93 protein-coding genes and 5 pseudogenes (1 of these 98 only partly in view) are annotated in these 99,079 nt (G+C 60.0%); 40 read left to right on the plus strand and 58 right to left on the minus strand.

All coding sequences use genetic code 11. The features are described from left to right. From PQR54_RS08365 to PQR54_RS08375, 3 genes are all read left to right on the plus strand, one after another. Window positions 1-865, plus strand: partial view of an ABC transporter substrate-binding protein gene (locus PQR54_RS08365; protein ID WP_408244902.1) — the 3' portion only. Its footprint begins 77 nt before the window's first position; the window shows 865 of its 942 coding nt (coding positions 78-942); the start codon falls outside the window, past its left edge; it ends in the stop codon at window positions 863-865. Window positions 866-960: 95 nt separating this feature from the next. Next, window positions 961-2,001, plus strand: coding sequence for an LLM class flavin-dependent oxidoreductase (locus PQR54_RS08370; protein WP_408244903.1), 1,041 nt, complete (start codon window positions 961-963; stop codon window positions 1,999-2,001). A 79-nt stretch (window positions 2,002-2,080) separates the two neighbouring features. After that, window positions 2,081-2,575, plus strand: coding sequence for a GNAT family N-acetyltransferase (locus tag PQR54_RS08375; protein WP_408244904.1), 495 nt, complete (start codon window positions 2,081-2,083; stop codon window positions 2,573-2,575). A gap of 32 nt (window positions 2,576-2,607) precedes the next feature. Here the strand turns inward: PQR54_RS08375 and PQR54_RS08380 are convergent, their stop codons facing one another. Both PQR54_RS08380 and PQR54_RS08385 read right to left on the minus strand, forming a co-directional pair. Next, window positions 2,608-3,939: a type II toxin-antitoxin system HipA family toxin gene (locus PQR54_RS08380; protein ID WP_408244905.1), complete on the minus strand. Its 1,332-nt coding sequence runs from the start codon at window positions 3,937-3,939 to the stop codon at window positions 2,608-2,610. Window positions 3,940-3,941: 2 nt separating this feature from the next. Further along, window positions 3,942-4,394: a helix-turn-helix transcriptional regulator gene (locus tag PQR54_RS08385; RefSeq protein ID WP_408244906.1), complete on the minus strand. Its 453-nt coding sequence runs from the start codon at window positions 4,392-4,394 to the stop codon at window positions 3,942-3,944. A gap of 323 nt (window positions 4,395-4,717) precedes the next feature. Here PQR54_RS08385 and PQR54_RS08390 point away from each other — a divergent pair, with 323 nt between their 5' ends. Next, entirely contained in the window at window positions 4,718-5,779 is a 1,062-nt protein-coding gene (locus PQR54_RS08390; RefSeq protein ID WP_408244907.1) for an LLM class flavin-dependent oxidoreductase, read from the plus strand. 67 nt (window positions 5,780-5,846) lie between these two features. Here the strand turns inward: PQR54_RS08390 and PQR54_RS08395 are convergent, their stop codons facing one another. The 7 genes and pseudogenes from PQR54_RS08395 to PQR54_RS08425 all read right to left on the minus strand — a co-directional run bounded on the left by PQR54_RS08395 (window position 5,847) and on the right by PQR54_RS08425 (window position 13,300). Beyond that, window positions 5,847-7,088 carry an acyl-CoA dehydrogenase family protein gene (locus tag PQR54_RS08395; RefSeq protein ID WP_408245017.1) on the minus strand — a complete coding sequence of 414 codons (1,242 nt, stop codon included), beginning with the start codon at window positions 7,086-7,088 and terminating at the stop codon, window positions 5,847-5,849. A gap of 92 nt (window positions 7,089-7,180) precedes the next feature. Further along, a complete protein-coding gene (locus PQR54_RS08400) occupies window positions 7,181-8,185 on the minus strand; it encodes an NrtA/SsuA/CpmA family ABC transporter substrate-binding protein (RefSeq protein ID WP_408244908.1) in 1,005 nt (334 codons plus the stop codon). A gap of 36 nt (window positions 8,186-8,221) precedes the next feature. Next, window positions 8,222-8,968 (minus strand): ABC transporter ATP-binding protein, encoded by a 747-nt coding sequence (locus PQR54_RS08405; protein ID WP_408244909.1) that lies wholly within the window; start codon window positions 8,966-8,968, stop codon window positions 8,222-8,224. After that, window positions 8,965-9,804 carry an ABC transporter permease subunit gene (locus PQR54_RS08410; protein ID WP_408244910.1) on the minus strand — a complete coding sequence of 280 codons (840 nt, stop codon included), beginning with the start codon at window positions 9,802-9,804 and terminating at the stop codon, window positions 8,965-8,967. Before PQR54_RS08410 ends, PQR54_RS08405 begins: the two co-directional genes overlap by 4 nt. Before the next feature lie 136 nt (window positions 9,805-9,940). Continuing rightward, on the minus strand, window positions 9,941-10,807 hold the full coding sequence (locus tag PQR54_RS08415) for a class II glutamine amidotransferase (protein ID WP_408244911.1): 867 nt from the start codon (window positions 10,805-10,807) through the stop codon (window positions 9,941-9,943). Between the two features lie 193 nt (window positions 10,808-11,000). Continuing rightward, window positions 11,001-12,014, minus strand: a complete 1,014-nt coding sequence (locus tag PQR54_RS08420) for an aliphatic sulfonate ABC transporter substrate-binding protein (protein ID WP_408244912.1) — start codon at window positions 12,012-12,014, stop codon at window positions 11,001-11,003. A gap of 45 nt (window positions 12,015-12,059) precedes the next feature. Beyond that, a pseudogene (locus PQR54_RS08425) lies at window positions 12,060-13,300 on the minus strand (SfnB family sulfur acquisition oxidoreductase). 349 nt (window positions 13,301-13,649) lie between these two features. Here PQR54_RS08425 and PQR54_RS08430 point away from each other — a divergent pair. Next, window positions 13,650-15,239: an ABC transporter substrate-binding protein gene (locus PQR54_RS08430; protein ID WP_408244913.1), complete on the plus strand. Its 1,590-nt coding sequence runs from the start codon at window positions 13,650-13,652 to the stop codon at window positions 15,237-15,239. 425 nt (window positions 15,240-15,664) lie between these two features. Here the strand turns inward: PQR54_RS08430 and PQR54_RS08435 are convergent, their stop codons facing one another. Further along, window positions 15,665-15,955, minus strand: coding sequence for a hypothetical protein (locus PQR54_RS08435; protein ID WP_408244914.1), 291 nt, complete (start codon window positions 15,953-15,955; stop codon window positions 15,665-15,667). 393 nt (window positions 15,956-16,348) lie between these two features. On the opposite strand from PQR54_RS08435, the gene PQR54_RS08440 reads away from it, so the two are divergent. The 4 genes and pseudogenes from PQR54_RS08440 to PQR54_RS08455 all read left to right on the plus strand — a co-directional run bounded on the left by PQR54_RS08440 (window position 16,349) and on the right by PQR54_RS08455 (window position 18,188). After that, window positions 16,349-16,564, plus strand: coding sequence for a hypothetical protein (locus PQR54_RS08440; RefSeq protein WP_408244915.1), 216 nt, complete (start codon window positions 16,349-16,351; stop codon window positions 16,562-16,564). Window positions 16,565-16,581: 17 nt separating this feature from the next. Then, on the plus strand, window positions 16,582-17,547 hold the full coding sequence (tauD, locus tag PQR54_RS08445) for a taurine dioxygenase (RefSeq protein ID WP_408244916.1): 966 nt from the start codon (window positions 16,582-16,584) through the stop codon (window positions 17,545-17,547). A gap of 31 nt (window positions 17,548-17,578) precedes the next feature. Beyond that, window positions 17,579-17,677: pseudogene (tauB, locus tag PQR54_RS08450) on the plus strand (taurine ABC transporter ATP-binding subunit); the annotation flags it as partial. A gap of 208 nt (window positions 17,678-17,885) precedes the next feature. Then, entirely contained in the window at window positions 17,886-18,188 is a 303-nt protein-coding gene (locus tag PQR54_RS08455; protein WP_408244917.1) for a hypothetical protein, read from the plus strand. Between the two features lie 73 nt (window positions 18,189-18,261). Here PQR54_RS08455 and PQR54_RS08460 read toward each other — a convergent pair whose 3' ends face one another. The 3 genes from PQR54_RS08460 to PQR54_RS08470 all read right to left on the minus strand — a co-directional run bounded on the left by PQR54_RS08460 (window position 18,262) and on the right by PQR54_RS08470 (window position 21,921). Next, window positions 18,262-19,089, minus strand: coding sequence for a MetQ/NlpA family lipoprotein (locus PQR54_RS08460; RefSeq protein WP_408244918.1), 828 nt, complete (start codon window positions 19,087-19,089; stop codon window positions 18,262-18,264). A gap of 318 nt (window positions 19,090-19,407) precedes the next feature. Continuing rightward, window positions 19,408-20,583 carry a porin gene (locus PQR54_RS08465; RefSeq protein WP_408244919.1) on the minus strand — a complete coding sequence of 392 codons (1,176 nt, stop codon included), beginning with the start codon at window positions 20,581-20,583 and terminating at the stop codon, window positions 19,408-19,410. A gap of 702 nt (window positions 20,584-21,285) precedes the next feature. Next, a complete protein-coding gene (locus tag PQR54_RS08470; RefSeq protein ID WP_408244920.1) occupies window positions 21,286-21,921 on the minus strand; it encodes an SDR family oxidoreductase in 636 nt (211 codons plus the stop codon). A gap of 172 nt (window positions 21,922-22,093) precedes the next feature. On the opposite strand from PQR54_RS08470, the pseudogene PQR54_RS08475 reads away from it, so the two are divergent. Next, window positions 22,094-22,210 (plus strand): annotated as a pseudogene (locus PQR54_RS08475) (IS6 family transposase); the annotation flags it as partial. 673 nt (window positions 22,211-22,883) lie between these two features. Continuing rightward, window positions 22,884-23,654 carry a DUF72 domain-containing protein gene (locus PQR54_RS08480; protein ID WP_408244921.1) on the plus strand — a complete coding sequence of 257 codons (771 nt, stop codon included), beginning with the start codon at window positions 22,884-22,886 and terminating at the stop codon, window positions 23,652-23,654. Between the two features lie 100 nt (window positions 23,655-23,754). Here PQR54_RS08480 and PQR54_RS08485 read toward each other — a convergent pair whose 3' ends face one another. Together PQR54_RS08485 and PQR54_RS08490 are read right to left on the minus strand one after the other, a co-directional pair. Next, the gene (locus PQR54_RS08485; RefSeq protein ID WP_408244922.1) at window positions 23,755-24,255 is read right to left on the minus strand and encodes a hypothetical protein; all 501 of its coding nucleotides are present in this window, start codon (window positions 24,253-24,255) and stop codon (window positions 23,755-23,757) included. 534 nt (window positions 24,256-24,789) lie between these two features. Next, window positions 24,790-24,966 carry a hypothetical protein gene (locus PQR54_RS08490; RefSeq protein ID WP_408244923.1) on the minus strand — a complete coding sequence of 59 codons (177 nt, stop codon included), beginning with the start codon at window positions 24,964-24,966 and terminating at the stop codon, window positions 24,790-24,792. A 73-nt stretch (window positions 24,967-25,039) separates the two neighbouring features. Between PQR54_RS08490 and PQR54_RS08495 the strand changes: the two genes are divergently transcribed. After that, the gene (locus PQR54_RS08495; protein WP_408244924.1) at window positions 25,040-25,294 is read left to right on the plus strand and encodes an alpha/beta hydrolase; all 255 of its coding nucleotides are present in this window, start codon (window positions 25,040-25,042) and stop codon (window positions 25,292-25,294) included. A 297-nt stretch (window positions 25,295-25,591) separates the two neighbouring features. Here the strand turns inward: PQR54_RS08495 and PQR54_RS08500 are convergent, their stop codons facing one another. Then, entirely contained in the window at window positions 25,592-26,926 is a 1,335-nt protein-coding gene (locus tag PQR54_RS08500) for an MFS transporter (protein WP_408244925.1), read from the minus strand. A gap of 118 nt (window positions 26,927-27,044) precedes the next feature. Next, a complete protein-coding gene (locus PQR54_RS08505) occupies window positions 27,045-27,665 on the minus strand; it encodes an isochorismatase family protein (protein ID WP_408244926.1) in 621 nt (206 codons plus the stop codon). A 126-nt stretch (window positions 27,666-27,791) separates the two neighbouring features. Here PQR54_RS08505 and PQR54_RS08510 point away from each other — a divergent pair, with 126 nt between their 5' ends. Continuing rightward, complete coding sequence (locus PQR54_RS08510; protein WP_408245018.1) at window positions 27,792-28,397, plus strand: LuxR C-terminal-related transcriptional regulator; 606 nt, start codon at window positions 27,792-27,794, stop codon at window positions 28,395-28,397. Window positions 28,398-28,861: 464 nt separating this feature from the next. On the opposite strand, the gene PQR54_RS08515 is transcribed toward PQR54_RS08510, so the two are convergent. Next, window positions 28,862-29,533, minus strand: a complete 672-nt coding sequence (locus PQR54_RS08515) for a TetR/AcrR family transcriptional regulator (protein WP_408244927.1) — start codon at window positions 29,531-29,533, stop codon at window positions 28,862-28,864. 138 nt (window positions 29,534-29,671) lie between these two features. On the opposite strand from PQR54_RS08515, the gene PQR54_RS08520 reads away from it, so the two are divergent. From PQR54_RS08520 to PQR54_RS08540, 5 genes are all read left to right on the plus strand, one after another. After that, window positions 29,672-30,964: an NAD(P)/FAD-dependent oxidoreductase gene (locus PQR54_RS08520; RefSeq protein ID WP_408244928.1), complete on the plus strand. Its 1,293-nt coding sequence runs from the start codon at window positions 29,672-29,674 to the stop codon at window positions 30,962-30,964. Window positions 30,965-31,417: 453 nt separating this feature from the next. After that, window positions 31,418-31,789, plus strand: a complete 372-nt coding sequence (locus PQR54_RS08525) for a YciI family protein (RefSeq protein ID WP_408244929.1) — start codon at window positions 31,418-31,420, stop codon at window positions 31,787-31,789. 180 nt (window positions 31,790-31,969) lie between these two features. Then, on the plus strand, window positions 31,970-33,010 hold the full coding sequence (locus tag PQR54_RS08530) for a MurR/RpiR family transcriptional regulator (RefSeq protein WP_408244930.1): 1,041 nt from the start codon (window positions 31,970-31,972) through the stop codon (window positions 33,008-33,010). A 354-nt stretch (window positions 33,011-33,364) separates the two neighbouring features. Beyond that, window positions 33,365-34,792 (plus strand): MFS transporter, encoded by a 1,428-nt coding sequence (locus tag PQR54_RS08535; RefSeq protein WP_408244931.1) that lies wholly within the window; start codon window positions 33,365-33,367, stop codon window positions 34,790-34,792. 28 nt (window positions 34,793-34,820) lie between these two features. Further along, entirely contained in the window at window positions 34,821-35,471 is a 651-nt protein-coding gene (locus PQR54_RS08540) for an aspartate/glutamate racemase family protein (protein WP_408244932.1), read from the plus strand. Between the two features lie 432 nt (window positions 35,472-35,903). Here the strand turns inward: PQR54_RS08540 and PQR54_RS08545 are convergent, their stop codons facing one another. From PQR54_RS08545 to PQR54_RS08590, 10 genes are all read right to left on the minus strand, one after another. Next, a complete protein-coding gene (locus PQR54_RS08545; RefSeq protein ID WP_408244933.1) occupies window positions 35,904-36,854 on the minus strand; it encodes an NAD-dependent epimerase/dehydratase family protein in 951 nt (316 codons plus the stop codon). Further along, a complete protein-coding gene (locus tag PQR54_RS08550) occupies window positions 36,851-37,855 on the minus strand; it encodes a fumarylacetoacetate hydrolase family protein (RefSeq protein ID WP_408244934.1) in 1,005 nt (334 codons plus the stop codon). Before PQR54_RS08550 ends, PQR54_RS08545 begins: the two co-directional genes overlap by 4 nt. Then, window positions 37,852-38,448 carry a cupin domain-containing protein gene (locus PQR54_RS08555; RefSeq protein ID WP_408244935.1) on the minus strand — a complete coding sequence of 199 codons (597 nt, stop codon included), beginning with the start codon at window positions 38,446-38,448 and terminating at the stop codon, window positions 37,852-37,854. The genes PQR54_RS08550 and PQR54_RS08555 overlap by 4 nt, the downstream gene beginning before the upstream one ends. Further along, window positions 38,445-39,248, minus strand: coding sequence for a cyclase family protein (locus PQR54_RS08560; RefSeq protein WP_408244936.1), 804 nt, complete (start codon window positions 39,246-39,248; stop codon window positions 38,445-38,447). The genes PQR54_RS08555 and PQR54_RS08560 overlap by 4 nt, the downstream gene beginning before the upstream one ends. After that, entirely contained in the window at window positions 39,245-40,450 is a 1,206-nt protein-coding gene (locus PQR54_RS08565; RefSeq protein WP_408244937.1) for an MFS transporter, read from the minus strand. The genes PQR54_RS08560 and PQR54_RS08565 overlap by 4 nt, the downstream gene beginning before the upstream one ends. Window positions 40,451-40,480: 30 nt before the next feature. After that, a complete protein-coding gene (locus PQR54_RS08570; protein WP_408244938.1) occupies window positions 40,481-41,608 on the minus strand; it encodes an FAD-dependent oxidoreductase in 1,128 nt (375 codons plus the stop codon). A 129-nt stretch (window positions 41,609-41,737) separates the two neighbouring features. Further along, complete coding sequence (locus PQR54_RS08575; protein ID WP_408244939.1) at window positions 41,738-42,139, minus strand: Rieske (2Fe-2S) protein; 402 nt, start codon at window positions 42,137-42,139, stop codon at window positions 41,738-41,740. Between the two features lie 14 nt (window positions 42,140-42,153). Continuing rightward, the gene (locus PQR54_RS08580) at window positions 42,154-43,098 is read right to left on the minus strand and encodes a VOC family protein (protein ID WP_408244940.1); all 945 of its coding nucleotides are present in this window, start codon (window positions 43,096-43,098) and stop codon (window positions 42,154-42,156) included. Between the two features lie 28 nt (window positions 43,099-43,126). Next, entirely contained in the window at window positions 43,127-44,287 is a 1,161-nt protein-coding gene (locus PQR54_RS08585) for an alpha/beta hydrolase family protein (protein ID WP_408244941.1), read from the minus strand. Between the two features lie 20 nt (window positions 44,288-44,307). Continuing rightward, window positions 44,308-45,198 carry a SphA family protein gene (locus PQR54_RS08590; RefSeq protein ID WP_408244942.1) on the minus strand — a complete coding sequence of 297 codons (891 nt, stop codon included), beginning with the start codon at window positions 45,196-45,198 and terminating at the stop codon, window positions 44,308-44,310. Between the two features lie 348 nt (window positions 45,199-45,546). Here PQR54_RS08590 and PQR54_RS08595 point away from each other — a divergent pair, with 348 nt between their 5' ends. Beyond that, window positions 45,547-46,470 (plus strand): LysR family transcriptional regulator, encoded by a 924-nt coding sequence (locus PQR54_RS08595; RefSeq protein WP_408244943.1) that lies wholly within the window; start codon window positions 45,547-45,549, stop codon window positions 46,468-46,470. A 295-nt stretch (window positions 46,471-46,765) separates the two neighbouring features. Here the strand turns inward: PQR54_RS08595 and PQR54_RS08600 are convergent, their stop codons facing one another. Beyond that, window positions 46,766-47,257 carry an Lrp/AsnC family transcriptional regulator gene (locus PQR54_RS08600; protein ID WP_408244944.1) on the minus strand — a complete coding sequence of 164 codons (492 nt, stop codon included), beginning with the start codon at window positions 47,255-47,257 and terminating at the stop codon, window positions 46,766-46,768. Between the two features lie 335 nt (window positions 47,258-47,592). Between PQR54_RS08600 and PQR54_RS08605 the strand changes: the two genes are divergently transcribed. Further along, complete coding sequence (locus PQR54_RS08605; RefSeq protein ID WP_408244945.1) at window positions 47,593-48,261, plus strand: haloacid dehalogenase type II; 669 nt, start codon at window positions 47,593-47,595, stop codon at window positions 48,259-48,261. Between the two features lie 107 nt (window positions 48,262-48,368). On the opposite strand, the gene PQR54_RS08610 is transcribed toward PQR54_RS08605, so the two are convergent. Then, on the minus strand, window positions 48,369-49,694 hold the full coding sequence (locus tag PQR54_RS08610) for an NAD(P)/FAD-dependent oxidoreductase (RefSeq protein WP_408244946.1): 1,326 nt from the start codon (window positions 49,692-49,694) through the stop codon (window positions 48,369-48,371). A gap of 128 nt (window positions 49,695-49,822) precedes the next feature. Here PQR54_RS08610 and PQR54_RS08615 point away from each other — a divergent pair. The 3 genes and pseudogenes from PQR54_RS08615 to PQR54_RS08625 all read left to right on the plus strand — a co-directional run. Continuing rightward, window positions 49,823-50,641, plus strand: a pseudogene (locus PQR54_RS08615) (phosphotransferase); the annotation flags it as partial. A 402-nt stretch (window positions 50,642-51,043) separates the two neighbouring features. Then, complete coding sequence (locus PQR54_RS08620) at window positions 51,044-52,360, plus strand: aspartate aminotransferase family protein (RefSeq protein ID WP_459251829.1); 1,317 nt, start codon at window positions 51,044-51,046, stop codon at window positions 52,358-52,360. Between the two features lie 97 nt (window positions 52,361-52,457). Next, window positions 52,458-53,150: a GntR family transcriptional regulator gene (locus PQR54_RS08625; protein WP_408244947.1), complete on the plus strand. Its 693-nt coding sequence runs from the start codon at window positions 52,458-52,460 to the stop codon at window positions 53,148-53,150. A gap of 323 nt (window positions 53,151-53,473) precedes the next feature. Here PQR54_RS08625 and PQR54_RS08630 read toward each other — a convergent pair whose 3' ends face one another. From PQR54_RS08630 to PQR54_RS08640, 3 genes are all read right to left on the minus strand, one after another. After that, window positions 53,474-54,997 carry a diguanylate cyclase gene (locus PQR54_RS08630; protein WP_408244948.1) on the minus strand — a complete coding sequence of 508 codons (1,524 nt, stop codon included), beginning with the start codon at window positions 54,995-54,997 and terminating at the stop codon, window positions 53,474-53,476. Between the two features lie 387 nt (window positions 54,998-55,384). Beyond that, window positions 55,385-57,352, minus strand: coding sequence for a phosphatase PAP2 family protein (locus tag PQR54_RS08635; protein WP_408244949.1), 1,968 nt, complete (start codon window positions 57,350-57,352; stop codon window positions 55,385-55,387). Window positions 57,353-57,627: 275 nt separating this feature from the next. After that, window positions 57,628-58,551 carry an AraC family transcriptional regulator gene (locus PQR54_RS08640; protein WP_408244950.1) on the minus strand — a complete coding sequence of 308 codons (924 nt, stop codon included), beginning with the start codon at window positions 58,549-58,551 and terminating at the stop codon, window positions 57,628-57,630. Window positions 58,552-58,795: 244 nt separating this feature from the next. On the opposite strand from PQR54_RS08640, the gene PQR54_RS08645 reads away from it, so the two are divergent. Next, window positions 58,796-59,347: a 4-hydroxylaminobenzoate lyase gene (locus PQR54_RS08645; protein WP_408245020.1), complete on the plus strand. Its 552-nt coding sequence runs from the start codon at window positions 58,796-58,798 to the stop codon at window positions 59,345-59,347. A 214-nt stretch (window positions 59,348-59,561) separates the two neighbouring features. Here PQR54_RS08645 and PQR54_RS08650 read toward each other — a convergent pair whose 3' ends face one another. Next, on the minus strand, window positions 59,562-60,455 hold the full coding sequence (locus tag PQR54_RS08650) for a LysR family transcriptional regulator (RefSeq protein WP_408244951.1): 894 nt from the start codon (window positions 60,453-60,455) through the stop codon (window positions 59,562-59,564). A 257-nt stretch (window positions 60,456-60,712) separates the two neighbouring features. Here PQR54_RS08650 and PQR54_RS08655 point away from each other — a divergent pair, with 257 nt between their 5' ends. Both PQR54_RS08655 and PQR54_RS08660 read left to right on the plus strand, forming a co-directional pair. Next, entirely contained in the window at window positions 60,713-61,423 is a 711-nt protein-coding gene (locus tag PQR54_RS08655) for an SDR family NAD(P)-dependent oxidoreductase (protein WP_408244952.1), read from the plus strand. A 185-nt stretch (window positions 61,424-61,608) separates the two neighbouring features. Continuing rightward, entirely contained in the window at window positions 61,609-62,016 is a 408-nt protein-coding gene (locus PQR54_RS08660) for a nuclear transport factor 2 family protein (protein ID WP_408244953.1), read from the plus strand. Window positions 62,017-62,313: 297 nt separating this feature from the next. Here the strand turns inward: PQR54_RS08660 and PQR54_RS08665 are convergent, their stop codons facing one another. Further along, a complete protein-coding gene (locus PQR54_RS08665; RefSeq protein WP_408244954.1) occupies window positions 62,314-63,069 on the minus strand; it encodes an SDR family NAD(P)-dependent oxidoreductase in 756 nt (251 codons plus the stop codon). A gap of 161 nt (window positions 63,070-63,230) precedes the next feature. Here PQR54_RS08665 and PQR54_RS08670 point away from each other — a divergent pair, with 161 nt between their 5' ends. Further along, window positions 63,231-63,407 (plus strand): hypothetical protein, encoded by a 177-nt coding sequence (locus PQR54_RS08670; RefSeq protein WP_408244955.1) that lies wholly within the window; start codon window positions 63,231-63,233, stop codon window positions 63,405-63,407. A 70-nt stretch (window positions 63,408-63,477) separates the two neighbouring features. Here PQR54_RS08670 and PQR54_RS08675 read toward each other — a convergent pair whose 3' ends face one another. Continuing rightward, a complete protein-coding gene (locus PQR54_RS08675) occupies window positions 63,478-64,860 on the minus strand; it encodes an FAD-dependent oxidoreductase (RefSeq protein WP_408244956.1) in 1,383 nt (460 codons plus the stop codon). A 119-nt stretch (window positions 64,861-64,979) separates the two neighbouring features. On the opposite strand from PQR54_RS08675, the gene PQR54_RS08680 reads away from it, so the two are divergent. The 9 genes from PQR54_RS08680 to PQR54_RS08720 all read left to right on the plus strand — a co-directional run bounded on the left by PQR54_RS08680 (window position 64,980) and on the right by PQR54_RS08720 (window position 72,510). Further along, window positions 64,980-66,530, plus strand: coding sequence for a bifunctional AfsR/SARP family transcriptional regulator/alpha/beta hydrolase (locus PQR54_RS08680; protein WP_408244957.1), 1,551 nt, complete (start codon window positions 64,980-64,982; stop codon window positions 66,528-66,530). Window positions 66,531-66,954: 424 nt separating this feature from the next. Beyond that, a complete protein-coding gene (locus tag PQR54_RS08685) occupies window positions 66,955-67,938 on the plus strand; it encodes a CobW family GTP-binding protein (RefSeq protein WP_408244958.1) in 984 nt (327 codons plus the stop codon). A 67-nt stretch (window positions 67,939-68,005) separates the two neighbouring features. Next, complete coding sequence (locus tag PQR54_RS08690) at window positions 68,006-68,509, plus strand: DUF1097 domain-containing protein (RefSeq protein ID WP_408244959.1); 504 nt, start codon at window positions 68,006-68,008, stop codon at window positions 68,507-68,509. A gap of 30 nt (window positions 68,510-68,539) precedes the next feature. After that, window positions 68,540-69,283, plus strand: coding sequence for a nitrile hydratase subunit beta (gene nthB, locus PQR54_RS08695; protein WP_408244960.1), 744 nt, complete (start codon window positions 68,540-68,542; stop codon window positions 69,281-69,283). A 43-nt stretch (window positions 69,284-69,326) separates the two neighbouring features. Next, a complete protein-coding gene (nthA, locus tag PQR54_RS08700) occupies window positions 69,327-69,950 on the plus strand; it encodes a nitrile hydratase subunit alpha (RefSeq protein ID WP_408244961.1) in 624 nt (207 codons plus the stop codon). Between the two features lie 12 nt (window positions 69,951-69,962). Then, window positions 69,963-70,343 carry a nitrile hydratase accessory protein gene (locus PQR54_RS08705; RefSeq protein ID WP_408244962.1) on the plus strand — a complete coding sequence of 127 codons (381 nt, stop codon included), beginning with the start codon at window positions 69,963-69,965 and terminating at the stop codon, window positions 70,341-70,343. A gap of 58 nt (window positions 70,344-70,401) precedes the next feature. Beyond that, window positions 70,402-70,611: a CbtB domain-containing protein gene (locus tag PQR54_RS08710; RefSeq protein ID WP_408244963.1), complete on the plus strand. Its 210-nt coding sequence runs from the start codon at window positions 70,402-70,404 to the stop codon at window positions 70,609-70,611. A 14-nt stretch (window positions 70,612-70,625) separates the two neighbouring features. Further along, window positions 70,626-71,393: a CbtA family protein gene (locus PQR54_RS08715; RefSeq protein WP_408244964.1), complete on the plus strand. Its 768-nt coding sequence runs from the start codon at window positions 70,626-70,628 to the stop codon at window positions 71,391-71,393. A 40-nt stretch (window positions 71,394-71,433) separates the two neighbouring features. Next, window positions 71,434-72,510 carry a GlxA family transcriptional regulator gene (locus PQR54_RS08720; RefSeq protein WP_408244965.1) on the plus strand — a complete coding sequence of 359 codons (1,077 nt, stop codon included), beginning with the start codon at window positions 71,434-71,436 and terminating at the stop codon, window positions 72,508-72,510. A 46-nt stretch (window positions 72,511-72,556) separates the two neighbouring features. Here PQR54_RS08720 and PQR54_RS08725 read toward each other — a convergent pair whose 3' ends face one another. From PQR54_RS08725 to PQR54_RS08760, 8 genes and pseudogenes are all read right to left on the minus strand, one after another. Beyond that, the gene (locus PQR54_RS08725; protein ID WP_408244966.1) at window positions 72,557-73,294 is read right to left on the minus strand and encodes a BON domain-containing protein; all 738 of its coding nucleotides are present in this window, start codon (window positions 73,292-73,294) and stop codon (window positions 72,557-72,559) included. Window positions 73,295-73,360: 66 nt separating this feature from the next. Beyond that, complete coding sequence (locus PQR54_RS08730) at window positions 73,361-73,846, minus strand: aminoacyl-tRNA deacylase (RefSeq protein ID WP_408244967.1); 486 nt, start codon at window positions 73,844-73,846, stop codon at window positions 73,361-73,363. A 203-nt stretch (window positions 73,847-74,049) separates the two neighbouring features. Continuing rightward, window positions 74,050-75,561 (minus strand): sensor domain-containing diguanylate cyclase, encoded by a 1,512-nt coding sequence (locus PQR54_RS08735; RefSeq protein WP_408244968.1) that lies wholly within the window; start codon window positions 75,559-75,561, stop codon window positions 74,050-74,052. 429 nt (window positions 75,562-75,990) lie between these two features. Continuing rightward, window positions 75,991-76,875, minus strand: a complete 885-nt coding sequence (locus tag PQR54_RS08740; RefSeq protein ID WP_408244969.1) for a bifunctional helix-turn-helix transcriptional regulator/GNAT family N-acetyltransferase — start codon at window positions 76,873-76,875, stop codon at window positions 75,991-75,993. Window positions 76,876-76,952: 77 nt separating this feature from the next. Then, window positions 76,953-77,063: pseudogene (locus PQR54_RS08745) on the minus strand (histone deacetylase family protein); the annotation flags it as partial. Between the two features lie 41 nt (window positions 77,064-77,104). Further along, window positions 77,105-77,467 carry a response regulator gene (locus tag PQR54_RS08750; protein WP_408244970.1) on the minus strand — a complete coding sequence of 121 codons (363 nt, stop codon included), beginning with the start codon at window positions 77,465-77,467 and terminating at the stop codon, window positions 77,105-77,107. 42 nt (window positions 77,468-77,509) lie between these two features. Continuing rightward, window positions 77,510-78,151 carry a response regulator transcription factor gene (locus tag PQR54_RS08755; RefSeq protein WP_408244971.1) on the minus strand — a complete coding sequence of 214 codons (642 nt, stop codon included), beginning with the start codon at window positions 78,149-78,151 and terminating at the stop codon, window positions 77,510-77,512. Window positions 78,152-78,326: 175 nt separating this feature from the next. After that, window positions 78,327-79,139 (minus strand): sensor histidine kinase, encoded by an 813-nt coding sequence (locus PQR54_RS08760; RefSeq protein ID WP_408244972.1) that lies wholly within the window; start codon window positions 79,137-79,139, stop codon window positions 78,327-78,329. 470 nt (window positions 79,140-79,609) lie between these two features. On the opposite strand from PQR54_RS08760, the gene PQR54_RS08765 reads away from it, so the two are divergent. Continuing rightward, window positions 79,610-80,965, plus strand: a complete 1,356-nt coding sequence (locus tag PQR54_RS08765; RefSeq protein WP_408244973.1) for an epoxide hydrolase family protein — start codon at window positions 79,610-79,612, stop codon at window positions 80,963-80,965. A gap of 88 nt (window positions 80,966-81,053) precedes the next feature. Here PQR54_RS08765 and PQR54_RS08770 read toward each other — a convergent pair whose 3' ends face one another. After that, complete coding sequence (locus PQR54_RS08770; protein ID WP_408244974.1) at window positions 81,054-83,102, minus strand: pyridoxamine 5'-phosphate oxidase family protein; 2,049 nt, start codon at window positions 83,100-83,102, stop codon at window positions 81,054-81,056. Between the two features lie 33 nt (window positions 83,103-83,135). Next, entirely contained in the window at window positions 83,136-83,777 is a 642-nt protein-coding gene (locus PQR54_RS08775; protein ID WP_408244975.1) for a glutathione S-transferase family protein, read from the minus strand. Window positions 83,778-83,887: 110 nt separating this feature from the next. On the opposite strand from PQR54_RS08775, the gene PQR54_RS08780 reads away from it, so the two are divergent. Continuing rightward, the gene (locus PQR54_RS08780) at window positions 83,888-84,808 is read left to right on the plus strand and encodes a LysR family transcriptional regulator (RefSeq protein ID WP_408244976.1); all 921 of its coding nucleotides are present in this window, start codon (window positions 83,888-83,890) and stop codon (window positions 84,806-84,808) included. A gap of 64 nt (window positions 84,809-84,872) precedes the next feature. On the opposite strand, the gene PQR54_RS08785 is transcribed toward PQR54_RS08780, so the two are convergent. From PQR54_RS08785 to betC, 3 genes are all read right to left on the minus strand, one after another. Then, on the minus strand, window positions 84,873-86,021 hold the full coding sequence (locus PQR54_RS08785) for a porin (RefSeq protein WP_408244977.1): 1,149 nt from the start codon (window positions 86,019-86,021) through the stop codon (window positions 84,873-84,875). A 270-nt stretch (window positions 86,022-86,291) separates the two neighbouring features. After that, a complete protein-coding gene (locus PQR54_RS08790) occupies window positions 86,292-87,245 on the minus strand; it encodes a choline ABC transporter substrate-binding protein (RefSeq protein WP_408244978.1) in 954 nt (317 codons plus the stop codon). A 48-nt stretch (window positions 87,246-87,293) separates the two neighbouring features. Further along, window positions 87,294-88,832, minus strand: coding sequence for a choline-sulfatase (betC, locus tag PQR54_RS08795; RefSeq protein ID WP_408244979.1), 1,539 nt, complete (start codon window positions 88,830-88,832; stop codon window positions 87,294-87,296). A 229-nt stretch (window positions 88,833-89,061) separates the two neighbouring features. On the opposite strand from betC, the gene PQR54_RS08800 reads away from it, so the two are divergent. After that, window positions 89,062-90,441 carry a DUF6538 domain-containing protein gene (locus PQR54_RS08800; RefSeq protein WP_408244980.1) on the plus strand — a complete coding sequence of 460 codons (1,380 nt, stop codon included), beginning with the start codon at window positions 89,062-89,064 and terminating at the stop codon, window positions 90,439-90,441. Window positions 90,442-90,449: 8 nt separating this feature from the next. Here PQR54_RS08800 and PQR54_RS08805 read toward each other — a convergent pair whose 3' ends face one another. Both PQR54_RS08805 and PQR54_RS08810 read right to left on the minus strand, forming a co-directional pair. Beyond that, window positions 90,450-90,917, minus strand: coding sequence for a hypothetical protein (locus tag PQR54_RS08805; protein ID WP_408244981.1), 468 nt, complete (start codon window positions 90,915-90,917; stop codon window positions 90,450-90,452). 1,072 nt (window positions 90,918-91,989) lie between these two features. Then, the gene (locus tag PQR54_RS08810; RefSeq protein ID WP_408244982.1) at window positions 91,990-92,310 is read right to left on the minus strand and encodes an HNH endonuclease; all 321 of its coding nucleotides are present in this window, start codon (window positions 92,308-92,310) and stop codon (window positions 91,990-91,992) included. A gap of 238 nt (window positions 92,311-92,548) precedes the next feature. Here PQR54_RS08810 and PQR54_RS08815 point away from each other — a divergent pair, with 238 nt between their 5' ends. Next, entirely contained in the window at window positions 92,549-93,091 is a 543-nt protein-coding gene (locus PQR54_RS08815) for a hypothetical protein (RefSeq protein ID WP_408244983.1), read from the plus strand. 315 nt (window positions 93,092-93,406) lie between these two features. Here the strand turns inward: PQR54_RS08815 and PQR54_RS08820 are convergent, their stop codons facing one another. From PQR54_RS08820 to PQR54_RS08850, 7 genes are all read right to left on the minus strand, one after another. Beyond that, window positions 93,407-93,616: a hypothetical protein gene (locus PQR54_RS08820; protein ID WP_408244984.1), complete on the minus strand. Its 210-nt coding sequence runs from the start codon at window positions 93,614-93,616 to the stop codon at window positions 93,407-93,409. A gap of 11 nt (window positions 93,617-93,627) precedes the next feature. Next, on the minus strand, window positions 93,628-96,381 hold the full coding sequence (locus PQR54_RS08825) for a phage tail tape measure C-terminal domain-containing protein (RefSeq protein ID WP_408244985.1): 2,754 nt from the start codon (window positions 96,379-96,381) through the stop codon (window positions 93,628-93,630). A gap of 417 nt (window positions 96,382-96,798) precedes the next feature. Next, window positions 96,799-97,092, minus strand: a complete 294-nt coding sequence (locus PQR54_RS08830; RefSeq protein WP_408244986.1) for a hypothetical protein — start codon at window positions 97,090-97,092, stop codon at window positions 96,799-96,801. Then, window positions 97,089-97,262, minus strand: coding sequence for a hypothetical protein (locus PQR54_RS08835; RefSeq protein WP_408244987.1), 174 nt, complete (start codon window positions 97,260-97,262; stop codon window positions 97,089-97,091). The genes PQR54_RS08830 and PQR54_RS08835 overlap by 4 nt, the downstream gene beginning before the upstream one ends. 79 nt (window positions 97,263-97,341) lie before the next feature. Further along, on the minus strand, window positions 97,342-97,545 hold the full coding sequence (locus tag PQR54_RS08840) for a hypothetical protein (RefSeq protein WP_408244988.1): 204 nt from the start codon (window positions 97,543-97,545) through the stop codon (window positions 97,342-97,344). A 73-nt stretch (window positions 97,546-97,618) separates the two neighbouring features. Continuing rightward, window positions 97,619-97,819, minus strand: coding sequence for a hypothetical protein (locus tag PQR54_RS08845; RefSeq protein WP_408244989.1), 201 nt, complete (start codon window positions 97,817-97,819; stop codon window positions 97,619-97,621). 11 nt (window positions 97,820-97,830) lie between these two features. Next, complete coding sequence (locus PQR54_RS08850) at window positions 97,831-98,904, minus strand: phage major capsid protein (protein WP_408244990.1); 1,074 nt, start codon at window positions 98,902-98,904, stop codon at window positions 97,831-97,833. Window positions 98,905-99,079: the final 175 nt, after the last annotated feature.

Consider the following 99,079-nt stretch of genomic DNA (forward strand, 5'->3'; position numbering starts at 1 on the left):
ACGGGCCGCCACGCAGTCTTACGATTTCAGCCCGCAGCAGCAAGGCCGCGTGCATGCATCGAAAGATCCCGACGCGCTGCGCCAGCTGACGGACTATCGCTTCGTCACGCCAGGTGTGTTGACGGTCGCGGTCGCGCCATTTGCGGCGCCGATCGCCACGTACGCGACCGACGCCCGCAGCATCGTCGGCTCCGATCCCGATTACGCGCAGCTAATCGCCGACGCACTCGGCCTGCGGCTGCAAATCGTGCCCGTCGCCTGGCCGGACTGGCCGCTTGGTCTTGCCTCGGGCCGCTACGACGCGGTGATTTCGAACGTCGGCGTAACGGAGAAGCGCAAACAGAAATTCGATTTCACGACGTACAGGCTGGGCCTGCATGGCTTCTATGTGCGCGATGACAGCCCCATCAAGTCGATCAGCGAACCGAAGGACATCGCGGGGCTGCGCGTTATCACGGGCTCGGGGGCGATTCAGGAGCGCATTCTGCTCGAGTGGAACCGGCGCAACGCGGCGCAAGGGTTGAAGGAAGCTACGTTGCAGTACTACGACGACGGCGCTTCGGAGCGCCTTGCGCTGCTGTCGGGGCGCGCGGATGCGATCTTCAATCCGCACGCGCCGCTCGCCTATGAGGCCGCGACGCAGGGGCAGATCCGTCAGGTGGGCACGGTCAACGCCGGCTGGCCGTTCAAGGCCGATGTCGCGATCGCGACGCGCAAGGGCAGCGGACTCGCGCAGGCGCTGACCACGGCGACGAACGGCTTGATCCGTGGCGGGCAATATCGCACGGCGCTCGCACGCTGGGGTCTGCAAACGGAAGCAGTGGCTCACTCGGAAACGAATCCGCCCGGCTTTCCGGATGCCTGAACAAACCACGGTTCCTGCTGCAAACGCCGACCTCGGTTGGCGGCGCGGTCAGTCGGGTGCCATCGAAATCGCCAGAAACAACCATCAGGTCCGGTATGTGTGCCGTCCACATCGATCATCTTGCTTTCCTGACGCCGGGCAATTACCCGGACGACGCTCCGCTCGCGGGCTTCGAGCGGACCCTCGAACTCTTTCGCGTCGGCGAGGCGCTTGGTTATGACAGCGCTTGGGTGCGTCAACGGCACCTCGAGCGGGCGGTATCGTCCGCTGCGACCTTTCTCGCGGCCGCGAGCCAGCGCACGACGCGCATCGGACTCGGCGCGGCCGTGATCCAGATGGGTTACGAGAACCCGTTCCGTCTTGCCGAGGATCTTGCCACCGTCGACGTGCTGTCGCGCGGCCGCCTGAACATCGGCCTGAGCGCGGGCGCGCCCGCGCACGGCATTCTGCTCGGCGAGCGGCTCTTCGATGCCAATCCTGAACTGATTGATTTCTCGCATGCGCGCCTGGAGCGTCTGCGCCGCAATCTCGCGGAAGAATGGCTGGGCGACGAGGATACGTTCGTCGAATCGGCAGCGGGTCGTGTGCGCCCCCGTGTGACGCCGTATGCGCCGGGTCTGACCGAGCGGCTCTGGTACGGCGGCGGTTCGCGCCGTTCGATCGAATGGGCCGGCCGCAACGGTTTCAATCTGCTGATCGGCAATATCACGACGGGCGAGGGCACCGACGACTATCGCGAGGCGCAGTTACGCCAGCTCGATCTGTACCGGTCTCATTGGAGCGAAGCGCGGCCGCCGCGTGTTGCGCTAGGCCGCGTGATCGTGCCGACCGACGGCGCCGATGCCCAAACGCGGCAGCGCTACCGCGAGTTCGCCGAAGGGCGCCACGCGCGCACGCTGACGCCGCATGGCGAGCGGCGCACGCTGTTCGTACCCGATCTGGTCGGTACGGCTGACGAGATCGTCAGCCGCTTGCTGGCGGATCCGGTCGTCGGGCAGGTTCGTGAACTGCGCCTCGAATTGCCGTACGACCTGCCGTTCGAAAACTATCAGCAGATTCTCGAAGATGTCGTCACGCGCGTCGCGCCCGAACTGGGCTGGCGGCCCGAAGCCGCGCGCGAGGCCGTGGCCGCCTAGCAGCGGCGCACGGTCATTTTTCAGTCACTTTTTTATCAACAGGCAGAGGTAAGGCATGGTAGCTGTGTTCTCATCAGTCGTGCCGCAGGACCGTTTCGCTTACGTCTCGGTTCACGACCCGCTGGCCCGTCCTTTGTTCGATGAATTAGCCTACGAGTACGGCAGCCGCTACGCCGGGCTCATCAGTGCCGAGGAGATTTCATACGAACTGCGGCGCTATCCGGACGAGGCTTTCGCTGCGCCGCACGGCGCGTTCGTGCTGCTGCTGCGTGACGGGCAGGCGATAGCGGGTGGCGCGTTCATGCGCCATGAGGATGTCGGCACCGCCGAGTTCAAGCGCATATGGGTCAGTCGCAGCCGTCGTCGTCAGGGGCTTTCACGTCTCGTGCTGGCCGAGCTCGAGGCGCAGGCTGTTCGTCAGCGCTATACGCGCGTGTTTTTGAGCACCGGTCCCCGTCAGCCCGAAGCCATCGCGCTTTATCAGACGAGTGGCTATACGCTGTTGTCGGCCCATGATTTCGGTGAAGAGGAGCCGCCTGGCTATCTGTTCGAGAAGAATTTGCCGACGTTGTAGTCGGGCGCCGGCACGCGCCGCCTTCAACTGGTTTACTGGGCAGCAAGTTTCGAGCTTTGTTGTCGCAAGCCCTCAAAGATCCTGTCCGACACATCGTTGGGAAAAGCGGCCGGCAACAGCGCGTCAACCCTCGCGACGACGGCCTCCGTCATGTCCGTTAGCGTGGTGATCATCTCCTCGACATCAGCCGGGGCTAGCGTGACTCGTTGCCCTTGCGCAATCCCGTGGCGTCGCCGGATCTCATTGATAAGATAGTGAGCGTTGTTGCCCCGTACCGCCATTGCCAGTTTCACCCGGCGTGCGGAAAGCAGGTTCGGTCCGTTTCCAATGATCGGGTGCGCGGAGATAACGTCATAGATCGGCGTGGCCTCATAGCGGTTGGACTTCAGGTGGGCGATGCTGAAATTTTTCGCGTGCCCGTCGGTGGCTGCGAGCATCCAGAAGACGATCTGCGTCATGAAGAAATGGCGCTGATCGATCACGGAGCGCTCCGAACCAGCCAGAACTTCCATGACCTTCTGGATGCCGGGGCCGCCATCCGACTCATATTTGTCCGCTGCGGATGTTCCGGTCGCCTGGCACATGTCCTCCTGGGGAAGCCGTAGGATCCATGAGCCGTCGCTCGCATACCTGCGATCGAATCGTTCGACGACGAGTACTTTCTGGTCCTCGAAGCTTGCGATGTCGCAATTGGCGATGGGCAAACCATACGCGGCGACGATTTTCGAGCACAGCCACTCGTTTTCCACCGACGTGCGCATGTCGGCGCGCATGTTGCCGACGAGCCCAAGAGGGAGCTTCAGGATATGCGTGGTCGGGGTACTGCCTTCCGGAATGGCCCACTGGTCGTCGTGCCACAGAAGCGCGGTCTTTTCCTGCGCGCCGGCAATCGACAGGCGCAGGTCGTCGATGGGCTCATGCTGGCCCAAGACCGGCGGGGCCGTTGTCTCCCGCAATAGCCGCGCGATTTCCGCCTCGTTGAGGGGGCGCCCGCTGATCTGCTCGAGATCCACCGGCGTTTCATCCGGAGGCAGCATCTGGATAGCACCTACGCAGTCCCGTCCAAGCTTGGCCAGCAACTCGAAAGGGGATGTGCCGCCAGTTTTGTAGCGCCCTGCGATGCGCTCGCGGATAGCCCTGCTATCGGGCAGCAGGTTGTCAAAATAGTCCGAGACCACCTTGCCGCGATAGGGCTGATTGCCGGGCGTAAACGGCAGCGAGAGCGACAGGGGACGTCCTTGTTCGTCTGCGATCCAGTCTTCGAAGTAAGTGAGTTTTTCCCCGTCGCGGGTCGTCTCCCATGTGCCGACGGGCAACCCGTTCATCCAGAGGCTCAGGCTTTTGGCGTGTGCGCGGCGGCCCATTGTTACCAGTCCTCCCGCTTCCTGGGGGTCGCAGCCGTGGACGCCGCCCGCTTCCGTGCGAGCGGCTTGGGTGTGCGTTGCGTGCTAGCGCGCGCCGGTGTGGCGGCGGCTTTCCGGGTACCGGGCGTCTTCGCGGCCGAAGGAGTCGCGCGCTTTTTTGTCACGCTCTGCTTCGCCGCGGCTGGCGCCTTCGCTGTCCGCAGACGCGCGGATGGGCGGTCTTCGAGATCTGCCGGGGTCAACAACTGGGTCAGAACGATATCGACCTTGAGCACCTTCAAAACCTGGAATAGGCGGTCCATGCTCGCGGATTCGGGCTTTGCCTCGAGCTGGGCGTAGGTCTGCTGGGTGATCCCCAAGCGGCTCGCCACCTGAGCCTGCGTGAGTCCGGCGGCCTTGCGGAAGCCTATAAGAATGGGCCGCAACTGGTGAGGGGTTTTAACGGGGTAGCCCACGGTCGACCTCGGATAGTCGGGAAAAACAGTAATGAGCCTGTAAATGGCGAATACAGTATATATCCTGTATTCGACAAATATAAAGAATAGCCTGTAAATGGAAAATACAGGAAATAGCCTGTTAAACCGCCTCATCGGCTGCGCGCGGGTTGAGTCAGGTTCGTCGTTGACGATAGGCGGTGCGCGTGCCATCTTCGACACGCCGATCCGAGGGCCTTAATGCCATTCCGGCAATTGCATATCGATAGAAATTGGAAGGCGAGGCACACGGGTGGCGGTAGCATGGGCGTCCCTTCATGTGTCTCTTCCCGCGTATCAAATCGATGGCAACCAAATCTCCACGCTTCGGTATCTGGGCGCTCGTGCATGGCAGCCGCGCGGCGCTGCAGGATCCCGCGGAACCTTACGACGCCTCATGGGCGCGCAACAAGGCGCTCGTGCTCGAGGCCGAGCGCCTCGGCTACGACTCGGTGCTCGTCGCCCAACATACGGTCAATCCGCATGACGCCTCGCTCGACCAGCTCGAGGCATGGACGGCATCGGCTGCGTTGGCGGCGCTCACGTCGCGCATCGAGATCATCGCGGCCATCAAGCCCTATCTCTATCACCCGGTCGTACTCGCCAAGATGGCCCAGCAGATCGAGCACATTAGCGGCGGGCGCTTTGCGATCAACCTGGTGAACGCGTGGAATCGTCCGGAGCTGGAGCGCGCCGGCATCGGTTTTCCGGAACACGATGAACGCTACGTGTACGGCCGCGAATGGATCACGGTCGTCGATGCGCTATTGCGCGGCGAAGTGGTGAATCATCACGGCGACAACTTCCGCATCGACGAATATCAGTTGCGTCCCGCCGATCCGTTTCGCGCGCGTCCGCGCATCTATGTGGGCGGTGAGTCGGAGCCGGCGCGCGCGCTGGTAGCGGCGCATGGCGACGTGTGGTTCATCAACGGTCAACCGCACGACGACGTCGCGCGTCTGATCGCCGACGTCTCCGCTCGCGCTCGCCCCGCCGGGCAGAATGCTTTGCGTTTCGGTCTGTCGGCTTTCGTGATCGCACGCGAAACCCAGGCGCAGGCTGAGGCTCACCTTGAGCATCTGTTCGCGCTGGCCGAGCTGGACAAGCCGCTGCGCGAGCGGCAGAAAGCCAATATCGATCCGAACGTCGTGATGATCCAGACGTTTGCGCAGTCGCCTCGTGTCGGTTCGAACGGGGGCACGGCCGCAAACCTCGTCGGCGATTACGATACGGTCGCGCGGCGTATTGCCGGGTTTCACCGGGCGGGAATCGAACTCTTCATGCTGCAGTTCCAGCCGTTCGAGGCCGATATGCAGCGCTTTGCAGAAGAGGTCGCGCCGCGCGTTCGCCGTCTGCTTTCCAACTGAGCGCGAGAGTATCTCGCTGGTGGCTATCAAGTCTCGTCCCTGGCAGCAGGGACGACGGCCTTCGCGCTCAGAAGAACGCGCCTGTAGGCGGAAGACGCCCAGTGAGCAGGTTCTGGCCGAGCAGGCGCTCCTTGTAAAGTCGCGGATTATGCGACGCAATCACCTTGATGTTGCGCCAGTGCCGGTCCAGTGCGCCTACACGCGAGACGACCGAGCCGGACCCAAGGTCGATCAGCCAACTGGCGATCTGCGGAGCGAGATCGTCGATCACCACTTTGGCTTCTGCCGCCGAAAGCGTAGCGGCCAGTGTGGTCTCATATTCGTCGCTGGTGCCATAACTGTCCCACGCTCGTTGCAGCGCGCCGACAGCGCGGTCCACAGTCGCCTCGACGCTGGCCGCATACGCGCGGATACGACCGAGCAAGGTCTGTAGAACAGGTTCGTCGGCAGGATGCGCGGCTTCGCCATGATAGAAGTTGCGCCCCCTTGAGCGCAGCACCTCTATGGCGTCCAGAACGATCCGCCGCACGATGCCGGCGATGCAGTTGCTCAGATAGACCTGATGAAACGTGTATCCCCACGGCGCGGCTTCTTCAGCCTTCGGCGGATCCGGCGGATAAACATGGTCGGCAGGCACGATCACGGCGCGAAAGGTCGCCGTGCCTGAGCCTGTCAGGCGCTGGCCGAAGCCCTGCCAGTCGTCGTGGTCGCTGACCCCTTTGCCACGGTCGAGCACGTATTGCACTGTCCGGCCCGCACGGCTTTCCACAGCGAGGCCGATGAACGCGTCGTTGTAGAGGTTGCCCGTGGCATAGACTTTATCGCCGGAGCCGACGTAGGCATGCCGTGTCTCGTCCCATTCGAGCTTGCTCAACACACGGCTCGGACGGGCGCCGGCCGCCACCACGTCGGTCTCGGTAAAGCTGAGACCGACTGTCTTGTTCTGTCCGGTCAGGTCGAGAACATGCGCATGGAAAGGATGGCCTCGCTGTCTGAGCGACGCTTCGACTTGCCACAGATGGTTGCGAAAAGCATGCGCGATATTGGAATCGGCCGCTGCAACATCGCGGGCTACGACGAAGAGATCGGTCAGCGACACACCTCGTCCTCGCGACTCGGCGGGCAGGCGCAGCGCACCGAAGCCCAGCGCCTTGAGCCTCGCGATCTCATCGTACGGCAGACGATGCGTCACTTCCCGCTCGGCGGCGCTCGACGCGATATCGGCGAGCGCCTCCGAGAAGCCCAGAGTAGCGGACAGTGGCGAGACGAGCTTGGGCCTGCCGCTATCGACGATCGTTGCGTCAGACATGCTTATACCGATTGCAGATAGCTTCGTTGCGGCCACGGGCCTTCACATCGAAGCCCGGATGATTGTGTCGTGCGATCATCAAATGTGCCCCATCAAACCTTGATGCTGTAATCCGCGACCTTGATTCGCGAACGGATGATCTTGCGTTCCGCGAGCCAGTCGGCTGCCCGTTGAAGTTGCGCGATGAAAGCGGCGTCGTCGGGTTCATGGAATTGATTCACACGTTTCAGGCTGGCCAGATAGTCGCGCACCTGGTTCGGGTACCTGGCTTCGCCCTGTGCGAGTTGCTCCGCTTCGGCGGAATGCGTCGACTGCCAGGCGCCTTCCACGTAGTACGCGTCGATCACCGCGCGAATCAGCTCGGAGTTCTCTTCGGTGAATTTTCGGCGCGTCACCAGCGAGCTGTAATCGATCAGGAAATCGAGGTCGCGTCCCTCGTTGAAGATGTCCTTGGCGTCGTTCGAATTACGCGCGATGTCCACCGCCGGCGACCACATCGACCAGGCGTCGACTTTGCCCTGAGCAAACGCCGGTGCGGCATCGGGCGGATTCAGATAGACGAACTCCACCTTGTCGCGGTCCACATGATTCTTTTCCAGCGCTGCGATCAGCAGGAATTCGCCGAGCCCCGAGCGATTGATGGCGACCTTGCGGCCCGCCAGATCGGCGACCGAATTAATGCCGCTCGATTTCTTCACGATGATGGCAGTCGAGCGCGGCGAGTAGACGTCGAATGCATTGAAGACGATGGGTGAGCCGGCCAGCATGGCGGCCAATGCAGGCGTAGTCGATCCCCAGAAGCCGAAGTCCGCGCTGCCGCCGACCACGGCCTGAATCGATGGCGCATGGTTCGGGAACGGGCCGATCCATTCGACCTTGATGCCTTTTGCAGCGAGCGTCTTTTCGAACACGCCGCGTTGTTTGGCGATGTCCGGCAGGCTGCCGTAACCCCAGCCGATGCGCACCGTATCGGTGTTGCGTGTCAGCTTGCGCGGCTCGGCTGCGCGAGCCGGGAACAGGCTGCCGGCGGCGGCGCCGGCCAGCAGGCCACCAGCGGCGCGCAACAGCCGGCGGCGACTCAGCGAAGAATCATTCATTCTTTTTCAGGTCCTTGGAGTAATACAGGAAATCGATCAGTGAGACAGAACGCCCAGTTCTTCGAGCAGCGTGGATCGCAGTTCTTGTGGCGTGCCATTTTTTGGCCGGAAGGACGCCGCGATGCGCCCGGAGCGCATGACGAGAATCCTGTCGGCGAGCGTGAGCGCTTCGTCGACGTCATGCGTCACGAGCAGCACGCCCGGGTGATGTCTGGCGACGAGCTCCTTGACGAGTCCGTGCATCTTGATTCGCGTGAGCGCATCGAGCGCGGCAAACGGTTCGTCCAGCAGCAGAAGAGCGGGATCGCGAACGAGAGCTCGCGCCAACGCGACGCGTTGCGCCTGACCGCCCGACAGATTGCGCGGCCAGTCGCTCTCGCGGCCGGCAAGGCCGACTTCGGCCAGGGCGCGCGCCGCGCCGGCCCGGCCGACCGTTGTTTCATGACCGAGCGCGACGTTTTCCCACAGCGTTGCCCAAGGCAGCAGACGAGGCTCCTGGAACACGACAGAAGGGCGTTCGGGCGCACGGATCTGCCCGGCGTCAGGCAGATCGAGCCCAGCCAGCGCGCGCAGCAGAGTGGTCTTCCCGCAGCCGCTTTCACCTAGCAGGGCGACGAATTCGCCCTTATGTATATCGAGATCCAGCGCGTCGATGACAACACGCGTGCCGTAGCAGCGCCGCAAGCCGCGTATGGATACGCCGAGCGGGGATTGACTGGCTCGACCCTCGATGACGAGTGCCGAAACTTCAGGATCACGGGGCAGTGCGATGCTTCCGCTCACTTTTGCGCTCCTTTGGCGTAATTCGCGTGCCACGCGAGGAAACGTGTTTCAAGCAACCGCACCAGCGCGTCGGCCACGACGCCGATGATCGCGTAGATGATCATGGTCAGCAGAATGACATTGGTTTGCAGGAATTCGCGGGCATCCATGGCGAGGAAGCCGATGCCCTTTGTCGTCGCGAGCGTTTCGGCGATCACGAGCGCGAGCCAGGCGTGAGCGAGCGCATAACGTACGCCCGTGAGGATCGACGGCATTGCTCCCGGCAGAATGATTCGCCGCACGATCGCGGTCCAATCGAGCCCGATGACTTTGGCGAGTTCCATCAGCTTCGGATCGATCTGACGGATGCCCAACATGGTGTTGATATAGATGGGGAACAACACCGCGAGCGCGACCAGAAAAATTTTCGCCACCTCGCCCACGCCGAACCAGACGATGACGAGCGGCAGCATCGCGAGGAAAGGGATGGCGCGCACCATCTGGATCGAACGGTCGAAAAGCGCCTGCGCCAGCGGCGAGAAGCCGACCGTGACACCAAGCACGAGGCCGATCGCTCCGCCGACTATGAAGCCCGCCACGGCACGCAGCAGCGAAACGCCGAGGTGAACGAACAGATCGCCATTTCTGGCCAGATCCAGCGCGGTTTCGGCGACACTGCTCGGTGCCGGGAGGACCTGAGGCGCAATCAATCCAAGACGCGCCGCAGTCTCCCAAAGCACCAGAACCACAACGGGAACGAGCCACGAAAGCCAACTGTGGAGCGCGCCTTTCGAAACACCCGAACGCAGCCATTTCGAAGAGACACAGCTGTTGCGAGAAGAAGTTACGTCAGCCATGTCGGTTCCATATCAGCCATGAGAAAAAATGCTCGAGGTCGGCGCATCGCGAAGGCGAGCCTTCTATTAGAGGCCGGTTGACATGGCGATGACAAACAGTTTTTTATGCTTAGCTTTTCAGTTTCAGCGCGTTGATTCAGGGCAGCGCCGCCAGAGCGCAATCGGTCGTTGGGCGTGACGCCTCGTGCGCCGTCTCTGACACTGATGCGCTTATAAGTTCTGGAACCGGAATAAAGGCTTGTCGCTGCAATGCACCGCGCGAGAACATCAGGAGGTCGCCCGGGCGGCAGATGATCCACTCTTCGTCCGTCAACGGCGTAGTCGCGATCACCGTTGTGCGATCTTCCGGCTTGCCTCGCTCGGCAAAATCGATGGACAGATCCGCATCGACGAGTCGTGCGCTGGTGAACGGCCACGTTCGCGTCACATACGCGAGTCGCGTCGAGCAGTAGGCGAATTGCACTTCGCCGTTGGACAGCAGGAAATTGAAAGTCCCTCTCGGATTGAGGCCTTCCACGATCGCGATAAGCGCGTCGAACACGGCGTCGAACTGGATTGCAGCGCCATGAAAGCGTGCCGCCAATGTATTCATCATGCTGCAGAAAACGGCTTCGCTATCCGTGGTTCCCACGGGCGAAAACGGTCCCGAATTTAACGGCTCAAACGCATTGAGGTCGCCGTTGTGCGCAAAGACCCATTGCGAGCCCGATAATTCACGCATGAATGGATGGCAGTTCTCCACGCTCGGACGGCCCTGCGTTGCCTTGCGAATATGAGCGACCACATTGCGCGACTTCACCGGGTGCGCCTTGACGAATGCGGCGATCGGAGAAGTGTACGCCGGACGGTCATCGGCAAACAGACGGCATCCTTTTCCCTCATAAAACGCGATGCCCCGACCGTCCACGTGGTCGTCCGTCAAACCGCCGCGCGCCGCGAAGCCCGTGAAGGAAAAGGTGATGTCGGTAGGCTCGGCCGCATTAAGCGCAAAGAGTTGACACATGGACTACACGGGATTAATTGACAATCGGCGTCTGGAAATGGAATTTTAAATTTGCAGTACTGCGTTCGGATTGTATCTCCGCGTGATTGCGGTACAACGCGGATGTTCATCCTTGTTTAATCTTCGTCGCCCCATATGCTTAGATGTTTTTCTCCTAAGCCGGCGTCACATATCCTTCCCAGTTTTAAGCCTGTCACGATTGAGCCTTCCAGACGATGTCACGCACATTGACCTTCCTGGGAATGAGGCCTAGAGCGAATAGCCGGTCAGCAGTGTTCTGTTGCGCGTCCAGTAGCGATGCGTTCAGCACTGTGACGTCGAAACTGGCATTCCTGTTTACCGCCGCCATGATGTCGGGCGAGATGCCGGTGGCGACTGAAAGCGTGGAAGTGACTTCAGCGGGATGGGACTTCGCCCATTCGGCCGCCTCTTTCGAGCCGTCGATGTATTCGCGCACAAGGTCCGGATGCGCTGCGGCAAACGCGCTGTTCGCCAGCAGGAACCCCGAACTCGGTTTCACGTCGCCGGTATATGCCAGAACGCGCGAAGGCGTATGTCGTTGCGCGATCGTAAAGTAGGGATCCCAGATGACCCACGCGTCGATATTGCCGCCTTCATAGGCGAACGCGGCGTCCGCGGCGCCAAGGGAAATGCTATTGATCTCCGACAGTTTCACACCGGACTGCTCCAGCGCCGCCGCGATCAGATCATGTGAGCTCGAACCTTTTGCGTAGCCCACTTTCCTGCCGCGTAAATCAGCACGACTGTGTATGCCGGAATCCGCTCTGACGAGAATGCCTTCGCTTTTCGGCCCGGAGGGTTGAGCCGCTATGTAGTCGATATGGCCGCCTCCCGCTTGCAGAAAAATGCAGCCCACATTGCCGGAGTTGCCGAAGGAAATCGCCCCCATGTCGAGCGCCTGCAACAACGTGAGACCCGATGGAAACTCGATCCATTTGACGCGCAAGCCGCGCGGCTCGAAGCGTTTCTCGAACACTCCGAGCTGCTTGGCGACGAGCGGAATACCGGTCTTCTGGAAGCCCAGCGTGATCGTGTCGCGCTCTGTCGCAAGCGCGTTTGTCATTGGGGCGATGAGAGTCGAACCGGCAAGCGCGGCGACTCCCGCGGCAAGAAATCGACGACGTCCGGGCATGCGGATATCTCCTGAGCAAAAACAACTCTGGCAGCGATTGGCGACCGGTGCCATCTGACGGAATAGCGGCGTGCGGCGCGCGAGCGGTTGCGCGTGGGCTTACGTCTGCCCGGAGGTCGGCGGCCGCACGCCGTTAAGATAGAAGTTGCCGACTGCCGCGTATTTCCAGCGAACGGGATCGTGCAGCGTGTGAACGCGTGCGTTGCGCCAATGCCGGTCGAGATTGAATGACGGATGCGTCGAACGGGTGCCGGCTAATTCGAATAGCTTGTTGCTGGCGTCCATGGCAATTTCCGTCGTCAACGCCTTGGCTTCCGCCACGGCGATCGACGCCTCGGCAATCCTCTCGAGCCCAGGATCGGCGAGGCAACGATCGATCTCGCGGCCGGCGCGATCCATCATTGCTTCGGCCGCGTGCAGTCTCGTTTTCAATTCGCCAAGCTGGAAGATCACATACGGGTCTGCGCCGATTGGCGGTATGCCGCTCGACTGCGAAGCTGCATCGCGATCGCGAATGAATGAGATCGTCGCGTCGACGGCCGCACGCGCGATGCCAGCATCGATGCCCACGTGGCTTATCTGCGTGACCGCGTTTTGTGGCCATTCCGCGTAGCTTCGGTAAATCGGCAGTACGTTGAGTGCCGGCACCCAGACGTCGTCGAAAATGACGGTTCCGCTTGCGGTCGTTTTCTGGCCGAAACTCTGCCAGTCGTCGAGAATTCGCATTCCCGGATGGCCTGCCGGGACGATTGCGACGATTCGGCGACCCTGTTCGTCCTGGCCGATCGTCGACACATAGTCGGCAAAGAGCGCGCCGGTCGAATAGAGTTTGGTGCCGGACAAGCGGAAGCCGTCGCCGTCCGGCGCGATGGTCATTGTCGAGCCCGTTGGCCGTCGCCCGCCGACATCGACGTTGGCGTTGCCAAAGCGCGCGCCGCGCAGAATTTCACCGAGAAAGAACGCGCGCTGCTCATCGGTGCCGGTTTTGATAGCCAGAAAACCGCACTGTTGTGGTTCTGCTGAATCTGCGCGATAGACGGGTCGGCTGTTGCGAGAGTGGCGAATACGCGGCCAACCGTTGCGTAGGAAACCTGCGCGCCGCCGTAAGCAGCGGGTACGGTCATCGCCCACAGGCCAGCATCCGAACAGGCGTTAATCTCTTCATACGGCAAGATGCGTTCGCTATCGCGCCGCGCGGCGTCGATTGCGAAGCGTGCGGCCAACTCCTGCGCTACGCGAATCGCCTCGTCGTCCGAGCGGATGATATGTGCCGCGGAATACTTGCGCGGTGTAATTGGGGCGTTTCCGGCAAACGCAATGTCTGAAGCGTGGGCGCTCATTAATGGCTCAAGGGCGATCTATTCAGGACCAGGATTGGATGAGGGGTGTCTGTCGATCTTCGCAGACATGTCCGATGCTTCGACATGCAAAGCCTTTGCCGGCGCAGCGCAGGGTATCCGCTTAGGTAGGCAGCAGAAGTTAGCAGATATCGAACATCGTGGACAACCAACGAATGTAGCTATTCTTATCTGATCCGCTGGAAGAGGAGGACACTGAAAGAGCGGGGAAGTCAGCGAGATTCAGACGGTAAATGAAGCATCCGCCTATGCAAAGCTAATCACTTTTGCTTGTTTTTCGTTCCTTTCGGCGAGCTTTACTATCCGCTATTCAATAATAAAGAGGATAAGTATGAGCACGCAAAACGGACTGCGCGGAACCCTGTTTGCCGCGTTGATCGCTTTCACTCTGACCGGCGCCGGCCCTTCGCCCGCGCTGGCAGCGCCGAACCATGGCGGAACCCTGACATGGCTCGTCACGCCGGAACCGGCGTCGATCATTCCGTTGACCACCACCGCCGGGGGCAACGCGGAGATCGGCCCGAAAGTGGTGGAGGGCTTGCTGACTTACGACAAGGATCTCAATCCTCAACCTTTGCTGGCTAGCGCATGGTCGGTCAGCAAGGACGGGCTTCAATACCGTTTCACGTTGCGGCGCGGCGTGAAGTGGCACGACGGCAAACCGTTCACTTCCGCTGACGTTGCCTTTTCGATTCTGACGCTCAAGCAGGTTCATCCGCGTGGCCGAAGCACGTTCGCGAACGTGACCGACGTCAAGACACCCGATCCCTACACCGCGATCATCGAGTTGTCGAAGCCGGCGCCGTTTCTGATTACCGCGCTGTCGGGTTCCGAGTCGCCGATCATCCCCAAGCATCTGTACGAGGGAACGGACATCGTGTCCAACCCGTACAACAGCGCGCCGATCGGCACGGGTCCCTTCGTTTATAAGTCGTTCGTGCACGGCAGCTATATTCTTCTGGAGCGCAATCCGGACTACTGGGACAAACCCAAGCCATACGTCGACAAGATCATCGTGCGCTTCCTTCCTGACGGTGCGGCTCGGGCCGCCGCGCTCGAATCGGGCGCAGCCAATCTTGGCGACCAGGCCATTCCGTTGTCGGACGTCAAGCGGTTTGCAGCGTTGCCCAACTTCAATGTGGATACGACCAACTGGCCGTACGTGAGCAATCATCAACAGCTGATCTTCAATCTGGACACGCCCGTTCTCAAAGACAAGGCCGTGCGTAAGGCGATATCGCAGGCGATCGACGTCAACGCATTGAACCGTGTCGTTTGGTATAACTACGGTCAGGTTTCCGCCGCAGCCATCGGCGTGGCAAACACGAAGTATCACGACGCCGATATCCATTACTTTCCGTACGACATCGCTCAGGCCAACGCCGAGCTGGATGCAGCGGGCTTGAAACGTGGCGCGGACGGCAAGCGGTTCAAGCTGCGGTTGCTCTTCAATCCGTTCCAGGATCCAAGGGCCGCTGACTTCGTCCGGCAGTCCCTGGCGCGCATCGGAATAGACGGCGAGATCGAGAGCTATGATTTCGCAACTTACGTGAAGAAGGCATACACGGATCGCGCTTTCGACATTACGCTCGAAGCACTCGCAAACGTGTTCGATCCGACCGTGGGCGTGCAGCGCGTGTTCTGGTCGAAGAACTTCAAGATCGGATTGCCGTTTTCCAATGCGGCACACTATTCGAATCCTGAAGTGGACCGGCTGCTTGAAGCCGCCTCGGTGGAAACCGATGAGGTGAAGCGACGTCAGCTATTCATTCAGTTCCAGCAGATCGTGCATGACGACGTCCCGTCGATCGAGTTTGGCGCGAATCCGAATATCACGATCGTTTCGAAGAAGGTCAAGGACTATGCGCCGACTGGGGAGGGATTGAGGGGGAATTTTGCTGACCTCTATATTCAGCAATGAATTGAGGTTGGTTTGTTGACTGCGCCGCTTAGGGTGGATGATCGGCGCGAACGCGCCGACGAATGCTTGCGATGTACTCACGGCGGCATGATGACCTACGGCGAAGCCGTCAGTCTCGAGCTCGATATAAGCAACCTGAGTCAGGCGCGCATCGTGATAGGAGGCACGATCGACGGTTTTGTGAAAGTGGGTAATCCGCTGTCAGATCGCGTGAAAAGAATAGTCGCCCATCCCGCCGACGCTCGCGTAATTCCTGCAAGCGGGCAACAGGATCGCCCTTCCAGCCGAAGCAGTCCGAGATGGCGCGGTCGAGCGCAACGACGGATTCGTCCGACGCTGTCACCTGCAGGCCTTGGGCATCGCAGGCCATTATCGTGCTCCCGGGTGGTGATCGCGCCGTTGCTCACATCCTTCGACCGATTGGGTCATGGGCCGCGGCTGAACAGGATCGACATGAGATGGTGCAGGGTGTCGCTAGCATAGGCGGTCAGCGCGGAAAAGAGCGAGCCATCGCTCGCACCCGAAATTTCCCTGTGAATGCACGCCAGGATCGCGCCGACTAGCAACACCGTGCCTACCCGCTTAACGGACGCGCGCGGGAAATCAGCTGGCGCTGACGCGTTTTCTGTAGCGTCGTCGAGCGTTCGACGAGAAAGATATCCGAATCCCTTCATGATGGTCGGCGGATCGATTGAGAACATATCGAGTGTCTGCAATCACGCGACTGCATCGAACCAATTTTTTTGCATATAGATATGCAGAACAGCGGCTTGGCGTCGTAGCGCGTATTGATCTGCTGATTCGGTCCTGGTACAGGATACTGCCGGGATGAAATCGCACTTATGTTCTTTTTCTCTCTCATCAACGGACATATGTTTTCCTGGGCAATGTAGGTCAAGCAGCGTATTTCGGTCGATGCGCGTCACACGTTCGCATGGCCCTCTTGACGGGAAGCCCGCCGGTACCCGATCGAAACTCTCCCTTTCCATCTATGCAACGACGAATGAATACGGGTTTGCATTTGCCAAATGCTTATTTCTCCCGCCTCGAGAAGCCGGTTAACCTCGACTCATTGCTTTTAGTGGTCACGTATCGGAGGTCAATCGGGCATGCATTACAAAGGTTATGAAGTGGCGCCCGCGGCGCAAGCTCTACCCGGTGGACTGTTCGCGGCCAATCTCGTCATTCAGGACGAGGTGTCGCTGTTGAAGCCCGCTTTCGTGTTCGACGAGCTCGACTACTTCTTCGAGTCGGATCTTGCCTTGGCCTATGCGGCTCGCTGGGCACGCCTTTGGATCGATGAACAGCCGTCGCGCTGTTCATGAACGCGTAGGAATGCATCATGGCGACAGGTTTCAGGTCGCTGCAGGAGAATCAGAAGGTGAGTTTCGAGGTCAAGACTCACTATCCGGCACAACAGCGCGAGTGTGCGCGCGTGCGTTACCGGCAGAATCAAGCTTTCAAGGAGTGTGGAGTGAGTTTGAATTTCACCTGTCTTACGCCGGCGCTCGGTGCGTTGGTGGAGGGCATCGATCTGGCCCAGCCTATCGATAAGGACGTGCGGGACCAGATCCGCGAGGCGTTGACGCGCCATCAGGTATTGTTCTTTCGCAACCAGACTATCAGTCCGCTGCAACAGCGCGATTTCGCTGCGCAGTTCGGCGATCTGCACACTCATCCCATCTATCCGCAGCATCCCGAGGCGCGCGAGATCATGGTACTGGATACCGATACTCTCGACCTCAAAGACAACGCCATCTGGCACACCGACGTCACGTTCACCGCGACCCCACCGCTTGGCGCCGTACTCGTCGCGCGACTGTTGCCGGAAACCGGTGGCGACACACTGTGGGCGAGCAGCTTTGCCGCGTATGACGTGCTATCCGACAGGCTGAAGATCTTGCTGGAAGGACTGACGGCAACGCACGATTTCACTAAGAGCTTTCCGCTCAAGCGTTTTGGCCTGACCGAAGCGGACCGGCAGCGCTGGAATGAGACACGACTCAAGAACCCGCCGTTGAGTCATCCAGTTGTTCGCACTCATCCGGAGAGCGGCCGCAAGGGCCTCTTTGTCAACGAAGGCTTTACCACCGAGATCGATAACTTGCCCGAGGAAGAAGGCAAGGCGTTACTCAACTTCCTGTTCGCACACCAGTCGCGCCCGGAATTCAGCGTGCGCTGGCGGTGGGCGTTGGGTGACGTGGCCTTCTGGGACAATCGCTCGACCAGCCATTACGCGGTGGACGACTACCACCCAGCGCGGCGCGTCATGCACCGCGCCACCATTCTCGGCGACAAGCCATATTGAGCGACGTAATGCGGCATGCGCCATGTGCGCAGGACTCGCACAGTCACTCGATGCGGATCCGTCACTCCTGCTGATGGATGAGCCGCCTCGCGCATTCGATGCACTCACGCGAGAGCATGCGAGCCGACTGACACGCACGTAGCGACGTGTCGCGTTTCATAACCCGTTTCATATCCCGTTTCATAACCATATCGGAACTCGGTCTTTCCAAATTTTTGCGAAGCCTGCCATGCTTCCATTCAGGCCGCGCGCAGGTTCAGCGCGCGGCGTTCATTTCAAATCTGTAGTGGCCGACCTTGATGAGCATGAATCCGTTAATCGATAGTTTGATGCTGAAAATGCGACACAACCGTGTCTACACGACCGTGACTTTCGCCCGCCTGTTCGGCGTGTCGGAAAAGGCCGTCGAAGCCGCGCTCGCCACGCTGATCGACGCCGGTAAGGTACGAACCTGCATCAACGCCCGGCGCGACGTTGGCTACTGTCTGGCCGGCGCTACACCGGTGTCCGGTTCGACGGCGCTGTCCGATGCAACTACCATTGCCACGCCGCCTTTGCTACGCCGCGTCGATGGTGCGCTTGCCGGCTACGACCGGCAGCTCGACGCGCATCGCTCGCTTGCCATGCTGCTGCGCCGCTGAGGTTGTCGCGGCGCTATGTTGAAGCGCGCCGCGAGCTGTTCAGCCTGCGGCGCGCATCGATAGCGGGTGCGCCTCAATGTTGCGGCGCGCCTTCCCATGCCGGCAGCGTCGCACCGTGATAGACGGTCAGAATCGCCGTCGCGACGTTGGTCTGCTGATAGCTGTCCACGAGTGCCTTCACCCAAGGCGCCTTCGCATCTTTCGCGTTGACCGCGATGAAGTTGCGATACGGATTGCCCGGTACTTTCTCCTGCGCGATGCGCTCCTGCGGAATCTTGATACCGGCCTTGATCGCCCAGTCGGTATTGACCACGGCTGCATCCAGATCGCCGATCGCGCGGCCGACGATGCCCGCGTCGAGCTCCTTGATCTGCACGTGCTTAGGATTCTCCGCGATGTCGCGAGCGGTCGGCAGCAGGCCAACGTCAGGACGCAGCTTGAAGAGCCCATTCGCTTGCAGAAGCAGCAGCGCGCGGCCTTCGTTGCTCGGATCGTTCGGTACGCCGATCGTGGCATTCTGCGGGAGCGCGGCGACCGATTTCACCTTGCGCGAGTAAAGGCCGATCGGTTGCACATAGGTATAGCCGACCGGCACGATCTCATAGTGGCGCGCGGCAATCTGCGCGTCGAGGTAAGGTTTGTGCTGGAACGAATTGGCGTCGAGGTCGTGTTGCGCCAGTGCTTCGTTCGGCTGCGTGTAGTCGGAGAACGTCGTGACCTTGATGGTGAGGCCATGTTTGGCCGCGTTGAGCGCGACTGCGCGCCATACGTCCTCGTCTTCACCGGACATGATGCCGACACGCACCGTTTGATCGGCTGCCAGCGCCGACTGTGCGCTCATGATGCCGCAAGTCAGAAGAACGGATAGCAATGCACCTTTGAGCGTCGTGGTTGTTTTCATGTATTTCGAAGTGGTCAAGATGAAGAACAAGAGATGCTAGAGAGTGTGTCGTCATGACACAAACAATATCGAGCGCTATCGTTATATGCAGACGAGAGGAACGCCACCCGCCAGGTGCAGACAGACGCAGTGGTCAAACCTTTAGCGTACCCGGCTGTTTCGCCGATGGCCTACGTCGGGTAGCGGGTTCGCAAGAGATACCGCTGAAAGCATCGGGCGGGAAACTCGCCTCATCGAGAGAAGGGCGCACGAGCTGACGCTGTTGCGCTGGCCCGTACCCTCCGGCGCGGGTCCGCGTCGGAGGATACGAACGCGTCCTTAAAAAATCGTGCGAAGTCCGATTGCCACGCCCACCTGATTGGTGCGGCCAACAGTGTTAGTCGGAACGCCCTCGCCGTTGACCCCGCCGGGGTAGTCGGCGGAGAAGGCACCTGTGCCGCGCGCGAAGTCCGTGATCCCGTAGACTTCTGTGCGCCTCGTGAAGGAGTATTCGGCGAGAACGGTGGCCGATTGGTTCACCCCCTTGCCGAGCGTGCCGTCGAGCAGTTCAGCATTGCGCGTCTGCCCGTAGTAGTAGGCGAACGTAAACAGCAGCGCAGGCATGGCGTGCCAGTTCGCACCGACGTAATAGGTGTCGTCGATACGATTCGGGCTTCCACCCTTCAGCGTCGGCGCGCCGGATTGCTGCATGTAGCTGTCAGTCAAACCAGTGTGATCCTGCCCCCGCAGCCAGCCGGCCAGGAGGCGGATATCGTGGGTGACCTGAAACGCGCCGCTGATATGCAGGAAGTTGGTCTTGGCGCCGTTGACCAAGCTGCCGACACTCGTGCCGACCGAAGAACCAGGCGCAGATGTCGGAACGGAGACCTGCTGGAAGCCTGCGTTGAGCATGGCGGGGCCGTACGTGTATGTCAGTTCCACGGCATAGGTGGCGCCTAGACCGACCGTGCCCGGCTGGTTGCCAAAGCCGTAAAGGGCATCGACATCCAGGCCACGGAAGCTGCCCTTGTACTTAACCGAGTTGTTGACTTCGAGGTAAGGGCCGATGCCGTTATACATCCAGCTGTTTTGCCAATAGTTGCCAACGGTCAGCGGGTCGAAGATATCGCCCAAGGTGTCGTAGGCCGGCGCATATTGCCTGCCAAAGGTGAGCGAGCCCCACGTTTTGTTCGACAGGCCCACGAAAGCTTGCCGACTGAACAGTGTGCCAGGGACGTGTAGTTCCCCGTTAAAGGCTTCGAAGCCGTTTTCAAGGCGGAAGACTGCGGACCAGCCGTCGCCCAGATCCTCACTGCCTCTCAGGCCCCAGCGGCTGTGGGTTTCCGGGCCGGACGTCATGGCGACCTGGTCGTTGCCGCCCGGGCCCGCATTCGTCTGATACCGGATGGCTTCATCGACGATGCCGTACAGCGTGACCGAGCTCTGTGCGAATGCCGACGACGCCCCGGCAGCGAAAAGCACGCCAGCGGCACTGGAAATAAGCATTTTTTTCATTGGCAATCCACAGTAATTAGTAAGCTGACTGGGAAAGTTTTTTAACGCTCGAACCATAAGACCGTGAAGGGAGCGTAGCCTGTCATTTTATGGCGGCACAGAGATTAGTTACGGAGTGTTGTTCATTTTGCCGTGTTGGCCAGGTATGCGGAAATCGTCTGATGATTTTACGTGCAGGTTAACGACTTATCCGGCGGTAGTGTCTTGCGCAGCGTTTTGCCCGGTATGGCCGTCGTGGTCATGTCAATTTCGGTCGCCGAATCTTTATACGTTGGCCTTCGCCCGATAGAACTTTCAGGGAATGTAACGTTGCTCCCTGAGTTCGGTCAGCATCTCGATGTACATTTCCTCTGAATCGGCCAGGTTGTTGCTAATAGGGAATGGAATTCGGAGTAGACATGCTATGGCCTACATATTTCGAAATATAGATTTCTGAGGGGCCGAAAAGCGCCTGCGAGCAGGTATCTAATCAGCGCTTTCAAGGCCACCTGGAACGCCGCGATTTTCTGCTCATGGCGTATGCAATAGGTCCAACGGTCGATGCGTTGTGAGTGCGGTGCTGGCCAGAGAAATGGGGATGCTGAACAGACGTTGTGCACGTGGCGCCGACAGGCTAAAGGACAAGGACTGGCCGTGCAGGGCGAGGGGAAAATCCCGGCTTTGTCGAGAAGGCGGATTTGATGTCGTGATCAGCTCGCAGGGCTACACGCGGGCTAGCGCATCTCCAATAGGCACGTCTCCTCCTGCAAAACCAATTACCTTGTTCACCAGTCGCGCCTTGAGCGCATCGAGAACGACCTCGGCCACATCTTCACGCGCCACCGGGTCGCGCGGAGAATCGGCATCCGACACGATCTGGATGGTTCCAGTTCCCGGCTCCATTGTCAGCGTGCCGGGGCGCAGCACAAGGTAATCGAGCCCGCTGGCAATCACGTAGTCGTCCGATTCGCGTTTCATTCGCGCGTAGTGTTGCAGCGCTTGCTGCGAGCGTTCCGGCGCGTACGCAAGCAATGCACTGATGACGACAAAAAGACCCACGCTGCTTTGCTTTGCGTAATCGACCGACTTGATGATCGAGTCGCGGTCGATCAGGCGTTCCTGCTCCGCGCCCTCGGTTTCTGCCGAGCCGGCGGCATAAATAACAGTATGTATGCCGCTGAATACATGCGCGAAATCGCCAGACAGGTCGGCGATGAGCGGTCGGACGCCGAACCGTTCGAAAGCATCGCTTTTTGCCGCGTTGCGTATCAACGGGCGGAACGGGATGGCGGAGGCATGCAATTTTTCGGCGATCAGACGACCCGTTCGCCCGCTCGCGCCAATTAACAGAATGCTCATGGCTTTTCTCCTGGAACGATGTGGTGCGCCGTAGCGTGTTTTCACAGTCTAGTATCAGAACGCGAAAGTTCCTGCATCTATCAGGGTGGGGCAGGTTGCAACGGCGTGCCTAATCGATTGTCGCAATAAGGCGGCTATGCTGCAGTCGACAAAACGAACGGCGCGATCGATGATGTTGGCCATGAATGCGGCTGTGGCGCGCGTGCTCAAATGCCTGCATTACCCGCTTGATGTGATCCTGATGTGTATGCGCTGGTATGTGGCCTGTCCGTCGAGCCTGCGTCACCTGGGGCAATGATGGCTCTCACTGCGCTTGCCGCCTGGAGACGGACTCGAAGTTGCGCACGCCGAGGGGACCTTCGACACGGACTCAAGCTCGCTGCCGCACGTGACCGGGAAGTGCTCGAGGGATCGACGCTCGGACGTGCGGGGACAAACGGCAATCTAGAGGGCAACGCGCAGTTCGCGCATCGGATACGAACGCAAGCGCGTGCGACTGCGCGCATTCCGATCGCTTGTTACGCGAATATGACAAGCGAGCCGGTGCCACGGCGCATGTAATCCCGTGATAAGACCTGCGTCGCACTAGCGCGCCTCGAAAGGTGTTATTTGCTTCGCCGCGATCGACACGCCGGCGAACGTCACTCATTTTTTCGCGCTCGCGCGTCTGATCGCCGCGTGCTCCGGCAGTCTGCGATGAGGGCCTCGGACTGGGAATGCGAGTTGCGTAGTCAGATTCGGCAGCAGCGCTCCCGTGCCTCAGCCGTCTTGGCTTCTTCATCACCGGAGAATTGATATGTCTTACTCGTTACGCAGGATGCGAGCGGTGCGCAACGCGTTGCACCGGGCACTCGTGCCTTGTGCTGAGTACGCGATTGCGAAAGCGGTCAGCACATAAATCCGTCCATGCCTTTGCAGCATCGGGCATCCTGCCTCACTCCTTACCTTGTCCCACCAACGCCATGCCACATGCTAGTCACAGCCGGAACCTTCCCACTACACCGCCGGTGCGAATCGGATGCGCTGGATGGGGGCTGCCGACCAAAATAGCGTCGCAATTCCCTGCGCCGGGTAGCCATCTTGAGCGGTATGCGCAGATCTTCTCTTCGGTTGAAATCAACTCGTCGTTCTATCGTCCAGACCTCCCGAAAACCTATGCCAGGTGGGCAGCGAGCGTGCCGGATGCATTCCGGTTTTCTGTCAAGATTCCGCGGACGATTTCGCACGAGCTCAGGTTGAAGGACGCAGACGCCGCCGTCAGAAAATTCATGCTCGAGATCACGTCGCTGGGTGAAAAATTGGGGTGCCTGCTGCTGCAATTGCCACCCAGCTTTGCGCTGGATGTAACCATGGCACAAGATTTCTTTTCGCTGCTACGTGACTTCACGTCCGCGCATATCATCTGCGAACCGCGGCATGTCAGCTGGTTTAGCGAGGAGGGTGCAAAGGCGATGCAAGATGCCGGAGTTGCTTGTGTGCGCGCGCATCCAGCACCGGTCCCCGGCGTCGAACCGGCGGGTGACGCAGATACGCTTTATATTCGATTGCACGGTTCCCCGAAAATCTACTATTCGGCATACGACGAACCTTTCATCGAGGCAGTCGCAGGGCGGATCGTTGAAGCTCGGAGCTCAAACGTTGAGGTCTGGTGTATTTTCGACAATACCGCGCTTGGCGAAGCGGTGGCCAACGCCATGTCGCTGATGGATGAATTAAAGAAAATGGATAACTGAGCTGACTCGTTCATTGAGGACAGGGGGGCTTTTCTTGAAGCAGCTATCCGTGGCGAGGCGGGACGCCCCGCACTCGGCTAGCACATCCGGCACTGGACTATTACACGTTCTTGTCTTCGCGTTTCACTTCCTCCATCGCCTCGGGCTCTAATTCTTCCGCGGACCGATTCAGGTGGACGAACAGTCCCCAGGCGGCGAGAAGCAACGCTGTAGAAGCAATCAGCAACGCCGCATATCGAAGCTGCGATGAATCTTGGTGAAGCGCTTTGAACGTTGCCACGAGTCCTTCAATGGCAAGCGCGACGACGACAACCACCAGGAATCGCGACATGAAACGCCGCACCCGTGTCGGCGCGCTCACGTCGGCCTCACGTATGACTTCTTCCTCTACGACGGTCTCAGCGATCTGCAAGGCGACAACGGCCCCAGCCAGCACCCCCAGAGCTTCAATGACGGATAGTGCGCTTGCCGAGTCCCATGGACTCGCAAATGCAATCGATCCAATTCGAGCAGCAATCGCGATCAACATCAACGCCGCGCAGGTGAAAAGAATAGCCATCAGCCCATGGACGATCGTAAAGAAGCGCATAACAAACTTCAATTTGAGTTCCTCTCAGTGACAAGTGAGTGATCCATACCGTGTTCCATCAACTCCGAAAGCGCTGACGTAGCCCGCAATGTCTGTTGCCGCCCGGATCACTTTAAGGGCGCCACGCAGGAATCGCTGAACGCTCGCTGAACCAGGCTGCCGGCTGAGCGTGTTGCGATGGGCCTGCTGGGCAAGAGTTGGCAGGTGAATATGTGCACGCGGGATCATCTCGGGAAACAGTCGACGACTCTCTGCGGAAACCTGTAACTTGACATAATATAAATTATCAACATTTGAACATGACGGGGACAGCGTTAAAGGTGAACAATTAATTATGTCAAAGTAAACGACTCTCCGGCCTTAGCCCGCAACGCGGGACCCGACGGGACGGCAGGAGCCGCAGTCCAAGTTACTCTTGCGCGGTCGCACCTCAAATGTGCGCGCTAACTGGTGCGCCCCTGCCGGCGGAAACCTAAATTTGCTTCAACAGGACCGAACGGTCGTCGCTTTTGGCAGACAGCCTCAGCATCCTGATACGTGGGATTCCTAGATCTTCACGGTAAACGTTAAGCCGAACACACGCGGATCACCATACAGCACCGGGTAAGCACCGTACGACGGAATCAACTCCAGTTTCTTGTAGGCCTTGTTGGTCAGATTCGTCACGTACCCCGTCAGAATGTATTTCTGATTCGACGACGTATAAGCCACATGCGCGTTCATTACCGTATAGTCCGCCTGCCAAAATTGCGGCACGGCCTGACGTGTCGCGCTAAAGTACTCCCTGCTGCGATAGTTGATATTGAAGCTGAAGGCGCCGCTGTTCATCGGCATCGGCGCGAACGACGGGCTCGCGCCGCTAGAACTGTCACTGGCGAAAGATGCGTGCGCGGCAGGCACCACGGTCGAGGCGCATCTCTACGCAGACCGTGAGCACAATGGCACGGTGAATTCATCGCTGGAAGACTCGATTCCGTTCGTGAAGAAGGTGCTGGCAGGAAAGACGATCGCGTCTGTGTGTTCGCCGGTTGAGCAACCGCCCCGGCTCTGATTGGGAGACGCTGCCCGCGCATCGGAAGACTTCCTTTAACGGAGCGCGGGCGATTCGCTCCGATGCGGTACGGTCGTCCGCCCGTCCTCACCATTCAACCAGGCATAGAAGGTAGCTCCATCGGCATCCCGCTCGCTTCGAATCAGTGGAGATGTGAACTGACAGATCTCTAAATCTGTGAAGGTCCGTTGGATCGCTGCCACTACCCAGTGGGACCGTATGGATACGGCTCGCGCATGCCCCCTTTTAAACCGGATACAGTCCATCCACGGCTGCAGCCAAGCAAAATACATGAGGTCAAAAACTGGGTGGAATCGCCGCACCCCGGCCCCTTCGGAGCGTTTGCGCAAGCAGCAACAGCGCAGCAGCCGAAATAGCCGCGGACCCCACCATAAACCACGCAACCGACGCCCCCTTCCCGGTAGCCGACAATAGAGCCGTCGTGACGATCGGCGTCGCCGCGCTGCCCAACAGTCCGGACAGCATGTAGCTCACCGACAGGCCGGAGTACCGGACCTGAGCGTCGAACAGTTCCGCGAGAAAGGTGGCGATCGGCCCGTAATTGGCGGCGAATGCCGTCATCATCAGCAGGTACCCTAAAAGTGCGAAGGCATACTCGCGGGTGTCCAGTAGCCAGAAGAGCGGGAAAGCGAGCAAGGCTTCGCCGATGATGCCGCCGACAATCACAGGCTTGCGGCCGACCCGATCGGATAGCCGCCCGAAGACTGGGAGCATCACGATGCAAAGTGCGCAGGCCATCAGCGCGATAGACAGCATCGCGTTGCGCGAAAAGCCCAGCGTTTGCGTGCCGTAGGTCAGTCCAAACGCAACGATCAGGTTGAACGACGTACCGGTCGACATCGTCGCGATGCCTCCAAGCACCACCTGTTTCCAGCGCTTGCCCAGCAACTCGGCCAACGGCACCTTGACCTGGGCGCGCGCGCTCCTGATCTTGCGGAACGACGGTGTTTCCGACGTGTTCAGTCGAACGTACAGACCGACGCCGACCAGCATCACACTGACGAGGAACGGGATGCGCCAGCCCCACGCAAGCAGCGCACCATCGGGTAGCACCGCATTGCTCAGCAGAAAAACCAGGTTGGCGATCAACGTGCCCGCCGGCACGCCAATTTGCACCCAGGAACCGTAAAGACCACGCTTGTTCGCGGGTGCGTGTTCGACAGCCATCAATACCGCCCCGCCCCATTCCCCGCCCAGCGCGAGACCTTGCACGATGCGTAGCGTGAGCAGCAGCAGCGGCGCCCAGATTCCGATCGACGCATAGTCCGGCAAGAGTCCAATGCAAAACGTGGCGACTCCCATAATCAACAGTGACACCAGCAACATCGACTTGCGCCCCAACCGGTCGCCGAAATGACCGAACAGCGCTGCGCCGACGATACGTGCCAGATACGCCGACGCAAACGTGCCGAACGCGAGCAAAGTGCCGATCAATGGCACAAAGCCGGGAAAGAACACCTTATTGAACACGAGCGCCGAGGCGGTCGCGAAAACGAACAGGTCGTACCATTCGACCGTCGTGCCAATGACGCTAGCAACGGCGATCCTTTTCATGCTGTGCTCGATCTCATCCGGTTCGAGAGTACCGTCAACGGTGGGGGCCTGATTCATGGAATTCTCCACGGGAAATTGAGCGCGCAAGGGCTATCCAATCGCAGCCAACTGCGCTGGACGCTGTTCTGGACGGGGCGGTTTTATGGGCCGATACGGCCCATCGTTTTGCCGGGCGTTATTTCGTCGACTGCTTGATATAGGCAATCACTTCGTCTGCGCTCGACACGTCGGCGTAGCGTCGGCCGACATCGCGCAGGTTGTCGCGATGCGGGCCCTCCTCGATGTCGCCGACACAGTCTTCGGGAACGATCGTGCGGAAGCCCCACTGGAAACTGTCAATGGTCGATGCCCGAATACATCCGCTCGTATTGCAGCCCGTGATGATGACCGTCTCAACGCCCTCTCTGATGAAATACGGAACGACCGGCGTCTGGAAGAATATCGACGGACCGAACTTGCACACCACTACGTCGTATTCTTTATCGTATATGCGGGGGTCCAGTTCGGAGCTGGGATGATCAAGTCTGAATTGATCCCGAACCGCGGAAATTTTCCAGTGCGGCATGTCACGCTCGGTTTTGTAAGCGGTGAAACATGTCGCGATGGGTACGTTGTGCGCGCGAGCGACCCTTAAAAGACGGGCCGTGTTTTCCAGTCCACGCATCACCAACGGCGCGCCACCGAGCGGGTATTTCGACTCGGTGAAGGCGAGCTGATAGTCCACCACGACGATCCCCACCTTACCCTTCATGCCAATCTCGACGGCGCCATACGAGCGATTCTTGTAGTCGTCCATTTCCTTCTCCAAATCAACGGGTTAAATGTCATTGCACGTAGGAGTCTAGGAGTGCAAGATACGTATAACAATACGTATCAGTTACGTACGGAATCACCCTGACTTCGAGGAGGTTGTATGAAAGGAATGCCCGCGAGCGCACCCGGGTCCGAGCCGATCGATTACGAGCAGGTGTTCGCGCACGCGCCGGTTGCGCTGATGGTCACCCGTCAGCGGGTGATCTCCGCGTGCAACCGGCAATTCCTGGACATGTTTCGCGCCACGAGCGACGCATTGATCGGCCAGACGGTCCGAATCCTGTATCCGAATGACGTGGCATTCGAACGGTTCGGTGCGCGCGTGATTCCAGCGCTGAAGAAGTTCGGGCGAATCACCGAGCCGCGCGCCATGCAACGGACCGATGGCGAATTATTCTGGGTGAACGTGACGGGTGTGAGCGAACATCGGGACGATCCATATCGCGAGGCACTGTGGTTCTTCTCGGAGATGGATGTCACGGCGAGCCTGTCGGGCGGTGCAAGCTCCGCCAATAAATTGATCGCTGAAGCCAAGAATTCCATGACCAAGCGCGAGCGCGACGTGGCGGCCTTACTCATTCAGAAGCAGACCGCCAAGGAAATCGGCATAGCGTTGGGTATCAGTCCGCGTACTGTCGAGGTCTTTCGGGGAAAGCTGTTGAAGAAGTTCGACGCACCATCGACAAACGCGCTGGTTAAAACACTCCTTGCCTAGCGTCTCTCAGTGGGAAGGACAGTCTCAACTATATAGCCGGTGCCCATGCGAGACGCCCTATCGCTGTCCAGTTAGCACGCGAGAGCGACACTGAAAACGACGTCAGGTTGATCGCCGGTTTATCTATTACGCCGCAAGATGAGATGTGCTGGACCGAGATACCCGGTGACCCATCTAGCAAGAAGGCGGACGGTAGTTTCTACGGCCAATCAGACTTCCAGATCCACGCGTTAGTGCTCAGTCAGACCAGGTTCCGAAGTTGGCTCGAAATGCTTGGTCTATCCCTGCCCGGCTAGCCAGGGAGGCAGCAATTGCCTACGACTTGACGTCAACTTCGATGGCCCAACTCAAGCCCGAAGCGGACACGTCGTCAGGCTTCACCGACCCGGTTCGGTCGCTCACCGACAATATCTGACGGGCCGCTTACGGCATATTTGCGAGAGCCGAGTCGAGGTCGCAGCGGTTCAGCCGAGCATGGCTAACGCAGTCGTCAGAACGGCACGTTTGAATTCCTTCGGGCGCCGCGGCAAGGAAGAGAACGGACTCAGCACATGGCTATAGGCGACGGTTTTGCTGATGCCGTTGGCGAGCATCGTGAACATGATGTCGGGATCCTGCTGCGAAATCTCACCTGCGTCGATCGCATCGACGAGCAACGGCACGAACGCGTCATGAAACGGCCGCACCACCCGCTCGATCAGCAGGTTAAGGCGTTCGCCGGTTTCGGTTGCGGCGGTCGAAAAAAACATGCCAACGTCTGGCGTGAGAAACACCTGGTCGATCAGGATCGACACGGCGCTCTCGACGCGCGCTCGCGGTCCTAGACCTGGCGTCTCCCGCAAGGCTACGGTCTTCGCGATCATGGGAGCCGCTTCATTCGCGATCTGGTCCACGACGGCGATCCACAATGCCTCCTTCGAGCCGTAATGATGCGCGACCAGCGCGGGGTCGACACCCGACGCCCTGGCGATTTCGCGCACGCTCGTCGCCTCATAGCCGCTCCTCGCGAATGCCCCGCGGGCGCTGCGAAGCAATGCATCGGCACCGCCCGCGTCGCTGCACGCTGGACGGCCGCGCGACCGACGCGGCGTGGGAGTCGTCGTGGCGTACTTGGCCTGGTCGTTAGGGGGTTTCATCGGCGACGGTAGATGGTGTTCAAGGAGAACCAGAGATTTTAACGGGTGCCGCACCGCGAATGGCCGTGGCATCGGTTTGACATGAATCCGTCGGAACCGTAGCATTGCAATAATTCATCACTCGTAGAATATTTGACAATGCGCCAGACCACCCGGATCGTCATCGTCGGCGGCGGCATCGCTGGACTTCTGCTCGCAACCAGGCTGGGCAACACGCTTGGCCGCAGCGGCCGCGCTCAGGTCACGCTGATCGACAAAACTGCAACCCATATCTGGAAGCCCATGCTGCACACCATCGCGGCGGGCACTCGCGAGGTCCAGCAACAGCAGGTCATCTATCTCGCCCACGCCCGCGACCACGGCTTCAACTATCAGCCAGGCGAAATGGAGGGCCTGGACCGCGATACGCGCATCGTGAAGCTGGCTGCGCTGCGTTCGCCGTCGGGGGAAGTCGTGATCGGCCCGCGCACGGTCGAATACGATGTGCTGATTCTTGCGTTAGGCAGTCGCGCCAACGACTTCGGCACGCCAGGCGTACTCGATCATTGCCATTTCATTGACAGCCAGGCACAGGCTGAAGTCTTCAACGAAGCATTGCGAATCCGCATATTCCAGAGCGTTGTGACGAATAGCCCGTTGCGCGTGTCGATCGTCGGCGCCGGAGCGACCGGCGTCGAACTGGCAGCGGAATTGAGCCGCTTGCTCGAAGTGGCGTCGAGTTACGGCGACCCCGGCATCCGCTCACGTCTGAACCTCACCCTTTATGAAAGCGCACCGCGCGTACTGGCGGCATTTCCGCCGGCAGTGTCGGAGTCCAGCGAGGCACAGTTACGGCATATCGGTTTCACGGTGCGAACGGGCACGCGAGTGATCGCCGCCGAACCCGATGGACTCCGGTTGGGCGACGGCAGCAAGCAACCGGCGGATTTGATGGTATGGGCGGCGGGCGTCAAGGCCCCTGATTTTCTGAGCAAACTGAATGGGATCGAGAGCAATCGTTCCAATCAGATCACCGTCAGGCCAACCCTGCAGGCGCACGACGACGACGCACTATTTGCCCTCGGCGATTGCTCGACGTTGACGCTCGCCGGCAATGAACGTCCTCTCGCACCCACGGCGCAAGTCGCCACGCAACAGGCACAACACCTCGCGAAGCACTTGCCGGACTGGCTCGGCGGCGGTTCTTTGCCCGACTTTGCATTTCACGACTTCGGCGCGCTGGTGTCGCTGAGCGACTACAACGCTTTCGGCACGCTCGGGCAGTTCGGCTTCTTCCGTGGCGGGTTTATCAGGGGCCGATTTGCGCAACTCAGTCACGCCATGCTCTACCGGCAACATCAGCAGGCTTTGCACGGTTTCGGCAAGGCCATGATGCTGTGGACCGCCGAGCGGATTAACGGCTTCGTGCAGCCGAAGATACGGCTGAGCTGAATGCCACCTCACTTTTGACGGGAATACTGCCATTGATCAGTACGTGACTGCCGACATTGCATGGCAGCGTACTATCGGCCAACTCGAAACGGTTGTCGAGCTCGCCTTTACCGATCTATGTTGTTAGTTTTCGCAGGCGTGTTTCGCTGTTGATCCTGCCCGGATCAACACTGCGCGACAGCGCAGTCGCTACCGCGACCGATCAGTCAACTTGTGTCTTCGAGCCACAGACAGGAAGTCGCCGGCACGCGCGAATGTCGCTTAACATGCGTGCAAGTCATGTTTGCAAATCGTGCGCGAACGACTCGAAGTGGCCGGCCACTGTCTCATGCATCTGGCATATCCCGAACCCAAAGCGGACAGGCTGGCGAGACTCGCCACAGACTGCCCCGGAGATGTCGATTTTCGATCATCAGATTCGTCGTCAGGATATTCCCACCCAAAGGATCTCCCATGAAATACCTCGGCTTGGCCTACTTCACCCCCGAAAAATTCGCCGCGATGGCGCCAGACGACGTCAAGAAATTAGTCAGCCAATGCCCCGCATTGGACGCCAAAATGAGAGCTACCGGCAAGGTACTGATTTCCGCCTCGCTTGGCGATCTGGACACCTGGAGGACGCTCCGCCCGCGCAGTGGCAAGACGCAAGTCATCGATGGCCCGTACACCGAGTCGAAGGAAGTCGTGGGCGGCCTTTTCATCATCGAGGCAGATACCTATGAAGAGGCGCTGCGCATCGCCTCCATGCACCCGGCGGCCAAACTGGGCGAAGAAGGCGGATGGGTCGTCGAGCTTATCCCCCTGGATTCATATTTGACCCCATGAGGGCTTGGACGTGTGTCTCAAACACACGTTGGCGCTCCTGTCTCCACAGACACATTCACGGCTTCGTGCGAGGTTGTGGCGGTGCTATTCCGGGCCGTGCGGCGACACCTGTGATCGACCCGAAGCGGTCAACCGCGCTGTCACAATCAATGTCCGCTCAGACTCGATCAACAATCACTGTTGGCTTCGATCGGACTCTCGCTGCATCCGCAGTCGAGGTTTCGCGCCCGCCTGCTAACCGAGTTCAACCATCCGGAAAAAGCCGCCGCGCGCATCGAATCGTCGCTGAGAAACAGGAGCAACAGGAGCAACAGCAATGCGTCGTCAACGCGGCTGGGTCTATACTCCGTCCGAACTCACCCACTCTCCTTCCGATCACCTCGCATGCCACAGCCAGAGCATTCATTCGTCGGCCGGATCCGACTCCATCTGGATGAAATGCCCGCGACCGAACGAAGGCTCGCCGATTTCGTCCTCGAGTTTCCCGGCGATCTCGCGAGTTACACCGGCGCGGAACTCGCTCAACTCGCGAGCGTCTCGAAAGCGACCGTCAGCCGCTTTGTGCGTCGTCTGGGCTACGATACCTTCGAGGATGCGCGGCGCGACGCCCGCAACGAAAAGGAGCGTGGCTCGCCATTGTTCCTGTCGGCATCGTCGAAGTCATCGAGCGTGCTTGAGGCGCATATAAACCTGGGCATGCAAAATCTCACCGCGACGCTCGGGCGGCTCTCCGACGAACTCGTCGATGAGATCGCGCGGTCGGTCGTCGATGCGCGTCAGGTGCCGATCTTCGGATTCCGCAGCAGCCACGCGTTTGCCAGCTACTTTCGCTGGCAGATCCAGCAGGTCGTCGAGCGCGCTGTCACGCTCCCCGCTGCCGGCGAGACGCTCGGAGAACAACTCGCCGGTCTCGACGAGCGCGACATGGTTATCGTGTTCGGGATGCGCCGACGCGTGCCGCAAACGCAGGCGGTGCTCGATTACGTGACGGGTGCGGGCATCCGAACGCTGTATATCGCCGATCAACACGCGCCTGCGCATCGCGGCGCGACCTGGACCCTGCATTGCGATACAGCCGCGCCCGGCCCGCTCGACAGTCACGTCGCGGTAATGGGCCTGTGCAATGTGCTCATCACGCGCATCTTTGAGCGCGCCGGGAATCGTGGGAAGAAACGGCTGAGCGCGATCGAAGCGGCGCACGATCGGCTGGATGAGCTTTAAACGTGCTTTGACGACGCTTTGCGTGATGAAATTTTCGTTTCATCGCATCTTCAATGGCCGCGACCGATGTTGCACCGCGTTGGCGCAAACGACCACAGCCCAAGCGGCCACCCGCCGCTTTCCGGTGAAAGCGGCGAGTTCCCCGCACGTTGCTTGTGCCTCAAACCGTCTTCAACACGGGCCGTCGGTTCATGCTGGTGCAGTGCAATTGCCCGTCTGTCCGGCGTTAAAACCCCCTAAACTGAAACGGATCTGGTGAAATTTAAATTTCCTTGAAACCCGTAAATTGAAATCATAGGATCGTCTCATCCAAGCGCTGCTGCCCTCGCCGCGCTCCAACCCGGAGAAACGATCATGAGCGGTCCCGTGCAGTCTGACTCGTCGTTCGCAGGTTCCGCGCAGCTCGATCGCGCGCTCGATGGCATCGGCGTTACGCCGGCGCATAAAACCATCATCGGTCTGATTCTGATTGGCTGTCTGTTCGACAGCTTCGAGCAGAACTCCATCGGCCTGATCGCGCCGCTACTGCGCCAGCAATGGGGGCTGACGGCTACCGACATCGGCCTGCTGAACACCGTTACGTTCGCGGCGGCCGCGCTAGGGCGGCTCGTGTCGGGTTATATCGCCGATCGCTGGGGCCGCCGCATGATGCTGACGGCTGATCTGCTGCTCTTCACGCTGGGTGCGATCCTCTGCGCACTTGCGCCGTCGTTTCTGCTGCTGTGCGTCGGTCGCGCGATCGTCGGCTTCGGGCTGGGCGGCGAAGTGGCGGTGGCCGTGACCATGCTCGCGGAGTTCTGCTCACAGAAGTTTCGCGGCACGGCGGTGGGTCTCGTGAATGTCGGCGCGGGCGGCCTCGGCAACTTCCTCGCGCCCGCGTTCGGCTTGCTGGTGTTCGCGATCTTTCCGGGCGTCGATGGCTGGCGATGGCTCTTCGCCTGCCTCGTGCTGCCGGCGCTTCTCGGCGCGTTCTATCGCCGCCTGATTCCGGAGACGCCGCGCTTCCTGCTGTCCAAAGGCCGCATCGCCGAAACCAATCACGTGCTGTCGACGCTCGCAAGCGGCAAACTCTCCGGCACAGCGCCCGTCACCGCCTACATCTCCGGCGACGATCTGTCGGACCCGGCGACCTCGCGCGCCAACGTGCTCGACATCTTCCGCGGCAAGCTGCTGCGCCGCACCGCGTCGGTCGGCATCGCGATCTGGATGACCTACGGCGCGCAGATTTCCGTGCTCACGCTGATGCCGACCATCCTCGTCGCGCAGGGTTACACGATCACGCGGAGCCTCGTCTATACGCTGATCATGCAGGGCGGCAGCTTCGCCGGCACGCTCGCCGCGTCGCTGCTCGGCTATCACCTGCCGCGCAAGCGCGTGCTGACGATCGGCGCGGTGCTCGCGTGTCTGGCCGCGCTGGCGTTCGGATTTCTCGCGAAGAACATCGTGCTGGTGCTCGCCTGCGGCGCACTCTTCCAGTTCTTCGTGCTGATGCTCAATACAACCATCTGGATTTACGCGCCGGAACTCTTTCCGACTCGCGTGCGCGCCTTCGGCACGTCCTTCATTCTTGCGACCGGCACGACGGCCGGCGCGTTGATGCCGCTCATCTCGGGCCGCATGTTCGACACAAGCGGCGTGGCGGGCGTGTTCGGCATGATCGCGGTGATGTACGCAATCTTCACCGCCTGCATCCAGCTTGCGCCGGAAACCTATGGGCATCGCCTCGACGAAACGGCGGCCGAGCCGGAGCTCGGCTCGGGCACGGCGCCGAGCCACGCCTGAGTGCCACCTGAAACGGAGCCACCGCACAATGCACGACATCCTGCTGATCAACCCGAATACGTCGAAGGCGACCACCGCGATGATGGTCGACATCGCCCAGGCCGAAGCGCCGCACGGCTTCGTGGTACGCGGTGCGAGCGCGCCGCGCGGCGAACCGATGATCCTGACCGCGCCGCAACTCGAAGCCGCCGCAGCGGGCGTGGTGGAGAGCGGCCTCCAGTACCGAGGCTCCGCCCGGGGCATCGTGATCAGTGCGTTCGGCGATCCGGGCATCGATGCGCTGCGGGCGATCGTCGACGTGCCGGTGGTTGGCATATGCGAGGCGTCGATTCTGGAAGCGGCGCAGGGCGGCCGGCGCTTTGGCATCGCCACGGTGACGCCGGACCTGGTCGTGCCGATCGATGCAAAAGTGCACGCGCTCGGCGTCGGGGCGCAGTACACCGGCATCCGGCTGACGAGCGGCGATCCGCTCGCGCTCGCCGCGGATCCGGCGCGGTTGCTGGAAGCACTGGGGCTGGCCGTCGCCGCTTGCATCGACGACGATCGCGCGGAGGCGGTTGTTATCGGCGGCGGACCGTTGGGGCAGGCGGCAAAGGAACTCGAGATGCAGTTCCTGGTGCCAGTGATCGCGCCGATTCCCGCGGCGATGCGGCTGTTGTTGAAGAAGATTGCGCTATAGGTGCGCACTGGATATCGATTTGGGGGGCGCAGGACTTTCGCCTGTGGCCGGCTTAAAACACGCTAGCACATTGTCTCAAGCCAAAGCGGCTGTTGCGCCCGAAGCGGACATCCATCGTGCGTGATCGATCGACCGGTTCTGGCCGGTCAGAGCCCGACGACGGCCGGCTCAGTTCTACCCTTCGACGTGCCGAGTTCCAGGGTTTGCCTCTTCACTTGTAGAAAGCAATTAGCCTTTCGTAAAGGTGTTTGCGATTCTCGAAACATCGGAATTATTATTTTTAATCTGAAAGCCGCCACGTAGCGGTCGAACACCTGATCGGGGCTCGGCACCGCGCCGACAGCCGGGCCTACGAGGACGCTGGTCGACGCGGCAAGCAGCCGTGACTTCAACGTAGATTTCAATCCCAACCTGTTCCTCAAGGGCCGCCGATTATTCATCGGCCAGTGCGTTCTCAACGAGCATAGCCACCGTGCCGTCGTCCTGAAAGCCAGCCGCAATTGCACGATGATCGGTCATTGGAGGTTGACATCCAAACAGTCTTTCGAGCGCCGGCACGGGCGCATATTCGATCTGCGCTGAGCCGAAGCGGCGCACCAGTGCGTCGACCACCGCATCAACCTTCAAATGCAGCATCGGGGGCACCCAGACGCGTTCAGCATGCAGGCCCTCCGCGGCGAGGCGCGCGGCGTGCAGAAGGTTATCCACACAGCGGACGCGGGACATCCACCATGCGCTGGCCGATGACGATACCGGACAGGTGTAGGCTTGACCGCACTGTGCCGCGCGAAAGATGGCGCTCATGAAGGCGGAACCGTGTCCGGTGGACAGACCCGGGCGCGCCACAATGCCGGGCAAACGTAACGAACGCCCATCCAGCTTGCCCCGACGCGTCCAATCCGCCAGAATCAGTTCGCCGATCAGCTTATGCACACCGTAGCTGATCGTCGGGCGGGCAACCGTGTGCTCGTCCATTTGTGAAGGCAACTGCGTGCCATAGACCGCCACGCTGCTGGCAAAAACGACCCGCGCCACGCGTCCATGTCGAGTCTTCTGTTGCGCGAGCTGGTCGAAAAGTGCGAGCGTCCCCTGCAAATTGATACGATCGCCCAACGCAGGATCCGCTTCCGCTTGTGCACCCGGCACACTGGCCAGATGAAACACAAGATCGACCGGCTTCGACAGCAACGCATCGAGCGTCTCGTGGCATCCAAAATCGCCGTTGATTGCCGTCACGCGAGTATCGGCATACACCGCATCGAATTGCTTGTCGACTAACAGCAGTTCCGAAATATCACCCGCTCCGACAACACCTTCGCGCAATAGCCGCCGAACCAAGTCTGTACCAACGAATCCGTTGGCGCCCGTCACCATTATTCTCATGGCCGAGCCTCTTCGGCATTCGCCGTGCGCGCTTGTACGACACGCTGATCGATCGCACCGAATGGCGCTTCACCTTCTGCGGTACGAGCCGTCATGCTGACCCGGTCGCCGAAATGCATGAAGCCGGTTTTTACCTGGCCTTGGTCCAGAATCTCAATGACCCGCCGCTCGGCGATGCAGGCCGATCCTGCCGCGCGGACCACATTCGATACGGTGCCGGACCCGATGATAGTTCCGGCAGCCAGTCGCCGAGTGCGCGCGGCATGCGCAATCAGATCGCCAAAGCTGAAATTCATCTCACTGCCGCATGGGTGGCCGAACCAGCGCCCGTTCCAGTCCACGTGCAGGCGCAAATGCACGCGGGCGTCGCGCCACGCGGTCCCCAGTTCGTCTGGCGTGACGGCGACGGGTGCGAAGCTGGTAGACGGTTTGGCTTGCAGAAACCCAAAGCCGCTCTTCATTTCCCGCGGTCCGAACCCGCGCAGGCTCCAGTCGTTGATCTGCACGACGAGGCGAATATGCTTGATTGCGTCAGTTGTCGATACACCCATCGGCACTCCGTCGACTATCACGCCGAACTCGCCTTCGAAGTCGATGCCGTCGCGCTCGTCCGGCAGTGGCACGTCGTCGGTCGGACCGAGGAAGTCGTCGCTCGCGCCCTGGTACATGACCGGCACGGTGTCGAATTCGGGAATAGGCGGCGTGTTGAAGGCACGCTCCATCAAGCGGCCGTGATTCAGGAACGCAGAACCATCGCACCATTGAGGACTGCGCGGCAACGGCGCCGCGCACATACTTGCGTCGAACGCGAATGCGTCAGCCGCACGCCCGGCGTTCAGCTCTTCATAGAGTGCCTGCAATTGCGGTGCAACTTCCGGCCACCGTTCAATCGCTTCGAGCAAAGTTCCTGCAATGCCCGTTGCTTCCACGGCATGACGAAGGTCACGCGAGACGACGAGCAAAGCGCCGTCGCGCTGACCACGCAAGGTGGCGAATTTCATCGTGTTCGCGCCTCCACCGGCAGGTTGAGGGCTGCGGCAATCGCGCTGTCGTAAGTACCACCAACCAGCACGAACAACATCCGGCACACGCGGTTCGAGCGGTTGGCCCACGCGTGATTGGTGCCGCGCTGGATCACGACGCTCCCCGGCGCGAGCGCCACTTCCCCCTCGTCGAGAATCAACGTCATTTCGCCGTCGATCACGACGCCATAGTCAATCGACTCCGTGCGATGCATCAACGGATGCGGCGAATCCCCCTGCACTGTCGATACGTTCGCATCGCCCGTCTCGCTGAACGCAGCGTGCATCCTGGAGGCGCCGTCAGAGAGAAACTCCTGGGTGTCCGGCGGAATATCGACAAAGCGCAAACGCGTACCCTGTTTCGGTGGCGGCAACATCAGGGGGCCGGCAGTCGGATCCGGCCCGTTATCCACGCGAGCGGGGCTGCCCGCCGTCGACCACACCTCATGAAACACCGTGCCGGGAATGGCCTGAATTTCCACCACGGTCTGCAATGGACCATCTGACGCGACGACGGCACGTCCACGCGAGTCGTGGCACGTGACGATACGGCGAATCGGCGGCAAGCTCATTGTGTCACCTCATCGAATATCGCAACGGCGCGTGTCCAGCCGGCCGACGCGCCGCGAATCTTGTGGGGAAAACAACTGATGGTGAACCCATGCGGCGGCAGCGCTTCGAGGTTGTGTAACTTCTCGAGATGGCAATAGCCGATGTCCCGACCCGCCTTGTGGCCTTCCCAGATCAGCGAGATGTCGCCGGTCTCCGCGATCTTCTTCGCCGTGTACGAAAAAGGCGCATCCCAGCTCCATGCATCGGTGCCGGTCAATCGTACGCCGCGCTCGAGCAGGTACATAGTGGCCTCGTAGCCCATTCCGCAACCGGCATTGACGTAGTCACCATGTCCGTAGCGCAAACCGGCGCGCGTGTTCACGACCACGATGTCGAGCGGCTCGAGTCGATGGCCGATCCTTGCGAGTTCGTTTTCAACATCGGCAGCGGTCGCAACGTAGCCGTCCGGGAAGTGACGAAAGTCGAGCTTGACGCCCGGCTGAAAACACCATTCGAGCGGTACCTCGTCGATGGTTGTCGACGCTTTCGGATCACCGAGACTCGCATCCATCGTCGAATGGAAATGCCAGGGCGCGTCGAGGTGCGTGCCGCTGTGCGTCGTCAACGTGACCCATTCGGCCGCGGCCGCTTCGCCATCGGGGAAGTCTTCGACCTTCGTTCCCGGCAGCATCGCCATGAATTCGCTTACCGTGTCGGCGTGCTTCTGGTAGGTGATTTTCGGTGCGAGCGGCGGCGGATCGGAGAGCACGTCGTTCTCGAGGTAGATGGAAAGATCGATAAAACTGCGATTCGGCTTCATTCGGAAACTCCTGCGAGGCGTGCACCAGGGGCAAGCCGTGAAAAACAGGCGATTGCGACCGCCGCGATTGCCACGGCTGCCGCGCCGAGGCTGCCGTAACCAAACTGCTTGACGAGCGTGCCCCCAAGGATCGGGCCGATGGCAGCGCCCGTCATGAGCATTGCGGGTGTCGCCGCGACAGCACGCCCGGTCCTGTCGAGGCGCGCGAGGATGCCGAACGCAAAGGTGTGCGTGAAGATCATCACCGCCGCAAAGACCGCGGTAGCAGCCGCGTAGGGGGCGAAGGTGCCGCTCTGCGTGACCGTCAGCGCGATGACGGCCTGGGCGAGTGCCCCGCCCTGCACCACGCGCACGCCCGGCAAGCGCGCTTCGAGCAAGCCAGCGAGCGGCGCGGGGATCAGGTTGACCAGACCAAGAGCAATGAGCACACCCGTCACAGCGGAGAAGCCAAAGCCGCGATCGAGCCCGATGCGCTGCACGAAAGCGAACACCATGGCTTGCGTGAGCCCCATGCAGGCGACGCCGAGCATGCCGAACCAGACCGCGCGATCGAGCGGCGACTCGGCTCTCGCCGCGCCTGCATCGCACGAACGGGTGGTCGGGAAAGCTAACGCCGACATCAGCGCGGCGACGGCCATCACGCTGGCGAACACGTCGAAAAGCGCCTTGCCACCCTTGGCCGCGATCAACACCGGCGTTGCGCCGAGGAAAGCGACTGCAAAACATCCCAACGACAAGCCGGCGATTGCGAACAGGCGGTGCGGGCTCAGACTGCGCCCAATCGCGCCGTGCGTGACGCTCAGGCTGCTGCCGACGGCGAGCCCGGCCACAAGATGCAAACCGGCCATCCACTCATAACGATCGATTGCCGCGGTGACGGCAAACGCAGCGGCTGCGACAGCGAAGCCCGCCGGCGCGATAAGACGGGCCTGCAAACGGTTCATGCGGGGAGACAGAAACACGCTGCTCGCGACCGCGCCGGCCAGAAATAGCGTGGCCAACGAACCGGCCCGCTGCGGATCGAGATGATAGTCGCCGATCAGCGTGCCAACCCAGACAGGCAACGCGACGAGATCCACCATGCCGGCGCAATGTGCGACGAGCAGCGCCAGCACGCCAAATCCTCCGTATCGCGTACCCGCGTGAGCGCCGGCTTGCACGGCCGGTTCCTGCGCGGCATCCGCTGTGATGTTCTGTGCCATGTGTTCGTTTTCCTTCTCAGATCGACTGTGTTAGATCGGTTGGGCCAGGCTCATCAACGTCTCGCGCATGATCTGAGCGTGTTCTGCCTTGTCGCCGCCGCAAATCTCGATTTCACCGAGACGGCCGGAGTTTTCCACGACGATGCGGCAGCGTTCCCAACGGCGCGCCTGGTAGGCAAGCAAGGCCGCTTCGAGTGTCGCGCCCCGGCCGAGTTCTTCGGCGAGCACGATACCGTCCTCGACGCCAATGCCCGCTCCCGCAGCCATATGAGGTGTGGTCGCATGTACCGCATCGCCGACGAGCACCACACGCCCCGCAAACCACGGTTGCGGCACGAGCAGCCGTTCCAGCGGCCGGTAGATGACCATCGAATGCGAGCCGATCTGATCGCGGACTGCCTGCACCAGCGGCGCGCTGAAAGACGCCAGCAACTCGCGCAACATCTCCGGCCAGCGCTCAGGATCGACGCGCTCGTTGGTCGGACGATCCTCGGTAACGAAGACGTACATCTCGTCGTGTGAAACCGGATTCACGCCGGCCTTGACCCTGTGTCCCATCCACATCGTCGCGCAGGTGATCTCAGCCGGGCGCGGCACGACGGCTCGCCATATACCTTGCCCCGTATAGCGCGGCTGAGGCGAGTCGGGCAATATCGCTTGCCGCACTTGCGAGTACAGGCCATCGGCGCCGACCACGAGGTCATACGTGGCCCGCGTGCCGTCGGTCAGTGTGACCTCGACGCCATCGTTGCCCTGCACTATCTGCGAGAAAGTGCAGCCGAGGCGCACATGCACGCCCGCGGCTCTCGTCGCCTGGGCGAGGATCTCGGCCAGCACCGGCCGCATGATCGCGCCGCCGCCCGGCACGTCAGGGCCGGCCACCCGAGGTGTCGGCAGTTGTCCTAACGGCGCGCCAGTCGATGTGAAGAGGTTGACGCCGTCGCCACAGTAGCCGCGCTCCATCACCGCATCGACCACGCCGATCGTCTGCAACGCGCGCAGCGTCGGGCCACCGATGCTGATGCCGGCGCCATAGGCGCGCCACTCGCGGTCGATCTCCACGAGGTCGACCTTCAGCCCCTGCTTTGCGCATTGAATCGCGGTGGCCATGCCGGAAAAGCCGCCTCCGACTATGAGAATATGTCGAACGGAAGTCATGCTGAAGTCTCCTGATTTGATCTGGCGCCCGCGATCGTGATACGCAGGCGCGTTGTCTGTTTTTAAACGGTGTGCGCAAGGATGCCGATCCTCATTGGCCCGCGCACTTTTTTTCCCAAGCGATGTGCGTTATGTTTCGCCCGCGTTTTCGTCTTCGCCGTGCTGCGGTGCTGAACCCAACGGCATAAAGACGCATACGTCGCCGTCTTCCGTCACTGCCGCATCGAGCCGCGTCAACCGTTGACCTAGGCACGGTCCCACCAGGCACTCGCCGGTCGCAATGTCGAACTGCGCCCCGTGCGCGTGGCAGACGATGCGGGTGCCGTCGCCGTTCAGGTATGCGTCCTTGCGCCACGCCATCGGCGTGCTGCCGTAATGCGGACACGCATTCAGATATGCAAAGACCCCATCGCCACGGCGAACGATCAGCAACGTATCGCTCCCCTGCCCGGCAGGATCAAAGCCACGCGACCCGGGGTCGTCGAGGTCATCGAATCGGGCGAGGCGGATCGGCGAGGCGGCAACTGACATGACGGCGCCTCCTGTTAACCGGCTGGTGCAGCGGGAGGTCCGCCAGGCGCCCATTTCTCGCGATGCTGGAACAGGAACAACTGCGAAGCGTCCGCACCCATCGGCGCCGCGCGCGCGGTCCAGTCATCGTCGTGAAGGTCCATGTCCGCGTCGTACTCGACGTGGCAACCCAATGGGCTGTTGAAGTACCAGAACCAGTTCGAGCCGAACCGGTGGCGCCCCGGCCCCCAGAATGACTGATAGCCCTTCTCCACGAAGCGCGTGCCGGCTTGCATGACCTCGGTCGGTCCGCCCATATGAAAAGTGAAGTGCTCGCAGCCTTTCATGAACGGTGGCGTCTGGATTATGAACAGCGTGTGATGATCGAGCGTGCCTGCCGGCCGCAAAAACGGCCCGACACCGGTGAAGCGGTCCGAGCAGCGAAAGCCCAGACGTTCGACGTAAAACGCTTCCGCCTTGTCGGCGTCAGGCACGAAATAAACGACATGCGAAAGCGAGCGAGGCGTGAGATCCGTGTCGTCGTTCACGGCGACCACGTTCGGTCCTCGCTGCGCCGGTGCGCCCGGTGCGTTGACGGTTTCCGCTGGCAGCGCAAGCGAACGCCTCACCGTGACCTGGAAGCCGAGCGCAAAACCCATGTCGTCGACCGATTCGATCGATCCGTCCGCGAGCTGCCGCACTTCGCGGTCGCGTTGCAGTTCGGTCGCAATGGCGTGCAGCGTTGCGGCGTCGGCCACGCCATAGATCGTCTTGCGCAACATGCTTCCCGTGGCGAGTGCGGGCGGCAACTCCGGGTCGTGGGCGCGCCGGATTTCGATCGCGGTGCCGTCGAGCGCTTCGAAGCGGCCGCCGGACTCATCGGCGTGGACGGGCACAAGGCCGTAGTCGAGAAGGTACTGGTTGCAGCTTGCCACGTCGTCCACGCCGAAGACGAGCGTATCGGGTCCGATGATGTTCATGAGCTCGATTTCAAGTTAAGTGAAGTAGTCAGAAAGCGGTATGCCCGCCCAGGGTTTCGGCCACCCAGTCGGCGATGTAGTGACCTGCGTTGATCGAATTGTCGAAGCTTGAGTGCTGGACTCCGCCTTCCCGATCGGTAAAGATCTTCAGTTCGCGCTTCGGACTGTTCACGAGCTGATCGTAGGTGCGATGTGCCCACGCCACGGGAATCTGCGAATCCTTCTCGCCGTGCGTCACGAGGAATGGCACCTGGATGCGATCGAGCACGCCGTCGAGATGAACGTTTTCCGCGATCTGCATGAACTCGTCGGTGTCCTTCGCGCCCCAGACCCAGCAGACGTGGCTCCAGTAGTGCGGCACCGGGAAATTGCCTTCGCGCTGCAAACGCTTTTTCTGCACGTCGCGCCAGTCGTGATTCGCGCCCCACACCACACCGCACGCGAAGCGCGGCTCGAAAGCCACCGCGCGCGGGCAGTAGTAGCCGCCCAGCGAGACGCCCTCCATGCCGATGCGCTTGTGATCGACGTCGTCGCGCGTCTCGAGCCAGTCCACGATCCTGCTTGCCCACGACTCGGAGTTGTACACCGCACGCAGGCCGTCCAGACGCAGCGCCTCGCCGGTGCCCGGCTGATCCACGATTAGCGACGACACCCCGCGCGCCGCCAGCCATGCCGGCAACCCAACGAGGTATTTCATTTCCTTCGTCGAATCCAGGCCGTTCACCTGCACGAGCAACGGGCTGCGAGCTGCTGCCCCCTTCGCCTTGACGAGCAAGCCGGAAAGGCGGCTCTCGCCGTACGGAATCGTCACGCGCTCGCAGTCCTCGCCGAGCAGCCCGACGCCCTTTGCGAACGTATCGAGCGAGCGCCGGTACAGATCGATGCGTCCCGGCGCGTCATGCGCCTGCAGCCGTTCGCAGGTGATCAGATAGATGGCCGCGCGCCTGAGCTTTTCACCGGCCGACAACAGCCTGCCCTTCGCTTCGTCCTCGCTCGCGAGATCGCAAAGACGATCGGCCATGCTCGACCATGCTTGCCTGAAGGCGCGGGTTCCTTCCGCATCGGGCTGCTTTGCGGCCTCCTGCAAAGGCGCGCACATGACCTCGATTTCGCCGATGCGCGCGCCCATCTCGATCGCGAGATCGACGGAGAGGTTCCAGACGTAATTGGTGGGAAAGTAACGAAACATGCAAGTCCTTCGGAGTGTGATTAGTTGCCCGCAGCAGGTCCGGGCGGTTTCGCCCACAATGGGATCGCGATGTTCAGCCAGATCGCGTTGCTCTTCGACGTGTTGGCCGCATAGAGGCCCTGCTGATAGTTGAGGCTGATATTGAACGCCCCGCCGTCGTACGCGATTGACGGGCCGAGTGCGAGCGTCTTCGCCCGGTTGTTGGCGATCACCGAACCGTTCTGGCGATCGTCGGTAAACTGGTTCAGGTACGCGCCGACGAGGCCGAGCTTCCACTTGCCGATATTCCATCCGGCCTCGAATTCGCTCACATTCGCCGTTCCGGACCGGTAACGCGTGTCGCCGTTTTCGCGATTGATCAGCAAGCGGTTGGCGAGGCCCACGTCGATACCGTTCGGCGCGTTGTAGCGCAGCGAGAGCACCGGTTGCAGGGACGTATAGCCCACAGCAACGCTCGCCTTCGTCGGGCTGTAGGAACCGGTCTCGAATGCAATATCGAAACCGCTGGTGAACGTCAGATTCTGCGCGAGCTTCCAGCTCAGAATGACAGGCGACAGCGTGATGTTCGAAAGTCCGTTCTGTGTATCCTTCTGCCCAAACACATTCGTATGCAGCGAGACGAACGGCAGCACGAGCTGCGAATACACATTGGCGCCCAGCACGGTAAACGGATATGAGGCGAGCAGACGCGTCGTCGCCGAGAATACGGAGGTCCGGAACGGAATCGGCAGCTTCTCGCCGTTGTTGCCGTACAGCCCATTGGAGAAGCTGTAATTGAACTGCTCGAGGGCGAACAGTCCGGGTATCGGCGGCATTTCCGCGATGTTCGTGCCGACCGCTCCCGCCGGATAGGGAGAAACCCCGCCCTCCAGGGCACAGGCGTTTTGCGATCCGAGCGCGACCAGCATCATGCAGCCTCCGGAAGCGGCGGCAGCCGCAGCAAATCTTCTACGCAATTTCGTCTCCTCATCGCCGACGCCTCGTTGGGCATGTCGGACATGTCTCTTATCGTTCAATGAATGCAGCGAAACACCGATACGGAAGCGTCAGCACTGCAAGCGGCATCCCGATGCACGTAGTTGAATTCAATCGTCCCGGGATTGGCTTTAGATTAAGATGCGCTCGAGTAACACTCAAATGGATTTCATCCATTTGGTGTATGGGCGGCATGAATACTTTTGGTAGAAACCCTAATGTCAGCGCTTGCTGCAGGGTATTGCCGCCCGCATTGAAGACAACGATGAACGGAGACCGCATCCATGCGCTTTAACAAGCTCGATCTGAATCTGCTCGTGGCGCTCGATGCTTTACTGACTGAAGAGAGCATCAGCCGGGCGGCCGAGAAAATTCACCTGAGCCAATCCGCCATGAGCAACGCGCTTGCGCGGCTGCGCGAATACTTCGACGACGAGTTGCTTGTGCAGGTCGGACGCAGGATGGAGCCGACCTCACGCGCAGAAGCGCTGAAAGACGCCGTGCGCGACATCCTCGTTCGGGTCGACGCGACAGTGGCGGCTCAGCCCGAGTACGTTCCCTCGCAATCGAACCGGCTTTTCCGGATGCTGGTATCCGACTACACGATGATGACGCTCATGCCCCACGTGCTGGAGCTCGCCTATCGGCAGGCGCCGGGTGTGCGCTTCGATTTACGGCCTCAGGTCTCCAACCCGCAACGCGTGCTCGAGCGCGGCGAAGCGGACCTGCTGATCATTCCCAAAGACTTCTGCTCGACGGAACATCCGTCGGAAATGTTGCTTGAAGAATCGTTCTGTTGCGTAGTGTGGGAGGAAAGCAACCTCGCAGACGGCGACATGACTGCTGAACGCTACATGGCTGCCGGCCACGTGGTCGTGCATCCCGGCGACGGCATTGCGCTCGAGGACTCGTTCATGCAACGACTTGGCATCATTCGCCGCGTCGAAGCGAGCACATTCAGTTTTCTGTCTCCTGCGCAGCTCGTTGTCGGGACACACCGTATCACGACGATGCATATCAGGCTCGCGAGGCAAGCCGCGCGCTCCTTGCCGATCGCCATCCGAGATATACCGGTGGCGATGCCGAAGATGGAGCAGTGCGTTCAATGGCACAAACATCGTACGTCCGACCAGGGCATCGCGTGGATGCGTACGATTCTGAAAGAGGCGGCTCTCACGATGGACCGCGCGTCGGTCGCAGCGAAATGAAAACTGTCGCAAGCAAAAAGCGCAGCGCGAGCACTAAACCCGGCGTACATCCCGCGCGTGTGGCTAACCTGAGTAGTATCAACATATCCGCCACCGCGCTCGACACCGCACCACCCGGATACGTTAGTCATTCGCGCCCAAACTCACACCATGTCCGACACACGGCCGAGCGAGATTTCTGGGCCGGCATGTTGCCGGCGGCAACCCAAACATGGCCGCCGAACGCGCATGCCGCCGCTCCCGGCAATCAACTGCGAAGCGCCGCCTTATCGACTATCGTCGCTGACTGCACGCCTCACCCCACGGCAAAGAGAGTCTCGAGAGGATAGTGTGTTCTGGCGATTGGCGAATTGATGATTACGTAGCTGAAGTAGTTCTCGATGCCGATATTGCGCTCCAGTAGTCCCTCCATCACGCTCTGGTAGTGGCTGAGGTTGCGCGTGACGAACTTCAGCAGATAGTCGTAGCCGCCCGTCGCGTGGTGGCACTCCATGATCTCGTCGACGCCGCGAATGGCTTCGATGAAGCGGACGAAATCATCGCGACGATGGTCTGCAAGCGTGATCTTGGTAAACACTACCTGGAAGTCACCGAGCTTCTCGACCTGGACCAGCGCACCGTAGCCCTTGATGAACCCAGCGTTCTCGAGCCGCCTGACGCGCGTCAGGCACGGGCTCGCCGAGAGTCCGACCGCATCGGCCAGTTCCACATTGGTAATGCGCCCGCGCTTCTGCAACTCGGTGAGAATGCGTAAGTCCAGCCGGTCGAGCGTGCAATCCGTTTTCATCTTCCCCTCCCTCCGTCCGTCCGGTCAGACTGGATCCTTGAGAGCGCCTTCGCGTCCTCGTCAATATGGATATCCCCCCCCTGAATACGACGACATTGCGGTGCGTGCGCGATGTTCTGCACTGGGAGATATTTACTCAGCAGTTCCTGCCGAGAGTTCCCTGATAAACGCTTCGAAATCCTCATTTTCATCGATCAATTCGGTGTCTGCGCGAAATTTTCCCTGATTAAACTTTCAACTACCGACATCGCTATCGGTGCTTGCTCCAGGTAGTTTCCGGCAAGCTCCCTCATTCAGCAATCCCTCGGGATTCTTAACTCATCGAGACTGAAGACATGATCGACTTCGAGCCGAAATTCATCACCTTCGATTGCTACGGCACCCTCGTCAAATTCCGCATGGCCGACATGGCGCGGGAAATCTACGGCGACCGCCTCCGCGGCGACGCGCTGGAAAGCTTCGTCAAACTGTTCGCCGCCTACCGTCGTGACGAAGTGCTTGGCGCGTGGAAGCCCTACCGCGATGTCGTCATCAATGCCGTGCGCCGCGCCTGCGAGCGCACCGGCGTAGCCTTCATCGAAGCCGAGGCCGAACAGTTCTACCTGGCCGTGCCAACCTGGGGGCCGCATCCCGACGTACCGGAAGGTCTCTCGCGCCTTGCGAAAAAATACAGGCTGGTCGGCCTGAGCAACGCAGCCAACGAGCAGATCATGAGCAACATCGAGAAGCTCGGCGCACCGTTCCATGCCGTCATCACAGCCGAAGAAGCCGGCGCCTACAAGCCGCGCATGCAAGGCTTCGAATACATGTTCAGGAAGCTTGAGGTGCAGCCTCACGAAATTCTGCATGTCTCGTCGAGCCCGCGTTACGACCTGATGACCGCGCACGACCTCGGCATTGTCCACAAGGCCCATGTGCTGCGTGGCCACGAACCGGAAGCACCGGAATACGGTTATACAGCGGTCACGAGCATCATCGAGTTGGCGGAACAGCTCGGTCTGTAAGTCATCTGCGCCATCCTGGCCGCCGTGTTCGACGTCGGCCAGGCGCTACGATCACGCCGTGCCGCTGACGCCTGTTTGAGGCCGATGGCGCGGCGCCTTTTTGTCGATCAGAACTCCGCTACCTTGCCGCGTACCGATGTGGCCAGGCGCTGCGGGCGATACGGTAACGGATCGACGATCGGCTGCGCGTTCGTCACAAGATCGGCTACCAGATGCCCGGCGCCCGGTCCGATTCCGAAGCCGTGGCCGCTGAAGCCGGCCGCAAGGAACAGCCCCGGGATCTCGTCCAGCTCTCCAATGGCTGGCACACCGTCGGGCGTGCTATCGATATACCCGGCCCACGCATGCGCAACAGCGACCGACGACAGGGCCGGCAACAGCCGGCGTGCGCGACGCAACGTCTCCTCGACGGCTTCGCGATCGGGCTTCGGATCGAGCACGCGGTTGCTTTCCATCGGCGTCGGCGCGTCGAGCCGCCATTTCGTCACCGTCTCGTGGCCCGAGCGCCAGCCGGTCAGGTCTCCCAACTTGAGGCTGCGCCGACGCTTGGCGAACATTGGCACGAAGTCCCGTGCATAGCGCAATTGTTGCAGTGTGGGATCGACCTTGGCACGCCCGCTGATCGCCAGCGTGTGGCCGCCGTCTCCTCGACGCGTAATTGACACTTCGGCCGTGTGCAACGCATCGGGAATCCCTTGCGCACCCGGCAGGACCGACAGGATCGACGCCCTGACGGACGCCTGCGGAAAGCGGACTCCGAGTTGCCGGCAGAACGACGACGCCCATGCGCCGCCGGCGAGCACCACGGTCCTGGCGCGAATGGTGCCAGCCTCGGTGACGACACCGCTTACGCGGCCGGCCTCGGTCTCGAGCCCACGCGCAGTGCATTGCTGATGCACCGTACCACCCGCCTGCATGATCCCCATTGCGATTACCGGGGCGGCGACCGCAGGATCGGCCGTTCCGTCCGATGGCGAGAACACCCCGCCCTTCCAAGCCTGTCCGGTCGCGGCGCCACGCTCGCTCGCCTCGCGTGCGTTCAGCATATGCGTCGTGACACCGACCGTGGTCGCAAAATCGCGCCACCGCGCCCAACCTTCAATCTCCTCCTCGCTATGGCTCAGGTACAGCAGCCCGCAGCGACGAAACCCCGTGTCGCGGCCGATCTCGCCAGCGAACTTTTCCCACAGCGCCAGGCTTCCGGTGGACATCGGTAACTCACGTGCGTCGCGATTCTGCTGGCGGCACCAGCCCCAGTTCCGGCTCGACTGCTCTGCGCCGATAAAACCTTTCTCGACCAGCGCGACACGCACGCCACGTCGCGCGAGATAGTACGCGGAACACACGCCCACGATCCCGCCACCGATGACGACAACATCGACCTCCGCCGGCACTGTCGGTGTCGTCTCGATTTTCAGCAGCGGTGCAGGCATGACACAACTCCAAAGTTGTTTGTAGAACAATAACAGGTAATCAACACGAGAAAAAAGCAATATTTGGGGTTTACAAGCAGAAATTGTCCAACAATAATTGATCAACCTCTGCTCACCCCAGCTCGCCGATGTCCGCCCCCATTACTTTCAGTGACGTATCCTCTGCGCCCTCATCGGCGCTCGACGCCCTGCTGGCCAGCAGCCTGTCGGCCACCTTCCTCCGTCTGGACACAACTGATGCCATTGACATTACGCGCCGTGTGTATGGCATAGATGGCGTAGCAACAAGGTTTTCGACCGAGAAGGACGACACCTTTCGCATCGATGCCGGTGACGGCTCGCGGTACGTACTGAAAATCTCGAACCCTGGCGAAACGGCTGAAGAACTCGACCTGCAGGTCGCCGCGATGCGGCACATTGCCGTCGTCGCGCCGCGGTTGCCGGTTCCGCGCGTGCTACCTGCTATTGATGGACAATTCGTCGTTCCGCTCGGATCATTGCGGCAACCGCATCGTACGGCGAGGCTCTACAGCTACCTCGAAGGCACGCCGCTCGAAACGCTGCACCCCAGCGCGCGCAATCGCCACGAGATCGGTGAGGTGCTGGCGAAGCTGCGACTGGCCATGGCCGGCTTTCGCCATCCGCACGAGCACCGGGTACTGGCCTGGGACGTGAAACACCTATTGAGTCTGAGAGGATTACAGGCACATATCGCCGACCCGTTGCACCGCTCGCTGATCGAGCAGGCATTCGCGCGCTTTGCGGCCATCGAGCCGGCTCTGCGGTGCTGTCCAACGCAAGTCGTGCACAACGACTTCAACCGCTCGAACATCGTTGTCGACCCGGACGGCCCGAACTTCGTCAGCGGCATCATCGACTTCGGCGACACCGTGCACACGGCGGTGGCCATCGACGTCGCCACGGCGGTCATGAACCAGTTCCCGCTCGACTTCGACGCCGACGGCCCGCACGACCTGTTCGTCGAGGCGCGCGACCTGCTGCGCGGCTATCTCGCGCACGCCCGGCTCAGCGACGACGAACTGCGGCTGATTCCTCACCTGGCCATGGCGCGCGTCGCGGCGCGTGCCTTGCTGACTTCATGGCGCGCAAAACTGTTCCCGGAAAACGAAGCCTACATCCTGCGTTTTACCCGGCCGGGATGGGAGCATCTGCGCTGGTTCATGCAACGCGACCATGACACTGTTTCCAATGCCTTGCTCGAATTCGTCGGCCGACCCACTCACCTTTCCTCTCCTGATCCCTCTATGAACGCCGCCCCCACGTCGCAGCCGCCAGTTCCTGACGAAGCTACGGATATCAGCAAACCCGATGACAGCCTGCGCGGAGACATGCCGAACGGCTTCAATCCGTCGGCGCTCTCGCACCTCGACGCCGCCGCGCAACAGCATGTCGCGCGGCGCGTACGGCTGCTCAGTCCATCGTATCGCCTGTTCTACGCCGAGCCGGTAAAAATCGTGCGCGGCGAGAAGGTCTATCTGTACGACGACCAGGGCAACGACTATCTCGACGCCTACAACAATGTCGTCTGCGTCGGGCACGCCAATCCACGCGTTGTCGACGCTGTTACCCGCCAGCTCTCGACCCTCTGCACGCATACGCGCTACATGCAGGAGCCGATCCTCGACTACGCGGAGGATCTGCTCTCGACGTTCAGCACGTCGATCCGCGAAGGCCAGATGATGTTCACCTGCACCGGTTCCGAGGCCAACGACCTGGCCATGCGCATCGCGATGCACCACACCGGCAAGACCGGCGTGATCGTGACCAGCGAGGCCTATCACGGCAACTCGCACCTGACCTCGAGCTTTTCGCCATCGCTGGGCCGAAAGGCCATGCTCGGCCCTTACGTGCGCACGGTGCCGGCTCCCGACTCTTACCGCATGACGCCGTCCGAGATCGGCCAGCGGATGGCCGAGCAGGTCTCGCTGCAGATCGAGGACATCCGTCGTCATGGCGGCGGCCTGGCGGCGTTCATCGCCGATTCTTTCTTCTCGTCGGACGGCGTGTTCGCCCACCCGACCGATGTGCTCGCGCCGGTTGCCGAGGTGGTGCGCCGCGCCGGCGGCCTGTTCATTGCTGACGAGGTACAGTCCGGCTTCGGGCGTAGTGGCACCCATATGTGGGGGCATGAGCGCCACGGCGTCGTGCCCGACATCGTCACGCTGGGCAAGCCGATGGGCAACGGCTATCCAGTGGCGGGTCTGGTCGTGCGCCCAGATGTCGTCGCCGGCTTCGGCCAGGACATGCGCTACTTCAATACCTTCGGTGGCAATTCAGTCGCGGTCGCTGCCGCGCAGGCCACGCTCGACGTGCTGCGGGACGAACACGTGCTGGACAACGCGCAACGGGTCGGCGCGATCATGCTCGAGGGCTTGAACGGGCTGGCAAAGAAATACGAATGCATCGGCGACGTACGCGGCACGGGTCTGTATTTCGGCGTGGAGATGGTGCATGATCGCGCGAAAAAGGACACCGACATCGCAACGGCGCTCAGAGTAGTCAATGGCCTGCGCCAGCGGCGCGTGCTGATTTCGGCGACCGGGCCGGACGCGAGCGTGCTGAAGATCCGACCACCGCTGGTGTTCGCGGCCAAAGACGCCGACCGCCTGCTGACGGAACTGGACGCCGTACTCGCCGAGCTGTGATCACCGATGGCCCGGCGCGCCAACCAGCCCGTCATCGACAGGGCATATTCGGGTGCATCCGCCGCATATAATCGTGGTACCCACGAGCTATCACGATATGAGTGCATCAATTTCCAAACCAGCAAGCGTCGCCGAGGCGGCCAGGCCCACAGCCGTCGAAGCGCTTGCCGAGAAGCTCAGGACCCGCATCCTGAACGGCGACTTCGCGCCGGGCGAGTACCTGCGTGACATCAGGATGGCCGAGGAGTACGAGGTTTCCCGCAATACGTTCCGCACGGCCGCACAGTTGCTGGTTGGGCGCCGCATCCTGCGTCAGGTGGTCAATCGCGGGTTCTTCGTACCGGAGTTCTCGGCCGACGACATCGTTGACGTGACGCGTTTTCGGGGCGTGCTCGAAGCCGAAGCGGTGAAGATGATCGTGCATACCGGGCAAATCCCGGTCGAGGCGATCAACGCTGTCGAGCGGCTGCGCCATGCCCCTGTCGACGCGCCGGTCTCGTTCATGGTGGCGGCGGATCGCGACTTCCATCGTGCGATTGTGTCGGCCAGCGGCAGCGAGCGGCTGCAACGCAGCTACGAGGCGATCGAAAGCGAGATCGAATTGCTGCTCGTACAGCAGCGCCAGCATTTCTACCAGAATCCCAAGGAAATCGTGCGCGAGCACGAGCATTTGATCGCCTGCCTGAAGACGCGCGACTTCGCGGCCGCGCGCGACGCTTTCCTCGAACACTGGGATGATTTGCGCGTCAAGCTGCTACGCGTCGAGGCGAACAAGTTGCGGGCGCGCTGAATTGGCCCTTGGCCGTGGGGCACCACGGCGCCTTCCATCGCGTTGTCACATTAATGTGTTCGTGTCGCCGTCATGCGATGAACGGGGTTATCCTCAAAAGCCGCCTGGAGCTTGGGCAAGTTCGGACCACGCATGCAGCGCTCGCGTTCAAGCGTTTAATGTGACTGCCTGCATCGCGGCACTCTAACCAAGTCGAGCAGTTCCCGCGACAACGCCAGTCCTGGCTATGAATTTTTGTACGTTATTGCAGATCATACTGCCCGGCAAGCAGCGCAATAGATACGCATACGAACTCCCGAGGCAGCACCAAAGAACGAGCACAATCAACTCTGCGGCTGAGCCGATGTAATATATGCATCTGCTGAGACGACGGCGTTCCTTCCTCTTCTTTTGGCCTCGTACAGCGCCAGATCAGCCGAATTCGTCAATTCATCCAGTGACAAAGGCCGTGAGCGTCGACCGGTCGCGGTCCCGATACTTACCGTGAAATGTGCGAGTGCTCCGGTGATTTCCGTCGGTCGCCCGTGATCGACTTCGTGCCGTATTGCTTCCGCGATCTGAGCCGCTCCTGCTTCATCCGTGTCGGGCAACACAACGACAAACTCTTCTCCACCATATCGGGCCGCGACATCACCGCGACGACGCACGTGCCGATTGATACACGCTGCGAGATGTCTCAGTGCAACATCGCCTTGAGCGTGACCGTGCCTGTCGTTGTACTGTTTGAAGTTATCCGCATCGACGAATAGCAGCGACAGGCACTCTTCGCTCCGTTGGAGTCTGCCCCACTCGTTTTCGAGCACCTCGTCGAGGGCGCGCCGGTTTTTGAGGCCGGTCAACGCATCGGTTTGCGTCAACTCCGTAAGCAGCAACTGCGCCTTTACATGGTCCCGCAGTGCAAACGCAAGTAACCAGACCGAAGCACAGAAAGCCAGGCTAACGGACGATGCGGAGATCCCGACCATCCATGACAACCTCCTCCAGGAGGACAGCACGTCGCTTTCCGCCGGTGCCACGACTGCAATCAGGGGGGTGCCTGGAATGCGCTGAAACGTATAAAGTCGAAGTTCCCCGTCGATAATAGAGGTCGAGGCATAGAACCCGGAGTCATGATTCACCATACGCGGAAACGCCTGTGACCTACCGAGATCGACCAGCCTGGTCTGGCTGATTGGGGGATTTCTGGCTACCAGCGTCCCATCGGTACGTACGACTGCCGTAATTCCATGCGGCCCTACGTCCAGTTTTGAAAGAAGTTGCCTGAAATAGTCGACGTCAATCGCGACTATCGCTACACCTCCGAACGACCCGTCGGGCCGGTTCATCCTTCTCGTGATCGCAATTGACTGCGCGCCCGGCCGCGACCGCGCCTGGTAAACTGATGACACATAGAGGCCGACATTCACCGAATGGCGATGAACCAGGAAATAGTCCCGGTCGCTGAAATCCCATTTATGCGAACTGGAACAGCAGCCGTCGATCAGACGACCCCGATCGTCCGTGACTCCCATGCCGGTGACATACTGGGCAGCGGTCCGGTCAAACAGCAGTTCGTGACGCAGCTGCGGATCCATGCTTTGGACCACAGGCTTGTCCAGCGCCGAAATCAAGGCGAGAAGCGAGTTATTCGACGTTTCAATCGTCCGGGCGATGTTGTTCACCAAAACGTCGGTGACGTTTCCAGACGTTTGATGAGCATGTTCCACAGCTGCATCACGAGAGGCCAGAAGTGTGATCAGGCTGATCGCCATCACGCCTAAAGCCATCAGACTACCTAGCGCGCCGACGATCAAAGGATGACGGCCTGCGAGAGCAGCTAGTTTTCCGGTGGTAATGGAAACAGACACTGTAACGTTCTGGTGGATAAGCTCGGTCCAAACGTCGTCGTCCCGCAGGTCGCGGCGAGACTCCCGACTTGGTCTAACAGGGGCTGCGGCAATCGATTGCCCGAGTGTCGCGCATAACCGTGACCGGGTTTACGGCAAAGGCAGCAAAAAATATAGGCCTCGCCCCTTCCACTTGACAGTGCTACCCCTGCAGTACGCATTTAGAGGAAGGCGGCGCGGCATTCACATGCCGAGTTGGTGTGGGCGCACCGCAGGCGGACCAAGCGTATCGATGTCTGAGCGATCGGCCTATTTCCTGGAGTGCAGCACGCCTGGCCGCCCTGTTTGGCTTGCGCACCACTCGCAATGCCAACGTTATCGGAGCCGCCCTTGGTGCCCAAAGTCGCCTCAGACATCCAGATGAATCTGCAAGCCCGACGCGGTGTACTGAGCCGTTACCTTGAAGCCATCCACCGTTACCGTCGAGAAGCGGCCTTGCAAACCGTTGCAGTCGATCAGCGCGATCGTATCGCCGACCTTCGGCGAATAGCCCGGCGCAAACTTCACGTGCAACGTTCCGCCCACGATGGACGTCTGGCCGCCCACGGCTAGCCGGCCCTGGTCGCCCAAGCCGCGATCGATCTCCAGCGTACCGCCCGACAGCTGGGTGTACCTGCCGGCAATCTGCACGCGTGTTGTCGCGTTCACGACCACCGTGCCGCCGCTCACGTAGACGTCCCCGGTACCGAATGCTTTCGCGGAAGCGGCAACAAGCGTACCGCCCTGCACCTGGCTCCCACCGCTATAAGCATTGGCGCCAGCGAGAGTGAGAGAACCCGTACCGCTAAGCGTCAGCTTGCCGCTGCCTCCAATGTCATTGCGCCATGTGTCGGCGGCATTGAATCCACCCTGCGTCGCGTCCATTGACACCATGACATTCCCTGCGAACGAGCCGTAGCCGTCGGCGGCCGCGAACAGATTCAGGCGTCCCCAGCCTTCGGCATCGTCGAGAACGGGAAAGCCTGATGTAAGCGCGGTGGTCTTGAGCACGACGCGCCGTTGGTCCGCGCTCAGATATGGCAGGCGGGTCTCGAGCAGAACTTCAGCACCTTTCGGCACCACTGGCAGAGCCGTCGTCGAGGCAATCGGCGCAAAGCTGAAGGTCAGTCGACGGGTGTAGTTCGCCTTGTTGGTTGCATAGTCCGCGAAGCGATCGGTAGCCGTCGTACCCGACTGGGCCAGCGTACGGAAAGTCGCAGCCGTAGTGTTTGTCAGCGAGTACAGCGTTGTATGCGCCTGAGTGAGCGCTGTCTGCTTGAGCGTGGCATTGGTCGGATCGACAAGATTGGCCGCTACCACCGCTTCGGCGAGGATACGCCCGCCAATGACATCGAGCGGCGAGTGCATGCCAGCGAGAATCCGGTTCTCGCCAAGCTCGAGCCCGCGGCTCAGCATTTCCTGATAGCGCTCGGGCACCGCGTAGGCCATCGCGAGGGCGTCGCGCATCGCTTCAGCGGAATGACCGCTCGGGAATCCGCCGTCTGTTGAAGGCGTTGTGCTTTCTGCGGGCACCAGCGTCGGTACAACCGCCACGCTGCTGCTCCAGCGGAACGGTCGCGCGTACTTGTAGAATCGCTTCGCAGGTTCCGTGGACGCATTAGTCCCCATAGCGTTGATGAAGTCGACGACCGATCCGAACTGCGCGTTCGCAGTACCGCCTACCCCGGTATTGTTGCCGGTGTCGTTATACAAAATGGTGGTGGCGTTCGCCGGAATACTGGTGATGCTGGTGGTTTGCTTTGTCGCGCTGCGCCACGCATCGGTGAGCGGGCCCATGCCATCGGTCACGCTATAGCCTTTGCCGCGCCGGTCATCGTAATAGGCTGCATCGGCCTGCGCCGCCGTACGTTGGGTGGTTGCGGACACCACATACTGGATGTTGGCGTTCAATACGGTGGGATTGAGTGCAGTACCGTTCGGCGTCCCGTCGCTGGGCACCCCTGTCCACGTCGACGCCACTACCGCGGGAAAGCTCCCAACCGCCGGTGCGGAGACGCCTGCGTCGACGAGATCGGTGAGCGGCTGCCACAACGTACGGAAACCGTTGAGAACGCGCACACCCGCGTTCGTGGACATGGTCGCGTACCGCGCATCACCGCGCTGATTGCTAAACGCGTTGTCGACGAATGCAGCGACTGAGGTCTGAACCGGTGCGCTATCGACAAAACCTGGATCAGCCGGCGCGGCCGGGACAGCTGTGACAGTCGCAGACGAACTGATGCCATCGTTGAGTTGACCGCCACAGGCCGCGAGCAGCAACGCAAAACTTGCGGCGACGAAAGGCTGGCTAAGTGAATGGAATTGCCGAAAACGCATGACGCCGTGCCCTCAAGAGGTTGCGTAAGAAAGCGCGCAGTCTATCGAAGCCACATGAAAGAAACATTACATTTTATGGGCTCAAATGAATCCCGATGAACTTACTTGAAGGCACCGACGGCGACCACGGCGACACTCGCATTCTGTGCGCACTGCTGCAGACAGGCGACCCTCCATCGAGAGCCCATATGTGATGAGAAGCTACTCGCCCGGTTAGATATAAACGATGCCAGGCGGCAAAGCGTGTGGTCCGTCGCGGGGGGCTTCGATGAAACTTAACCCATGTGTTTTGTTTCAGCCCGATACCGGCTGGGGCTTTGACCGAACATCTTTTTGAAAGTCGAACTGAAAGTGGTTTCGGATGCGTAGCCGACGGAAGCCGCAATGGTCGCGAGATTCTGGTTGTCCGTCCTCAAGGCATCTTTCGCAATCGTCATGCGCCAGCTAATCAGATATTCCATTGGCGGCAAACCCACGAGAGCTTTGAAGCGCTCAATGAACGCGGTGCGTGACATGCCGACCTTCGATGCCAACTCGTCGACTTTCCATCGATGCGCAATGTCTTCATGCACCATTCTTAGCGCGGCGCCGATCCTCGGATCCAACAGTGCGCCTAGCCAGCCCGATGACCTCGGACTAGCGGCAAGATGAGCCCGCAAGATGTTCACCAGCACAATGTTTGCGAGACTGCCCGCCATTGCGGCTTTGCCGGGCCGAACTGATTCTGTCTCTGCCCGGATCAATTCGAGCGTCGTGCCCAACGATCTCGCTTCCGGAGAATCAGCGCAAACGTGAACAAGCGGGGGCAGCAAATTGAGCAGCAGGCCGCTCTTGTCACCGTTGAACTCAAACATCCCTCCGACGCTAATCGTGCGCCTCTCTCCCCGACCATATCGAACAATTCCGTCCGCCCCAAGGTCATGGGCAAACACCTTCTCCCCGTCTTGTGGTTCGACGCCTGGATCGCTAGCAAAACAATACGGTGACCCGTCAGTGAGGAGACAGAAGTCCCCCTCCTTCATTTTTACGGGCGCGGTCACACCTTCAATCCACACCCATCTATTGCCTTTGATGATTCCGACGAATTTGACATGACGGTAGGCAGAAAACCTCAGGGCCCAAGGGTCGGCGGCCTCAAAGCGCGCCGAAAGTACGCTCTTCACCTTCAGCAAAGAAAACACGTCGGAAAGCGGATCCATACGAAAATGTACGATGCAATAAGAAATTTGGTCATTTGATTATGGATCGAACGAGGACGGTGAGCAAAAATATCTCCTCGCGGCTTCTTGGGGACACCGGGCGCCGTGATAGTACGACGCCCGTTTTTCCCTTTGCGCAAGCAACCTGGGCTATCGATCCGTTTCCCTTTGCCGTCGATCCCGGCGGGGCGCTTACGCGTCGCGCATCCGGGTGTCGCCGGCCCTCACACGTGTCATGCCACAAATGTCCCAGAGTCCATTCACAAATAGCAAAGCCGAACTTGTCGCCCGTTTTATCCCTCTGCTGCACGAGGTAAAAGACATGACGCCGGGCACCGAACTCGAGCAATGGTTAAATACGAAACACAGCGCTGAAAGCGAGTTATACAAGGAGCTCGCGCGATTGATTACCCTCGGCGTGCAGGACGGCTGGGCGGCCGACACCGAAGTTGCTGGTCCGCGTTATCGTCGCTCACGAATCTGTGCGCCCTGCGAGGAGACGTTCTTTTTCAGCAGCACGGCCGTGCTGCTGGACAGCACGCAGAACACGCAAAAGAATCCCGAAGGCAGCTTCCGCGCCGGCTACCACGCGCATCCGTACGGCGAGATTAATCTGGTGGTGCCACTGAATGAAGGCGCCGCTCTCGCAGGTCCGAACGGCTGGTGTTATAGCGGCTGGACGGCACCGGAGCCGGGCAGTCGCCACTTTTCGGAGGTCAAAGGCGGCGCAGTCATCTCGCTCACGTTTTTGCCCGCAGGACGGATTGCATTCGACGCCAAGCCGCCGCAATCGTGATACGCACAGGAGCGTCCGTATGAAAGCCTCAACACGCATCATGACGAGCTCCCGATCCGTGCACGCATCGGCAACACTCAGAGACCTTCAATTGCGGGAATCATCCGGATGGCAGACGGGTGACTATTGTCGAAGACTTGAGGTCGAACCAGGCGAAATTTGCGGATATCTCGCGAGCTGGCAAGCGAAGCTCCGGGTTGGTGCCGAACCGACACTAGACCGAGATCGCTTTCAGTTCGTCGGCAAGATAGGCAACGAGGGCTCGGGCGGCCGCGCTGGCGGCCCGGGCAGCGGGATAAACGGCATTGACGTCAAGTGGTTCGACCGCCCAATCCGGCAACAAAGGGATGAGCCGGCCATCGGACAGCTCGGCGCGGCACCCCCATGAGCCTGTGGCCAGAATCCCAAGGCCCGCAACGGCCGCAACTGTGGTTCCTTCGTTCAGGGAGATAGTCAGACGTCCCTCTCCCCGGACCGTGAGCCGGCGTCCACCCTTCTCAAAGGTCCAGCCGCGCACTCCGGCACCCGGTGGCCCCTTGACGAAGGTATGTTTGGCCAGGTCGCCCGGCTCGACCGGCATTCCCGCGCTGGCCAGATAGTCCGGAGAGGCGACCAGCATCCGCGGGCACCGCCCGAGCATCGTTGAAGTGGCATTCGAGTCCTTCAGTTGTCCAAAGCGGAACGCCACATCCACACCTTCAGCGATCAGATCCTGCCGGTCGTCTGCCATTCGCAGGTCAACGTGCAACGCCGGGTGCGCGCTCATGAACCGCCCGATCCGCGGGATAACCTCGTGCACCCCGAAACTGGTCGACAACGCAACGCGTAGATGGCCCCGCAGCTCCGCCGTTCCTCGCGCAGCGTGGTCTGCTTCATTTAGTGCGGAGAGAATCGCTTCAACGCGGGCGAGGTAATCGGTACCCGCATCCGTCAACGTGACGGCTCGCGTGCTTCTCACGAATAGCGCGGCGCCGACCTCCTCCTCGAGCTCCGAAATGCGCCGTGATGCCGACGGCTGGCTTAAGCCCAACTCCCGGCCGGCTTTGGTGAAACTCGATGTGTGGGCAACCCGTACAAATAGCTGCAGGGTCGACAGCTTGTCATTCATTTGCAGGGAGAATAACTGAAAGTCGTGTCGGCATTCTACCGCTGTCGGCGCAAATGAATCACTATTCGAATCAAGCAAGCATGAATGTCGCTACACAGAGCGGTATGGCAACTCTCTCAGTCGATTTGCCATTCGTTGCCGCCAGGCAAGACTGTTTGTCCGGCGCGTGTATCTGACAGCCGGCGCAATGCGACCGCATTGACGTTGCCGGCTCACTCGGCGTCACGCCAAACAACTACGTTTTTCTGGAGTAAAGCATGAGCACGTCCAAAAAGGTTGTCGTCGTTACCGGTGCATCGCAAGGAATTGGTGCCGACGTCGTCAAGGCATTTCGCAAACTCGACTACCGCGTCGTTGCGACGGCACGTTCGATCAAGCCGTCGGACGATCCGAGTATCCTGGCCGTCGCCGGTGATATCGGCAATCCAGACACCGCGCGACGTGTGATTTCCGAAAGTGTCGCAAAGTTCGGCCGGATCGACACTCTGGTAAACAACGCCGGCATCTACATTGGCAAGCCTTTCACGGAAAACACGAGCGAAGACTACGCCGCTGTAATGAACGTGAATATGGCGGGTTTCTATCACATCACGCAACTTGCCATCGCCGAGATGGAAAAGCAGGCGGGCGGCCATGTCGTCAGTGTGACCGCCAGCGTCGTGGACCAGGCGATCAGCGGCGTGTATTCGGTACTCGCCGCGCTGACAAAGGGTGGTCTGAACGCCGCAACGAAATCATTGGCGATTGAGTACGCCAAAAAAGGCATTCGTGTGAATGCTGTTGCACCTGGAATCATCAAGACTCCAATGCACCCGGCGCAATATCACGACACGCTCGATGCGCTCCATCCGCTCGGCCGCATGGGCGAGACCAGCGATATCACCAACGCTATTCTGTTCCTGGATTCGGCACCCTTCATTACGGGAGAAATCCTGCACGTGGATGGCGGCCAAAGCGCCGGCCGGTAAGCACCAGGACTATCGGCGACCAGCACAAAGTCTTCGTTGCTTCACGGCGGCTCGCAAATCTAAACAATACAGAGGTAAGACCGCTCCGCGCGCCAACCCGGCTCGCCTGCCTCGGCGATTGCCAGACTGGCGTACATGATCTGTTGCCGCAAGGCAATTCAATAACCTTTATAGAGGTGACTAAAATGGCATCTAGTGACATCCAGGAAATCAAGGCATTAAACGCAAAATACAACTTCTCGCTCGACGAGGGCAACGCTGATGCATGGGCAAGCTGCTTCACAGCCGACGGAGCCTTCAATGCTGCATTGGGTGGATCAAAACTAAAAGGTACCGAGCAGTTGAAGGCTTTCGTTCCTACGTGCATCGCGACGTTCGGGACTATGTATCACCTCACGACCAACGAAATTATTTCGGTCGACGGTGAAAATGCTCGTCAAAAGTGCTATCTGCAATTCTTCGCAAAAAAGGACGGTGCTCTTGACGGCTACATTTGCGTCTATGACGATTGGCTTGAGCGCGAGAACGGCGCCTGGAAGTACAGCCGTCGAGACGTAGCAACAAAAGACAAATTCACTCATCTGAAAGATTGATACACCACTCAACAAGCCGAGCGATCATTCACCAACGTGTCCCTCCGGGTTCCTGGCGTGTTGCCGCCTCATGGAATCCGGCCGGCCGATTCCGGGTGCCAGGCACTCGCTTCACGGTCCGATAGCCGAGCGCGGTGAACAACGCTGGTTGGCCGCTTGCCGAAGTCGTAGTTCAAGCACGGCGCAACTGCGGCGACCGCGCCGCGAACTTCGGCACTCGACCCTGAACAGCCGTTCAGGTCCGGCCATTGCAACGACTGCTTACGGACTTACATCTGCCGCGCTCGGGTAAAGGGCTCAAGCAGTAAACCCACCGTTGATATCGATGATCGATCCGGTGATGAAAGCCGCCTCGGGCCCCGCGAGGAATACGATCGCCGCAGCGACCTCGCGGACCTCCGCGAACCGCTGGATCGCGTGCGACTCCATGATGATCGGCGGCAGATTGTCCTTTGAGCCAGCCGCCATGTCAGTGTCCATCACGCCTGCCTGCACGACGTTCACGGTGATGTTGCGCCGACCGAGATCGCGTGCCGCCCCCTTGCTGTAGCCAATGACAGCGGCCTTCGTCGCCGCGTAATCGGTTGTGCCCGGAAAGGCGACCCGCGTGCCAAGACCCGACCCGACCGAGATGATGCGTCCTCCCTCCGGCAATACCTTGGCAGCGGCGCGGATGTTGGCGATCACACCCATCGTGTTGATCATCCACTGGCGATCCATCGCCGCATTGTCGATTTCCGGATCGTCAATGGTCTTGCCCTGCCAGGCGACAGCGGCGTTGTTGACCAGAATGTCCAGCTTGCCAAAGGTCGCGACCACCTTCCGGATCAACGGCTCGGATGCTGCGGGGTCGCCCTGATCAGCCTGCACCGCGACGACACGCACGCCCTTCGCCTTGAGCCCTTCGACAACGGCGGCCGCCTTTTCCTCGGACGCGACATAGCTGATTGCGACATCGGCCCCCTGGTCCGCTAACGCCGCTGCGATTGCGGCGCCGAGACCGCGCGAGCCGCCAGTAACGAGGGCCACCTTGCCCGAAAGTGTCTTGCTCATCGTGAACTCCTTTGCTGTATTGAAAGACATATGGTGCCCGCTGGCGATTGAAGTTCTCTGGCGCTTTCCACTGACTAAACACATCGAGGATTCGCTTCTGGGCATTCTCGTACTCGAGAGGCGAACCTTGTGTGCGTTCGAACCAGCTAATGATGTACTTCATGGCCATCCTCCTTTTACACATCGAGGTCGCCAGAACGCTCGCCGTTGGACGGGTTAGCGAATCAGCAAGCTACAACTGGAGCAGCGGCGACGAATGCCCATTGCTGTTCGCCCTTCTTATGCGCCGCTTCAACGCGGCCAGTGAGGGTCGTTTTACATGTCTAAAAATAGCTTAGCTCACAGCAGAAGACATTCGATGGAGATGTGACTGTGAGCGGCGATTCATGTTTGCGCGCCGGAGCCCGCTCAAGACGATGCGCTATTGCGCCTCGCTGCCTCGATTGCAGGCGAGGCAACCGGTAGCACGGCCCTCCGGTTTCCCTGCCAGACCCGCCAGGCGATCGCAGGGCTGAGCAGCGACGACGGCGGCATCATCAGATTGACGACCTTCAGAAACGCAATCGCCAGCGTGCTGTCGCGTGTCGCCGCACGGTGAAGCTTGCCGATATACCAGTTGATGAAACGCACCATCGGCGGGCGCGTGCCTTCGACTTGTGGATGGCGGAGGTCGTTGCCAACCGCGATGTCCCACGGAATATCGACGATCTTCGCGGCCGCCCTGAAGAATCGGCGCGCAAGATCGTGCGAACCCGTGCGCAGGCAGCGCTGCAGCGTCAGCGCTTCCTCTGCCGCGACCGTCATGCCCTGCCCGTAGACAGGGTTGAAGCTGCAGATGGCATCGCCGAAAACCAGATAATTTTTAGGGAAGCGTGCGAGCTTCTCGTACCGCCGACGCAGGTTGGAGACGTAGCGATAGCGCCTGAATTCGGTAAGCGGCTCCGCTCTAGCGACCAGGTCGTGAATCTCCATGGTCGGCAGCGTCGCCAGATAGGCGAGAAAGCCCTGGTCGTCGTCGGGTGCGTCGTCGCCGAGAAAACCGCCGGCGCTGACGATCCAGCTATCGTTTTCCTGCGCAAGCACGACGCCGTTGCGCCAGTTCGGCGCACTCCCGGCGACAACGATACCCTGCTTGCCGTCGAGATCATTTGGCCGACGTCGATAGCTACGGGTCATATAGCAGATGCCGATCTCGATCTCCTCTTTGACGGGCGGTACGTAGCCGAGCTCCTCGAGCCACGCCGCACTGGATGAGCCACGGCCAGTCGCATCGACGACAAGGTGCGCCTCAATGGTCTCTTCCGGCCTGCCGTCGACACATGCGCGCACACCGGTCACGCACCTGCGAGCGGAGTCGGTGGCAAGACCTCGCACAGCGCAATTTTCCACGATGCGCACGTTCGTCAATCCCAGCAGCCGCCGGCGTAGATGACCTTCGAGCACGGGGCGGCTCGCAAGCAGACCGCTCAGGTCGCTCGCGCCGTTGGCAAGCCTGACGTTGCGACCTATCCAGATCACGTCGTTGGCTACATCACCGATCAACCCGTTGCTTTGCGCGACAACCTCGTTGTTATATCCGGGGAAGAATTCGTCGAGTATCGCGCTGCCGCGCGCAAGCAGCCCATGGGTGTGACGGCCTTGCGGCACGCCCTTGCGCGGCGTGTCATCTGCCGGCAACGCATCGCGTTCGAGCACGGTGACGGTGGTGAAGAAATCCGACAATACGCGGGCGGCCAAAAGCCCACCCATGCTTGCGCCGATCACGATTGCATGTTCGCCCAGGTTCTTCATGGCAATTCTCCAGTTCAATCCAACGCGATGCGTCCGGTGACCATCGCTTGCACGGAATGGTAGGATTGCCTCGTCTCCTGAGCGTCCCCCGGACGCCATCATTGATGGGTCGCCTCGCCATGGCTCTGTTCAGCGTGCGGACGCTTGGATTTCCGGAGGTCCGCCGGGACGGCCGGCTCTGCCCATTACCCTTGCGCAAGGGCTTGGCGCTGCTGGTCTACCTGGCCGAAGCGAAGGGCCCAGTGGCGCGCGATGCCGTCGCTACGATGTTGTGGCCGGAAGGCGGCGAAGAGCTTGTAAGAGCGCGGCTGCGGCGTCTGTTGCATCGCCTCCAGCACACGCTCGGCGACGACGTTCTCGCAACAGACCGGTCAACCGTTCGGTGGTCGGCAGCAATCGGTCTGCAAGTGGATTCCCAACTGTTCGAGCAAGCCTGCGATCGTGGCGAATTCGAGCGAGCGTGCCGCCATTATTCCGGCGATTTTCTCGAGGGCTTTTCGCCCGGCGACTGCCCGCAGTTCGACGAGTGGGCTTTTTTTCGCCGGGAGGCTTTGCGAGGCCGGGCGATCCAGGCGCTCGAACGAGTGGTGCACGACAAGAACGCAGCCGGCGACTACGCAGCCGCGGCCGCGCACGCCGGCCGTCTTGTCGAGCTCGATCCGCTCAGCGAAGTGTACGGCCGGCACCTCGTCCGCAACCTTCTGCTCGCCGGAGACCGGGCCACGGCCCAGCGGCACCTCGCGGCCCTGACCCAACGTCTTCGCGACGAGCTCGATGTGGCGCCCGAATCCGAGACCCTCGCGCTGCTCGATGCCGGCGCGGCGTTGCCCTTCGACGACCCGCCGTCGACGCGCTACGTCAGCGGTGGCGGCGTCCATCTCGCATACCAGACCTACGGCGCCGGCCCCATTGATGTGCTTGTGCTGCCCGGTTTCGTGTCTCACGTCGAACGGGTGTGGGAGGAGCCCCGCTGCCGGGCCTTCCTGTCCTCTCTTGCCGGGATAGGCCGTCTGATCCTGCTCGATCGACGCGGCGTCGGGCTGTCCGACCGGGTCGGGTTCAATCCGGGCGTGGACGCCACCGCGCAGGACATCGGCACCGTGCTGGATGCGATCGGCAGCCGGAGGGTCGTGCTGTTCGGCGCGTCCGAAGGCGGACCGGCATGCATCAGGTTTGCTGTCGATCATCCCAATCGTGTCGCCGGACTCATTCTGTTCGCCTCGTTGGCGAAGGGAACCGCAACCCACGACTATCCCCACGCACTTCACGCCAGTCAGTACGACATGTGGCTGCAGCAGCTCGTCGCGGCCTGGGGCGGCCCCGCGGGCATCGAGACATTCGCGCCGAGCCTGTCCGGCGACCCACAGGCGAGAGCCTGGTGGGCAGGCCTGCTGCGGGCCGCGTCGAGCCCGGGCGCCATCAAGGGCGTGCTCGAGGCTTTGCGCGACATGGATGTGCGGCATCTGCTGGGCCGAATTTCCGTGCCGACCCTGGTGCTGCATCGTCACGACGATCGCGCCGTTCGCGTCGGCGCGGGCCGGCATCTCGCCAGCCACATCGCGCAGGCGCGATTCGTCGAACTCGACGGCGCCGATCACTGGGTCTTCGCGGGCGATCAGCAACCCGTCCTCGACCACATCAGACGATTTGTCGGCAGTCTCGCCGGGTAATCGCGACCGGGCGATGCGCCAGGAGACGTCCGTTCGCACACAGTGCGACTCAGCGGCGAATGCGGTACATCCACCGCGCTCGAACGAGTCGATATCCATCTGCACCTTCGTGCAACTCATCGGCGTTTTTGCTCCGACAAATCGCACGGTTCTGGACCGCACATGCACTGTTTGAGCGCAACGGGTTCGTACCGGCACGCTTACGTTGCCAAAGGCCAGACGACGCAACGGCACCCTTCATGGCCGTTTTGTGCGAATCGGACACATCCGGCCACCGACCCCGGCAGATCATGCCAACTAAGGCGCCGACTGGGACAGCTCGTCAAATGCGGCCCGGAAGTCGCTAAAGAGCATCCAACTTCGTTTGTATCGGCACGCAAAATCCGCGCGCCAAACGGTCGAACGACTCTAAAGGATGACAGCGATGCGACTCGGCAAAATCCCCGTGACGGTCATTACCGGCTTTCTCGGCGCGGGCAAGACCACACTCGTCAATCACATTCTCGATGCAACTCGGCCGATGCCGATCGGCATCATCGTCAATGAATTCGGCGAGGTGGGCATCGACGGCCAGTTGATCGTGGCCGACGAAGAAGCCGTGGTCGAGATCAACAACGGCTGCGTGTGCTGCACCGTGCGTACCGATCTGGTGGCCAGCGTGCGCGATCTACTGACACGCTACGGCGACCGGCTGGAGCGCTTGATCGTGGAAACCTCCGGGCTCGCCGATCCCGCACCGGTACTGCAAACCTTTCTCGCGGACCCCGACGTACGCGAGCGCGTGGAACTCGAAGCCGTCGTCGCGGTGGTCGATGCCTGTCATGCGCACGCGCAGCTTGGCGACGACATCGCACGAGAGCAGATCGTCTTTGCCGACCGCATCGTTATCAACAAGACGGATGCCGCTACGCACGCCCAACGCGCAGCGCTTGCTGACACTATCGCCACGCTGAACCCGACCGCGCGGCTCGAGTTCACGTCTCGCAGCGCGATCGACGTGAACGCGCTGCTCGGCGTGCGCAGCTTCTCGCTCGACAACCTGCTCTCGATCGAACCCGACCTGCTGGACGACGGCGCGCACGATCACGAACACGACAATTCGATCGCCTCTTGCGCGTTCGTCGTGCCGGGCGACGTGGACGCCGGGCGCTTCAACCGCTGGGCCAATCAGCTCGTGCAAACGCATGGACAGCAACTGCTGCGGATGAAGGGCGTGCTCAACATGCGTGGCGAGGCCCGGCGGCTCTATTTTCACAGCGTGCATATGTTGATGGACACGCGCTTTGGCAAAGCCTGGGCACGCGACGAAACGCGCGAAAGCCGCTTCGTCGTGATCGGCCGGGGCATCGATGCCGCCGTCATGCGCGACGGCCTGCTCGCTTGCATCGACGAACCCGTGCACGGCTGAATCCGGCCAACGCCACTTTCCCCTTTTCGCATCACCGCACTTCCATCCTTTATCGAGGAGCAGGCAAATGAAAAAACCAGAAGCGTACACCGTGAGCATCGGCGTTCTCGCCGTCGTCGATACATGGCTCACCGGCACCATTTTTCCGGTGCCCGTGTGGGTAACGTTCATTGCATGGGCGTCGTTCTTCGTGCTCGGCGGCGGCAATGCAGGGTTCGTCAAAAGCGTGGCGTCGAATCTGACGGGTCTTGTCATCAGTTCGCTCACGCTCCTCGGCATCGCGACGATGACCACCACGCCGTTCGGCATCGCGGTGGCGGTCGGCATCGGCAGCGCGCTGATGGTTCAGGCGTCGAAGATCCGGCTGCTCGACGTGCTGCCCGCAATCGTGTGGGGCTTCGCGTCGACCGTCGGCACCACGGTGGCCGGCGGCAGGCCGATCACCACGGCCGGCCTCGGCAATCCGGCGCTCGTAGCCGCCGCCGCGCTCGTGACCGGCGCGCTGTTCGGCTTCGTCTCCGAAAAACTCGGCGACGCGCTCTCGTTCAAGCGCACTCATCAACTCAGCTAATTCGATTCCTATCCGTCTGCGGAGCGTATCGTGAAACTACAGCATCACCTTGGCGGCATTGAAAATCTCGGACCTGTCAGCACGGAAACACGCGTGTTCGTCGAACCGTGGGAAAAACGCATCTTCGGCATTCATACGGCGATGATGGCGGAGAGCGCGCATCTCTCGAACGCCATCCATGCGTACCCGGTAAAGGAATTGCCAACGTCATTCAGGAACGACTGGACGTGGGCTTCGCTGCGAACCGGCGCCGAAGATATGCAGCCGTTCGAGTACTTCAAGTACCGCTATTACGAAAAATGGCTCGGCGGCATTTCGCAGTTCTTCATCGATCAGGGCTATATCAGCGCCGAGGAGTTGGGCGAAAAAACGGCCTTTTTCCGCGCCAACCCGGACGCCGCGCTGCCGGAAAAGCCGAATGAAGCAATCGGCGCGCAGATCGGCGCCTATCTGCAGAAAGGCGATTCGGGCGCTCACGCGCTGGAAGGCGCAACGCGTTTCAAGGCCGGCGACACCGTGCGTATTGCTGATCCGGATGCGGTCGACCATACGCGTCTGCCCGGCTATCTGCGCAACAAGACCGGTGTGGTCGACCTCGTCTATCCCGGCGCGTTTTCGTATTTCGTGTCGACGGGGCCGGACGGAATTGGCGAGCCGATGCCCGTGTACCGGATTGCGTTCGATGCCGCCCACATCTGGGGCTCCGGAAAAAGCGAGGAACACACGACGATTTACGCCGACCTGTACGAAGCATACGTCTTGCCCGCGCACTGAGATCATTGCGACGAAACCCGATTGCACAACGAGAGAGAACGATATGAGCAACCTGTTCCAGTTTCCCGACGACCGGGAAGCGTCGAGCGCCGCCAAAGTGCGCGCGCTCGAAGCACTGTTGATCGAGAAAGGCGTGATCGGCAGCGATTCCGTCGATGCCGTACTCGAACACTTCGCGACCATGGCGGGACCGTTCAACGGCGCGAAGATCGTGGCACGAGCATGGATCGATCCGGAGTTCAAGAAGCGCCTCGTCGCCGACACGCCGGCCGCGATCGCCGAACTCGATTTACCTGAAGGCATGGCGGGCGCCGAAGGCGAACACATGGCCGCCGTCGCCAATGACGAGGACGTGCACAACCTCATCATCTGCACATTGTGCTCGTGCTATCCGTGGCCGGTGCTCGGACTGCCGCCGTACTGGTACAAGGATCCGGTGTTCCGCGCGCGTGGCGTGCGCGAGCCGCGCGCTGTGCTGAAGGAATTCGGCGTCGAGGTGCCCCCCGGCAAAGCGGTGAAAGTGTGGGACAGCAGCGCGCAGATCCGCTGGTTCGTGGTCCCGGAACGGCCCGCGAACACCGAACATCTCAGCGAGGAAGAACTTGCCGCGCTCATCACGCCGGAATCGATGATGGGTGTGGCGCTCGTCGCCCCGCCCGCCGCCTGAAGGGAGCATGCGATGTTCACACGCTTCGAGGAATATGCCGCGACGTCGATGCTCGGTGCGATCGATTCGCCGCCCCGGCTCGACGGCAAGCTGTATTTCACCAATCGCTGGGAGCGGGATGCATTCGGCCTCGCATTGTCGCTCTCGAAAGCGGGGTGTTTCGAGTGGGAAGATTTTCGCCAGTGCCTGATCGCTTCGATCGCGCGTTGGGAAAACGCCCCGGCCGATTGCGCCGCACCGCCGCACTGGGATTACTACGAGCGCTTTCTGGAAGCGCTGCTGGACGTGGTCGAAGCGAGCGGCGTGCTGTCCCGCGAAGAACTCGCGAAGATCATGACCGCGCGCCGGCCCATGCAAGCCAATGCGCCGGCTTCGCACCTGCCGGCTCCATGAAACACGCCGCTTCAAACTCTTCTATTAACTTGACTCTCGATTTCAAAGGATGCCTGTCATGAGCGATGCTGTCCTCCACCCAACTGCCGAACTGACGCCGATTCCGCTGCGCGAGTTGCTTCCGTGGATCGTTTTCGGCGGTTTGCTAATGCTGCTCGCACTGTATTTCGTCGGTGCCGAAGAAGGCGCCACGTCGATCGTTCCCGGTATGTACGTGCATGAATTCGTCCACGACGGCCGCCATCTGCTCGGTTTCCCCTGCCACTAATCCGCGAGGTCGTCATGGTCGGAAAACTATTGGTGCGCGGCATGCTTGCCGGCATCGTCGCTGGATTGGTGACGTTCGGCTTTGCAAAGATCGCGGGCGAGCCGCGCGTGGATCAGGCCATATCGTTCGAAGAGCACGCGGCCGCGGCGCGCGGCGAGGCGCCCGAACCTGAACTCGTCAGCCGCGAAACGCAGGCGGGCCTTGGGCTGTTGACCGGCGTGGTGACTTACGGCGCGGCATTCGGAGGCCTGTTTGCGCTGACTTTCGCATTCGCATACGGCCGCGCTGGCCGACACGGCGTTCGGGCGCTGTCGGCGACGATCGCGCTGGCGGCTTTCGTCACGCTCTCCGTGGTGCCGAACCTGAAGTATCCGGCGAACCCGCCGTCGGTCGGTGACCCGGACACGATTGCCTATCGAACCGGACTCTACTTTCTGATGATTGCCGTGTCGATCGCCACGCTGGTCTTGTCGTTGCAGGTGAGACGATTGGCGAGTGCGCGACTGGGGTCATGGAATGCGTCGATCGCAGCGGGAGCCGTATTCGTCGCTATCATTGCCGCAGTGCAACTCGCGTTGCCGACCATTAACGAAGTGCCGGCGGCGTTTCCCGCCACCCTGCTGTGGCAGTTCCGGCTCGCGGCGCTCGGTATGCAGGCGATCCTCTGGACGACCATTGGCTTGCTGTTCGGCGCGCTGGCCGAACGCTGCGTGCCGGCGGGTCGCAAGCAGGACGCTCGTGCGCGCGTTTCGCGGGCTTTTATGGCGGATGGCCGGCTGTAATGTTTCTGGATAGACTGAATGCCACAACGGAGATGGGGTAATGAAACACATCAAGGTCGGCATGGTGGTCTTTCCCGGCTTCCAGCTGCTCGACATTGCCGGTCCGAAAGATGCCTTCGCCGAAGTCAAAATACTCAGCAAGGGTGAGTCGGAATACGAAATGCTGACCGTCGGCACCACGCGCGGCAGCCTGCAGTCTTCGAGCGGGCTCACCATCATGCCCGACCGTACCATTTTCGACGTCTGCCCGGAATTCGACACGATCATCGTGCCAGGCGGCCTCGGCATTTTCGAGGCCTTCGACGACCCCGCGCTGAGCGGCTGGCTCAAGGACCGGCACAAGCAGTGCCGACGCATGTCGGCGATCTGCAACGGCCTGTTCGCGCTCGGTTCGGCGGGGCTGCTCGATAACCGCGTGGTCACCACGCACTGGATGGACGTGCCGCGCCTCGCGGCCACCTTTCCGAAGGCGCGCATCGAGCCCGACCATATCTACGTGCAGGACGGCAGCATCTTCACAACGGCTGGCGTGACCGCCGGGATCGATTTGTCGCTCGCGATGATCGAAGCCGATTTCGGCCGGCAAATGGCGCTCGATGTCGCCAAATATCTCGTGGTCTATCTTCGCCGTGCGGGCGGCCAGTCACAATTCAGTCCGCTGCTCGAAGTGCAGGCCTCGCCGTCGACGCAAACGCTCTCGCTGCAGCAGTACATGCTCGACAATCTGCATGACGATCATACGGTGACTACGCTCGCGGAACGCGCGCACATGAGCGCGCGCAATCTGTCGCGGACCTTCATGAAAGAATGCGGCGTCACGCCAATGACATTCCTCAGCCACGCGCGAATCGACGCCGCACGGCATTATCTGGAAGCCACCACTTTGCCGTTGCGTGAAATCGCGCGCCGCTGCGGATTCGACAATACGGATGGGTTTCGCCGCATTTTTCAGCGGCGTCTGCAGATCAATCCGGCGGAGTATCGCGAACGTTTCAGGTCGAGCAATGGAACGTCCAGAACCGGTGTGGGCACGGTGGCCGGTGAAACGCGTCAGACGGATAGCGCGAGCCGCGTTCTGAATACGTCGATCAAGGCCCGCACTTTGGCCGAGGAATGACTCCGTTGCAACGTGGCGTATTCATTTCACGCGGCCCGCAGTCGAATCAGGCACGCACCTGGATACGATTGACCACGCCCCCGCTGCCATCCATGCACCAGGCGTCCTGTTCCGCCTGCCGTTTTTCGGCTTCGGTCGCCACCCAACCTGCCAGCGTGATCCTGTGGTTTTCCACACTGACGGTAATCTGCCCCGCGCGCACGCGCGGGTCGGTTTCGAGCACCAGGTGCAGGATCTCGGACATTTCATCGTCGCCGTCCGCTTCGGCCGGCACCAACTCCAGCAGGTTCACCACGTCGCGGCAGCCGCCGACCCACCAGGCGATCACACTCGCGAGGCGCCTGTGAGACAGGCTGATCACCTGCCCCGTCAAGGTCACTACACCGTCCTCGACCGTGATCTCGATGACGCCGCTGCCGTCGTTGCCCGCTTCGTCCATGGTGCCGCGCAGCACTTCGAGCTGGCCCTTCACGCGAGCACAGACCACACAGTTGCGGAAATCGACCGCCTGAGCCAGCCGTTCGCCGATACGTATGCGCAACTCGCCATCAGCGACCGGTGGGTTGGCGGTGACACGTAACCGGTCAACCAGGCGCTTGTCCTCGCTGTGTATCCGCGCCAACTGAAGAAGGTGTTTCCTGGATGCGACATCCGGCACCTCGCCTGCAACGATCAAGGCACCGTCGTCGAAACCGATATGAATGGGATGATTGTGAAGCTTCAGGTGTGTCTCGCGTTCGAAGGCTGCCATCACCTGCCTCAGGACCGTATCGCTGCGTTGCATGACCTGCCTCGCGCAAAGGTTGGGTGACGCAGCGCGCCTTATGCCGCGCTGCGCAAACCACGCCAGTCACATCGGCACACCCTGCATGCGACGGGCGAAGCGTGTCCGCTCGGCTCGGTCCATCAGATCCAGGAATTGATCCGTGCCCATGTGAATCAGCGCTTCATGGTCGCCGGCCTCGAAATACACGTCCGGCTGCAGGGCGAGGCTCTCGTCGAGATAGGTTTGCATGCCGTAGGCCGTGCAAACCGGCGGGAGCGCTCCCGCGTCGCAATCCTTGAACAACTCCCGCAAATCGGTCTCCTTGGCTAGCAGGAGGTGGCGTCCGGTCTTTGCCCAAAGCTCGGACAGTCGCACCGCGTAGGTCGACGGCAACACCGTTGCCACATAGCCGTGCTCGTCTTCGAAAAGCACTGTCTTGGCGAGGCGATCGCCGGGAATATGCGCTGCCGAAGCGGTTTCGACACTGGAATGACTGTACGGATGATGCACGATTTCGTACTGCGAGCCTTTGCTGCGCAGGCAGTCCTGGAGCGTGGCTGACATTGACATGACACACCTCCACTGGAAGCAGACCAGAAATTGCTCTCGCAAGGTTCTTTAAGAATAGTTCGCTTTCGCTAGCGCGTGAAAAACATGCGGACGGCAGCGCCGTCAGCAAAATTGCGGCGTTGATGCGAATGAAGATAGATCGGTATTGCAAGCCGGCATGCCGCCTGACTCGCTTATATCAACTCGCAGACGAGACTGCCTTTCTATGCCTCGCAGACCCGGTTACGCCCGGTTGACTTCGCTTCATATAGGGCCGAGTCGGCCATGTTCACCAGAGTCGCGCCATCATGAGCCACCCTGCGGTCTGATGTCACCAGGCCGATGCTCACGGTTACCCGACCATACCGGCTTTGGACGTGCTCGAGATTGAGATCGAATACGGCGCGCCGGATGGTCTCCGCGACATTCGTGGCGCCGGTCGCGTCGGTATCCGGAAGAGTCACCACGAACTCCTCGCCGCCATATCGCGCCACCTGGTCCGCCGATCGTAGAACGCACAGGCCCACACACTGGGCAACAGCTCTCAGTACCTCGTCGCCCGCCTGGTGACCATAGTAGTCGTTGTAAGCCTTGAACTGATCAATGTCGATGAACAGCAACGAGAGCGGACGGCCCGAGCGATTGGCTCGTTGCCACTCCTTTTGCAGCGTATCGTCGAAAGTGCCCCGATTGCTCAACCCCGTGAGCGCGTCCGTACGCGCCAGGTGTTGTAGTTTTGATTCTGCACGCTGCCGCCGCCGCAGTTCTCGCGACAACAGCAAAGATCCGGCCCCAAGGATGATGCTGAACACAGCCATCACGATCTCGAGCCGCAGGGCCCGGCGTCGCCATTCAGCGTAAACGTCGCTCTCCGCAGGCGCCACGTCGACGATAATCGGAAGCCCGGGCAAGTGCTTGTACACGTAGAGCCTGCGGATCCCGTCGATCGAGGCGGTGCCCGCGAAGGCACCTTCGTTCGTCGACATTGCCTGAATAAACACCGGAGCGTTTCGGATGTCGCGCCCGACCACTTTCGGATCGTAGGGCAAACGCGTGATCATGGCGCCGTTAGTCTCGATCACTGCCGCGGTGCCGCGCTCCCCCACGGACAGGCCGTCCAGCAAAGCGCGAAAATAGTCGATGCTTAGCGTGCCGACCACGACACCGCCGAAAGAGCCGTCCGCGCGCGCAATCCGACGGCTCAGGGCAATCGTGAGCGCGCCGTCCCGCAGTCGTGACGCGTAGGGCTTGCTGATGTAGAGGCCGGTGTTGCCGTTATCGCGGTGAAAGCGGAAATACTCACGATCGCCGAAATTACCCGGTCGCGCCGGTAAGAATCCGGAGTCCAGGATGATGTCCCCACGCTCATTCATCACGAAGATGGAGCCGAGGTACTTGCCTGAAGCGGCCCGGTCGAACAGCACCCCGTTGCGGATCTTCGCGGGGAGCGCCATCACCTGCGGATCCGCAACCCCTTCCACTACCGCCTGCAGCGACAGATCGTAGAGTTCGATGTTGCGAGCGATGTCCCGCTCGATAACGAGCATCAGATTCCGCGCGTTTTCCTCAGCGCGGTTGTAGGCATCTTTACGTGATTCGAAAAGCACCCAAGCGCAAAGACTGCACGTGAACAGTATCAGCAGAACGCCACAAACAATCACGCCAGATGGCGACAATACCCGCGACGCGGATGACGAAACGGATCGCCGCACAGAAAGCGGTAGTGACGAACGCATGGAGCCTCATGAAACGAATTCATACACACGGCCTGAAAAAACGTCGCCGGGCACTGGGGGCAACGAGTGCTGCCTGGCGATGAACCAGTTATCGCCATCCCCGCGACGCACGCAACCGCTGAAATGAATGCGATTTTCGCCGCCCAGGATCTGACAAAATCATTACTTGAGTAATTCAATGGAAAGCCAAAGACGCCTTTTCGTCTTTTCGCCTTCTCCAATATTTGAGGCGGCGCGCGCCCAGCACCGCCGGCTGGACGACTGGGCCGACTGAGCTTGCCCGTATGAGGCAGCGGTCGCGATTGGGAGTACTAGCACCTCCGGCCGACCGCTATGGTATCCGAGAATCACAACGCGCCCCGTTTGTCGAACGGCCAGCATCTTCGCGTGGACGGCGATCGTCGTCGTGAAAGCGATGAGAACGGCCGTTCAGACCAGTCGCTTTTCAAACCAGTGATGGGCATACGGTTCCGCGCTGAACGCCTCGACTTCGACGTATCCACACTGCCGGTATAGCGAAATCGCCTCGCGCAGAGTTCGATTTGTTTCCAAACGAATAACGCGCGCTTTGGCCTGTCGGGCACGTTTCTCCGCCTCTACGATCAAGCGGCGGCCTACACCCATCCCGCGAGCGGAAGGGCTCACCCACATTCTTTTGAGTTCGGCCGGAGACTTCTTGTGAAACTTCAGCGCGACGCAGCCCACCGGGCTTCCATAGAGTCTCGCGACAATCAACGCGCCTTCCGGCGCCGTCAGTTCGTGGGCGTCTGCCGACAGGCTCATGGACGGGTCGAATCCGCCGTCAAAGCGCTCATCGAGTTCGCTGAAATACTGTTCGAAGCACCACCGCGCGTCGTCGCTATCCGGCTCTTCAACCGCAAAATGCACAAGAGATGCCTGTAGCAAACGCTCGACCTCTGACATCGCCGCGACCAGTCTGCGACGCTGCTCGTCGCCGAGCGGTTCGAGCGCGCGTAGAGCGACCACGTCGGAGAGCCGTTCGAGTTCGGCCCTTTCCGTGAGGCCCTTTTGAGTCAGACAAGCGCGGCGTACCCGGCGGTCGTCCGGATGAGTGACGACCGCGACAAGTTTTTGCCGTTCAAGAGACGCCAGCGTGCGGCTGATATAGCCTGAATCGAGATTGAGCCGCGCGCGCAGGGTACGAATATCCGCACCTTCGACACCGATCTCCCATAGCAGGCGAGATTCACCCATCGGGCGGCCCCGGCCGAGGAAATGATCGTCGATAGCGCCAATGCTTTCGGCGACTACGCGGTTAAAGCGGCGAACCTGGAGAATGTCGGATGCGTCCATATCTCTGACTTTAGTCAGAGATATGGATTTCGTCAACGTTCAGTCGTGGGATCGCCTGATCACGGCAACTCGTTACCCGGCAATCCCCTCAAGGACCAGACGAGTGGTAGTGCCTGACAGGTTCTACCGGTCGCGAGCCACTCGTGCCACGCTCCTGCCAGAAAGTCGACGTAGCGGTGGCTGCGCGCGCGCATAGTCCGCGCGTGTCTAGGCCTTCGGACTGACGACGTCAGATACTATCCAGCAGGTCCAGCAACGCGTCGCCGTCGACAGGCTTTCTGAAGAAACCCAATGCGCCTCTTTGCAGATAGTAGTCAGCTGCATGCCCGCCCGGGTTCCCAGTGATAAGGATGACGGGCGTATGTGCGTTCGAATGAACCGTTCTTTCGAGTACTTGAATACCGTCGATGGGCCGCATCCCCAGGTCGGTGATAACGCATACCAGACCCGAGCAGCCATCGGCAAAGAAAACCAGTGGAGATTCGTAGAGCCGTGTTTCATACCCGCCAGAGGCGAGCAGGTTCGCAAGAGACATCAACACGCGCCGATCGTCGTCAATGACGGCAACGGTCCGAACCGAAGGCATGGGCATTTTTTTCTCCGGCCATCGCTTCTCACGAAGAATTAATCGACCTCAGAAATCGGAGGTGGTCGTCGACGATGTTTCGAGTTGCAGTTTGCTGGCTTGCCTGACGAGAGTAGCAAACGAATCCGCCTGCATTTTTCTCATGATGTGACCGCGATGTACTTGCACGGTGTATTCGGTGATGCCCAGAATTGCTGCCGCCTGCTTGTTCAGCAGACCGCTTGCGAGCAGCGGCAAAATCTCCTGCTCACGAGGCGTCAGGGATTGATAGCGCGACTGGAGTGTCGTCGCGTCCTCCGCTTGCTTGCGAAGAACATGTGCCCTGGCAATGGCCGCGTCGACCGAGTGCATCAACGCGTCTTCATTGACGGGTTTGGTGAGGAAATCAACTGCCCCGCCCTTCATGGCGAGGACCGCGGACGGCACATCGCCTCTTCCGGTAATGAAAATGACGGGAATTCGCGAGTCCGTGCGAAGCAGTTTCTGGACTTCCAGCCCGTTCATGTCCGGCATGCGCATGTCCAGGATCAGACATGCAACGACATTCTTTTGACGCGGCGTGGCCAGAAAGTCTCCACCGGAGCTGAACGCCTGAACGTTCCTGCCGTTTGCGCGCAGCAGCGCGGAGAGCGCTTCCCGCACCCTTCTTTCGTCGTCGACCACGTAGACTAATTCGCTTGCGGATTCCATGGAACGCCTCGGTTGCCAGGTGAAAGTCCCTCCTAACTTCGGCCAGTCGGCCCACACCAGTCGCGCGGAATGATCCTCTCACGGGGTCGTGCCGACAGAACACAGCCATGGGAAAACGTCATATGAGACCACGGACGGCTGCGTTGTGCATCACATGAATATGTAATGGCACCGCTCAATATGAAGTTGTAGGCTCGGCACCCGTTGAGAAATGACCCTTCGACCGCTCGATCGGAAGACTGAAGCTGAAGGTTACGCCGCGAGACACATTGCGCACGGCCCAGATCCGGCCGGTATGTGCCTCGATGATGGAGCGGCAGATTGCCAGTCCCATGCCCATGCCTGTTTCCTTCGTGGTGAAGAACGGCTCGAAAATCTTCTCGAAGTCCACCTGTCCCGTACCGTGATCCTCTACGTCGATCACCACGTTGTCCGCATCGCGATGTGAACGGATCACCAGCAGCCTCGGCCGTTCCTCCGATGCGGCTAACGCTTCGATTGCGTTGCGCACGAGATTCACGATCACCTGCTGAATCTGAACCGCGTCTGCGCTGATCTTCGGCACGTCTTCGCCCAATATTGTCTCCAGCGAAACCGCGTTGCGCTGGATGTCGTCGGCCATCAGCGTGCATACCTGAAGAATCAGCTTGTTGATATCGAGTTCGACCTTTTGCGGGGGCATATGCCTGAAGAGCGCCCGAATGCGGGACACGACGTCAGCTGCGGCATTCGCGTCGCGAAGCAACTGCTCGGCCGAATATCTGGCTTCGTCGATTCGGGGCGGCGTTGCGGCGAGCCATCGCACGCATGCGCGCCCATGCGCCACGATGGCCTGCAGCGGCTGGTTGAGTTCGTGGGCGATGGAGGCGGACAGTTCGGCAACGGCCGCGAGCCTGGACGCCTGCGCGAGTTGCTCCTGCGCATCGTGCAAGGCCTTCGACAAATTCGCGCCGTCGTCGATATCCACATCGAGGCCGAAGAACTTCATCACATGCGCCCCCAACTTTCTCTCAAGCCCAGGCTCAGCGCCTGATGGGGGTTCTGTAGCGCCACGCAATGATGCTCACGTCGTTGGCTGATTCCGCGGAAAACGTCCATGATATGTTTATCGGCGACATGCGCACGATTTCGACTGACAAAGGGGTGGGCTTCGATCGCAACCCGGTGCACGCATGATCCCCCGCCGCCGCGCCGCCCACCATCCCCCGTACAGGGGATGCCGGCAAGCGCGGCCACCAGCCGCGCACTCCGACACGGCCCCACTTTGTATCGCAACGTATCCAACGGGTGCAGCGATACCCGCGCATACAAAAACAGCGCTTACCGACACATGCGAGATACCCCCGCGCGCTCCAATACGTCCACCCTACGTCGAACACCGCCTCCCAACGGCGCGTGAAACCGCGAAACATGCCGCCGTTGATGGGTAAGCCTGGCTCATTGCCGATCGGAGAATTTATGTCAGACAAGCTCCCGCCCCAATCGCCCTCGCGCCGCCGCTTTGTCAGCGTGGCAGCGGCGGCCGTCGCTGCCGGCTCATTGGGCCAGCTCGCTTTTGCAGAAACGAATCAGGCGATTACTGAAGTTGCCCCGGCGACGGGCAGCGACAAGACCGCCATTCGCCCACTCCGCGTGCATGTGCCGGAATCGCAACTCATCGACCTGCGCCGGCGCATCAAGGCGACGAGATGGCCTGACCGGGAGACCGTCACCGACAATTCGCAAGGCGTGCAGCTTGCGATGATTCAGGAACTCGCGCGCCATTGGTCGACCGACTACGACTGGCGAAAGTGTGAAGCGAAGCTCAATTCGTTACCGAATTTCGTGACCGAGATCGACGGACTCGATATTCATTTCATTCACGTCCGTTCGAAACATGACAATGCGATGCCGCTCATCGTTACGCATGGGTGGCCGGGCTCGGTGATCGAGCAGTTCAAGATCATCGATCCGCTCACCAATCCGACCGCCTATGGCGCAAGTGCGTCCGACGCGTTTCATCTGGTCATTCCGTCATTGCCGGGCTACGGATTTTCAGGCAAGCCGACCACGACCGGCTGGGGTCCGGAGCGTACCGCGCGAGCGTGGGTCGTCCTGATGAAGCGCCTCGGATACGAGAAATTCGCCGCGCAAGGCGGCGATCTGGGTGGCGTTGTCTGCAACGTCATGGGCAAGCAGGCGCCGCCCGAATTGTTAGGCATCCATGTCAACTTCCCCGCGACGGTTCCGCCAGAAATCGCCAAGGCGCTCCAGGCCGGCGATCCACCGCCCGCCAACCTCTCTGCCGACGAAAAGCACGCTTACGAGCAACTGAGCTCAGCGGCCATGAAGCGACGCGCGTACGCATTGGAAATGGGCACGCGCCCGCAAACGCTCACTGGACTGTCGGACTCTCCCGTCGGCCTCGCGAGTTGGCTTCTCGATCACGGTGACGGGTATGAGCAGCCGGCGGCGGCATTGACCTCGGCTGTGTTCGGGCACGCGGTCAACGGGGAATCCGCTGGCGACATGACGCGCAACGACGTACTCGACGACATCACGCTCTACTGGTTGACGAATACGGGGATTTCCGCGGCGCGTTTCTACTGGGAGTCGCACTTCAACTTCCTGGCCGCCGCCGACGTATCCGTGCCTGCGGCGGTCAGTGTCTTTCCTCGCGAGAACTATCAGGCGCCGCGCAGTTGGACAGAGCGGGCATATCACAACCTGATCTACTACAACAGGCTCGACAAAGGCGGACACTTCGCGGCGTGGGAGCAACCGCAACTATTTGCCGAAGAGGTCCGCGCGGGATTGAGGCCGCTGCGGACATAGCTGACAAGCTGCCGCAGTATTCACAGGCCGCCGCCAGGATCGCGCAAATCGGAGTCTTAGCCGTTTATCGAAAGCCAGCCGCCGTCGATCACAGATCCAACGTCACACCCACGTCGCCGGCCACCGGATGCGCCATGCAAACCAGCGCCGCGCCGGCTTCGATTTGCGCCTCGACCTCGCCGTCGTACTTAACCTGGCCCGACAACAAACGCGTCGAACACGTCCCGCACATACCCGACCTGCAACTCGACGGCGCGTCGATGCCGTGCGCTTCGGCAAATTCAAGCAGGCTGCCGTCGCGCGGCAGCCATTGAATCGTGCGCTCGGAGCGCGCGAAAGTCACTGGCACAGCGTCCGGGTTTTGTGCCGACGCGTCCGCGGGCATCGGCTCACTTTTGACGGCAACCGCACGCTTGACGCTTGCCGGACCGAACGCTTCGAAACGAATCCGTTCGTCGGCGACATTCAATCCGCGCAGACCTTCATACAGGTCGCGCATGAACTGCACAGGGCCGCACAGATAGAAGTCGTAGTCATCGAACGGAAGCGCGCGCTTTAACGCGTCGATGCTCACACGACCGGCCGACACGCCTTCGGTGACTCCATCAGCGGCGCTATCGAAAAGATGCAGGGAAAGCGACGCGTTGTGCGCGGCAAGCTCTTTCAATTGCGTACTGAACGGACGTTCGCGATCGCTACGCGCGCCGTGAAAGAAGAACAACCGCTTCGCTTGCGCTCCCTCGGTGCGAGAAGCCGCCAACGCATGCCGAAGCATCGCCATCATCGGTGTGATGCCAATGCCAGCCGAGATAAACACGGCGGGCCGCGGGCTCTTTTCATCGAAGACGAAAGCGCCGCGCGGGTTCATCGCTTCGATCTGCGCTCCGGCAACCAGATGCTCATGCAGCCATTTCGACGCAACGCCTTCGCGCTTCACGCTGATTCGATACCGCTGCGGATCGTGCGCATCGGAAAGCGTATACGTCCGCGACAAAGGCGTGGTACAGCCTTCCACAGGCACGCGGATAGGCAGAAACTGCCCCGGCTTGTACGACGGCAACGGCGCACCGTCGACCGATTCAAAATAGAAAGAACGGATCGACGCAGTCTCCTCGACCACCGCCGCGACCTTCAGCTTGTGCCACGGCGATGCAGCCACCGGCTTTTGCACCGCCGCCGCAAACTGAGGCGCGTACTCGACGTCCGACCAGCGAAACGGCAACGCGCTCCGGCTGCGCCGCACTTCCTGCACGTGAAAACGCACGAGACGTTGCGCGCCTTCGAAGGCTGCCAGTTCGGCGCCGTCCCAGATGATTTCCGCGCGCGCCGCGATATACAGCAGATCGCCGCTGGCAAAGTCGATGAACAACAGCCCGGCACGCGGATCGTGGATCAGGTTGCCAATCGTGTTGAAGAAGTTGTTGCCGACAAAGTCCGGCGTCGTCAGCGTGTGTTCATCGTCGACACGCACAAAACCCGGTGCGCCGCCGCGATGTGAAACGTCGACGCCGCGCGCAAGGTCCGCGTCCTCCGCAAGATTCGCGCTCGCGATGAAAAACGTATCCGCCCGCGCCAGAAACGCGCGGTCGGCATCGCTGAGTTGCGCGGCTATTTCCGGCGGCATGGAAGGTTCGGACGCGCTCGGCTCCGCCCAGGTCGGTGTACGGCTCTGGATGTACTTGTTGCAGTTGCCGAAACTCTGACGAACCTCGAGCGTCAACGCCGCCCCGTCCGCAGATGTCACCATGCCGTTGATCCGGTTGCGCCTGCGAGTCTGCGGCTGCAGCCCGAGGCCGCCGATCATCGAACCCTTCTGCCAGCTATCCGCGAGCGGATCGCCGGGTAACGCGCCGCCCTCGATGCGCAAGGTCTTCGCATCCGGCGACGACACAAAACCCGGCAGGCCGGCGCGCACCGTCGCCCACGGCTGCCCGTGCGCGTCGACGCCTCCGAACACCATGAACGGCTGTTCGGCAAAAAACTTGCGATGCTGGTCCGGCATGTAGCGCCGAATCCCCCGGCGTCCCGACGCTTCCGCCACGCTTCTCACGCCCACGCGTTGCTGGGCGGCGAGTTCGGCGGCATGAAAAGGCGAGGTGTCGACGCCCCAGCCATTCAGAGGGATAACGGTGGACATGACCGGACTCCGGTGTCGTAAAGGATCAACCGCTCATTCGGCGAGCAGCCCCGCTTTTGTCGAGGGCATCGCGATGAACCGCGGCAACGCCTCGACGCGGCGCAGCCACGCACGAATGTTCGGATACGGGTCGAGCGACACGCCGCCTTCCGGCGCGTGCGCGATGTAGGTGTGCGCGGCGATATCGGCGATCGTCACCTGATTACCTGCCGCGAACGGCTTGTCCGCCAGTTCGCGGTCGAGCACGTCGAACAGCTTGACGGCCAGCTTCTTCGCGGTCTCGTGATCGTGCGGCGCACCAAACACGGTGACGAGCCGCGCCGCGCACGGCCCATACGCGATCTGACCCGCCGCGAGCGACAACCAGCGCTGCACTGCGGCCGCGCCGAGCGGGTCTTCCGGCAGCCACGAGGCGTCACCGTAACGCTTCGCCAGATACACGAGAATGGCGTTCGAATCGAACAGCGTGATGTCGCCGTCCTGAATCGTCGGCACCTGGCCGAACGGGTTGAGCGCCAGATAGTCAGGCTTGCGGTTGTCGCCGGCCTTCATGTCCAGTTCGACCACTTCGAACCGCAGATCCAGCAGGGTCAAGAACAGCTTCACCCGATGGCCGTGACCGGAAAGTAGGGTCGTATAGAGGCGGATCGGCTGGGCGGGTCGGGCAACGGGCATGAGAGGTTCCGGAAAGCGTGAAGGGATGGAGCGAGCATAATCCGCACGCGCCCCCTTGCAGAAGCCTGATAATCCGGGAAACACAGTCAATCGAAGATGGACAATCCACCATGGCCGACGTACGCGACGTAAACCTGAACCGGCTGGCGATCTTCGTCGCGGTCGTCGAGGCGGGCTCGCTGACCGCCGCGGCAGCGCGTCTGGGCCTCGCCAAGACGATGGTCAGCACGCACATGCAGCGGCTCGAGGCCGAGGTCGGCGCGAGCCTGCTGGTGCGCACGACGCGGCGGCTCGGTTTGACCGAGCCCGGCCGCGCGTTCTACGAAGCGAGCGTGAAAATCCTCCGCGCCACGGAAGACGCGCTGTCGGCAATCGGCGGCGAAACGGCGCCCGTGCGCGGCACGTTGCGCGTGAGCTCGCCGATCGATTACGGTTCGCTTGCAGTCGCGCCGGTGCTGGTCGAACTTCGCCGCACGCATCCGCAACTCAATGTCGAGTTGCTGTGCACCGATCGCTATGTGGACCTGATCGCGGACGGTATCGACGTCGCGATTCGCCTGGGCCGGCTTGCCGATTCCAATTTCCGCGCGGTGAAACTCGGCAGCTTCGTCAAATGGGTCGTGGCGAGCCCGGATTTCGTCGAGATCTGGGGGCAGCCGCAGACGCCCGCCGAATTGTCGGCGATGCCCTTTTGCGCGTTGACGGTATTGCCGCGTCCGCTGACGCTCGACCTGCAGCGTAACGGCGGCACGGGCGACGGCGACGCGGAAAGCGTGCGCTGTGAAAACGCGTTGCTGGTGAACACCGCCGACGCCTGCCGTGCAGCGACCCTCGCCGGCGGCGGCTTCGGCCTGTTGACGGACTTCTCGATCGGCGGCGATATTGCTGCCGGGCGGCTGATTCGCTTGCTGCCGGAATGGGCAACCGAGCCCGCGAGTATTCAGGCAATCTTTCCGCCCACCAGTCATCCTCCGCCCAAAGTGCGGGCGCTGATCGAGACATTCAAGAAGCAGCTCGAGCGCGCAGCGTAATGGCTATTGAAGAAGCCCCGTGAAAGGGGACACCTTCAAGCCTCCGCGTGTCAACGTCCGATCATCAGAACGAATGCCGCATGCCGATCCGCACATCGGTCTGCGTGTTCGACGTGGACGGCGTGAAGCTGTAGCCGATCACCGCATTCACGCCATCCGACGCGCGCAGATAGTCGCCGGAGATATAGACGTCCGTGCGCTTGGACAACAGGTAATGCAGTCCGAGCGAGCCCTGGTTCCAGTGATTGCCTTCGAAGCGCGTGTGCTGATAGCCGCCGTACAGCATCAACGCGGGCGTGAAGGTGTACGAGGCGCCCGCTTCATAAACCTGCATATGCGAGGTCTCGCCGAGTCCCTTGATCGTCGTGTAGGTGAAGTCGCCGCTCAGCATGACCTTGCCGATCGTATAGGCCGCGCCCACTGCGAACGCGCCTTGCTTGTCGACCGGAAACGACGACGAGCTATACAGATCCGTCACCGCGCCGGTCGCCGGATCGACGGACACGGTCGGCTTGCCGAGGAACGTGCGTGTGCCGATCATCGCGTACGGGTCGAACGCATAGATGCCGTTCGGATTGTTCAACTGCGTATAGGCCGCGCCCATGTTGAACGCGCTGTGCTCGTAACGCGCGCCCACGCTCCACGCGCTCTTGTTGTGAAAGTCGCCGGCCGTATTGCCGAACGAATACATGCCGCCGAATGAGAAGCCAGCATAGTCGTTGGAGAGGAACTTGATCGAATTCGGCAGCCGGTCGCCGTTCATCCGGTCGAAGTCGCCTTGATGGATCGCGTAACCGCTTGCCCACGCCGAGATGTTATAGAGGTAGACGAACTCCTCGGTCATGTCGAGCTGATTACCCAGCGAGAGTTGCCCCCAGTTGTTCTTCAGGCCCACATAAGCCTGACGTCCGAACTCGGCGCCGCCGAATGCATATTGCCCGTTGCCCACATGAAAACCCGATTCGAGCACGAACACTGCCTGCAAGCCGCCGCCGAGATCCTCGACGCCCTTGAAGCCGATCCGGTTGCCGTATGAAATACCGTCATCGAATTTGAACTGGTGAGCCCCGCCGGCATTGTTCACGTAGGTAATGCCGGCATCCAGAATGCCGTACAGGGTGACACTGCTTTGCGCATGGGCGGCGGTCGGCGCGCATACGGCGCTTGCCGCGATAGCGAGTCCCGAAAGGCTGACGGCATTTCTCTTCTTCATCTAATTCTCCCCTGCTCTTTGCCTGCGTATTTCGTTGGATAAAGCGATCCCTGCTGCGTGCTGTCGACCAACGCGCGGCGCTTCTCGCATGACGGGCAGTTCAGAAACCGGCTGAGACCGAGTGAAACGGATTGGAGCTATCTACGATGCATGCAATAAGCACTCGTGTCCGCATCGCCGGATCAAGAATACGGGTCCAGATTTAGGATGATTCGACCGGATGCGACATAAATCTGTCGCACCGCGACCTCATCGTTAGGATTGCGGCTGTTATTTCACGCCGAGCGCGGTTTGCACGGCTTTCAGACCATTGGCTCCGCTCGCGGTGTTCACACCGTCGAGCCACGACTTCAACAATTCGGGGTGACGCTTGAGCGCTTCCGCGGCGGCGACATCCACGCCCGTTTTCTTTTCGAGTACTTCGGTGATTACGCCATTCTCCAGATCGACGTTGAAAGTGAGTTGCCTGAAAAGCCGCCCGACATTCGGACACTGTGCGGCATAGCCGCTGCGCGCCACCGTATTGACCGTGGCGCCGCCGTAATTGGGCCCGAAGTACTTGTCGCCGCCGTCGAGATAGGTGAGTTTGAACTTCGTGTTCATCAAATGCGGCTCCCACGCAAGAAAGACAATCCACTTCTTCTCGCGCACCGCGCGCTCCACTTGCGTGAGCATGCCGGTTTCGCTCGATTCGACGAGCTTCCAGCTGCCGAGGCCGAACGCCTTGTCGTCGACCATTTTCTTGATGTTCTGATTGGCCGGCGCGCCAGGCTCGATGCCGTAAATCTTGCTATCGAACTTGTCGGCGTTCATCGCGAGGTCCGCGAACGAATGAATGCCGGCAGCGGCCACATAGTCGGGCACGGCCAGCGTGAACTTGGCGTTGCTCAGATTCGGATGCACGACCTCGATCGACTTTTCCTCCTCGAATGGTTTGACGACCGGCGCCTGCGCCGGCATCCAGTTGCCGAGGAACACGTCGATTTGCCCTTTCTTCAGGCCTTGATAGGTGATCGGCACCGACAGGTTCGCGATATTCTGCTTATAGCCGAGCGCCTTCAACAGTACACCGGTCATTGCATTGGTCGCGTCGATGTCGGTCCATCCCGGCCCCGCCATGTTGACCTGCGTGCATGACTGGGGCTCGGCGGCTGACGCGAAAGTGGCTGCCGCGCACAGCAACGCGACGCCGGTTAACGCCTGTTTGAAGAGTTTTTTCATCATGTCGGCTTCCTGCTGGTGGGGTGGATTGGATCGTGAACAGCGTGAGGATCAACGCGCGACGGCGGGAAAGCGCGCCATCGCTTCGAGCGTATCGAGATCGATGTGATTGCGCATATAACGCTGACTCGCATCGACGAGCGGTTGCCAGTCCCAGGACGCGACCGTGCCTTGTGTAGTTGACGCAAAGTGAAAATGGCGGCGCCGCTGGCTTTGCAGCACTTCATTGTGCAGCGCGGAGAGGTTCCAGCGTTGTGCGATTTCCTCACGGAATACCACGACCTGTGAAGCATATTCGTTGCGCGTAGCAAGGTTCTCGCGTTCCAGCGGATCGGCTGCGACATCATAGAATTGATCGGGATCGGCGGGTGTGTGAATGAACTTGAAGCGACCACGCCGCAGCATCACAATCGGCGCAATCGCGCCCTCGGCCAGATATTCGCCGATCGCTTCGTCATGGCCATCCTGTCTGCCCAGCAAATGCGGCACGAGGCTTTGTCCATCGAGCGAATCAGGCCACGCGGCTGGTTGTTCTCCGCGCGCCAGTTCGACCAGCGTCGGCAACAGATCGAGATGCGAGACCGAGGCCTTCACGCGATGTGCGTCGAATTGCTGCGGCGCGTGCACGATCAGCGGCACGCGGCAACCGCCTTCGAAGAAAGTCATCTTGTACCAGAGCCCACGCTCGCCAAGCATTTCGCCGTGATCTGACGTTACGACGATCACGGTGTCTTGCGCGAGCCCGGCCTGGTCGAGCGCTTCGAGGATCGCGCCGAACTGGTCGTCGACGTAGGAGATCGCGCCGTAGTAAGCGCGGCGCGCGTTGCGGATCTGCTGATCGGTAGGCGGCGTGCGATCTGCCTCATACACATGGCGCAGGCGCTTCGAGTGCGGGTCGGCATCTTCGAACGAATCGCGAAACGCGGGCATGTCGATCTCTTCGTCGCGATACATGTCCCAGTACTTTTGCGGAATCGCGTACGGGTCGTGCGGATGCGTCAGCGAGGCGACCATGCAGAACGGCCGTGCATCTTTGCCCGCATGACGTTCGCGCGCAATGTCGAAGAGTTTCTGGCGAGTGGTGAACGTGACTTCGTCGTCAAAGTCGAGCTGATTGGTGCGCACGCACGGACCCGCGTCGATGACCGAACTCATGTTGTGATACCACGTGGGACGTGCTTCGAAGTTGTCCCAGTCGGGTGTCCAGCCGAAATCGGCGGGATAGATGTCGGTGGTGAGCCGTTCTTCGAAGCCGTGCAACTGATCGGCGCCGCAGAAATGCATCTTGCCGGACAGAATGGTTCGATAACCTTCAGCGCGGAGATAATGCGCGAATGTCAGCGTTTGCGACGGAAATTCCGCTGCATTGTCATAGGCGCCGATTGCGGAAGGCAGCTTGCCCGATAAAAAAGAGAATCGCGAAGGCGCGCACAGCGGACTCGCGCAATAGGCCGATTCGAAGACAACGCCCTGTTTCGCGAGGCGATCGAGATTGGGCGTCTTCGTCAGACCGTGTCCGTATGCGGCCAGCGCGAACGGCGTCATCTGGTCGGCCATCAAGATGAGAATATTCTTTCTGGTGTCAAGCATGAGTGCGTGCCTCGAATAGAATCGCAAGTACGGGCTGCCGGCGTGCCGGGCCGGCCATGAGCACCACTATTGCCGTCCAATTCGCCGCTGTGAAGACGGCAATTCGTTATGTGCCTATAAGAGGGTGTTATACCTCCCCACGCTGTAACCCTGATAAACTAAGGGAACCCACGCCAGTTATAGCTTTCCGGCTTGCGTGAGTACACCACGTGGTACAGGGATATAAGATATGAGTGAACACGTCATTAGGCGAGGCGCACGGTATTACTACCGCCGCCGTGTGCCTGTCGAATTGGTAGAGAAGTTGAACGGTCAGCGGGAAATACAGCGGGCGCTAGGTACGTCCGACCCCAAGGAGGCAAAGATACTGGCCCGTCGCGTCGGGGTAGAGATTGATGACCTATTCGAGCGCGCCCGCCTCGGCACCGGCCCCGCTACTCCGCCGCGCCCCAAGGTGGACCCGTCTAGCCTTGCCTCGTCCCCTGAGGACGTGCTGTACCCACCTAAGGAGTCGGAGCTAGCGGCGCTCACCGATCAAGAGCGCCTTTTCCAAGAGCAACGGAGCGCAATTCGTTGGTTCAATGACGACCTGTCTTTGATCCTCGCCAGCGTTCACCAGCGGACCCGTCAAGCGGTCGCTCCCGGTCAGCCAATGGCAATCCATAGCCAGGCTCAAGGAACGCCAGGAGCGGGCCTCAATGAGGCTTTCGCAGCATGGGACCGGATTCGCAAGCCTACGCCCGCAACGCGGGACACTATGCTCCGAGTCATCCAGCGTTTCCGTGAGGTCAGAGGCCCCGCAAAGCTCGTAGACATTCAGCGCGCACACATAACCGCCCTCGTCAAAACAATGGAGTCCTCCGCGCTGACAACTCAGCGGACCTATCTCTCTATGTTTAAGGCCCTGCTATCCGCCGCCGTAAGTGCGGAGTTGATAAGCCATAGCGTAGCGGCCAACTACAGGATTGAGGGTAAGCAACGGGGTAAGGCTCGCATCCCCTTTACGGTCAGCGACGTACAGGGAATCATTGATAAGTTACCCGCAACGGGCGCGGCCCATTGGTTACCTATCATCGCGCTTTACACGGGCGCACGTAGAGAGGAAATAGGCCAGCTACGGCGGGAGGACATTAAACAGGAAACCTACCGGGACGCTAACGGTAAGGCTCAAAAGGCACATTTCCTGTATATAACTGACGATGACGACACACAGCGCATAAAGAATCAATCCAGCCGTAGGCGTGTGCCTGTGCATGCTGAGCTTATCCGTATGGGATTCATGGATTACGTTCGCAAGCAATCCGGCCCGATCTTTCCTGACCTTAAGCCAGATAAAAACGGCCGCGTTACCTCCGCATTCGGCAAAGTGTTCAGTAAAGCGCTACGGACCACCTACGGCGTAAGTGATAGCCGCAAGACGTTCCACAGTTTCCGCCATTTGTTCAAAGAAGTTTTGCGAGAGCATGACGTACCCAAGGCGGTAAATGACGCGCTTACGGGCCACTCCGCCGGGGACGCCGCAGAGGACTACGGCGGGGAGTTTTACCCTATTCGCCCGCTGGTGGAGGCTATGCAAAAGTACGAGTTACACGGCCTCACCTTACCGTAACTTTGCCACTAGTGGTTGTCAGTATCTACGCTAGGCGGTAGGTAGCTAGATTTTTCAATATCCGTCGAATGCTTGAGTAGGTCTAAAATTTTCTCCACCTCCCCAAGCATCGTGTATATCTGTGTTCGTGCTACCCTCGCCGCCGACACTCGCATGCGAATCGCGTGATACTTCTCTAGCTCGTCAAGCAACTTATCCGTACGCGGGCTCACTGTCGTTCGTAGCTGCTCAAAAACCGGGTCCGTCTCCGACACGTACTTTTTATCAAGCTTACGCCTAACGCTAGTGTAGGCCTCCGAAAGCGGCTGATAGATAGACCAAATTTCCTGTAGCTGAGCTTTGGTTACTTGGAATGCTTGATCGTTTTTAAGTATCTTATATCGGTCCAGCGGAGGCTGGGCCTTCAAGGCCGCTACCGCTTGTTTGAGCGTCTTAGGGTTAAACAGTGTGAAGTCTATTTCATCGTTGGTAGCCATGGCATCTCCCTAGAAACAACTAAGTTTATCCAACGATGCCACAACACGTAAATTATTTATATGGAGTACATATAATTAGTCAGTGGTTTTGGGAGTAGGCTGACAAGGTAGGCTAAGAGTCGTTACGAGTTATTCCCGTTTGGCTAGTCGCAAATACGTCCAAGCTGTTTAGTTCTGCCTCTTGAGCCGCACTAGCCTCAGCCTGTACAGCCTTGACATCTAGCGACGCTTGCGCCGCCCGCGCTTGCTCGATTAATTCCCGCTGTTGCCCGCGCGTCTTTGCGTAGTCCCCCAACAATCTCCATACCGAGCTTTTGGTACGGCCACATTGAGGGTAGTCTCCGCGCCAAGTGACCTTGATACGCTCACCGGCGTACCACAGCGTCTTACCATCGGTCCAACGGGGCGCTTTGGCGTCCTCTGTGGCGATCGGTCTACGTCCCGCATGTATCCGCTTAAGGAAGTGACCTAACGTCTCGTCTGAGTCCTCCCAAGTGTATCCATGAGACTCGATACGCTGACGCATGCGGGCTACCTTTGCCTTGTGTTGCGGCTTGTTCCATATGGCCTCCTTTACCTCCTCGTCATGGGCCGCGCCAATAGCCCGCAACGCCAACGGTATTAGCAACGCATGCCGATCCACTGTTTTCATTTTTGGGTCCGCGCCCTTACCGGCCAACAAGAGGTCTAGCAGCGCCTCAGGGAGCTTACCGGCATGTTCAAAAGCGGGTTGAGCGAACATCGGCCCGTTGTGTATCCGGACCAACTTGGTGTTGTGGGTCAATTCAAACTGTCGGCGTAACTCGTCCGCCCGCTGCTGTATTTCTCGGTTAAGCTCCGCGAGTGCGCTTTTCCGCTGCGCGCGACGCACCGCCTTGGCTTGGTTCGGGAGCGGTTTTGGTGTATCCACAGTATTTCCTCTACTACCCTACTACGTAGGGAGATAAAAACGGTGTATCTACACCATCAGGCCACGGATCATAGCACACTGGAATCCCTGTATCGGACCAAGGGTGTACCCACACCACTATCATTCCCTACCCTACTACGTAGGGAGACAAAAACGGTGTATCTACACCATCAAGCCACCGTCAATCGGGTATCCATCAGGCCCGAATCTACGTTTAACCTTGTGACCTAAGTCCTGTGCTGTCTTTACCTTGTGACACTCAACGCATAGATACTGGAGGTTTTCCATATCGTCATTACCTCCGTTCTCCAACGCTTTAATGTGGTCTACCTCACCTGAGGCTGTAGCAATACCGCACCTAGCACAGCAATAGTTAGCCGCCTCTTTAACCTTAAGGTTGCGCCGCTGTCGTGGTCTGCCTGATAGGCGTAGGTGAGCATTCCCACCAGCGTTAGCCCTACCCTTGGTCCGTTGGGAACTCAATGATTAGTCCTCCGAAGTTGTAATATTAGTGTTAAGCCATTGAAATCCGGCCAGCTTAGGGCTAACCATGAGAATCTAGGCGGGGGGTGTGCTCAAATTATGAGCAACTCGGCTGGACACCGACAGGTTCCATCTGTTTTATCGCTAACTGCAAATAAACGCTCCCGTAACACGCATTAGCTCTCATATCTGGCCCATACCTTAAAATCATGGCGAGACCACGGACCACGGGTAAACAATGAGCGATACAAACGCCGCTCTGATAGCGTTCCTAGGTGTACTAGCAGGTGGATACGTCAACAACTTCTTGGGCGAGGACTTCCGGCGCTTTCGGGATGGGCAAGCGTTGGCCGGTGCGTTAGCCGGAGAGTTGAATTCGCACGCCACCGCAATACCTCTGCTACGCCATTTCATTGGGGAAATGGTGGACGCGTTGCGATCACCAGAGGGGAAAGTGACGCTAGGTGAGTTCGATGCGCCGAACAGCCCCGTGTTCGATGCGGGAGTAGCAAAGTTAGGGGTACTCGGCCCCGCACTCGCTCAAGAGGTAACCTTCGTATATGAACAGATTCGTGCGTTTCGAATCACGTTCGAACGACTCTCAAGGCAACACAAGAGCATGTCTAATGACCAATTCGCCCATAGTCTTGAGTTCTGCCTTATGCTGATAAATACCGCTTACGAGCGTGGTACCAAGTTGATAGCCGATCTTCAGAGCTACGCCAAAGACGGATACTGGATCACCCGGCCTTGGCTGAGTTGGCTCCGTACCATCGGCTAGCGTCCGCGTTGTGGGCGCGCGCGTGTGAGGCTATGACGGGCCGGGATACCCTCCGGCTACCTCTCTATACCCTCGCTGGCCGGAGCGGATTCTAGGTGCAAACGGAGCAGCATTCCAAACGCTTTCGTGATCCACAGGCCCCGCCTATTCCGCTGCATACCATCGGCTAGCATTTCCTCCGACGACTTGCACCGGCGGTTGGCCGGTAGGTAGGTTGCATTAGGTCCGCTCCGCCCATACTCACCCGTGCGGTGTGCATCAAAGCCCCGCGAGGAGCGGAAACGCTCCCCACAGGACGGACACACATTGTTATCGTTAGACTGCCGCAACGTCGCTACCTTGGTCCGCAACCGCAAAGCCGTGTAGTTGGCCTAACAAGCCCTCGATAGCCTTAAGCTCAAACTCACGGGCCTTTACCGGGTCCACCTTGGCTATCTTCTGGATAGACCTATTAACGTCATATGCCGCCATGCTAGCCTTACGCATAGCCTCGCCCAACTCAAATAGCTTACTTGCTTGCTTCATGTGCACTCCTATTAGATTTGTCCATATTTTTGTTGATAGGCGTATCCGCCCTGGCCCCTCATTTTCTGGTCCATGCGCTTGTCGATCATTGCCTGAAACACCGGGAGCAATTCCTTGGCGTCCTGTGCGGTCAAGCCGCCCTTTCCGCTCCCGTCTAGGTGAAAGTGCAAATCACCACCGGAGCCGCTATCACTAGACGAGGAGGAGCTAGCCGGAGCGTCACCAACCGCACCGCCTGAGGCAAAGTGAGCGGCTTGTCCATTGTTGATAGACTCAAGCAAACTACGGTGTTGATTAGCCGCCGTAGCGTTGACCACAAACTCACCATTGGAGAGCATGGCCGGGATACTATCGCTACGTCCCGTACCGGGTCCGCTGATAGAGCCGCCGTCCGCGTAGTGACCAACAGAGCCGCCGTTAGCGAACCCGGACCAACCACTCGTAATGCTTTGGAAAATTTGCATTTCCGCAGCGTGGAGCGCGATCTTAGCCATATCCGCAATGACGCTACTAGCGAACTGGCTAAAGTTGAGTTTGCCCGTGGTAACGAATTGGTCAAGCGCGTTGGACATACTCCCCCAAACGGAGGTAAAGGCCTCGCCAACGTATTGCGCGTTAGTCTTGCCAGCACCGCCGATGCCAACGAGGGCTAACTTGATTTGAGCCTGATAGCTCTCTCGGATAGCTTGCTCGTTCGCTAGGTGTTGCTTGTAAAGAGTCTCCCGGTCCACGTAGGCTTGAGCCGCAATCCGCGTCCTATCATCGTAGGATTGTTGGTCAATTTGCCTAGAGTCGAATTGCTCTCGCAGCTTATCGACGTCCTGATAGTACGTGTTGAGTAGCTTAAGCTCGCCCGTATAGTCTGTCCTTTGCTGAGGCGTCATAAAGCGCTGAGCGTCGCCGTTCGCGTAGCTTTGCATGAGAGCGCGAGTAGCCGCTTGCTCTTGGTCCGCGTACTTTGTCGTGGCCTCAGCGCGCTTTTGCCACTCCTTACCCAAATCAGTAGATGCTTTTTGCGCGGCAAGCACGCGCTCATGCTCGATACGGTTTAGCTCTTGCTGTGCGCTCTGCGCCGCCGCAATGTTTCTCTTTTGTTTGGCAAGCTCGATACGCTTTTCCTGTATCCCCTCCTCTTGCTTAAAGTAGTCCTCGTTAGTCGCAATAACCTGGACGTAGTAATCCCGGTAATCTAAGAGGCCCTTATCAAAGTCAGATTTGAGGCTATCAAGGTGTTCCTTGCGGCTATCATCAATGCCCTTGAGTTGCGTACTAAGCTCAGCAATTTGGCCGTTAAGCTCATTCTCGTTACCCTTGGGCGCTTTCTCACCCTTGGCGTACTGGATTTGCTTATGACCTGTAGCGCCCAATTTGGGAGCCTGCATAGAGCTTTGATCGGCCCACAGCTTTTTAGTAAAAGCCGCGTAAGACTCACCCTCTTGCTTAATCTCAGCATAGCCCTTTTTAGCGTCCTCAACCACGGCGGACCAACTACCCTTGCCTAGGTCGTTAGCCATCTGACTAACCATATTCAAAGCGGACCCGGTTTGCTTGAGGCCCGTAACGACCGTAGCCGCCGCAGTGGTAACGCTTCGGAACACGTCAACCACGCCAGCATAGAAGTCGTCAATGATCGGCCCCATAGAGGCATTGTCACTAAACGCGCTCGTAATGGCGGAGATAGCCGGGAGGAGTTGCGCCTTGGCGTGCATGGTCATTGCTTCCCATTCCGCGTGGGCCTCCTCCGTGTGTTCCTTCATTGAGGCTAGCTGTTTGATAGTGTTATCAGAGAGAATGCCGCCAAGCTGATTAGCCTTGTCCGCGTAATCCTTGATACCCGCGCTACCTTTGTCTAGCAACGGGATTAACTTCTCTCCGGCCTCGCCAAACAACTCGTGGGCCACGGCGGCTTTAGCTGCGCCGTCCTCCGATTGCTGGAAAGCGTTTGCAACGTCTAGTAGCATGTCGTGCGGAGACTCGCTCTTAACCTGTTGCATACTGATGCCGAGGGCGTTAAACGCGTTGACTGCGTTTTTATTTCCGGCTACGGCCTTATTCTGTGCGTCCCCTAACGCCTCGATAGCCTTGGCTGAGTCCTTAGCATCAAGGCCCACGGATTGAGTCGCATACGACCACTCTTGAATTTGCTTGGTACTTTGGCCGGTCTGTTGGGAAAGCTTTTGGATTCCGTCCGCGTAGGTCTCCATTTGCTCCGCTGCCTTATGAACCACCTCAGCAGACAGAGCCGCCGTACCGACAACCGCGCCGATACCCAAAGCTACCGGGTTGAGAATGAGGCTCATAGCGTTGGCCTGGTTAGCTAGCACCATAAGCGAGCCGCCAAACTTCTTAAAGTTGCCTTGTGACAACTCATGAGCCAACACTAACAACTCACGTTGCGCGCTGGCGTTAGCGAGACTAAAGCTATGAGTGTGGCTCGTAGCCGCGTCAATGTCGCTAATGTAGCTTTTCATTGCGGAGGAGATACCCAAGCTCTCCGCTTTCATTGAGGCCAACTCCGCGCGGGTCTTACCCGCCGTGCTAGCCATTTTGTCCATTTGCATAACCGCTTGCGCGATTTGCTGGACTTGCTTACCCGTTGCCGCGCCTGACTCGTCTAGAGCGGTTTGGAAATTATCCAACACCTCTTTAGCGCGGCCCGTACTAGCAGCGTACGCGGAGATACGCTGATTAGCCTTGTCCACCGCAGCGGTAAAGCCGGAGGAGTCAGCGGTAAACTTTGTCTTTACCTCGTTGTTACTTGCCATGTTCCTCCTCGTACATCTGTTGATATCGACGGGCTTCTACGAAGTAGTCACGGGCCGCTTGTAGACGGCTCATTACGTAAGCGTGCGGTTTGCCTCGGGCGTGCGCTGCCCGCGCCCCCGTCATCGCCCACTTCCCGGCCTTGATAAGCGCTTGGGCGGCGGACAAGTTAAATCCATTGCGCATTTCCAGTGTCTCTACCATGCCGCCTAGCATTTGGTCGAATGTGACCGCGTTCTTATCGTCCGTGCACGGTCCCCAATCCGGACCGAGGCAAGCATCGTGAATCCCAACCCGCAATTCATCGTTCGAGAGCGGGAGCTTGCGCGTGGGGCCTTGCCTGGAGAACGGGAGACCAAGCGCACGGGTAAGGCGGCTAAGGTGTCTGCGCTGCGCGTGATAATCCTTGAGGTACGAACTCATTCCGCGTCCTCCGAGATATGGGTACAGACCAACTCACCAATGCACGCAACAGGTACGCCAAGGCGTTTAGTAAGGTCCACAAGGCCCGTATATACGTTAGGGTGCACGCCTGCGGTAAAGATCCGCTCCAGGTTTCCACCTGAGAGGCGGAATTCCGGCTTTCTAGCCCGCGCAGCGGCGTAAGCCTTGCGGCGGAATGCTGCGCCAACAGGTAAGCCCATGCGCCGCGCCTCGTCGTGCAATTTCGTCAATGCGTCCCGCGAGAGCATGAATTGGGAGTCTGCATTCATTCGCGTTCTCCCTCTTGAATTTCACGGTTCAAAAGTTGCAACCGAGCAGAATCTCGAATCTGCTCAAGCTGTGCCACGGCCTTACGGTGACCAATGATTTGCGCCTCGGCGGCGGACACAAGGCGGTTAAGCTCCTCGTCGGAGCGGTTAGCGTCAATGACAAATCTCATCTTAGTTATCCTTAGTAAGTTGCAGGCGGAGAGGTCTGCCCGCGAATGTGTTAGTTACAGCTTGTGTGGCTGAAGTGTCTTAAAGCCCAACCAGCGCTAGAAGCTCAGCCCGCAATTCCGCTTTGCGCGCCTCGGTCGGTTGGTTAAACAATACCTCCCTCCAAATTGCTGCGGCCCGATACCCTACGCTTTCCGCCGCCTGCGCCTCTGTTTGGCGAGGCGGGACAATACGCACGCCCACTTTTGTAACGTCCGGTACTTTTGGAACAAATAATTTGCTCATGCTTAGCTATCCTTACAGTTATAGGAGAAGCATTAGCTCCTCCGCCGTGTTCTACTTGACTTCTAGCGAGGCCTCACAGAATCGGAGGCCACCCTGTGAGGTAGACAATGAAATCGTAAGCACCCATATTGCGCACTACCGGATTTCCCTGCGCATCCTTAGCCGTGATAGTTACGTTTCTGGAACCCTTGCCTACGGCGTATCGCCACGCGTCGAAACGCTCCGCGCGCGTCATGTTGGCGGCGTCAGTCTTACCAATTGCAAAATAGTCCATATACTCTCTCCTTAAGCAACGTTCAACGCAACAGGATTAACCAGCAGCTTAGCGTCCGCATACTTGGTGATACGGAATGCGGTGGTGTTAGTGGTGAACATCGAATGCGCCGCCATTGCACTGGTAGGTGCACTATCCATAACGATATCGCCGTGCGGAGTCGACTCAATCACCAACGTCCCGTTATACACAGCAGTACGCTTAACGTCCGCGAGCAACATAGTACCGTTAGGCGCGGCAAGTACTGGCAAAGCGGGCAAGCCGTTATAGAACCCACCGTTAGGTCCAACCTGCGTTTCAGCAGCGGAGCGCAAACCGCCAAGGGTTTCCGGATTGCCAACCCATACCGCACTCCTCAAATCACCTCGGAACATGGCGTAAGCGGCCTTAACGGTTGTCTGCGCGGTACCCGATGCGGCAACCATCGCATTGATTACAGCGGTGTCCACCGCGTTGTTAGCCGCGTTGGTAAGGTTGCTCTCAACCCACGCCAACACTTCGGCGCTAGCGAGTGCCAACAGTTCATTGTTCATTGCAACGATAAGCCCAAACTTACGCTTGCTGTCCAACACAAAATCGCTAGCAGGGGCGGCGGCTGGATACATACCGCCCTCAGGAATCTCCACAGCCGACAACATGGCGTTTTGAGTCACCGCACGAACGTTAGGCGGGATATTCGGCGCACCCATCGCAGCAAACATTTCCACCAGCGAACGAGTAACGACAGGGGCCAGCACTTGAACGCCAGCGGCCTGCGAGACGTACGCAACACCCGTGGTCTGTGAAACGCCTACAGCGCCAGTACCCGCAACCGTATACGGTGCGACAGCGGACTTAGTAATATCGGCCTGAATGGCCCGCATCTCCGTAAGCGAGTCATAAACCGATTTGCCCGGTACGCCCGCGTAGTTCTTAGCTACTGCGTCACGCATATACAGCGGCAATTTGCTAGCTCCCAAGGCCTTGGCAATAGCGAGGCTGATTTGTTCGCTATGTGTCAGCGCGGCCGGGTTAAGCGAGTTGAGGTCAATCTCGTGCGACTCCAGGGTAGCGGCGAGTTCGATAGCGTTTTTAAGATGCGTCATATAAAGTATTCCTTATTAAATTGTTGTCAAGGTAGCCTAGATTCTTACCGCAAGACGGATTAGGCAAATCGGCCCGTCTGCTACATTTGATACTGTTATTTGTTCTTTATGCTCGGCAGGATCACCAAACCCGTACGGCGTCGTATTGCTTGTTCCGCTTGCACTTGCTCACTAG

The sequence above is a fragment of the Paraburkholderia phytofirmans genome, assembly GCF_046028095.1.
Classification (GTDB): Bacteria; Pseudomonadota; Gammaproteobacteria; order Burkholderiales; family Burkholderiaceae; genus Paraburkholderia; species Paraburkholderia phytofirmans_A.

Excerpts from the sequence above, each read along its gene's own strand:
- PQR54_RS08370 (WP_408244903.1), top strand. The coding sequence starts at position 961 with ATGTGTGCCGTCCACATCGATCATCTTGCTTTCCTGACGCCGGGCAAT.
- PQR54_RS08380 (WP_408244905.1), bottom strand. The coding sequence starts at position 3,939 with ATGGGCCGCCGCGCACACGCCAAAAGCCTGAGCCTCTGGATGAACGGG.
- PQR54_RS08390 (WP_408244907.1), top strand. The coding sequence starts at position 4,718 with ATGGCAACCAAATCTCCACGCTTCGGTATCTGGGCGCTCGTGCATGGC.
- PQR54_RS08395 (WP_408245017.1), bottom strand. The coding sequence starts at position 7,088 with ATGTCTGACGCAACGATCGTCGATAGCGGCAGGCCCAAGCTCGTCTCG.
- PQR54_RS08400 (WP_408244908.1), bottom strand. The coding sequence starts at position 8,185 with ATGAATGATTCTTCGCTGAGTCGCCGCCGGCTGTTGCGCGCCGCTGGT.
- PQR54_RS08410 (WP_408244910.1), bottom strand. The coding sequence starts at position 9,804 with ATGGCTGACGTAACTTCTTCTCGCAACAGCTGTGTCTCTTCGAAATGG.
- PQR54_RS08415 (WP_408244911.1), bottom strand. The coding sequence starts at position 10,807 with ATGTGTCAACTCTTTGCGCTTAATGCGGCCGAGCCTACCGACATCACC.
- PQR54_RS08420 (WP_408244912.1), bottom strand. The coding sequence starts at position 12,014 with ATGGCACCGGTCGCCAATCGCTGCCAGAGTTGTTTTTGCTCAGGAGAT.
- PQR54_RS08430 (WP_408244913.1), top strand. The coding sequence starts at position 13,650 with ATGAGCACGCAAAACGGACTGCGCGGAACCCTGTTTGCCGCGTTGATC.
- PQR54_RS08440 (WP_408244915.1), top strand. The coding sequence starts at position 16,349 with ATGCATTACAAAGGTTATGAAGTGGCGCCCGCGGCGCAAGCTCTACCC.
- tauD (WP_408244916.1), top strand. The coding sequence starts at position 16,582 with ATGGCGACAGGTTTCAGGTCGCTGCAGGAGAATCAGAAGGTGAGTTTC.
- PQR54_RS08455 (WP_408244917.1), top strand. The coding sequence starts at position 17,886 with ATGCGACACAACCGTGTCTACACGACCGTGACTTTCGCCCGCCTGTTC.
- PQR54_RS08460 (WP_408244918.1), bottom strand. The coding sequence starts at position 19,089 with ATGAAAACAACCACGACGCTCAAAGGTGCATTGCTATCCGTTCTTCTG.
- PQR54_RS08465 (WP_408244919.1), bottom strand. The coding sequence starts at position 20,583 with ATGAAAAAAATGCTTATTTCCAGTGCCGCTGGCGTGCTTTTCGCTGCC.
- PQR54_RS08470 (WP_408244920.1), bottom strand. The coding sequence starts at position 21,921 with ATGAGCATTCTGTTAATTGGCGCGAGCGGGCGAACGGGTCGTCTGATC.
- PQR54_RS08480 (WP_408244921.1), top strand. The coding sequence starts at position 22,884 with ATGCCACATGCTAGTCACAGCCGGAACCTTCCCACTACACCGCCGGTG.
- PQR54_RS08490 (WP_408244923.1), bottom strand. The coding sequence starts at position 24,966 with ATGAACGCGCATGTGGCTTATACGTCGTCGAATCAGAAATACATTCTG.
- PQR54_RS08500 (WP_408244925.1), bottom strand. The coding sequence starts at position 26,926 with ATGAATCAGGCCCCCACCGTTGACGGTACTCTCGAACCGGATGAGATC.
- PQR54_RS08505 (WP_408244926.1), bottom strand. The coding sequence starts at position 27,665 with ATGGACGACTACAAGAATCGCTCGTATGGCGCCGTCGAGATTGGCATG.
- PQR54_RS08510 (WP_408245018.1), top strand. The coding sequence starts at position 27,792 with ATGCCCGCGAGCGCACCCGGGTCCGAGCCGATCGATTACGAGCAGGTG.
- PQR54_RS08515 (WP_408244927.1), bottom strand. The coding sequence starts at position 29,533 with ATGAAACCCCCTAACGACCAGGCCAAGTACGCCACGACGACTCCCACG.
- PQR54_RS08520 (WP_408244928.1), top strand. The coding sequence starts at position 29,672 with ATGCGCCAGACCACCCGGATCGTCATCGTCGGCGGCGGCATCGCTGGA.
- PQR54_RS08525 (WP_408244929.1), top strand. The coding sequence starts at position 31,418 with ATGAAATACCTCGGCTTGGCCTACTTCACCCCCGAAAAATTCGCCGCG.
- PQR54_RS08535 (WP_408244931.1), top strand. The coding sequence starts at position 33,365 with ATGAGCGGTCCCGTGCAGTCTGACTCGTCGTTCGCAGGTTCCGCGCAG.
- PQR54_RS08540 (WP_408244932.1), top strand. The coding sequence starts at position 34,821 with ATGCACGACATCCTGCTGATCAACCCGAATACGTCGAAGGCGACCACC.
- PQR54_RS08545 (WP_408244933.1), bottom strand. The coding sequence starts at position 36,854 with ATGAGAATAATGGTGACGGGCGCCAACGGATTCGTTGGTACAGACTTG.
- PQR54_RS08550 (WP_408244934.1), bottom strand. The coding sequence starts at position 37,855 with ATGAAATTCGCCACCTTGCGTGGTCAGCGCGACGGCGCTTTGCTCGTC.
- PQR54_RS08555 (WP_408244935.1), bottom strand. The coding sequence starts at position 38,448 with ATGAGCTTGCCGCCGATTCGCCGTATCGTCACGTGCCACGACTCGCGT.
- PQR54_RS08560 (WP_408244936.1), bottom strand. The coding sequence starts at position 39,248 with ATGAAGCCGAATCGCAGTTTTATCGATCTTTCCATCTACCTCGAGAAC.
- PQR54_RS08565 (WP_408244937.1), bottom strand. The coding sequence starts at position 40,450 with ATGGCACAGAACATCACAGCGGATGCCGCGCAGGAACCGGCCGTGCAA.
- PQR54_RS08570 (WP_408244938.1), bottom strand. The coding sequence starts at position 41,608 with ATGACTTCCGTTCGACATATTCTCATAGTCGGAGGCGGCTTTTCCGGC.
- PQR54_RS08575 (WP_408244939.1), bottom strand. The coding sequence starts at position 42,139 with ATGTCAGTTGCCGCCTCGCCGATCCGCCTCGCCCGATTCGATGACCTC.
- PQR54_RS08580 (WP_408244940.1), bottom strand. The coding sequence starts at position 43,098 with ATGAACATCATCGGACCCGATACGCTCGTCTTCGGCGTGGACGACGTG.
- PQR54_RS08585 (WP_408244941.1), bottom strand. The coding sequence starts at position 44,287 with ATGTTTCGTTACTTTCCCACCAATTACGTCTGGAACCTCTCCGTCGAT.
- PQR54_RS08590 (WP_408244942.1), bottom strand. The coding sequence starts at position 45,198 with ATGATGCTGGTCGCGCTCGGATCGCAAAACGCCTGTGCCCTGGAGGGC.
- PQR54_RS08595 (WP_408244943.1), top strand. The coding sequence starts at position 45,547 with ATGCGCTTTAACAAGCTCGATCTGAATCTGCTCGTGGCGCTCGATGCT.
- PQR54_RS08600 (WP_408244944.1), bottom strand. The coding sequence starts at position 47,257 with ATGAAAACGGATTGCACGCTCGACCGGCTGGACTTACGCATTCTCACC.
- PQR54_RS08605 (WP_408244945.1), top strand. The coding sequence starts at position 47,593 with ATGATCGACTTCGAGCCGAAATTCATCACCTTCGATTGCTACGGCACC.
- PQR54_RS08610 (WP_408244946.1), bottom strand. The coding sequence starts at position 49,694 with ATGCCTGCACCGCTGCTGAAAATCGAGACGACACCGACAGTGCCGGCG.
- PQR54_RS08620 (WP_459251829.1), top strand. The coding sequence starts at position 51,044 with ATGCCGAACGGCTTCAATCCGTCGGCGCTCTCGCACCTCGACGCCGCC.
- PQR54_RS08625 (WP_408244947.1), top strand. The coding sequence starts at position 52,458 with ATGAGTGCATCAATTTCCAAACCAGCAAGCGTCGCCGAGGCGGCCAGG.
- PQR54_RS08635 (WP_408244949.1), bottom strand. The coding sequence starts at position 57,352 with ATGCGTTTTCGGCAATTCCATTCACTTAGCCAGCCTTTCGTCGCCGCA.
- PQR54_RS08640 (WP_408244950.1), bottom strand. The coding sequence starts at position 58,551 with ATGGATCCGCTTTCCGACGTGTTTTCTTTGCTGAAGGTGAAGAGCGTA.
- PQR54_RS08645 (WP_408245020.1), top strand. The coding sequence starts at position 58,796 with ATGTCCCAGAGTCCATTCACAAATAGCAAAGCCGAACTTGTCGCCCGT.
- PQR54_RS08650 (WP_408244951.1), bottom strand. The coding sequence starts at position 60,455 with ATGAATGACAAGCTGTCGACCCTGCAGCTATTTGTACGGGTTGCCCAC.
- PQR54_RS08655 (WP_408244952.1), top strand. The coding sequence starts at position 60,713 with ATGAGCACGTCCAAAAAGGTTGTCGTCGTTACCGGTGCATCGCAAGGA.
- PQR54_RS08660 (WP_408244953.1), top strand. The coding sequence starts at position 61,609 with ATGGCATCTAGTGACATCCAGGAAATCAAGGCATTAAACGCAAAATAC.
- PQR54_RS08665 (WP_408244954.1), bottom strand. The coding sequence starts at position 63,069 with ATGAGCAAGACACTTTCGGGCAAGGTGGCCCTCGTTACTGGCGGCTCG.
- PQR54_RS08670 (WP_408244955.1), top strand. The coding sequence starts at position 63,231 with ATGGCCATCCTCCTTTTACACATCGAGGTCGCCAGAACGCTCGCCGTT.
- PQR54_RS08675 (WP_408244956.1), bottom strand. The coding sequence starts at position 64,860 with ATGAAGAACCTGGGCGAACATGCAATCGTGATCGGCGCAAGCATGGGT.
- PQR54_RS08680 (WP_408244957.1), top strand. The coding sequence starts at position 64,980 with ATGGCTCTGTTCAGCGTGCGGACGCTTGGATTTCCGGAGGTCCGCCGG.
- PQR54_RS08685 (WP_408244958.1), top strand. The coding sequence starts at position 66,955 with ATGCGACTCGGCAAAATCCCCGTGACGGTCATTACCGGCTTTCTCGGC.
- PQR54_RS08690 (WP_408244959.1), top strand. The coding sequence starts at position 68,006 with ATGAAAAAACCAGAAGCGTACACCGTGAGCATCGGCGTTCTCGCCGTC.
- nthA (WP_408244961.1), top strand. The coding sequence starts at position 69,327 with ATGAGCAACCTGTTCCAGTTTCCCGACGACCGGGAAGCGTCGAGCGCC.
- PQR54_RS08705 (WP_408244962.1), top strand. The coding sequence starts at position 69,963 with ATGTTCACACGCTTCGAGGAATATGCCGCGACGTCGATGCTCGGTGCG.
- PQR54_RS08710 (WP_408244963.1), top strand. The coding sequence starts at position 70,402 with ATGAGCGATGCTGTCCTCCACCCAACTGCCGAACTGACGCCGATTCCG.
- PQR54_RS08715 (WP_408244964.1), top strand. The coding sequence starts at position 70,626 with ATGGTCGGAAAACTATTGGTGCGCGGCATGCTTGCCGGCATCGTCGCT.
- PQR54_RS08720 (WP_408244965.1), top strand. The coding sequence starts at position 71,434 with ATGAAACACATCAAGGTCGGCATGGTGGTCTTTCCCGGCTTCCAGCTG.
- PQR54_RS08725 (WP_408244966.1), bottom strand. The coding sequence starts at position 73,294 with ATGCAACGCAGCGATACGGTCCTGAGGCAGGTGATGGCAGCCTTCGAA.
- PQR54_RS08730 (WP_408244967.1), bottom strand. The coding sequence starts at position 73,846 with ATGTCAATGTCAGCCACGCTCCAGGACTGCCTGCGCAGCAAAGGCTCG.
- PQR54_RS08735 (WP_408244968.1), bottom strand. The coding sequence starts at position 75,561 with ATGCGTTCGTCACTACCGCTTTCTGTGCGGCGATCCGTTTCGTCATCC.
- PQR54_RS08740 (WP_408244969.1), bottom strand. The coding sequence starts at position 76,875 with ATGGACGCATCCGACATTCTCCAGGTTCGCCGCTTTAACCGCGTAGTC.
- PQR54_RS08750 (WP_408244970.1), bottom strand. The coding sequence starts at position 77,467 with ATGCCCATGCCTTCGGTTCGGACCGTTGCCGTCATTGACGACGATCGG.
- PQR54_RS08755 (WP_408244971.1), bottom strand. The coding sequence starts at position 78,151 with ATGGAATCCGCAAGCGAATTAGTCTACGTGGTCGACGACGAAAGAAGG.
- PQR54_RS08760 (WP_408244972.1), bottom strand. The coding sequence starts at position 79,139 with ATGAAGTTCTTCGGCCTCGATGTGGATATCGACGACGGCGCGAATTTG.
- PQR54_RS08765 (WP_408244973.1), top strand. The coding sequence starts at position 79,610 with ATGTCAGACAAGCTCCCGCCCCAATCGCCCTCGCGCCGCCGCTTTGTC.
- PQR54_RS08770 (WP_408244974.1), bottom strand. The coding sequence starts at position 83,102 with ATGTCCACCGTTATCCCTCTGAATGGCTGGGGCGTCGACACCTCGCCT.
- PQR54_RS08775 (WP_408244975.1), bottom strand. The coding sequence starts at position 83,777 with ATGCCCGTTGCCCGACCCGCCCAGCCGATCCGCCTCTATACGACCCTA.
- PQR54_RS08780 (WP_408244976.1), top strand. The coding sequence starts at position 83,888 with ATGGCCGACGTACGCGACGTAAACCTGAACCGGCTGGCGATCTTCGTC.
- PQR54_RS08785 (WP_408244977.1), bottom strand. The coding sequence starts at position 86,021 with ATGAAGAAGAGAAATGCCGTCAGCCTTTCGGGACTCGCTATCGCGGCA.
- PQR54_RS08790 (WP_408244978.1), bottom strand. The coding sequence starts at position 87,245 with ATGATGAAAAAACTCTTCAAACAGGCGTTAACCGGCGTCGCGTTGCTG.
- betC (WP_408244979.1), bottom strand. The coding sequence starts at position 88,832 with ATGCTTGACACCAGAAAGAATATTCTCATCTTGATGGCCGACCAGATG.
- PQR54_RS08800 (WP_408244980.1), top strand. The coding sequence starts at position 89,062 with ATGAGTGAACACGTCATTAGGCGAGGCGCACGGTATTACTACCGCCGC.
- PQR54_RS08805 (WP_408244981.1), bottom strand. The coding sequence starts at position 90,917 with ATGGCTACCAACGATGAAATAGACTTCACACTGTTTAACCCTAAGACG.
- PQR54_RS08815 (WP_408244983.1), top strand. The coding sequence starts at position 92,549 with ATGAGCGATACAAACGCCGCTCTGATAGCGTTCCTAGGTGTACTAGCA.
- PQR54_RS08820 (WP_408244984.1), bottom strand. The coding sequence starts at position 93,616 with ATGAAGCAAGCAAGTAAGCTATTTGAGTTGGGCGAGGCTATGCGTAAG.
- PQR54_RS08825 (WP_408244985.1), bottom strand. The coding sequence starts at position 96,381 with ATGGCAAGTAACAACGAGGTAAAGACAAAGTTTACCGCTGACTCCTCC.
- PQR54_RS08830 (WP_408244986.1), bottom strand. The coding sequence starts at position 97,092 with ATGAATGCAGACTCCCAATTCATGCTCTCGCGGGACGCATTGACGAAA.
- PQR54_RS08835 (WP_408244987.1), bottom strand. The coding sequence starts at position 97,262 with ATGAGATTTGTCATTGACGCTAACCGCTCCGACGAGGAGCTTAACCGC.
- PQR54_RS08840 (WP_408244988.1), bottom strand. The coding sequence starts at position 97,545 with ATGAGCAAATTATTTGTTCCAAAAGTACCGGACGTTACAAAAGTGGGC.
- PQR54_RS08845 (WP_408244989.1), bottom strand. The coding sequence starts at position 97,819 with ATGGACTATTTTGCAATTGGTAAGACTGACGCCGCCAACATGACGCGC.
- PQR54_RS08850 (WP_408244990.1), bottom strand. The coding sequence starts at position 98,904 with ATGACGCATCTTAAAAACGCTATCGAACTCGCCGCTACCCTGGAGTCG.